This is a genomic window from Gilliamella sp. BG1, assembly GCF_046635625.1.
Lineage (GTDB): Bacteria > Pseudomonadota > Gammaproteobacteria > Enterobacterales > Orbaceae > Gilliamella > Gilliamella bombi.
The window spans coordinates 1-115,343 of sequence record NZ_JBIDFG010000005.1; the positions used below are offsets into that span (position 1 = coordinate 1).

Annotated in this window: 102 protein-coding genes and 1 pseudogene; 78 read left to right on the forward strand and 25 right to left on the reverse strand. The window is 34.1% G+C overall.

Annotated features, from left to right (window positions below):
* From ACGH80_RS03140 to ACGH80_RS03175, 8 genes are all read left to right on the forward strand, one after another.
* A partial coding sequence (locus tag ACGH80_RS03140; protein WP_411578328.1) for a primase-like DNA-binding domain-containing protein occupies window positions 1-408 on the forward strand: 408 nt, incomplete at its 5' end.
* Between the two features lie 6 nt (window positions 409-414).
* Window positions 415-741, forward strand: a complete 327-nt coding sequence (locus ACGH80_RS03145; RefSeq protein WP_296318073.1) for a hypothetical protein — start codon at window positions 415-417, stop codon at window positions 739-741.
* A gap of 11 nt (window positions 742-752) precedes the next feature.
* On the forward strand, window positions 753-4,049 hold the full coding sequence (locus ACGH80_RS03150; RefSeq protein ID WP_411578329.1) for a tape measure protein: 3,297 nt from the start codon (window positions 753-755) through the stop codon (window positions 4,047-4,049).
* Window positions 4,050-4,102: 53 nt separating this feature from the next.
* Window positions 4,103-4,540, forward strand: a complete 438-nt coding sequence (locus tag ACGH80_RS03155) for a hypothetical protein (protein ID WP_411578330.1) — start codon at window positions 4,103-4,105, stop codon at window positions 4,538-4,540.
* Window positions 4,541-4,566: 26 nt separating this feature from the next.
* Window positions 4,567-4,935, forward strand: coding sequence for an HK97 gp10 family phage protein (locus tag ACGH80_RS03160; protein ID WP_411578331.1), 369 nt, complete (start codon window positions 4,567-4,569; stop codon window positions 4,933-4,935).
* Between the two features lie 823 nt (window positions 4,936-5,758).
* Window positions 5,759-6,100 (forward strand): chorismate mutase, encoded by a 342-nt coding sequence (locus ACGH80_RS03165; protein ID WP_202983932.1) that lies wholly within the window; start codon window positions 5,759-5,761, stop codon window positions 6,098-6,100.
* Window positions 6,101-6,161: 61 nt separating this feature from the next.
* On the forward strand, window positions 6,162-6,677 hold the full coding sequence (locus tag ACGH80_RS03170) for a ClbS/DfsB family four-helix bundle protein (RefSeq protein WP_174798782.1): 516 nt from the start codon (window positions 6,162-6,164) through the stop codon (window positions 6,675-6,677).
* A gap of 32 nt (window positions 6,678-6,709) precedes the next feature.
* Complete coding sequence (locus tag ACGH80_RS03175) at window positions 6,710-6,943, forward strand: Pathogenicity locus (RefSeq protein WP_085165567.1); 234 nt, start codon at window positions 6,710-6,712, stop codon at window positions 6,941-6,943.
* Between the two features lie 168 nt (window positions 6,944-7,111).
* On the opposite strand, the gene mukB is transcribed toward ACGH80_RS03175, so the two are convergent.
* The 3 genes from mukB to mukF are packed head-to-tail and all read right to left on the reverse strand — an operon-like array spanning window position 7,112 to window position 13,627.
* On the reverse strand, window positions 7,112-11,530 hold the full coding sequence (mukB, locus tag ACGH80_RS03180) for a chromosome partition protein MukB (protein ID WP_411630523.1): 4,419 nt from the start codon (window positions 11,528-11,530) through the stop codon (window positions 7,112-7,114).
* Window positions 11,531-11,532: 2 nt separating this feature from the next.
* On the reverse strand, window positions 11,533-12,261 hold the full coding sequence (gene mukE, locus ACGH80_RS03185; protein ID WP_411630553.1) for a chromosome partition protein MukE: 729 nt from the start codon (window positions 12,259-12,261) through the stop codon (window positions 11,533-11,535).
* A 43-nt stretch (window positions 12,262-12,304) separates the two neighbouring features.
* Window positions 12,305-13,627 (reverse strand): chromosome partition protein MukF, encoded by a 1,323-nt coding sequence (mukF, locus tag ACGH80_RS03190; RefSeq protein WP_065590313.1) that lies wholly within the window; start codon window positions 13,625-13,627, stop codon window positions 12,305-12,307.
* A gap of 316 nt (window positions 13,628-13,943) precedes the next feature.
* Between mukF and pntA the strand changes: the two genes are divergently transcribed.
* Window positions 13,944-15,476: a Re/Si-specific NAD(P)(+) transhydrogenase subunit alpha gene (gene pntA / locus ACGH80_RS03195; RefSeq protein ID WP_065610228.1), complete on the forward strand. Its 1,533-nt coding sequence runs from the start codon at window positions 13,944-13,946 to the stop codon at window positions 15,474-15,476.
* A gap of 15 nt (window positions 15,477-15,491) precedes the next feature.
* Complete coding sequence (pntB, locus tag ACGH80_RS03200; protein ID WP_174798780.1) at window positions 15,492-16,883, forward strand: Re/Si-specific NAD(P)(+) transhydrogenase subunit beta; 1,392 nt, start codon at window positions 15,492-15,494, stop codon at window positions 16,881-16,883.
* 56 nt (window positions 16,884-16,939) lie between these two features.
* Here the strand turns inward: pntB and ACGH80_RS03205 are convergent, their stop codons facing one another.
* From ACGH80_RS03205 to oxyR, 3 genes are all read right to left on the reverse strand, one after another.
* Window positions 16,940-17,968 carry an alpha/beta hydrolase family protein gene (locus ACGH80_RS03205; protein ID WP_065590316.1) on the reverse strand — a complete coding sequence of 343 codons (1,029 nt, stop codon included), beginning with the start codon at window positions 17,966-17,968 and terminating at the stop codon, window positions 16,940-16,942.
* Between the two features lie 190 nt (window positions 17,969-18,158).
* Window positions 18,159-18,803 (reverse strand): HTH-type transcriptional repressor FabR, encoded by a 645-nt coding sequence (gene fabR, locus ACGH80_RS03210; RefSeq protein WP_065626638.1) that lies wholly within the window; start codon window positions 18,801-18,803, stop codon window positions 18,159-18,161.
* A 41-nt stretch (window positions 18,804-18,844) separates the two neighbouring features.
* Entirely contained in the window at window positions 18,845-19,771 is a 927-nt protein-coding gene (gene oxyR / locus ACGH80_RS03215) for a DNA-binding transcriptional regulator OxyR (RefSeq protein ID WP_174798778.1), read from the reverse strand.
* 405 nt (window positions 19,772-20,176) lie between these two features.
* On the opposite strand from oxyR, the gene pcnB reads away from it, so the two are divergent.
* From pcnB to yciH, 13 genes are all read left to right on the forward strand, one after another.
* Window positions 20,177-21,541, forward strand: coding sequence for a polynucleotide adenylyltransferase PcnB (gene pcnB / locus ACGH80_RS03220; protein ID WP_174798777.1), 1,365 nt, complete (start codon window positions 20,177-20,179; stop codon window positions 21,539-21,541).
* A gap of 76 nt (window positions 21,542-21,617) precedes the next feature.
* Window positions 21,618-23,984, forward strand: coding sequence for an LPS assembly protein LptD (gene lptD / locus ACGH80_RS03225; protein ID WP_296300229.1), 2,367 nt, complete (start codon window positions 21,618-21,620; stop codon window positions 23,982-23,984).
* A 79-nt stretch (window positions 23,985-24,063) separates the two neighbouring features.
* A complete protein-coding gene (gene surA, locus ACGH80_RS03230; protein WP_174798775.1) occupies window positions 24,064-25,377 on the forward strand; it encodes a peptidylprolyl isomerase SurA in 1,314 nt (437 codons plus the stop codon).
* A complete protein-coding gene (gene rsmA / locus ACGH80_RS03235) occupies window positions 25,370-26,167 on the forward strand; it encodes a 16S rRNA (adenine(1518)-N(6)/adenine(1519)-N(6))-dimethyltransferase RsmA (RefSeq protein WP_174798774.1) in 798 nt (265 codons plus the stop codon). The genes surA and rsmA overlap by 8 nt, the downstream gene beginning before the upstream one ends.
* A 5-nt stretch (window positions 26,168-26,172) precedes the next feature.
* Window positions 26,173-26,991 carry a bis(5'-nucleosyl)-tetraphosphatase (symmetrical) ApaH gene (gene apaH / locus ACGH80_RS03240; protein ID WP_174798773.1) on the forward strand — a complete coding sequence of 273 codons (819 nt, stop codon included), beginning with the start codon at window positions 26,173-26,175 and terminating at the stop codon, window positions 26,989-26,991.
* Window positions 26,992-27,020: 29 nt separating this feature from the next.
* Window positions 27,021-28,853 (forward strand): signal peptide peptidase SppA, encoded by a 1,833-nt coding sequence (gene sppA / locus ACGH80_RS03245; RefSeq protein WP_174798772.1) that lies wholly within the window; start codon window positions 27,021-27,023, stop codon window positions 28,851-28,853.
* Window positions 28,854-29,635: 782 nt separating this feature from the next.
* The gene (tmk, locus tag ACGH80_RS03250; protein WP_034910296.1) at window positions 29,636-30,277 is read left to right on the forward strand and encodes a dTMP kinase; all 642 of its coding nucleotides are present in this window, start codon (window positions 29,636-29,638) and stop codon (window positions 30,275-30,277) included.
* Entirely contained in the window at window positions 30,274-31,257 is a 984-nt protein-coding gene (gene holB / locus ACGH80_RS03255) for a DNA polymerase III subunit delta' (RefSeq protein ID WP_174798771.1), read from the forward strand. Before tmk ends, holB begins: the two co-directional genes overlap by 4 nt.
* Before the next feature lie 76 nt (window positions 31,258-31,333).
* Window positions 31,334-32,734, forward strand: coding sequence for an MBOAT family O-acyltransferase (locus ACGH80_RS03260; protein ID WP_411578334.1), 1,401 nt, complete (start codon window positions 31,334-31,336; stop codon window positions 32,732-32,734).
* 16 nt (window positions 32,735-32,750) lie between these two features.
* Window positions 32,751-34,049 carry a DUF459 domain-containing protein gene (locus ACGH80_RS03265; protein ID WP_065590325.1) on the forward strand — a complete coding sequence of 433 codons (1,299 nt, stop codon included), beginning with the start codon at window positions 32,751-32,753 and terminating at the stop codon, window positions 34,047-34,049.
* Window positions 34,042-35,217: a GDSL-type esterase/lipase family protein gene (locus ACGH80_RS03270; protein WP_411578335.1), complete on the forward strand. Its 1,176-nt coding sequence runs from the start codon at window positions 34,042-34,044 to the stop codon at window positions 35,215-35,217. Before ACGH80_RS03265 ends, ACGH80_RS03270 begins: the two co-directional genes overlap by 8 nt.
* Window positions 35,218-35,246: 29 nt before the next feature.
* Complete coding sequence (pyrF, locus tag ACGH80_RS03275) at window positions 35,247-35,951, forward strand: orotidine-5'-phosphate decarboxylase (RefSeq protein WP_296300244.1); 705 nt, start codon at window positions 35,247-35,249, stop codon at window positions 35,949-35,951.
* A gap of 10 nt (window positions 35,952-35,961) precedes the next feature.
* On the forward strand, window positions 35,962-36,282 hold the full coding sequence (yciH, locus tag ACGH80_RS03280) for a stress response translation initiation inhibitor YciH (RefSeq protein ID WP_296300246.1): 321 nt from the start codon (window positions 35,962-35,964) through the stop codon (window positions 36,280-36,282).
* Window positions 36,283-36,342: 60 nt separating this feature from the next.
* On the opposite strand, the gene tmaR is transcribed toward yciH, so the two are convergent.
* Window positions 36,343-36,663, reverse strand: coding sequence for a PTS system regulator TmaR (tmaR, locus tag ACGH80_RS03285; protein ID WP_085165540.1), 321 nt, complete (start codon window positions 36,661-36,663; stop codon window positions 36,343-36,345).
* Between the two features lie 308 nt (window positions 36,664-36,971).
* Here tmaR and accD point away from each other — a divergent pair, with 308 nt between their 5' ends.
* From accD to ACGH80_RS03390, 21 genes are all read left to right on the forward strand, one after another.
* Window positions 36,972-37,862, forward strand: a complete 891-nt coding sequence (gene accD / locus ACGH80_RS03290; RefSeq protein WP_065590328.1) for an acetyl-CoA carboxylase, carboxyltransferase subunit beta — start codon at window positions 36,972-36,974, stop codon at window positions 37,860-37,862.
* A gap of 6 nt (window positions 37,863-37,868) precedes the next feature.
* Complete coding sequence (folC, locus tag ACGH80_RS03295; RefSeq protein ID WP_411630524.1) at window positions 37,869-39,140, forward strand: bifunctional tetrahydrofolate synthase/dihydrofolate synthase; 1,272 nt, start codon at window positions 37,869-37,871, stop codon at window positions 39,138-39,140.
* A gap of 12 nt (window positions 39,141-39,152) precedes the next feature.
* Window positions 39,153-39,728: an SPOR domain-containing protein gene (locus tag ACGH80_RS03300; RefSeq protein WP_065590330.1), complete on the forward strand. Its 576-nt coding sequence runs from the start codon at window positions 39,153-39,155 to the stop codon at window positions 39,726-39,728.
* Window positions 39,729-39,796: 68 nt separating this feature from the next.
* Complete coding sequence (locus ACGH80_RS03305) at window positions 39,797-40,282, forward strand: CvpA family protein (protein WP_085165571.1); 486 nt, start codon at window positions 39,797-39,799, stop codon at window positions 40,280-40,282.
* An 18-nt stretch (window positions 40,283-40,300) separates the two neighbouring features.
* Window positions 40,301-41,815, forward strand: coding sequence for an amidophosphoribosyltransferase (purF, locus tag ACGH80_RS03310; RefSeq protein WP_065590331.1), 1,515 nt, complete (start codon window positions 40,301-40,303; stop codon window positions 41,813-41,815).
* A 461-nt stretch (window positions 41,816-42,276) separates the two neighbouring features.
* A complete protein-coding gene (locus ACGH80_RS03315) occupies window positions 42,277-44,970 on the forward strand; it encodes an inverse autotransporter beta domain-containing protein (RefSeq protein ID WP_411630525.1) in 2,694 nt (897 codons plus the stop codon).
* A 116-nt stretch (window positions 44,971-45,086) separates the two neighbouring features.
* Complete coding sequence (locus ACGH80_RS03320) at window positions 45,087-46,118, forward strand: hypothetical protein (protein ID WP_411630526.1); 1,032 nt, start codon at window positions 45,087-45,089, stop codon at window positions 46,116-46,118.
* 143 nt (window positions 46,119-46,261) lie between these two features.
* On the forward strand, window positions 46,262-46,468 hold the full coding sequence (locus tag ACGH80_RS03325) for a YheU family protein (protein WP_065575078.1): 207 nt from the start codon (window positions 46,262-46,264) through the stop codon (window positions 46,466-46,468).
* 85 nt (window positions 46,469-46,553) lie between these two features.
* On the forward strand, window positions 46,554-47,183 hold the full coding sequence (gene crp, locus ACGH80_RS03330) for a cAMP-activated global transcriptional regulator CRP (protein WP_034910269.1): 630 nt from the start codon (window positions 46,554-46,556) through the stop codon (window positions 47,181-47,183).
* Window positions 47,184-47,235: 52 nt separating this feature from the next.
* Window positions 47,236-47,967 (forward strand): isoprenyl transferase, encoded by a 732-nt coding sequence (locus ACGH80_RS03335; RefSeq protein ID WP_296300259.1) that lies wholly within the window; start codon window positions 47,236-47,238, stop codon window positions 47,965-47,967.
* Entirely contained in the window at window positions 47,961-48,803 is an 843-nt protein-coding gene (locus ACGH80_RS03340; protein WP_296300261.1) for a CDP-archaeol synthase, read from the forward strand. The genes ACGH80_RS03335 and ACGH80_RS03340 overlap by 7 nt, the downstream gene beginning before the upstream one ends.
* A gap of 16 nt (window positions 48,804-48,819) precedes the next feature.
* Window positions 48,820-50,136 carry an RIP metalloprotease RseP gene (gene rseP, locus ACGH80_RS03345; protein WP_296300344.1) on the forward strand — a complete coding sequence of 439 codons (1,317 nt, stop codon included), beginning with the start codon at window positions 48,820-48,822 and terminating at the stop codon, window positions 50,134-50,136.
* A gap of 25 nt (window positions 50,137-50,161) precedes the next feature.
* A complete protein-coding gene (bamA, locus tag ACGH80_RS03350) occupies window positions 50,162-52,585 on the forward strand; it encodes an outer membrane protein assembly factor BamA (protein WP_411630527.1) in 2,424 nt (807 codons plus the stop codon).
* Window positions 52,586-52,623: 38 nt separating this feature from the next.
* Window positions 52,624-53,112 carry an OmpH family outer membrane protein gene (locus tag ACGH80_RS03355; RefSeq protein WP_065590337.1) on the forward strand — a complete coding sequence of 163 codons (489 nt, stop codon included), beginning with the start codon at window positions 52,624-52,626 and terminating at the stop codon, window positions 53,110-53,112.
* Window positions 53,112-54,140 (forward strand): UDP-3-O-(3-hydroxymyristoyl)glucosamine N-acyltransferase, encoded by a 1,029-nt coding sequence (lpxD, locus tag ACGH80_RS03360; protein ID WP_411630528.1) that lies wholly within the window; start codon window positions 53,112-53,114, stop codon window positions 54,138-54,140. Before ACGH80_RS03355 ends, lpxD begins: the two co-directional genes overlap by 1 nt.
* A 106-nt stretch (window positions 54,141-54,246) precedes the next feature.
* Window positions 54,247-55,548 (forward strand): trigger factor, encoded by a 1,302-nt coding sequence (gene tig / locus ACGH80_RS03365; protein WP_411630529.1) that lies wholly within the window; start codon window positions 54,247-54,249, stop codon window positions 55,546-55,548.
* A 93-nt stretch (window positions 55,549-55,641) separates the two neighbouring features.
* Window positions 55,642-56,244, forward strand: a complete 603-nt coding sequence (gene clpP, locus ACGH80_RS03370) for an ATP-dependent Clp endopeptidase proteolytic subunit ClpP (RefSeq protein WP_065590340.1) — start codon at window positions 55,642-55,644, stop codon at window positions 56,242-56,244.
* Between the two features lie 10 nt (window positions 56,245-56,254).
* Window positions 56,255-57,529, forward strand: a complete 1,275-nt coding sequence (gene clpX, locus ACGH80_RS03375; RefSeq protein ID WP_411630530.1) for an ATP-dependent protease ATP-binding subunit ClpX — start codon at window positions 56,255-56,257, stop codon at window positions 57,527-57,529.
* A 188-nt stretch (window positions 57,530-57,717) separates the two neighbouring features.
* The gene (gene lon, locus ACGH80_RS03380) at window positions 57,718-60,132 is read left to right on the forward strand and encodes an endopeptidase La (protein WP_411630531.1); all 2,415 of its coding nucleotides are present in this window, start codon (window positions 57,718-57,720) and stop codon (window positions 60,130-60,132) included.
* Between the two features lie 135 nt (window positions 60,133-60,267).
* The gene (locus tag ACGH80_RS03385) at window positions 60,268-62,127 is read left to right on the forward strand and encodes a SurA N-terminal domain-containing protein (protein ID WP_174798757.1); all 1,860 of its coding nucleotides are present in this window, start codon (window positions 60,268-60,270) and stop codon (window positions 62,125-62,127) included.
* Between the two features lie 153 nt (window positions 62,128-62,280).
* Window positions 62,281-62,592: a ComEA family DNA-binding protein gene (locus tag ACGH80_RS03390; protein ID WP_065590344.1), complete on the forward strand. Its 312-nt coding sequence runs from the start codon at window positions 62,281-62,283 to the stop codon at window positions 62,590-62,592.
* Window positions 62,593-62,635: 43 nt separating this feature from the next.
* Here the strand turns inward: ACGH80_RS03390 and priA are convergent, their stop codons facing one another.
* A complete protein-coding gene (priA, locus tag ACGH80_RS03395) occupies window positions 62,636-64,804 on the reverse strand; it encodes a primosomal protein N' (RefSeq protein WP_411630532.1) in 2,169 nt (722 codons plus the stop codon).
* A gap of 202 nt (window positions 64,805-65,006) precedes the next feature.
* Between priA and moaC the strand changes: the two genes are divergently transcribed.
* The 8 genes from moaC to frdD all read left to right on the forward strand — a co-directional run bounded on the left by moaC (window position 65,007) and on the right by frdD (window position 70,932).
* Window positions 65,007-65,492 (forward strand): cyclic pyranopterin monophosphate synthase MoaC, encoded by a 486-nt coding sequence (moaC, locus tag ACGH80_RS03400; RefSeq protein ID WP_065590346.1) that lies wholly within the window; start codon window positions 65,007-65,009, stop codon window positions 65,490-65,492.
* Between the two features lie 10 nt (window positions 65,493-65,502).
* Window positions 65,503-65,748 (forward strand): molybdopterin synthase sulfur carrier subunit, encoded by a 246-nt coding sequence (moaD, locus tag ACGH80_RS03405; protein WP_065560773.1) that lies wholly within the window; start codon window positions 65,503-65,505, stop codon window positions 65,746-65,748.
* A 4-nt stretch (window positions 65,749-65,752) separates the two neighbouring features.
* Window positions 65,753-66,196, forward strand: coding sequence for a molybdopterin synthase catalytic subunit MoaE (gene moaE, locus ACGH80_RS03410; RefSeq protein WP_296300277.1), 444 nt, complete (start codon window positions 65,753-65,755; stop codon window positions 66,194-66,196).
* 60 nt (window positions 66,197-66,256) lie between these two features.
* Window positions 66,257-66,955, forward strand: a complete 699-nt coding sequence (locus tag ACGH80_RS03415; protein ID WP_085165522.1) for a Bax inhibitor-1/YccA family protein — start codon at window positions 66,257-66,259, stop codon at window positions 66,953-66,955.
* A 170-nt stretch (window positions 66,956-67,125) separates the two neighbouring features.
* Window positions 67,126-68,970 carry a sulfatase-like hydrolase/transferase gene (locus tag ACGH80_RS03420; RefSeq protein WP_411630533.1) on the forward strand — a complete coding sequence of 615 codons (1,845 nt, stop codon included), beginning with the start codon at window positions 67,126-67,128 and terminating at the stop codon, window positions 68,968-68,970.
* A 572-nt stretch (window positions 68,971-69,542) separates the two neighbouring features.
* Window positions 69,543-69,893: a hypothetical protein gene (locus tag ACGH80_RS03425; RefSeq protein WP_411630534.1), complete on the forward strand. Its 351-nt coding sequence runs from the start codon at window positions 69,543-69,545 to the stop codon at window positions 69,891-69,893.
* 272 nt (window positions 69,894-70,165) lie between these two features.
* The gene (locus tag ACGH80_RS03430; RefSeq protein ID WP_411630535.1) at window positions 70,166-70,561 is read left to right on the forward strand and encodes a hypothetical protein; all 396 of its coding nucleotides are present in this window, start codon (window positions 70,166-70,168) and stop codon (window positions 70,559-70,561) included.
* A gap of 14 nt (window positions 70,562-70,575) precedes the next feature.
* Window positions 70,576-70,932 (forward strand): fumarate reductase subunit FrdD, encoded by a 357-nt coding sequence (frdD, locus tag ACGH80_RS03435; protein WP_411630536.1) that lies wholly within the window; start codon window positions 70,576-70,578, stop codon window positions 70,930-70,932.
* 82 nt (window positions 70,933-71,014) lie between these two features.
* Here the strand turns inward: frdD and ACGH80_RS03440 are convergent, their stop codons facing one another.
* From ACGH80_RS03440 to ACGH80_RS03485, 10 genes and pseudogenes are all read right to left on the reverse strand, one after another.
* Window positions 71,015-71,878 (reverse strand): hypothetical protein, encoded by an 864-nt coding sequence (locus ACGH80_RS03440; RefSeq protein ID WP_411630537.1) that lies wholly within the window; start codon window positions 71,876-71,878, stop codon window positions 71,015-71,017.
* Between the two features lie 246 nt (window positions 71,879-72,124).
* A pseudogene (gene yejF / locus ACGH80_RS03445) lies at window positions 72,125-73,708 on the reverse strand (microcin C ABC transporter ATP-binding protein YejF); the annotation flags it as partial.
* On the reverse strand, window positions 73,708-74,736 hold the full coding sequence (locus tag ACGH80_RS03450; RefSeq protein WP_065574164.1) for an ABC transporter permease: 1,029 nt from the start codon (window positions 74,734-74,736) through the stop codon (window positions 73,708-73,710). The gene ACGH80_RS03450 and the pseudogene yejF, both read right to left, overlap by 1 nt.
* Complete coding sequence (locus tag ACGH80_RS03455; RefSeq protein WP_034910220.1) at window positions 74,736-75,824, reverse strand: microcin C ABC transporter permease YejB; 1,089 nt, start codon at window positions 75,822-75,824, stop codon at window positions 74,736-74,738. The genes ACGH80_RS03450 and ACGH80_RS03455 overlap by 1 nt, the downstream gene beginning before the upstream one ends.
* Before the next feature lies 1 nt (window position 75,825).
* Window positions 75,826-77,796 carry an extracellular solute-binding protein gene (locus ACGH80_RS03460; protein ID WP_411630538.1) on the reverse strand — a complete coding sequence of 657 codons (1,971 nt, stop codon included), beginning with the start codon at window positions 77,794-77,796 and terminating at the stop codon, window positions 75,826-75,828.
* 427 nt (window positions 77,797-78,223) lie between these two features.
* Window positions 78,224-78,424: a hypothetical protein gene (locus ACGH80_RS03465; RefSeq protein ID WP_218056962.1), complete on the reverse strand. Its 201-nt coding sequence runs from the start codon at window positions 78,422-78,424 to the stop codon at window positions 78,224-78,226.
* 211 nt (window positions 78,425-78,635) lie between these two features.
* Entirely contained in the window at window positions 78,636-79,073 is a 438-nt protein-coding gene (locus ACGH80_RS03470; RefSeq protein WP_296300293.1) for a PTS sugar transporter subunit IIA, read from the reverse strand.
* Between the two features lie 56 nt (window positions 79,074-79,129).
* On the reverse strand, window positions 79,130-80,545 hold the full coding sequence (locus ACGH80_RS03475) for a PTS fructose transporter subunit IIC (protein ID WP_411630539.1): 1,416 nt from the start codon (window positions 80,543-80,545) through the stop codon (window positions 79,130-79,132).
* An 11-nt stretch (window positions 80,546-80,556) separates the two neighbouring features.
* Window positions 80,557-81,477, reverse strand: a complete 921-nt coding sequence (pfkB, locus tag ACGH80_RS03480) for a 1-phosphofructokinase (RefSeq protein WP_411630554.1) — start codon at window positions 81,475-81,477, stop codon at window positions 80,557-80,559.
* Between the two features lie 11 nt (window positions 81,478-81,488).
* Window positions 81,489-82,343: a tagatose bisphosphate family class II aldolase gene (locus tag ACGH80_RS03485; RefSeq protein WP_034910211.1), complete on the reverse strand. Its 855-nt coding sequence runs from the start codon at window positions 82,341-82,343 to the stop codon at window positions 81,489-81,491.
* Between the two features lie 345 nt (window positions 82,344-82,688).
* Between ACGH80_RS03485 and ACGH80_RS03490 the strand changes: the two genes are divergently transcribed.
* Both ACGH80_RS03490 and ACGH80_RS03495 read left to right on the forward strand, forming a co-directional pair.
* Window positions 82,689-83,510 (forward strand): DeoR/GlpR family DNA-binding transcription regulator, encoded by an 822-nt coding sequence (locus ACGH80_RS03490; RefSeq protein ID WP_065590359.1) that lies wholly within the window; start codon window positions 82,689-82,691, stop codon window positions 83,508-83,510.
* Between the two features lies 1 nt (window position 83,511).
* Window positions 83,512-84,477, forward strand: a complete 966-nt coding sequence (locus ACGH80_RS03495) for a sugar kinase (RefSeq protein ID WP_411630540.1) — start codon at window positions 83,512-83,514, stop codon at window positions 84,475-84,477.
* Window positions 84,478-84,721: 244 nt separating this feature from the next.
* On the opposite strand, the gene hemW is transcribed toward ACGH80_RS03495, so the two are convergent.
* Window positions 84,722-85,849: a radical SAM family heme chaperone HemW gene (gene hemW, locus ACGH80_RS03500; RefSeq protein WP_411630541.1), complete on the reverse strand. Its 1,128-nt coding sequence runs from the start codon at window positions 85,847-85,849 to the stop codon at window positions 84,722-84,724.
* A gap of 180 nt (window positions 85,850-86,029) precedes the next feature.
* Between hemW and ACGH80_RS03505 the strand changes: the two genes are divergently transcribed.
* From ACGH80_RS03505 to yfbR, 21 genes are all read left to right on the forward strand, one after another.
* Window positions 86,030-86,902, forward strand: a complete 873-nt coding sequence (locus ACGH80_RS03505) for a D-hexose-6-phosphate mutarotase (protein ID WP_411630542.1) — start codon at window positions 86,030-86,032, stop codon at window positions 86,900-86,902.
* Between the two features lie 181 nt (window positions 86,903-87,083).
* Window positions 87,084-87,368: a 50S ribosomal protein L25 gene (gene rplY, locus ACGH80_RS03510; protein WP_034910200.1), complete on the forward strand. Its 285-nt coding sequence runs from the start codon at window positions 87,084-87,086 to the stop codon at window positions 87,366-87,368.
* Between the two features lie 181 nt (window positions 87,369-87,549).
* Window positions 87,550-89,010: a glucose-6-phosphate dehydrogenase gene (gene zwf / locus ACGH80_RS03515; protein ID WP_296317162.1), complete on the forward strand. Its 1,461-nt coding sequence runs from the start codon at window positions 87,550-87,552 to the stop codon at window positions 89,008-89,010.
* A 13-nt stretch (window positions 89,011-89,023) separates the two neighbouring features.
* Window positions 89,024-89,722 (forward strand): 6-phosphogluconolactonase, encoded by a 699-nt coding sequence (pgl, locus tag ACGH80_RS03520; RefSeq protein WP_174798742.1) that lies wholly within the window; start codon window positions 89,024-89,026, stop codon window positions 89,720-89,722.
* 252 nt (window positions 89,723-89,974) lie between these two features.
* Window positions 89,975-90,421: a division/cell wall cluster transcriptional repressor MraZ gene (gene mraZ / locus ACGH80_RS03525; protein ID WP_065590397.1), complete on the forward strand. Its 447-nt coding sequence runs from the start codon at window positions 89,975-89,977 to the stop codon at window positions 90,419-90,421.
* 15 nt (window positions 90,422-90,436) lie between these two features.
* Window positions 90,437-91,372: a 16S rRNA (cytosine(1402)-N(4))-methyltransferase RsmH gene (gene rsmH, locus ACGH80_RS03530; protein WP_411630543.1), complete on the forward strand. Its 936-nt coding sequence runs from the start codon at window positions 90,437-90,439 to the stop codon at window positions 91,370-91,372.
* Window positions 91,365-91,745, forward strand: a complete 381-nt coding sequence (gene ftsL, locus ACGH80_RS03535; protein WP_085164936.1) for a cell division protein FtsL — start codon at window positions 91,365-91,367, stop codon at window positions 91,743-91,745. Before rsmH ends, ftsL begins: the two co-directional genes overlap by 8 nt.
* The gene (gene ftsI, locus ACGH80_RS03540) at window positions 91,745-93,553 is read left to right on the forward strand and encodes a peptidoglycan glycosyltransferase FtsI (protein ID WP_411630544.1); all 1,809 of its coding nucleotides are present in this window, start codon (window positions 91,745-91,747) and stop codon (window positions 93,551-93,553) included. Before ftsL ends, ftsI begins: the two co-directional genes overlap by 1 nt.
* A 9-nt stretch (window positions 93,554-93,562) precedes the next feature.
* Window positions 93,563-95,116, forward strand: a complete 1,554-nt coding sequence (gene murE, locus ACGH80_RS03545) for a UDP-N-acetylmuramoyl-L-alanyl-D-glutamate--2,6-diaminopimelate ligase (RefSeq protein ID WP_411630545.1) — start codon at window positions 93,563-93,565, stop codon at window positions 95,114-95,116.
* A complete protein-coding gene (gene murF, locus ACGH80_RS03550; protein WP_174798738.1) occupies window positions 95,113-96,486 on the forward strand; it encodes a UDP-N-acetylmuramoyl-tripeptide--D-alanyl-D-alanine ligase in 1,374 nt (457 codons plus the stop codon). Before murE ends, murF begins: the two co-directional genes overlap by 4 nt.
* A 4-nt stretch (window positions 96,487-96,490) precedes the next feature.
* Window positions 96,491-97,573 (forward strand): phospho-N-acetylmuramoyl-pentapeptide-transferase, encoded by a 1,083-nt coding sequence (gene mraY, locus ACGH80_RS03555; RefSeq protein WP_065560405.1) that lies wholly within the window; start codon window positions 96,491-96,493, stop codon window positions 97,571-97,573.
* Between the two features lie 22 nt (window positions 97,574-97,595).
* On the forward strand, window positions 97,596-98,930 hold the full coding sequence (gene murD / locus ACGH80_RS03560) for a UDP-N-acetylmuramoyl-L-alanine--D-glutamate ligase (protein WP_065590393.1): 1,335 nt from the start codon (window positions 97,596-97,598) through the stop codon (window positions 98,928-98,930).
* Complete coding sequence (gene ftsW / locus ACGH80_RS03565; RefSeq protein WP_081298061.1) at window positions 98,927-100,078, forward strand: cell division protein FtsW; 1,152 nt, start codon at window positions 98,927-98,929, stop codon at window positions 100,076-100,078. The genes murD and ftsW overlap by 4 nt, the downstream gene beginning before the upstream one ends.
* Window positions 100,078-101,130, forward strand: a complete 1,053-nt coding sequence (gene murG, locus ACGH80_RS03570; RefSeq protein WP_065590392.1) for an undecaprenyldiphospho-muramoylpentapeptide beta-N-acetylglucosaminyltransferase — start codon at window positions 100,078-100,080, stop codon at window positions 101,128-101,130. Before ftsW ends, murG begins: the two co-directional genes overlap by 1 nt.
* A 160-nt stretch (window positions 101,131-101,290) precedes the next feature.
* Window positions 101,291-102,739, forward strand: a complete 1,449-nt coding sequence (gene murC / locus ACGH80_RS03575) for a UDP-N-acetylmuramate--L-alanine ligase (RefSeq protein WP_174798737.1) — start codon at window positions 101,291-101,293, stop codon at window positions 102,737-102,739.
* Between the two features lies 1 nt (window position 102,740).
* On the forward strand, window positions 102,741-103,649 hold the full coding sequence (locus ACGH80_RS03580; protein WP_174798736.1) for a D-alanine--D-alanine ligase: 909 nt from the start codon (window positions 102,741-102,743) through the stop codon (window positions 103,647-103,649).
* A gap of 13 nt (window positions 103,650-103,662) precedes the next feature.
* The gene (locus ACGH80_RS03585) at window positions 103,663-104,496 is read left to right on the forward strand and encodes an FtsQ-type POTRA domain-containing protein (protein ID WP_174798735.1); all 834 of its coding nucleotides are present in this window, start codon (window positions 103,663-103,665) and stop codon (window positions 104,494-104,496) included.
* 21 nt (window positions 104,497-104,517) lie between these two features.
* Entirely contained in the window at window positions 104,518-105,771 is a 1,254-nt protein-coding gene (gene ftsA / locus ACGH80_RS03590; RefSeq protein ID WP_174798734.1) for a cell division protein FtsA, read from the forward strand.
* A gap of 81 nt (window positions 105,772-105,852) precedes the next feature.
* Complete coding sequence (gene ftsZ / locus ACGH80_RS03595; RefSeq protein WP_411630546.1) at window positions 105,853-106,992, forward strand: cell division protein FtsZ; 1,140 nt, start codon at window positions 105,853-105,855, stop codon at window positions 106,990-106,992.
* Window positions 106,993-107,061: 69 nt separating this feature from the next.
* Complete coding sequence (gene lpxC / locus ACGH80_RS03600) at window positions 107,062-107,976, forward strand: UDP-3-O-acyl-N-acetylglucosamine deacetylase (protein ID WP_174798732.1); 915 nt, start codon at window positions 107,062-107,064, stop codon at window positions 107,974-107,976.
* Between the two features lie 80 nt (window positions 107,977-108,056).
* Window positions 108,057-108,644 carry a 5'-deoxynucleotidase gene (gene yfbR / locus ACGH80_RS03605; protein ID WP_411630547.1) on the forward strand — a complete coding sequence of 196 codons (588 nt, stop codon included), beginning with the start codon at window positions 108,057-108,059 and terminating at the stop codon, window positions 108,642-108,644.
* Window positions 108,645-108,651: 7 nt separating this feature from the next.
* Here yfbR and ACGH80_RS03610 read toward each other — a convergent pair whose 3' ends face one another.
* From ACGH80_RS03610 to ACGH80_RS03620, 3 genes are all read right to left on the reverse strand, one after another.
* The gene (locus ACGH80_RS03610; protein WP_174798730.1) at window positions 108,652-108,873 is read right to left on the reverse strand and encodes a zeta toxin family protein; all 222 of its coding nucleotides are present in this window, start codon (window positions 108,871-108,873) and stop codon (window positions 108,652-108,654) included.
* Window positions 108,870-109,163, reverse strand: a complete 294-nt coding sequence (locus tag ACGH80_RS03615) for a hypothetical protein (RefSeq protein ID WP_085164917.1) — start codon at window positions 109,161-109,163, stop codon at window positions 108,870-108,872. Before ACGH80_RS03615 ends, ACGH80_RS03610 begins: the two co-directional genes overlap by 4 nt.
* 433 nt (window positions 109,164-109,596) lie before the next feature.
* Window positions 109,597-110,301 (reverse strand): lipopolysaccharide core heptose(II) kinase RfaY, encoded by a 705-nt coding sequence (locus ACGH80_RS03620; protein ID WP_411630548.1) that lies wholly within the window; start codon window positions 110,299-110,301, stop codon window positions 109,597-109,599.
* Between the two features lie 184 nt (window positions 110,302-110,485).
* Here ACGH80_RS03620 and ACGH80_RS03625 point away from each other — a divergent pair, with 184 nt between their 5' ends.
* The gene (locus ACGH80_RS03625; protein ID WP_065574493.1) at window positions 110,486-110,779 is read left to right on the forward strand and encodes a GIY-YIG nuclease family protein; all 294 of its coding nucleotides are present in this window, start codon (window positions 110,486-110,488) and stop codon (window positions 110,777-110,779) included.
* A gap of 12 nt (window positions 110,780-110,791) precedes the next feature.
* Here the strand turns inward: ACGH80_RS03625 and ACGH80_RS03630 are convergent, their stop codons facing one another.
* The 3 genes from ACGH80_RS03630 to ACGH80_RS03640 all read right to left on the reverse strand — a co-directional run bounded on the left by ACGH80_RS03630 (window position 110,792) and on the right by ACGH80_RS03640 (window position 113,678).
* Window positions 110,792-111,778 (reverse strand): serine/threonine protein kinase, encoded by a 987-nt coding sequence (locus ACGH80_RS03630; RefSeq protein ID WP_174798729.1) that lies wholly within the window; start codon window positions 111,776-111,778, stop codon window positions 110,792-110,794.
* 11 nt (window positions 111,779-111,789) lie between these two features.
* Complete coding sequence (gene yihA, locus ACGH80_RS03635; RefSeq protein ID WP_065590380.1) at window positions 111,790-112,401, reverse strand: ribosome biogenesis GTP-binding protein YihA/YsxC; 612 nt, start codon at window positions 112,399-112,401, stop codon at window positions 111,790-111,792.
* Window positions 112,402-112,466: 65 nt separating this feature from the next.
* Window positions 112,467-113,678 carry an aspartate aminotransferase family protein gene (locus ACGH80_RS03640; protein WP_174798728.1) on the reverse strand — a complete coding sequence of 404 codons (1,212 nt, stop codon included), beginning with the start codon at window positions 113,676-113,678 and terminating at the stop codon, window positions 112,467-112,469.
* A 214-nt stretch (window positions 113,679-113,892) separates the two neighbouring features.
* On the opposite strand from ACGH80_RS03640, the gene ACGH80_RS03645 reads away from it, so the two are divergent.
* Together ACGH80_RS03645 and mltC are read left to right on the forward strand one after the other, a co-directional pair.
* Window positions 113,893-114,162, forward strand: coding sequence for an oxidative damage protection protein (locus ACGH80_RS03645; RefSeq protein WP_034914624.1), 270 nt, complete (start codon window positions 113,893-113,895; stop codon window positions 114,160-114,162).
* Between the two features lie 8 nt (window positions 114,163-114,170).
* Window positions 114,171-115,238, forward strand: coding sequence for a membrane-bound lytic murein transglycosylase MltC (mltC, locus tag ACGH80_RS03650; RefSeq protein ID WP_034914627.1), 1,068 nt, complete (start codon window positions 114,171-114,173; stop codon window positions 115,236-115,238).
* The last annotated feature ends 105 nt before the right edge of the window (window positions 115,239-115,343 follow it).

The window sequence follows — 115,343 nt, forward strand, 5'->3', positions numbered from 1 at the left end:
GAGTTTATCAATCCAACAGAAGCTAAAGAAAGACTACACCAGCAACAACAATCAGACGAAGCGACGGCGATTAAACGCGAATCCGACCACTTGGTGGATTTTTGTAGTTATCTTGATGCGCTTGATTATCCCAATGGTATGTTTATTGGCAATATGGGAATAATGCCCTTTAACCCCCGAAAATATTTATATCATGCTTATATTGAATACATCCGCAATACTGGTTTAAACAATCCTCTATCACTAACGCAATTTGGCACATCGCTTAATTATGCAATGAAAGAAAACGGTAAAGACTACATGCGTAAAAGAGCAAATAAAGGGATGAGGACCAACGTAGAGCTTAATATCAATACTAGTCAAGATTGGCTACCCAAAGCCGAAGAACCAAAACTTAAAGGAGTATAAAAGAAAATGAAATCATTGAAATCACTTGCTGACGCTATAGCGGAAACTTATGTTAATGAAATGATAGCTAAACAAGGTAATACCATATTTACCTTTGTTAATGATGGCGACACTTACACAGGAACTATCACAAAAGAACAATTATCATCGGGGTTAGTTGAACTAGCACTATTTTGTACAGAAAACGGTAGAAAATCTGACCCATTTCATTTTATCGAAGATATGATTAATTTTTATAGTAAACCTTGGCATATAACCGACTGGGGGAATAGAGCTATAAAAATATATACCGAACAATCATTACTACAAACCCCAACGCGCGTTTATCATTAGGAGATTATTATATGGCGACATACTTTCCACGCGACAAAGATTTTACTATTACTTGCAACGTAGAACTAAAAGACTTACTAGAAGCAACTGACAAAGCCAAAAAAGAACTTAAGGAATTAAGTGATAGTGGAGCGAAAGCATCAAAAGGCATAGATAAATTAGAATCCTCAGCAAAAAGCGCAGGAGGAGCACTTGGTAAGCTTACTACTATTGCTAAGGCTGTATCAGCCGCTCTTGTCTCTAGCAAAATTATTTCATACGCTCAAAGCTGGAACGAGCTAGAAGACCGTATACAGAATACAGGTGCTACAGCATCACAAACTAAAGACATTTTAGACCAGCTCCTAGCTACTTCTGACCGAAACGGTCGTACAATTGAAGAATCATCAGAGTTATATATCCGTCTTTCAAATTCAATGGGCGAGCTAGGTTATAGTACACAAAGTACAATATCTTATATTGATACACTATCTAACTTGATGACCATCAATAAAACAAGCGCAATCGGTGCGGAATCAGCTATCAACGCTCTTACCAAAGCGCAGATGAAAGGGAAACTTGCAGGCATTGAAGCAATGTCTGTTTTTAACGCAATGCCTAGCGTATTAGGAACGTTAACTAATTATCTCAAAAAGAATGCAAAATCAACAAAAGAAGCAGAGAAAATAACTGAACAGTATGTAAGACAGCTAGCAACTGATGGCAAGTTATCTATGTCGGAATTTACCGATGCTATGATAGCCGCACAAGAAGAAACTGCTGCGCTTGCTGATAATATGCGCAACACAGTAACCGATGGTATTAACCGTGTTACCAATAATCTTAAAAAGTACCTTGGCGAGCTTAATAACTCAACGGGAGCAACCAAGGTCTTAGTTGATTCGCTTATTTTGATGTCTCAGCATGTTGATATTTTAATGACGGGCGTGGGTGCTTTAGCGGCTATTTATGCGGGTAAATATATCACATCGCTAGCTAGCGTGACTAAACAGAGCGCCGAACAAACAATTGCAAATATTCGACAAGCACAAGCTGAAAAAGTTTTGATTCAAGCCGAAATAGAGCGAATTAGCGAGAACATCAGAGCGTTAGAAGTTCAGAAGCAGAATATTATTCTAGCTCAAACGCATTGTAATAGCTTACGCGCCCAAACATCATTAAATAAACAGCTTATCGCGGTTGAGGCCCAGTTAGCTACAGCAACAAACAAACATGCAGTAGCGCAAACACAGCTAAACACAGCAATAAAAACGACTTCTTTAGCCGCCAATGGTCTAAGGTCTGCTATGGCTTTGTTAGGTGGTCCTGCTGGTGCTGCTATGTTGGCGGCTATGTCGCTGTACCATTTCTATGAAAAGGCAAAAAATGCAAAAGAAGAAGCTGTTGGTTTAACTGGAAAAGTGAAAGCACTTTCTGAACAGCTTAATTCTTTCGCTGATGAAAAATTAGTTGTTATTAAAGATGAAGCAGTCAAAGATATAAAAAATGCACAAGAGCAGTTGAAGTTATTGCGCGTCCAAATGAAGTCAACACAAGATCTTTTGGATAAGAAAACTCTTGTTCCTCCATCTGAAAAACAAATAAATGAAGCTCTTGTCACTAGAAATAAACAGCGTGAACAAGAAAAAGAAATTCTTGACGGAATATTGGCAGCCCAAAAACAAATAGCAGAAGTTGAAGACATACTAGCTTCCCGTATAGGACCAAAGCTTGTAAATAATGGTAAGGAATTAGCAAAAAACTGGGATGACGCATCAAAATCAGAAATTGATAAAAAGCTTGCGAGCATATCCAAAGAGCTTGAAATTGCTAAGTTGAAAGCCAAAGAAAATAGTGAAGCGGCATTTGTCTTGGACGGGCTTTATTCGGCGTTGGGTGATAGAGCTAATGAGTATAGGGAAGACTTAGTAGCGCTGGCACTTGGTCAAACCAACTTTACTAAGTTAACAAATGACCAAGCGGTTGCTTTACAGCCGTTGATAGCACAATTAAGAGTGTTGTCAGCGGAAAACAATAAAATTAAGGCAAGCAATAAAAAAGGCACAACAAAATCATACGCCGAAGAAGTCAAAGAGCTTAGTGATAAATTGGAAGTTGCTAAGTTAGAAGCGCAAGGACTTACTGTTGAGGCTGAGCTGTTATCTATCACACAAAAAATGGGTAGCAAAGTTACAGCACAACAAACGGCAGAACTTAGAAAGCTAATCGAAGCATCACAAGTTTATAAGGAACTTGGTTCATTAAAAAGCCCAATCGAAGCTGAAAATGACAACTACAAAAAATCTAAGGATTCCTTGGATAAATTACAAAAGCTAGGTGAAATAAAAACTCAAGAAGAATACAACGCTAAGCTTGAACAACTTGAGCGACAACATCAGATAAACATGGCTAAAATTAAGTCTGAGGCTGTTGTATCTAAAGTTGACGACGCTGTAGCACAAGTTGACCCAGTCCAAGCTTTGGCTAATGAAAATGCTAGAAAACTCGCTTTGATTCAAGAATTCGAAAATCAGAAATGGATTACAGAAGAAAACGCCATTGCTTTACGTGAAGCCGCCAATCATCAGTACGAACAGAACCGAATTAACGCACAATGGGAAATATGGCGAAATCAGAGCAATGCTAACGAGCTTTTAGCATCATCTCTTGAGGGATTAGCGAGCAGTGCGACAAGTACAATTTCAGGCTTAGCATCTGGCACAATGACGGCGACACAAGCAATGCAAAACTTTGCTAATGTGATTTTGAACGAAGCAATCGGCTCACTTGTTCAAATGGGTATGCAATACGTCAAGAACGCAATTGTAGCAAAAACGACATCAGCAGCAACGACAGCAGCTCAAGTAGCGGAAGCTCAGGCGTTAGCTTTAGCATATGAACCGGCGGCAATGAACGCATCTATTGCCACACAAGGCGCAGCAGCAGCGATGGGCGCAGAGGCATACGCAACAGCTATTGGCTCAATGAAAGCTTTGGGTATAGCTTACGGCGGAGGACGCTTACGAGGCGGTGGCGTTGATGTTGGGAAAGCTTATAGAGTAAATGAAAGTGGAGAACCTGAATTGTTTGTTGCGCACGGAAAACAGTACATGATACCGAACAAAAACGGGGAAGTTATTCCATCCAATAAGTTATCCCGAGGCTCAGCAGGCAGAACAATCATAAATAATATTACGCAAAACATCTCTTTTGGTGACGGGCAAGACAATAAAGAAGCAGCTAACGAGACAGCTAGAATGCTGAAACAAGCGCTCAGAAGTGTAATTCAAGAAGAACAAAGACCTGGAGGGCTACTAAATCGTCGTTGATTTTATAGGCGAATTTTCATACCATTAATTAAAATTTTAAAAGAGTTGATGGTATGAAAAGAATCTTGATAATTAGTTTAGTTAGTCTTGCTTTATTTGGTTGCGGTGAAGATAAGATTACAAAAGAGTATCTTGTAGGTGATTGGCGCTGTATAGATAACCAGTATCAAAAACACAATGTCGGAGCTAATGAAGACTTGGGTGATCCTGTGTCATCTTTGGAGGATCTAAGGACATTTAGAATAATTAATAATGAATTATACCAAATAAACAAAGAGACAGAAAATACTCTTATTGATTTAAGTAAAATTGACTCAACTGAAGATGAAATATCTGATGCTTATAAAACTCATATTGTGAATACTATAAAGGCAATTGATAAAGACACATTTAAATACATAACAACAATAGATATTAAAAATATAGATAATGACACTAACATTATTAACCTTAGAACTAAATTAGAAGGGATTTGCACAAGAATAAAATAACCTACATTAACCACTGGTGACTAAGAATGGCAATAAAAGTAAAAGGTGTTAGAGGATGCATAAAAGGTTTAGATAACACCGTAAACAACATAATCAAAAATAAAGCAGTTAAAGCGATGCATGCTTCAATAATTGTTGGAGCTAACCAAGCAGCGCTTTACACCCCAATCGACACATCTAACTTAGTTAATTCGCAGTATAGAGAAGTAGTCGTAAATGGTACCCGTATAACTGGGCGAGTTGGCTATACTGCCGCTTATGCCGCGTATGTTGCTGACCCAAACCATCCCATGAAGTTTAAGCGCTCTAACGCTAAAAAGGACTTTTTAAATAAAGGCTTTGAAGATGTTGAAGACCAAATAGTAAACATCTTTAAAAAAGAGCTATTCAGCTAAATTGTAGTGTACACTTGCACACAAATTCTGACAAAGATTGGATACCAAAAGCTGAAGAACTAGCTCGTAGCTCAAATTGAGCCACTAAAATAAGACCGCCCTAATTGGCGGTTTTTTATTGAGTGAATACCTAAAGTGTACACTTGTGAATAGTAAATCATTAAGTGTTCACCGCTCAAACCCTTTTATAATAAGGCTTCAAGCAAGTAGTGAACACCGTGAACACTTTTTTATAAAATTTTATTTTTATGGGGGGGGGAGGTATAAAAAATCTAAAACATAATTAACGGATACCGCTCACCTAGATAAATTTTTACACCGTCAAAATTCTAAAACCAATTTTTTTTTAACCTTTCAATTCGGCAAGATTAAAATACCTAATATTGGGGTCACTTTTTGTTTTAGGTATACGTTTAGGTATACGATTCGATTTTTAAAAGTTAATCTTCCAGTATTTTCAGTGTGTTTATCTATATGATTCTGTTTCCCTTGGCCCAATCAATATTCTGCAAGATTCTTTAAAACCCACTTAAAGTATATAAAATTCTCGAAGTATTTGTTAGCAGATGCATGACCAAAATTTTTAGTTATATTATTGTGTTATTCAGTGGTTATCAATGAAAAACGAAATTGATTTAATAAATAAAAAAAATCAATTAATTATTGAATATCTCCAAATATTAAACTCAATTCTATTAAAAGTGCACAATCAATTTTGTATATATAAATATAGTGCAATGATGACATCTACTAAGTGATACTTTTGTGCATAATCTAATAGTGATAGGATATAAAAAGTTAAATAAACAAAAGGTATAAAATCGTGACTTATAAACCTACCCAAGCGCCAAACAAATGTGAGAATATGAACCACATTCGTGCCGAAATAGATCAGATTGACCATTCCATAATTAAATTGCTTGCTACACGCTTTGAATACGTCAAAGCTGCCAGTAAGTTCAAGAAAAATACCACTGACGTACAAGCCAAAGAACGTTTTGACAGTATGCTAGAGCAACGAAAACAATGGTCGAATGAATTAGGACTTAATGGCGAAATCATCAAAGATCTATATGCAAATCTAGTACGATATTTTATCGATGAAGAATTGAAATATTTCAAAAACAAAGAAAATAAAAACAGAGATTTCATTAAAAATATTTAGATAAGATATTGATTTTATGTTATCTTTAAAGATATGAATGATCTCATAAGAAGTAGGTGACATGGCTTATGCAACTAAACAGCAGTTATTAGATGAAATAAACAAAACGGCCAAGCTATTTATTGATGAGTTTATAGTTTTATCTGAATCACAAAAAGACTCTTTGGTAGAGGGCGTTGATCGTACTCCTGCACAAATGATTGCTTATCAACTCGGTTGGCTTAATTTGGTGAAATCTTGGGATGATGATGAGCTTGCTGGTCAAACACCTGAATTACCGGCCCCTGGATACAAATGGAATCAATTGGGTAATTTGTATCGGCAATTTTATAAAACATATCAATACCTATCATTACAGGCATTAATTCAAGCATTTAATCAGCAAATCACCATTTGGAATGATTGGATTCAATCTTTGAACGAAGACACTTTGTTTATAAAAGATAGCCGTAATTGGACTAAACCTTATCCTGAATCTTGGACTGTTGCTCGATTTATCCATATCAATTCTGTGGCGCCTTTTAAATCGTTTAGAGCAAAAATAAGAAAGTGGAAAAAGCTAAATGCATCAGTTTAAAATTATATTCAATATAATGTAAGGAGAATAATATGGCCTTTACAGAAACAGAACGACAGCAGTTGATGGAGCTTAAATTTGTGGGTACCAAAATTATTGAAAGGCTTGAAGATATGAAGTTCGATTCTTTCGATAAATTGCGTAATGCTAGTTTAGATGAAATCCTTAACGAAGGTGCATTATTAACAGGTTCAACTTGTTGGAAAAACAGTCATCAAGCAAGAACGGCAATAAGTAATATTTTGAGTTTAGTCAACAATACGTAATATCCCTTTTTATGAGCAACGAGTACATCCAACTTTTCAATTGAATAATGATAGTCAATTTTTTGATTTTTAATCTATTTTCAAGATATTTATACTGAAACGTATAGTTACCTGAAACTTTTTTACAAAAATTGTAAGGTTTTGCCGACAATGTCGGCAAAGCAGGAATTAAGCAAAGCCTTTCAAACCAACTACATGCACATGTTCTTGGTTATTAATAACTTTACGTACTAGTTTATAGGTTGTTCCTTTTTCAGGACTGATGTTTTCTGGAGCAGCAATGATTAATTGCATTTCTAATCGTTCACAAAGTTCAAATAGTGTTGCAATTGATTTGGCATCTAGTCGAGCTGCTTCATCTAAGAATAGTAGACGACATGGCAAAATATCTTTATTCCGAAGTCGCTTGGATTCTTCTTCCCAACTTTGAATCACCATAAGTAAAATTGACATACCTGTACCAATTGCCTCACCCGTCGATAATGCACCGCTTTCAGCACGTAACCAACCATCTGCACCTCGATTCACCTCAACATCCATTTCAAGATAATTTCGATAATCTAGCAGTTCTTCACCAATATTTTGAGCAGTTCGTTGTCCCATATCAATATGTGGATTTAAACGTTGATAGAGTTTAGCTAACGCTTCCGAGAAGGTAATACGATTATTACTAAATAGATCTTGATGTTCATTTTGCTCATCGGCAAGTGCAGCTAAAAGAGTTGAATGAGCTTCGCGAACATTGACATTTAAACGCACGCCATTAACTTGACCAAATGCCACTGCTTGTAATCCTTGGTTAAGCATACGAATACGATTTTGTTCGCGCTGTATGGTCTTACGAATAATATTCGATACACTCTTCGAGCTAATTGCCAGTTGCTGTTCACGCGAAGTGAGTTCTTCTGTTAAGCGTGACAATTCAATTTCCATCTGTTCAATGGCTTCAATTGGATCGTCAGTTTTAACAATATCTTGGCGAATTCGTTCACGCAAATGTGCGTAAACAGCGATATAGAATTGGATTTTACGTTCTGGGCGTTTTGGATCTTCTGATAGTCTTAATACATCCCGTAAATGTTCATTGTCATTAACAGCTAAACGTAAGGAACCTAATGCTTTATCTGACATTGAGCGCAATTCATCCGCACTTAAATAGGCAAGTTCACGTCGATGTAAACGCCGTTCAACACTATTTTCTTTAACAAGCCTTAAGACTAAACACCAACCCGCTTTGGCTTGCACTACTTGTTCGCGTAGTTGCTTATAATCTCGCAGTGTTTGAGTTAGTCGTTTTTGCAATTGTGTCATTTCGCTTTCGCACATAATGAGTTGCTTTTCAAGCGATGTACAATGTTGACGATTATTATTTAATTTTTGATGGATTTCATCACGACGTAATCGAGCACGTTCTTCAGTGATCGCATCGGCTTTTACCCCAATTTGTTCAATTTCTTTTTGTAGCTCATGCAACATATCGCGCTTAGTTTCAAATGCACTTTTAAGCGAAGCTAGCGTTTGGTTATATTGATTGTATTTGTCTTGATACTGTTGCATCTGACTGCGCGCTTCAGTTCTTTGAACTTCGACGACTTCTAAGCGAGAACGTAATTTTTCATTTAAATCACTATTTTCATTTAGCATACCTGCCGAGTCTTCATAGCTAAAGTGTGCACGACGTTGCATTACTTCAGTTAAGGCAAAAACTTGTTGGCGGATAGTCTGTTGTTGTGCTTTAACTGTATTGTATTGTTCTCGTAAAGCCTCATTTTGTTCAGGATCACTTTGTAAAACAGCTAAAATTGGTTCAAGCTCAGAAACTGTATTACGATTACGGCTAACATATTGCGCAGATTCTTGTGCTTGTGCAACTTGTTCACGTAAATCGTCAACCCTATCGGCCAGATCATCATCAGCCAATAAATGCATTTGCGCAACCAAGCGATTTATGGTTGCTAATTGTTCTTTGCAATTAGTAACTTTTTGCTGATTTTGTTTATCAATACTTTCCTGAGACGATAATTGTCGTTCAATTTCAGTGCGTCTTGTCGTTAATTTTTGCGCTTCAGCTTCAGGATCGATATCAAAAGCAACTCCTAAATGTTGACCAATAAATTGCCCAACATTTTGTTCAATTCGTTGTAATTTTTGTAAATCAAATGAGATAGTTGCATAGCGTTCATGTAATTCATCACGTTCGGCAGATAATTTTTCAAGGTGAATCTCACGAGCAGCACGACCAAATAGTGGTACTTTAGGGAAGCTTGAGAATCGCCATTGACGATCACCCGTTTTGACAAGTACCGCTTTATTCATCTCCTCACAATCAAAAACACTATCATCAAATGATGAAGGATCACCTTCGATAAAATAGATATCTTCAGGGTAATCTTCATCACTTGCGGTAAGGTTTTCTAATTGCTGTTTAACTAATGATAAATCTGGTACAACAATAGCTTGTCTTGATGGACCATATAATGCAGAAAAGTAAGGTGCATCATCAATTGTTACATCTTCATAAATTTCAGAAAGTAATACACCATTAAATCGTTCTGCTAACGAAGACAAACGTCCATCATCGACACCACTAGGTTGATTTAGTTGCTCAATTTGAACATCTAATTGGTTGCGTCTAAAACTAATTTGGTCTCGCTCAGTAACAAGTATTCGCTCTTTTTCTAGCAGTTTTTGCATATGTTGAGTGACATCTTGACTGTTATTAAAATGTTCGCTAGTTTGTTCTTGTAAAGCGATTAATGCATCTTGTGCTTTCAACCATAATGGAGCTTTTTGACGATAATCAGCTATTTTTGATTGAATTTGTTCAAGCTCTTGCCTAAATTCGATACGTTTTTCGCTAGATTCATTAGCTCGTTCGGCTGTTTCGTCTAATTGCAATTCAATTTCTTGTTTTAAATCATCTAGTTCATCGTAATTAACTTGGCGTTCAATACGTTTACAAAATTGTGTTAATAACGATTCTGCTTCTTTTTGTTCAAAAAATCGTTGTTCTAGCTCATCTAGTTGTAGCTGTAAATGCTCGGCTTGTTCTGCTTGGTAACATTGTGATGGCCATTGTCTTAATGCTTCTTTAGCTGCCGCAAAAGCGTCACTTCGGGTAACATCGCCGACTAATTTAATCACTAATTGATAAGCACGGTCAAACTGATTAATTGCCGCATCAGATACACTTAATTTTTGCTCAAGTTCAAGAACTTGTTCCGTGATCTCTTTTTGCTTTTCTTCAAACAATTCATAGTGATTTTCAATATTACTAATACCTAATTTTTGTAACTGGCATAATGACTGAGCATTTTTTAACGCCTGTAAGGCCTGTTGGTATTGAATTGCACGTGTTTGTTGAACATCAAGAGCCTGTTGATAATCAGCTAATTGAGTCTTGATTTCGTCAACTTCTTGTTCTGTTTGTTCTACTTGCTCACGATAGTTTTGGTACTGTTCATTCGCTTCAAGTACCACTTCGTTTTGTTCTTCTAACTTTAAGTTTAAATCATCTAAATCTGCTTGATAACGATCGATTTTTTCCTGTTGACGTAATGCAGTTTGCGCTAAATTGAGGTGATCATTAGCTGCCTGTAAGTCGGTTTCCAAATCATTTTGCGCATTTTGATATTCTTTAAGTTCTTTTGCCATTTCAACTTGGCGGTATTGATTGCTTATAAGCAGCTCTTGCGTTTTAAACATGTCACGACGCAGGCCAAGTACTGATTCTATATGAACTCGGCGTTCATTATTATGGCGCATATAATCAGCTGCCACATAATTAGTTGACTCAGTAATTAAGTGTTTAAATAAGTCACGATCTGATTGAGTTACTCGAATAGCTTCTAACGTCATCCGATTCTCGCGTAATGCGGCTTCCATATCTTGGAAAGCTTTTCGCACACCACTATTTTCTGGTAATAAATAATCACGTAGAGAACGAGTAATAGCACTTGAGATACCACCATAAAGTGAGGCCTCAATCAAACGGTAATATTTACTTCTATCGGATGGAGAGCGCAAGCGTTTCGGTAAAATACCAAAATCAAACATAACCGAATGATAATCAGTAATTGAGTTAAATTGTTTAAAGATAATGCCTTCCATTGATTCGGCTTTATCTTTTAACTCTGGTAACGATAAAATTCGCGCTTGTTTATCATTTAAACGCTCCGTAACCAACTCTGTTGGGCTTACACTGATAGATAATCCTTGCAATAAAAAAGGCTTGATATCGACTTTTTTGTCTCGCCCTGCTACTTGTTGCAAACGTACACCACAAATAATTCTTTGATTCCGTGAGTTAATTACGTCCAACATAGAATAACAGACGCCTGGTTTTAATTTACCATGCAAGCCTTTATCTCGTGAGCCTGATGTGGCTCCAGCTTCGGTTGTATTTCTAAAGTGTAATAAAGTTAAGTCAGGTATTAATGCAGTTACAAATGCCGCCATGGTAGTTGATTTACCAGCACCATTACCACCAGATAATGTCGTAACTAATTGGTCAAGCTCAAAAGTTCGTGCAAAAAAACCATTCCAGTTAATTAGCGTTAATGAGTGAAATTTACCGTGTCCAATCATGATTATTCAGTCTCCTCATTAACATCTTCATCTTGTTCTTCATTATTATCATCTAAAATAAGTGCTGATTCGATTTTAATTGCTTCGCCATCTCGAATTAGGCGTAATTGCGCTTCTTGTGCGTCATCACTACTTCGTACATCCGCACCAAAACGGAAAATTGATTCGTTAATGCGAAAACGGCTACTGTCATTACCAACAATAAAAAAAATCATGCCTAGCCGGCGTAGGCGATTTAACGCTGTTTTCACTTTATCAAATAGTTTTTGGCGATCTAAATCTGAACCTGTTGAACGTTGGTTTACTAATTTGAGTAACTTACTTTCATCTGATAATGAAACCAGTTCATCAAACAATTCTTGTAAGGTAAAAATCCCCTCATGCGCTAATCTCTCGGGACTTAAATACAAATAACAAAGTACTTTGCCAACAAGCATATCAAGCTCCGATAATACTGAACGAGGTATTAATGTTGTTGAGCGAGGACGAAGATAGAAAAATCCTTCAGGTGCACGGATTAGCTCAACATTATAACGTTGATAAAATTGTTCAAGCTCAAGTTGGAAATCCATTAGAAAAGCATGATGATCAAGTTCATCAATACCAATATGACGGCCAGAGCGTAATAAACTATCCAGTTCTGGAAAGATCGGATTAGCAATTGCTTGGGCCAACTTAACGGGCATATATTTATCAATAGAAGCCTGAGAACTAGCGACTATGCGCCCCATAACTTCATCAAGATGATGTGCAGTTTGTTGTGTTTCGAAATCGTTAGTATCTGTTGATGACATGTGCTTGTACCTTAGCTCCATAATCGTTAATAGGTTTCCATTCGGCAGGAATTCCAAGCCAATCATCTTCAGCAATACCGAGACGAATGGCTTGATCAATAAATAATCTTGCTATATCAAAATGTTGTTCGCGCGGGAACTGAGCCAAATAGCTATGAATGGTAGCGCCCATATCAAGTGGTTTATTTTCTTGCTTAAATACCATTAAATTTTGTTCAATATGAGCAATAATATGTTCTTGAATCTCTTCAATCATTTCAAATTCAAGTTCCGACGGTAATTCCCCAGTTACTTCAGCATCATGTAAAGCCAATTCTTCATCACGCATATCTAGTAAGCGATCGGCATTAGCAAAAGTGAGTGACCAAGGCAAATCAAAGTATCCTTGAATCGATTTTCGTAAGCGTTGTGAAAACACACGATTTTTATCTAAATCAATAGCAGTGCGAATAAATTTATGAACATGGCGATCATAACCGATCCAAAGGTCAATCGCTTTTTGCCCCCAACCAATAATGCGATCTAGTTTACCTTGCAGATCCATAACTACATTGTTGATTTTATCGAGTTCTGGATTATCAAGCGTCGCATCTTGTATTAAAAGTAAACTGGCTTGTAATTTATCACCTGCAGCAGCCAAAGTATCTTGTAACTCCCGCAATGTTTGTGATGTTTCAGTCAGCAACCCTTCACAACTGCTAATTGCTGCTTGCCAATCTTGACTTAATAGGGCAGAAATATTTTGTTTAACATCAGCTTGTTGTTCATCCATCACTCGTTGTGTGATATCGATACTATCAAAAATTTCAGCGACTGAATATTTTAATGGAGCAAAGACATTTCGATGCCAATGTAAATCATCACCACCTTCGATGGCTGCATCTGCAGCTCGTTTTAACTCTTGCGCAACAATAGATAACTGAATGGATAAACGCAGCGTTGAGAATTCACGTTGGCGAATATAATAATCAGAAATACCTATACCTAACGGAGTTAAACGATAAATCGAGAAACCGTCTGTCATTTCACTTGCAAAACGTGTGATTAAGCGTTGGCGTACCAAATCATTGATAGCATTATTGGCTCGCAATGTAATAGTGTCTTCACTCTGCTCGAAAATTTGTGAAACATGCCTAAAAGCATCAATTAATTCAGATTCCGTCATTTCACCGTCAAAACGTTCGCTATTTAATACGGCAATAGCTAATAAAAAAGCTAACCTTTCCACAGGCAAAGCGATCGAAAAATCATTCTTTTTTGCCCAAGAGACCAGTTCTGGCACTGATTGGGAAAAATCAATCATAAAAAATCCTTAATTCAAGGAGAACAAAATCGAATCATGCCTTAAAGTTTACACTTCAAGGTAGACACAAAAATAACGCCAATTATATAACAATATAGAGTAAATTTGTAATGGAATTCAATGAAAGCATTAAAACTGTTTTATTTAAATTATAGCTATTTCGATATAGCCTTATAATAATATTAATTAATAAATATTACTCAGATAATTTAAAAATCTTATTTCTTGAATAAAAAATAGATTCCCTACTCGCACATAACCCTATTTATGCTAAAATCAACTTACATACAATAAACTAACATAAGGACGTAACGAAATGCATATCGGTATACCTAAAGAACGGTTAGCCAATGAAGCTAGAGTTGCAGCAACTCCTTTGACTGTTGGACAACTGTTAAAACTGGGCTTTACAGTTTCCGTAGAACAAGGCGCTGGACATGCAGCTCATTATGAAGACCAAGCTTTTATTGATGCTGGAGCCACAATTCAAAACACACAAGATGTTTGGCAAAATGATTTAATTTTGAAGTTTCATGCGCCAAGCGATGATGAAATTTCTTTAATGAAAGAGGGTTCAACCCTTATTAGTTATATTTATCCAGCTCAACATAAAGAGCTATTAGAAAAATTAGCCACCAAAAATATTACTGTAATGGCTATGGATTGTGTACCACGTATTTCACGTGCACAATCTCTAGATGCATTAAGCTCAATGTCTAATATTGCTGGTTATCGTTCAGTTATTGAAGCAGCAAATCAATTTGGTCGATTCTTTACAGGGCAAGTTACTGCTGCTGGTAAAGTACCGCCAGCTAAAATATTAGTTATTGGAGCAGGTGTTGCAGGCCTTGCAGCCATTGGCGCAGCGGTGAGTCTGGGGGCAATTGTTCGTGCTTTTGACACCCGCCCTGAAGTTGCCGAACAAATTAATAGCATGGGAGCTGACTTTTTAGAGTTAGATTTTGAAGAAGAAGCAGGTTCTGGTGACGGTTATGCTAAACAAATGTCAGCGGCCTTTATTGAAGCTGAAATGGCACTGTTTGCAGAGCAAGCCAAAGATGTTGATATCATCATAACAACTGCACTAATTCCAGGTAAACCAGCTCCAAAACTCATTTCGAAAGAAATGGTTGAATCAATGAAACCGGGTAGTGTTATTGTTGATTTGGCTGCGTTAACTGGTGGTAACTGTGAATTAACTAAACCAGGTGAAATTTTCGAAACAGATAACAATGTTAAAATTGTTGGTTATACTGATTTAGCTAATCGTATGCCAGCACAAGCATCACAGCTTTATGGTACTAACATTGTTAACCTATTAAAACTGCTTGCTAAAGAAAAAGACGGTAATATTGATATCAATTTTGAAGATGTTGTAATTCGTGGTGTAACTGTGGTTAAAGATAAAGAAATCACTTGGCCAGCACCACCGATTCAAGTATCTGCTCAACCTCAGAAAAAAGCAGCAGAGCCAATTGTTAAACCAGAACCAAAGCCAATGGATCCTCGCAAAAAATATGGTATTTTAGCTTTAGTTCTCATTGCTTTCTTCTGGCTTGCAAACTCCGTTCCTGAAAGCTTTTTAGGGCATTTTACTGTATTTGCATTATCTTGCGTTGTTGGTTACTACGTTGTATGGAATGTTACACATTCTTTGCATACACCACTAATGTCGGTAACTAATGCAATTTCTGGAATTATATTGGTCGGAGCAATATTACAAGTCAGTGATGATAATGGCTTAACTACGGCAATTGCTTTTGTTGCTATTTTGATTGCTAGTATCAATATTTTTGGTGGATTCTTTGTTACTCAAAGAATGCTGAAAATGTTCCAACGTGGCAAGTAAAGGAGAGCATACATTATGAGTAATGGAATCATTCAAGCAGCCTATGTTATTGCTGCATTACTTTTTATCTTTAGTTTACGAGGTCTTTCCAACCAAGAATCTGCCAAATCTGGTAATATTTACGGTATGATTGGTATGGTAATCGCACTTATTGCAGCAGTTGCAAGTATTAAAGGCGGATTACACTGGATAGTTATTGCAATGATTATTGGTGCTGTAATTGGTTTATATTTGGCTAAAAAAGTTGAAATGACTCAAATGCCAGAGCTTGTTGCACTACTTCATAGCTTTGTTGGAATGGCTGCTGTTCTAGTTGGCTTAAACAGTTATTTAGAACCACACATTCAAAATTTTCAAGGTGGTGAGTTAACTGTACATTTAGTAGAGATTTTTGTTGGTGTCTTTATCGGCGCAGTAACCTTCTCCGGCTCTGTTGTCGCATTTGGTAAATTAAATGGACGCATTAGCTCAAAACCATTATCAATTCCAAATAAACATTATTGGAATCTAGCAGCAATTGTTGTTTCTATCATTTTAATGTTTACTTTTGTTGAAGTAAAAAGTGGCGCTGGTGCAACAATTAGTTTGTTGATCATGGCAATTATTGCATTCGTGTTTGGTTTCCATCTTGTTGCTTCAATTGGTGGTGCTGACATGCCTGTTGTTATTTCAATGCTAAATTCTTATTCAGGTTGGGCAGCAGCAGCAGCAGGCTTTATGTTAGGCAATGATCTATTAATTGTAACAGGCGCATTAGTTGGTTCATCAGGCGCAATTCTTTCATATATTATGTGTAAAGCGATGAACCGCTCATTTATTAGTGTTATTGCTGGCGGTTTCGGTAGCGATGGTAGCGCAGCTAGTTCATCGGATGAAGAACAAGGTGAATACCGTGAAATGCAACCAGCTGAAGTTGCACAAACTTTAAAAGAAGCTCGCTCAGTTATTATTGTCCCTGGGTATGGTATGGCAGTTGCTCAAGCTCAAGGTGCAGTAAGTAATATTACTGAAAGACTACGTGGTATGGGTATAGAAGTTCGTTTTGGTATTCACCCAGTAGCAGGACGTTTACCTGGGCATATGAATGTATTATTAGCCGAAGCAAAAGTCCCTTATGATATTGTATTAGAAATGGATGAAATCAACGATGACTTCCCTGATACTGATGTGGTTTGGGTAATTGGAGCTAACGATACAGTCAACCCAGCGGCAGAAGAAGATCCAAATAGCCCAATAGCAGGCATGCCTGTTCTTGAAGTTTGGAAAGCAAAAACGGTTGTTATTTCTAAACGCTCAATGAATACTGGTTATGCAGGTGTACAAAATCCACTATTCTTTAAAGAAAATAGCTATATGCTATTTGGTGATGCTAAAGACAGTGTTGAAAAAGTACTACAAAACCTTTAAGTATCACTAAAAGTATTACTGCGGCTTTTGCCGCAGTATATTTCTAAAATAGGCACTTAATTTAAATTCACCTTAGCTAAAAAATCGATTATTTGATCCGTTATTTCACGGTGTATCTCTGTCCTTGTGCGATTCCCACCATCTTTACAAATGATTGCTTCTCCTTTAGCCTCTTGCTCTAAAATATCTATAGCATCTGATTTACAAATTTGCATGAAACTAAAATGCGTTGCATCAGGGATAACAATATAAGTTGATAATGATTTTGAAAGAAACTGTTGTAAATAACCAGATTCTAGTTCTACATTCATATCACCAACATCAATACCAGCGCCAATGATTAAAGAAGGAAAAGCAATATTTTTCAAACTATCTGCAGTAAATCCTCTAACTAATCCAGCATCTAAAGAAATAAATGACTTTATTCTCTGATCTGACATGTTTTTATTTAATTGTGGGTTATCCAGTCCAAGTTCATTTACTAACTGGCAAGCTTTTAAATGTGAATGTATAGTGCAATCTTGTTTAAAAAGATCTGTATCAAACCTTGCTCCAGCAAGTGCAGCTACTGTCCAACCGCCAAGGGAATGTCCAATAGATGAAATTTTATTCATATCAATATAGTTTGCCAAAAACTCATCTATTTGTAACGCATCAATAGTTTTACTTAGATCTTGAGGACGTAACCACAATTTAGTAGATTGAGTAATATCTTTATTAAAATAAGTAGTTCCCGGATGATTTGGTGCAGCAACAATATATCCCCTATCTGCCAGTTCATAAGCAAGCCAATTTAAACTTTGCCAACTTCCTCCATAACCATGCGAAATAACAATCAAAGGATGTTTACGATAATTTGAAATAGATGCTGCATTAGGAATGACTTTAGAACCGTAAAAAACGGCATTATCGCCAATAGCTACTGCTCTTTGTTGAGCATCTGTCGGATACCATATTGCAATATTTAAAGGTCTACTGTCTTCTTTGCTATAATAGATTTCCTTAAATCCCACATTTGAATAAGCATAGTTGAAAAAGGGAAAGGACAAAATAAGCGAATAAAGCAAAAAGTATAGTTTAGTCATGAAATTAATTTCTATTTAACAATGTTTCTCTTTTTTTTTTAATGCTACAGTATGAATAACAAAAACACAATAAATAGTAATAGTAAAAATCAGTAATTAGTAGATATTCTTATTGAAAATAATTAATTGCTAAACAGCATGAAACTTTAATATTACAACCAAATTAGGGTTTTGAGATGAGGCATATCGATTAATGACTATCTTTTTTGATTTGTTCTTTATGGTATAGATAATAAGCTCCACGAGATACCATTCGTAGTTGAAAAATGAGATCTTCAATTAATTTTTCACGCTGCACCAAATCAAAATCAATCGCTTCTGCACCAGCATTAAATGCAATAGTGACCATCGCTTCTGCTTGAGCTTCATTATAATGGTGAGGCATTTGGTTAGCATTATCAAGATAATCCACAAGTTCGACAATAAAGTGTTGAATTTCACGGGCAATAGCAGATCGAAAAGCGGCTGACGTCCCCGCTTTTTCACGAAGAAGTAATAAAAATACCTTCGGATTCTTATCAATAAATTCAATAAATGTGGTCACCGATGTCCGTAATACACTACCACCTTTTTCAATACGCTTACGTGCTTGTCGCAATAATTGACGAAGCGTTAAACCGCTTTCATCAACCATGGCTAAACCCAACTCATCCATATCACGAAAATGACGATAAAATGAAGTAGCAGCGATTCCAGCTTCACGCGCTACTTCTCGCAAACTTAAACTTGTAAAACCTTGCTCAGCATTAAGTTGATTAAATGCTGTTTCAATTAAAGTACGGCGAGTTCTTTCTTTTTGTTGAGCACGAACACCACCGGTCTTGATATTTTTCATTTGATAGCTCAGTTATAATATTTTCGATTTACTACCTATCTCTAAATTGATTTGTTTAATAATCGTTCTTTCTCAGCAAATACTTTGGGCATATGCTCTCGGATTGTTTTAGCTATTGTTTCATAACGGGAACGTAATGGTGAACCAGGACGATAAATAAGAGCAATGCTGCGTACAGGTACAGGATCAGTACAAGGAATATAGCAAATATTATCACGAATTCGCTCGTTAGGTATAGCAAGTTCAGGAAATAAAGTAATACCGCGACTAGCAGAAATCATACTCCGAAGCGTTTCAAGACTAGTAGCTTTAAATTGTTTATCTTCATCAACTCCAACTTGAAAACAGTATCCCATTGCATGATCTCGTAAACAGTGACCATCTTCTAACATTAAGAATTTTTTACCTTTTAAGCTAGAAAGTTTAACTGTATTTTTGCTAGCTAATTCATCAGTAGCAGGAACAGTTAAAAACATGGGTTCATCAAATAAAGGTAGTTCAATAAATTGTGATGTTTCTTTGACTTGTGCAATGATTGCGCAATCAAGCTTGCCGCTTTCGAGTTGAGCAACAATATTGGCGGTTTGTGCTTCGTGCAAGTAAAGTTCCAACTGAGGAAAAAAGTCATGTAAAACTGTAATGACATGAGGTAAAAGATAAGGTGCTATAGTAGGGATCAGGCCTACATGCATTGGTCCAGACATTTCTTCGCCTTGACGGCTAGCCATTTCTTTTAAAATTTGGATATTACGCAAAATCTCTTTGGCTTGTTCAACTAGCATCATACCAGTTTGAGTAAATAGTACTTTGCGACTTGTGCGCTCTAATAACATTACGCCTAATTCATCTTCTAATTTTCTAATTTGACCACTGAGAGTTGGTTGACTCACATTGCAAGCATCAGCAGCTTTACGGAAATGGCGAAATTCAGCTAACGAAACAAAATATTCCAAATCACGAATGTTCATAATGTCCCCAATAGGTTATCAGTTAATGGTATATACTCAAATAACTTCTATTATGTAATAGTTATAACAAATAACATCAAAAGCGCTTTATAATTTATCAAATTATAAAGCGTTATTAATTATATTTTGTGATACAAATAAGTAAAAAGAAGTTCTGAGTACAGTTTTATTCCATCTTAATTAGCTAATTAAATACACTAATCAGAGTAAAACAAAGTTTATTTTTTTTATTAGATGTTGTTAATATTACTATACGAGACACTATTGTTGATAATTATGTTTAAAAAATCAAATAGAATATTTAAGTCATCTAAAAAAATACAATTTTATTGAACGAAAAAATACCAATTCCAAGAAAAATGGAAACTTATTAGCAATTACTATATAATTGCGCGCTATATTATTATGAAGCAAAAAAACTTTTTGAGGTGCACCATTTTTAAACAAGTTTCACGCTTTTATCGAAAGTTTTTTCACAATGAAGACGAACAAAAAGCTAGCTATGTGTCCATTCCTCGTAATGAACATAATATATCTCGTAAAGAGATTAGTGAAAATGCATTAAAAGTCCTTTATCGATTAAATAAACAAGGGTACGAAGCTTATCTAGTCGGGGGATGTATCAGAGATCTTATCTTAGGTAAAACACCAAAGGATTTTGATATCACAACGAATGCTACGCCAGAACAAATTCAGAAAATTTTCCGTAACTGTCGCTTAATAGGAAGACGATTTCGTCTTGCTCATATTATATTTGGGAAAGAAATTATTGAAGTTGCAACATTCCGCGGTGAGCACGATTCTCAAAAAGGACAAACCAATATATCTAAACGTTCGCAGTCAGGTATGCTATTACGTGATAATGTCTACGGAACCATTGAGCAAGATGCTATCCGCCGGGATTTCACTATGAATGCACTTTACTATAATGTAAATGATTTTACTTTACGTGATTATTGCGGAGGATTAGAAGATTTACAAAAAGGCATTATTCGATTAATTGGTGATCCGCAAACACGTTATCGAGAAGATCCTGTTAGAATGCTAAGGACAGTCCGTTTTGCCGCAAAACTGAATATGAAAATTGAACTAGCTACTGCTAAGCCAATTAAACAGCTTGCATCATTATTAAGAAATGTACCTTCAGCACGACTTTTTGATGAGTCCATTAAATTATTACAAACTGGGAATGGTTACAAAACTTATAAGTTACTAAGAGAGTATGGCCTTTTTGAACAACTATTTCCTGTTATTGAGCATCTATTTGCTAACAATCCAAACAGTTATTTAGAGAAAATCATCGAACAAGTTTTAAAAAATACTGATTATCGCATTGCCAACAATAAGCGAATTAATCCAGCATTTTTGTTTGCAGTTTTTTTCTGGTATCCAATAATTGAACAAACACAAGCAACGTGTATCGAAAGTGGTTTGCCATTTCATGATTCGTTTTCGATGGCAATTAACGAAGTACTAAGTGAACAATGTAAAAGTATTGCTATACCTAGACGCTTAACGAGCATCATGGGTGATATTTGGCGTTTACAGCTACGAATGAAGAAACGGAATGGTAAACGAGCGTTTGCCATTTTAGAACATCCTAAGTTTAGAGCTGCTTATGACCTTTTAGAAATGCGAGCCTCAATCGAAAAAGGAGAGCTCTTGCAGTTAGCTAGGTGGTGGGATGAGTTTCAAAATACTACAGCCGAAAAAAGAATAGCAATGGTAAAACAGCTTAATAAAATAAATAAACGCATAGGGAAACGTTAATTTTTAATTCGCACTTTTATAAATAACCGCTATAATGCTGCAATTAAAATAATCAAAAATAGCTTTAGAATCATTGATGAAAAATTTAACGCCTTCTCTTATTGCTATAGCCGTTACTCTTTTTTTGTATAATAGCTCTAGTTATGCTTTAGATTTACCTAAAACCGTTGTAAGCAATAATCCTCAATGCCTTATAGACGTTCCTAAGTTTGATCGCCCTTTAGTTAATGGAGATATAGATACTTTACCCGTAAATGCTGAAGCTAATCAACTTGAAGCAATCTACCCTAATATTGCTATATATAAAGGTGAAGTATTAATAGAACAAGGCAACCGAACGGTTCAAGCAGACAAAGTAACAATTGATACTCAAGATAGTAATAATAGAATAGTAACATTAGAAGGTGATATTACTTATCAAGATAATTTAATAAAAATGAAAGGCGATAAAGCATCAATGAATCTAAATAACAATGATGCAGATATGATCCCAAGTGAGTATCATCTTGTCAATAGGCTTGGTCGCGGTAATGCAGATAAAATGCAACTTGAAAAAAATCGTTATGTTATTTTAAAAAAAGGTAGTTTTACATCTTGTCCTATTAATGACAGCACATGGGATATTAAAGGAACGACCGTTATTCATGACAACGAGGAGCAATTTCTAGAGGTCTGGAACGCTGTATTTAGTATTGGTAAAGTGCCTGTTCTATACTCGCCTTATTTACAATTACCAACTGGTAATAAACGCCGTTCAGGATTATTAATGCCTAATTTCGGCTATGACAGTATCGATGGCATTGATTTTTCAATACCTGTTTATTGGAATATTGCACCAAATTATGATGCAACCTTTACCCCAAGAGTATTAGAAAAACGAGGTCTACAATTGCAAACAGAATTTCGTTATTTAAACGAAATAGGTTTAGGTACACTTGCATTTGACTGGCTTCAACACGATACTAAATATAATGAAGATAGAGACAATCGTTTTAATGGTAACAATTATGACGACAATCGTCACCGTTGGTTATTTCATTGGAAAAATGATGAATTAATTAACTATAATTGGCGCTTTTATGCAGATACAACTCGAGTTAGTGACAATCAGTATCTTACAAACTTAAGTTCTAAATACGCCTCCCAAACTGCAGGATATTTAACGCAGTATTATAAAATTGCTTATAATGATGAAAGTTGGGATATTATGTTAGGCTATCGACACTTTCAACCATTCCATTCAGAATTAAAAAATTCGCTTTATCAAACTCAACCACAATTGGATATGAATTATTATAATAATGATTTGGGGCCATTCAAATTTAGAGTATTCTCTCAAGTATCTCGCTTCTTGACGTCTGGAAAAAGTAAACCTAAAGCATGGCGAGCACATTTTGAACCAACGCTTAATTATACTTTATCCAATTCTTGGTCATTATTAACCACTGAAACTGGGATTATGGCAACTCATTATAATCAAGATAATATCAATAAAAATATTGAACAATATAAATATTTAGATAAAAAGGTAAATCGCTTTTTGCCTAAGTTTAGCATTGATGGTAAAGTCATCTTCGAGCGTGATGTTCCATTTATTAATGGCTATACGCAAACCTTAGAGCCTAGAGTAAAATATATCTATATTCCCTATCGAAACCAATCTAATATTAGCGACTATGATTCCACTATATTACAGTCAGATTATATTGGTCTATTTAGAGATCAACCATATAGTGGTTTAGATAGGATTGCTTCAACCAATAAAATATCAACTGGTGTAACAACTCGATTTTATGATAATAACAAGGTTGAAAAATTTAACTTATCTATTGGGCAAATTACTTATTTCACCAAATCAAAAACGAGTGAACACAATAATGATTTAGATGAAAACTCCGATACAGGCAGTATTACTTGGGCATCGGATAACTTTTGGCGTATAAGTAATGATATAATCTTTAGAAGTGGCGTTCAGTATGATACTCGAATTGATACAATATCATTAGCCAATGCAATATTTGAATACCGGCCAACTGGCGATAAGTTAATCCAATTATCATACCGATATGCAAACCGTAACTATATTGATACTGTCGATAAGAATCCATTTTATAGAGGCTATAGACAAGATATTTCACAGGCAGGAATGATGACCGCTTGGCCATTATCGCAAACATTCAATGCTGTTGGTTCATATTATTATGACGTTAAATTAGAACAAACTACAGATGGTTCTATCGGATTGAATTATAGTGATTGTTGTTGGGGAACAACAGTACAATATGGTAGAAAATTGACGGACTGGGATAATACTTCTCGCAAAAGTAAATATGAAAATAAACTATCGATTAACTTCGAATTAAAAGGATTGGGTAGCAACCGAGATACCAAAGCTAAAATGCTTAATTTCGGTAAACTACCGTATAATACAGCATTTGAATAAAATATTTTTGTAACTATAAGATTACCAATAAATTTATTACTAGCTGTCTATGCTGAAAAACAAAATGAGTTAAGTGAATATGAAATTATTAAAACTATTAATAGCATTAAATCTAAGCATAACTTTAGGAATTATAACTCCGTTATCTGCTAATGCAGCTCCGAAAGTTGTAGAACAAGTTGCTGCGGTTGTTAATAACAATGTCATTTTAGAAAGTGATGTTAATGATATGTTAAAAACGATTAAAGCTAGCTCAGATCCTAAAAATCTACCTAATGATAAAATACTTAGACAACAAATTATTGAACGTTTAATTATTGAAAATTTAATTTTACAAAAAGCAGCTAAAGCTAAAATTACAGTTAGTGATGACGAGGTAACTGATGCTATTAATAGAATTGCAGCAGAAAATGGTATGAGTGTAGACCAACTTAGAAGTAGACTTTCGATGATGAGAATAAGTTATGGTGCCTATCGTGAAAGAATTCACAATGATATGCTAATAGATAAGACTCGAATGCATGAAGTTAGATCAAGAGTCAGAATTTCAGAAAAAGAAATAGAAAATTTAGCAAAAAATATTGCTCGTCAACCAGCCAATAATATTGATGTAAAAATAAGCCATATTTTGATTTCTGTTCCAGAAAAAGCATCAAAACAACAAATTGATAATGCAACAAATAAAGCACGAGATATCATTAATCGAGCTCAAAAAGGGGAAAGTTTTGCTAAATTAGCCACTTCATATTCAAACGATGATTTTGCATTAAAAGGTGGTAGTATGGGGTGGCGTAAACTTAATGAATTACCTACTATCTTTGAAGAGCGATTAGTACGAGCTACAAAAGGTAGTATTATTGGACCTATCCGTTCTGGGGTTGGTCTACATATTCTAAAAGTTGATGATACTCGTTCAGAAGCACCAAGAACCTTCACAATTGAAGAGGTAAATGCGCGCCATATACTGATTAAAACAAATGTATTAGTCACCGACCAAATTGCAAAACAAAAGCTAAGTGATATCCGTAAATCAATTACTAGTGGAGCCACAACTTTTGAAGCAGCAGCTAAAGCTAACTCTGAAGATACAGGCTCGGCAAGTAAAGGGGGCAACTTAGGTTGGAATCGTCCTGAAATTTATGATAATAGCTTTAGGACTGCTCTGATTCAGTTAAAAAAAGGAGAAATTAGCCAACCAATAAAATCAGCCTACGGTTGGCACTTAATCCAATTAATTGATAAAAGAAAAGCTGATGGAACAAATGCAATGAATAAAGATCAAGCTTATCGACTTATTTTTAATCGTAAATTTTCTGAAGAAGCCCAAGTATGGATTCAAGAAATAAAAGGTGACGCTTATATTAAAATCACAGGTGAAGATAAACATGAATAACCGTGTTCACCAAGGGCATTTTGCCCGTAAAAGATTCGGGCAAAATTTTTTACATGATGATTACATTATCGAAAGTATTGTTTCAGCTATACAACCTAAAAAAGATCAAGCACTAGTCGAAATCGGTCCTGGGCTTGCGGCATTAACAATACCTATCAGTAAACATATTGATCATTTGACAGTTATAGAGATAGATAGAGATCTAGCTAATAGATTAATTGAAAATCCATTTTTAAATAATAAATTAACGGTTATTGAACAAGATGCCCTGACCTTTGACTTTAATCAGTTAGCCGATCAATTAGGTAAACCATTAAGAGTATTTGGTAACTTACCTTATAATATCTCGACACCGTTAATGTTTCATTTATTTGAACATACAAATATCATCACTGACATGCATTTTATGCTACAAAAAGAAGTAGTAACTCGCTTAGTTGCATCGCCTAACAGTAAACATTATGGTAGATTGAGCGTTATGGCTCAATATTATTGTCAGATTATTCCTGTTCTTGAAGTACCACCAACATCATTTAAACCTGCTCCAAAAGTTGACTCTGCTGTTGTTAAATTAATACCTTATAAAGAAAAGCCTTATCTTGTTAATGATATAAAAATACTTTCTCGCGTAACTACAGAGGCATTTAACCAACGACGTAAAACTATCCGTAACAGTTTAAGTAACTTGTTTACTGTTGAACAATTAACTGAATTAAATATTGATCCTAATTTACGTGCCGAAAACTTAACAGTACAGCAATACTGTCAACTTGCAAATTCATGGAGTTAACAGGAATGGCAAACTTACTTATTGGTGATATTCATGGTTGTTATGATGAGTTTATGCGCTTACTTGAAAAAGTGAAATTCTCATCATCGGATATTTTATGGTTAACAGGTGATCTAGTTGCTAGAGGTCCAAAATCATTAGAAGTTCTAAGATTTGTTAAACATAATGCTAACCAAATTCGATTGGTATTAGGTAATCATGACCTACATTTATTATCAATTTATGCCAATGTTACCCCTTCTAAAAAGAAGGATAATCTTGATGAAATTATTCGTGCACCAGATTTTGGTGAATTAATGGAATGGCTGCGTAGACAGCCATTGGTCCAAATTGACGAATCATTAAAGTTAATTATGACCCACGCTGGTATTTCACCACAATGGGATATCGAAACACTAAAAAAATGTGCTTATGATCTGAATGTTATGCTATCTAGTGATTCCTATATCCTATTCCTTGATAAAATGTATGGCAACTTTCCAGATGAATGGTTTCCTGAACTACAAGGATTAGATAGATTGCGTTATATTGCTAATGCATTAACTCGTATGCGTTTTTGTTATGAAGATGGTCGATTAGATTTTTATTACAAAAAATCACCTGAGCAAGCACCTTCGAAACTTAAACCTTGGTTTTTATTACCAAGCAAAATTCCAAACGAGTATGCAGTTGCCTTTGGCCACTGGGCTGCATTAAATGGAAAAGGTACACCAGATAATGTTTATGCACTCGATACAGGATGTTGTTGGGGTGGAAAATTAACGTGCTTAAGATTTGAAGATAAAAAATACTTTAAAAAGAAAAATATTGAAGTAAAAAATTAGATAAACTATCTATGAAAGGATCATTTATTATGTCTGCTTTATCTGTCATTAAATCAATATGGAAAGTGATTAACTTAATAAGAGAAATATTTCTTAATCTAATATTTCTAATTATTATTATTTTAATCTTTAGCGTCATCGCATTAGTCCAAGAAACACAAAAACAAGAAATTATTCCACAATATGGAGCATTGGTGTTGGATATTGAAGGAGTAATTGTTGACAATACATTATACGGTGATGAAATTTATGCTTTACAAAGCAAAATCTACGGTAAGAAAGTAAATACTTCTCGTGAAAATAGTTTATTTGAATTAACTCAAAAAATAGCTCAAGCCACAGCAGATCCAAAGATTACAAGCATGGTTCTTAAATTAGATCATTTTGTCGGTGCTGATGTGAGTTCGCTACAGTATATTGGTAAATATTTAACCAAATTTAGTAAGGCGAATAAACCAATTTATGCTTATGGTTCTAACTTCAATCAAAGCCAATATTATTTAGCCAGCTATGCTGATAAAATATATTTAACACCACTTGGCTCAGTTAATGTATATGGTCTAGCGGCCAACAATCTATACTATAAAACTTTGCTTGATAATTTAAAAATTAACACACATGTTTTTAGAGTAGGAACTTATAAGTCAGCCATCGAACCATTTATTCGTGATGATATGTCAGAAGAAGCAAAAAGCAATACGACACGTTGGTTAACACTTATGTGGAACAATTATCTTCAAGACATTTCAACACAACGGAAAAAGGCCGATACCCAATTGGTTCCAACTCCAGAGGCTATGTTGACCAATTTAAAAGAGGCTAATGGTAATATGGCTCAATATGCTATGTCTAATGGATTAGTCGATGAAATTGCATCTAACTATCAATTTGAATCTGAGCTTAATAAGCAACATCAAATCAGTATTTATGATTATCAACTTAAGTCAAAAGATACAAATTTAGATAGTGATAACGGAAGCAACAAACCACTAATTGCGGTTGTATTTGTAAATGGCACTATTACGGATGGTGAAAATAGTAGTAATATTGCTGGTAGTCAAGACATTGTTGAACAATTGAGAAATATCCGTAAAAACTTAAATAAACATAACACACAAGCAATAGTATTACGAGTAAATAGCCCAGGAGGAAGTGTAGATGCGTCAGAAGCAATTCGTAGTGAATTAGAAGTATTACGTGATTACCAGATTCCTGTTGTTATCTCTATGGGAGGAATGGCTGCATCGGGTGGATACTGGATATCAACTGCATCGGATTACATAGTTGCAAGCCCAAATACAATTACTGGCTCTATTGGTATCTTCGGTATTATTCCAACATTCGAAAAATCTTTATCTCATATTGGTGTTTATAGCGATGGTGTAACTACCTCTCCATTAGCAAGTAATAACTTTGCGCAAGATCTACCAACCGAAATGAACCAACTAATTCAATTAAATATTGATAATGGCTATCAAACATTTATTTCGTTAGTAGCAAAAGCACGAAATATGACAACCGAACAAGTCGATAAAATTGGACAAGGACAAGTTTGGTTAGGTTCAGAAGCAAGTAAGATTGGACTTGTTGATAAATTAGGTGACTTTGATGATGCCATTGAAACAGCTGCAACATTAGCTAATTTAACTGATTATGAAATTGACTGGCAAAAGCCAAAAGGAAATTGGTTTAATGCATTTTATTCAGATATGATAGCCATGTTACCTAAATCAACGGCAGAAATATTTTTTGAACAACTTCCTGCAGCAAAACAACTTCAACAGCATGTTTCTTTATGGAATAAGTTTAATGATCCACAAAATCGCTATATTTATTGCTTAAATTGTGCTGATGTTCGTTAATATACTTTTGCTTATTATCTGCCACTGTTGTGGCAGATAATAATTTCTTTCTCACTCTAATTTATAATTTGAGGAAAAACGTGAGTTGTTTTACTGCACGATTAAAATAATCTTCTAAACTACTTATAGGCAGTTGCTTAAAATCTGGTTTTATCTCTTTCAAATTATTAAATATTTACTTATTATATGGTATCTTGATTAAAGGATATATACGTTTTTTCCTTCTAATTCATTTGAAGACAACTTGGTTTAGTATATTTTTGATTGATAAGATGACTATTATAAAATCTAACAAATGAAATACTGTGAATTTTCAATTAATCATAAAACAGTATAAAATCCTGAATATTTTTTACAAAATATAACCCCAAAAGTGAATAGTTATGTAAATACCTTATAGTTAGTTTACAACTTAGGTTAAAATTTGTTGCTTGTTTTAGTGTTTTATATCCAGTAAGACTATTGTCAAATAGCCACAAAAAGCGCAAATAATTCCTACAATTAAATATATATCTTATTTATCTCCCTTGTATTTCACTAGCTGGTAGAAGTTTAGTTGCTATTGATAAAATTGAATAAAATCAATACTCTACCTGAATGATTTTTGCTGTTCATCTTATTGCTTCATTAACATTAAAAAAATATTTAAAATTTAATAATGAAGGTATTAATTGTAAAATTGAAAAAAGTATTAATAATTCAAACTAAAATAATCAGTAAAAATAGCGTACAATAGCGCAATATTAAACACAAGCTTATTATAAATAGATTAGGAATTTAGTATGACCGGCAAATTTATTGTCGTCGAAGGGCTTGAAGGGGCAGGTAAGACCACCGCTATTGATATCGTTGCTCGTATTTTAAATCGACACAATATTGGCGATTTGCAGTTTACTCGAGAGCCAGGTGGAACAGCGATTGCTGAGGCATTACGCAATATTATTAAAAATGGTTTAGATAATGAGCTTTTGACTGATAAAGCCGAATTATTGATGTTATATGCCGCACGTATTCAGCTGATCGATAATGTAATTAAACCAGCACTTCATGCAGGTAGATGGGTTATTGGTGATCGTCATGACTTATCAACGCAAGCTTATCAAGGAGGTGGGCGCCAGTTAGATAAAGTTTTTATGATGACATTGAAAGAACAAGTGTTAGGTGATTTTAAACCTGATCTTACTTTATATTTGGATATTGATCCTCAAATAGGATTAATGCGAGCAAGATCTCGAGGTAAACTCGATCGCATCGAGCAACAGTCATTGCCGTTTTTTGAACGAACTCGTCAAAGTTATTTAGAACTTGCTAAACAAGATAAAACCATCATTACAGTTGATGCAGGAAAATCAATCGACAATGTGAATGGGCAAATTGAACAAATTTTAACTGCATGGTTAACTAAACAGGTTGATATTGAATGATCTTAAATGACTACCCTTGGCTTTCTTTGCCGTATCAGCAATTAGCTTCTGGAATTATGCACAAACGGGCTCATCATGCTTTATTAATTAATTATGTCCAAGGTAGTGGTGAAGATGAGTTTGTTTCAAAGATTGCAAGCCGTTTATTATGCCAATCCTCACAGCAATTGGAGCCGTGCTTAAACTGCCATAGTTGCCAATTATTTTTGTCTCACCATCACCCTGATTATTATGTAATAACCAATGAACAATCTAAACAGTCAATAGGTATTGATCAAATCCGTAAAATATCAAACAAAGTTTACGAAAAATCTCAGCAAGGTGGAAATAAAGTTATTTGGATAAAAAACGCAGTTTTAATGACCGAAGCTGCCGCCAATGCATTGTTAAAAACGTTAGAAGAACCACCAGAAAACACATATTTTATTTTAAGTGATGAACATAACAGCAAATTGCTTCCAACAATTCACAGTCGCTGTTTTTCTTATTTTTTACCTATTCCTAAATTGGAACAATCCATTGAATGGTTAAAAAGTCAACGCAATCAGCAATACAGCGATAATGAGCTTGCTTCAGCATTATTATTGAGCGAAAATGCACCTCTAAAAGCACTTGCACTATTGGTACCTGAAAAGTGGCAACAACGAAAAGCATTTTGTGATCATTTGTTAGAAGTTGTACCACAAAACAATTATTGGCAACTAGCTAAAACCTTTGATCATGAAGAATTTATTGAAAGAGTTATTTGGTTTTGTGCTTTATTAAGTGATGCGCTTAAAGCGAAGCAAAAAGTGGGGCGTTTTATTGTTAATCGTGATCAAGTCCCATTGGTTCGACTGCTCGCCACTAAAAGCAATGAAAAAATTTCTGAGCTCTATAATTTATGGTTGCAGGCAAGAAATCAGTTATTAACTGTTACTGGATTGAATAAAGAATTGATTGTTTATAATGTACTTGCTCAATCCGAATTGATTAGCTAGCAAAAAGTAAAGTATTTTATAAAGGGTTTAGTCAAAAATTTTCAGTAAAGTATACTGTTAAGTAATAAGGATTGCAGTGAGTTATTTATCTATAGAGTTTGGTTTACTCTTTATCGCTTTCTTTGCCTTGTATTGGGGATGTCACTTATCACCCAAAATACAAAATATTCTACTTTTAGTAGCAAGTTATCTTATTGTTGGCAGTTATAGCTGGCAATTTTCGCTTATCCTTTTTATTTATACATGTGCAATCTATTTGTTCTCAGTACTGATTGCTACATCTGAGCGTCACTCAAAACGATGGTTAATTTTAGGATTATGCTTATCAATAATTAATCTGGCGTTGTTTAAATATTTTGATTTTTTTCGTTATGAGTTGCAGGATCTACTTAATTTATTAAATTTACCAGTTTTACTACCTGTTATAACCGTACTAATTCCAATAGGCATCTCATTTTATACTTTCCATTCGGTAAGTTATTTAGTTTCGGTAAAAAAGAAAGAGTTACCCGTCGCTAACTTTTGGGATTTTGCCTTGTTTTTGTCTTTTTTTCCAAGTATTATTGCCGGTCCTATTAACCGAGCTAAAGAATTTTTACCTCAAATTAGCATCAGTCAGCCTCGTAAAATTTTAGAGCCATTTCGTGCATTTACGTTGCTTATCTTGGCCGTAATTAAGGTTTACTGTTTAGGTGGTTTAATCAATGAATATTGGGTTAAACCAATATTTGCTAACCCGTTAGAATTTAGTGTAATTGATTTACTAGTAGGTCTTTATTCTTATGCAATGCAAATTTATTTAAATTTTTCAGGGTATACTGATTTAGTTACAGGTATTGCCTTATTGCTAGGATTTCGTTTACCAATTAACTTTAATTTCCCTTATTTAGCATTAAATTTGAGAGATTTTTGGGCACGTTGGCATATTAGCTTATCTCGTTGGATTCGCGATTATATTTATATTCCTTTAGGAGGAAGTCGTCGAGGTTTTATTCGGACTCAAATCAATGTCATGTTGGCAATGTTACTATCTGGATTATGGCATGGCGCTGGCATTAATTTTATTATTTGGGGGGCATGTCACGGCATTGGTATTGTGGCACTCAACATTGGCGATCGTTATTTTGGGCAAGATTGGATAGCTACACGTTCACCATGGATAGCACGGTTATTAACATGGCATTATGTCTGTTTCACATGGTTATTTTTTAATAGTGACAGTTTACCTGATGCAGTAGATTATATGACAGCATTAATGCATAACTTCTTGATAGAACCACATCATGCAGGGGCATTTTTAGTGATTTGTTTCATTTACTTTGCCTACCCGATGTGTAAAACTTTTACTGATTGGTTTATTATGCAGTTAACCAAAATACCGCATTTATATTTACCATTGATTTTTATTTTAATTCTGTGGTTGGTTATTTATATTGCACCATCAGGTATGCCAAACTTTATTTACGCTAATTTTTAATTATATTAATTTAATTATGATGATATATAAAAAATCGTTCTCAAAAAATAATAAAAAACCAAAATCTAGTTTGAAACGGCAACGTCATAAATCGCTGAATAAAAGTGTAATTAAAAAAAATCTTCACAAAAAAACAAACACACCTCTCGTTTTTACTGGCAGCCCTTTATCAGCTCGTTATATATTAGTTATAATGTCTGTTACTGCTATTGCATTAATTGCGATTTATTATAAATCTATATTGATTTATTGCCAGCAAGCATACCATACTGATTTATTTGATGGTAATACGATTGCTTCCCAAGAAATTTCACCACAAGATATTGAAAAAAACTACATTGATGAGCAAAATGATCAAGAACATATAATCACACAAGCATCAACTTCACTTACTCAACCGATTGATGTTGCTTTACCCGTTACTGAAAATAAAACATCCAAGTTAGCAACGGATGAGTTTGATGAGATAAAACAAAATAAAAAAATCGAAGAAGTAGTTACAGACAAAAATCTAAAAAGTGAAGATACTGGTGCGGATTACAATTTAGAGATATATTCTGATACTACTAATCAAAATAAGCAAGAAATAGCATCTGTACTTCAAGATAGGAATGATGAAGTTCATAAGGATATTGAATCAATCCATGAACCACTACCGATTGTTCTAACAAGTAATGATAAGGTATTTTTTGCAGGTGACTCTTTAATGCAAGGCGTTGCACCATATGTAAAAAAAATGTTGTTTAAGCAATATAAAATAGAAAGTATTGATTTGAGCAAACAAAGTACAGGACTTGCTTATCCAAGTGCCTTCGATTGGCCAAAAACAATTAATGATAATTTAATTGCTGATCCTTCAATAAAATTATTGGTCGTTTTTCTTGGTGCTAATGATCCTTGGGATTTTCCTGTTAAAGGTTATGCCAAATACGCTAAATTTAAATCTGAATTATGGGAAGAGCACTACCGTTTGCGTATTGCATCTATTTTAAATAGTGCTATAGAAAATGATGTTCAAGTACTTTGGCTTGCTGCGCCTTGTATGCGTAAACACAAATTAAATAATGGAATGGTTTATCTAAATAATTTATATAAATCTGAAATAGAAAAAACTCAACAACATTTCTTAACAACAAACGAATTATTGGGTTGCACATACGAAAAGTTCAGTAATTTCATAGAAACCGATAAAGCCAAAATTAAAGTAAGAGTTGATGATGGGGTACATTTTACACCAACTGGCCAAAAAATTTTGGCAAAAGCGATTATGGAACAAATAATTTATAAAGAATTAGAGGATACCTTTAATGATTAAATCTTTAAAGTATATTATAACCGTAATTGCAGTAACAATTACCGTTGGTTGTAGTGTAGCTGAAAGTAAAACCACCACGGTATCTACTATTGTTGATTTTGGTGATCCTAATGCTAAACAATTTGCAATGCGTTTAAAATCGTTAGAGGATAATAAAAAAACGGATCAAGTGGTCAATATTACTCAATTTGGTGATTCGCATTCAGCCGCTGATTTTTTTACTGGTGAGTTAAGAACATTAATGCAACAAAAGTATGGTAATGCTGGTATTGGCTGGATAACGCCTGTAGCTATAAAAGGACAAAGCCATGCAGCTGTTACGTGGAGTTCTAAAAATTGGAATGTGCTAAGTAGCCGAACTTTAAGTAACTTGGATTTTCCTATGGGTGGTTTTATTGCTAAACCAAATAAAGATTTTGCCACTATCCGAATTACACCAAGAGGCTCTAATAATAAAGATTGGCAAGTTAAGTTAACCTTTAAAACACTTAAAAATAACACAAATTCATTAGCGCTTTATGATGCTAATAATCATAAAATTAATTTAAGCAATACTCCAAAATCAAATACTTGGCAAACAGCTTCGGTTGTTTCTAAAATGCCATTGGTTATAAAAGGTCAAAAAGATATAGAGCTTGGTGGAATTTGGTTGACTCGTTATCAACAACCAGGTGTTATTGTTTCATCTATTGCCACTAATGGAGCTAAACAGACAATTTGGCAAAAGTGGGGGAAAGATTGGTTTAAAGAACTGTCTATATCACAAAGTGATTTAATTATTTTAGAATACGGGACAAATGAAAGTTTTGATGGAGCATTAGATGCTAATCAATATCGAAAAAATTTAGTGAATAATATTAGACTGATTCGTAAAACATTACCCAATGCTACGATCTTGATAATGACACCCCCTGATACTATGGCAAATGAAACAAATATGCCTAAGTCTTTTGCAAAGATAATGGATATTCAAAAACAAGTTGCTAAATCTGAAAAAACATTATTTTGGGATTGGCAAGTGGCAATGGGGGGAAAGTATTCTATTAAGCAGTGGCGAAAACGGGGGTTAGCACGCCCAGATTTAGTGCATCAAACTTTACGAGGTTATAAAGAAAGCGCTCGTATTTTTTATGCTGATTTGAATGAATTTGTTAGAAAGAATAGCTAAGAATTTTGATTAGAAGGAATAAATGAGTTATGGCATCACCAATTATTGTTGCAGTTGATTTTCCAGATGTTAAATCAGCATGGAATTTTATTGATCGTGTAGATCCCAAAGATTGTCGCATTAAAATTGGTAAAGAGCTTTTTACACATGCAGGACCTGACTTTATCAAGCAAATTATGAAAAAAGGTTTTGATGTTTTTTTAGATCTTAAATTCCATGATATTCCAAATACTGTCGCAAAAGCAATTGCTGCAACTGCTGACCTTGGTGTGTGGATGACCAATGTTCATGCTAGCGGTGGTTCACGCATGATGACAGCTGCTAAAGATGCGCTTTATTCATATGGTAAAGATGCCCCTATTTTGATTGCAGTAACAGTATTAACTAGCATGGAGTTAGCAGATCTACAAGAAATTGGTATTAACGTATCACCTTTAGAGCAAGCAACCAGATTAGCAATACTTGCTAAAAACTGCGGGCTTGATGGTGTAGTATGTTCAGCGAAAGAAGTACAAAGTTTTAAAACCCGTTTGGGCAGTGATTTTAAATTGGTGACACCAGGTATTAGACCAGTGGGTGCTAATTCTGATGACCAAAGGCGTATTATGACACCTCAGCGAGCTCAAGCTGCAGGTTCTGATTATTTAGTCATTGGACGCCCAATTACCCAAGCAGAAGATCCTGCCAAAGCTTTACAAACAATTTTAGCAACACTAGATACAAGTAAGAGTTAATAATATTATTATGTCTGATAATTCAATTGTTTACTCGACCGATAAAGGTCGAATTAAACCGACCCAAACACTTATCTCACGCCCTAAGGGGGATGGTATTATTCGAATTCAACGACAAACATCAGGCCGTAAAGGTAAAGGTGTTTGTGTTATTACTGGATTTGATATCGATCATACTCAATTATTACAGTTAGCAGCAGAATTAAAAAAACGTTGTGGTTGTGGGGGAGCAGTTAAAGATGGTGTTATTGAAATACAAGGTGATAAACGTGATTTATTAAAGTCATTGCTAGAAGATAAAGGATTTAAAGTAAAGCTAGCAGGTGGCTGATTTAGTTTATAAAATTAGCGCCCACAATAAAAATGGACGCTAATTACAGCACAATAGATTTTAATTAGAACGATAACTACGCATTTTTTTACTGATCTCTCGACGTTCTTTTGAAATTTCAGCATTTTTAATAATGTAATCATCAACACGATCATCGTAATCGCTTTTCATGTTCGCAATAATTGCTTGAAGCTCTTCATAAGTCATATCTGGTTTAATATATTCGCTCAAGTTTTCAAGTAGCAGTACTCTTTTTTGGTTGTCACGAATTTTCTTCTCGTTATCTGATATTTCACGTTTTAATTTATTTAAACGGCGTGATAAACGAATGTATTCTAATACATCTTGAAACGATGGTGCGGTTGTTTTTTCCTTGTCCATCTATAACCCCTTATTTCAAAAAATGGAAAATAAACTTCTACCAATTATATACCAATAATTTTTTAAGATCATATTAATTATATTTTTAAACAAAATGATATTTCAGTAGATTAGTTATCTGTTGAGTGTTAGCTATTTTAAATTCGATTTTAAGCAGATTTTATTTCTAAATCTTTATCAAAATATTTTTTTATTTTATAAGGTTATTTGCAAAATAACATAAAAATAAAAACAGCTATTAAGAATTAGTGCAAAGTATTGTACAATACATTCAAATTTGTAAAAAGTGCCAGAATGAGAGAATCATAATGAGCTGGATTGAAAAAATTCTTAGTAAAAATAATATATCGTCAGATCATAAAAAGGCGAATATTCCTGGTGGCGTTTGGACAAAATGCACTAACTGTGATCAAGTCATTTATCAAGCTGAACTCGATCTTAATTTAGAGGTCTGTCCAAAATGTGATCACCATATGCATATCCCTGCCCGAGTGCGTTTATATCGTTTTTTAGACGAAGGTTCGGATATCGAAATTGGTGCAGATCTTATGCCTAAAGATATCTTAAAATTTAAAGATACTAAAAAATATAAAGATCGATTAACAGCAGCTCAAAAAGAAACTCACGAAAAAGAAGCAATGGTTGTCATGAAGGGAACATTGCTTGGCGTACCAGTAGTTGTTGCTTGTTTTGAATTTGCTTTCATTGGTGGTTCAATGTCTTCTGTTGTTGGTGCATTATTCACTCGCGCCGCAGAGCAGGCCATTGAGGATAAATGCCCTTTAATTTGCTTTTCAACAAGTGGTGGTGCACGAATGCAAGAGGCGCTATTCTCATTAATGCAAATGGCAAAGACGAGCGCTATTCTTGCTAAAATGCAAGATGAAGGTTTACCATATATTTCAGTAATGACCGACCCTACCATGGGAGGTGTATCGGCAAGTCTGGCAATGTTGGGTGACATTAATATTGCTGAACCTAAAGCACTAATTGGTTTTGCTGGTCCTCGAGTGATTCAACAAACTGTTCGTGAAACATTACCAGAAGGTTTTCAACGTAGTGAATTTTTACTTGAAAAAGGGGCAATTGATATGATCATTCATCGCAAAGATATGCGTTCTAAAATTGCCAGTTTAGTAACAAAATTAATGAAACTACCTGATCCGTTTAATGAAGTTACTCTTAACGAGACAGCTTAATTGAGTATGACAAATAACCAACTGAATGCCATGTCAGATCTAAAGACATGGCTTTATTATTTAGAACAACTACATCCTATAACTATTGACTTAGGTTTAGAACGAGTAAAAGCTGTAGCTCAGCGCCTAGATTTATTACAACCAGCGCCTTATATTTTTACCGTTGCTGGCACTAATGGCAAAGGAACAACTTGTCGAACGCTTGAAATGATATTACTTGAAGCGAATTTAAAAGTTGGTGTTTATAGCTCTCCCCATTTATTACGTTTTACTGAACGGGTACGTATTAATAATCAAGAATCAAGTGAACAACAAACCGTAAAAGCCTTTGTAGAAATAGAACAAGCCAGAGGTGATATATCGCTTACCTATTTTGAATATGCAACACTTGCTGCACTTTATCAATTTAAACAAGCAAAATTAGATGTAGTTATATTAGAAGTTGGTCTTGGTGGGCGACTTGATGCAACTAATATCGTTGATGCTGATGTGGCAGTTATTACAACTATTGGTATTGATCATGTTGATTATTTAGGTGATACCCGTGAAAGTATCGGACGTGAAAAAGCAGGCATTTTTAAACTTAAAAGTATTGCTATTGTTGGTGAGCCAGATGTACCAGCATCTATTTTAAATGTGGCTAAATCTGTGAATTGCTCTATTTATAGGGTAAATTGTGATTGGCGTTACCAACAACTTAATAAAGATTTATGGTCATTTGAATCGGCAATAAGACAGTATAAAAATTTACCTATTGCCAATGTTCCTTTAGCTAATGCAGCAACTGCAATTGCAGCTATAAGTTATTCATCACTTAAAATAACACAAGATGAAATAACTAAAGGATTGGCAAAATCAAATTTAATCGGGCGTTTTCAAATTATTCAAACATCGCCACTGGTTATTCTTGATGTAGCACATAACCCACATGCAGCAGATTATTTAACACAACAATTAGAAAAACTAAAAGCAGAATATTTGCAAGTAGGCAAAGTTAGATTTGTTGTTGGTATGCTTAAGGATAAAGATATTAAAAGTACCTTATCCATCTTAAAAGGTGATAGATGGTATTGTGCTTCACTTTATGGTGAACGAGGTTGTAGTGCTGAAGTATTAAAACAGCACTTATTTAATGAAGGTGAGTTTAATGTATCAGCATTTGATACTGTATCTAAAGCCTATCAAAAGGCAATGCAAGATGCTAAAGAAGATGATATCATCGTGGTATGTGGCTCATTTCATACTGTATCGGATGTGTTAACTGAAATTGAGCATTAAGTGGAATTAGTCATGGTAGACAATCAAGAAAATAATCCCAATAGAGTAAGAAATTGCCTTGTAGGTTTTGCTACATTACTACTTATTATTGCAGCAATAGCCCCGTGGATTATAACGGATAAACCTAACTTACGAACGACAACAACACCAATTTTGCAACCTGAAGTGGTTACGCAGCAAAATCAAGTGGTAGTACCATCTGATGATGTTGATGACAATTTTACCCATAATATATCAGATGTTCCTTACCTATCTGGCTCAGATCAAGATCTAAATTCATCAGCTTCATCTGATATTGTTGATGATACTGACGATTCAACAAATATAATTCAACCTTCAATGTCACAGCAAGAATCTAAACCTTATATGATCCAACTTACGGCTTTAAAAAATAAACAAAAAATAGAAGAGTTAATTGCATTATTACGATTAAATAATTATAGCGTTAGAACAATACCTGATAACCCAGAACCTAATCAGTTAATTAAGTTACAGGTTGGCCCTTATGCTAAAAAAGAGCAAGCTGAACAAGTCATTATTAATTTAAATAACCTAACAAAATTAGAAGGTATTATTATTACTAATTGACCGTTGTGCTACTTGTTTTTAAGTTGTAAAGAATAATTATTATTAATAAAAAGTTGTGAGTTATTATGATGAACTGGGCTGATTTTACGATTATTGGTGTAATTGCTTTTTCTGCATTAATTAGCGTTGTTCGAGGTTTTGTTCGAGAAGCGTTATCATTAGTTAGCTGGATATTAGCTTTTTTTATTTCCAGCCAATTTTATATTTATATTACTGATTATTTAACTTATTTTGATAGTGATGTTATACGTATTGCTGTAGCAATTGTTATTTTATTTATTGCTACCTTATTGGTTTGTTCGATTGTGTCTTATGTTATTGGACAATTATTAAAAAAAACGGGATTATCTGGTACTGATCGTTTATTAGGTATCTGTTTTGGTGTATTACGAGGCGTTTTAGTTGTTGCAGCTATTCTTTTTTTAGTTGATACTTTTACGCCGTTATCACAATCACCTTACTGGATTCAATCTCAGCTAATTCCGCATTTTAGTTTTATTATTCGCTGGTTTTTTGATTTTATACAACAGTCTTCTTCGTTTTTAATACAATAAATTTGGGGTAACCATAGTATGTGTGGTGTTGTTGGTATTGTTGGGAATAGTTCTGTTAATCAATCTATTTATGATGCATTGACTGTTTTGCAACATCGAGGGCAAGATGCAGCAGGTATTGTGACTATTGATAATCAAAATCGATTTCGTTTACGCAAAGCGAATGGTTTAGTCAAAGATGTGTTTCAAGAGCATCATATGCAACGGTTGCAAGGTAATTTGGGCATAGGACATATTCGTTATCCTACCGCAGGTAGCTCAAGCCCATCCGAAGCGCAACCTTTTTATGTCAATTCACCTTATGGTATTGCGCTTGCTCATAATGGAAATTTAACCAATACTGATCAGTTGCGTAATAAAGTGTTCGAACTTGCAAGGCGTCATATTAATACCAATTCCGACTCAGAGGTGCTACTCAATATTCTTGCTAATGAACTTGACAAATTTCCCACCTATCCACTAACTGCCGACAATATTTTTACAGCAATACATAATGTTCATAACATAATTAAAGGCGCATATGCCTGTGTTGCAATGATTATTGGGCATGGTCTTGTTGCTTTTCGTGATCCTTATGGAATACGGCCATTAGTTATTGGTAAACGGGTACTTGAGAATCAGAAAATTGAGTACATGGTTGCCTCTGAAAGTGTAGCATTAGATATTCTCGATTTTGAGTTTATACGTGATGTCGAACCAGGTGAGGCAATTTATATTACTCAAGATGGACAATTATATTCTCAGCAATGTTCGGATAACCCTCAATATTATCCATGTATTTTTGAATATGTTTATTTTGCAAGACCTGATTCTTTAATGAATGGTGTCTCAGTTTATCAATCACGTATTCAAATGGGGCAAAAATTGGGGGCTAAAATAGCAAGAGAATGGAAAGATGTTGATATTGATGTAGTCATCCCTATTCCCGAAACATCTTGTGATGCCGCTCTTGAAATTGCACGTATTTTAAATAAACCTTACCGGCAAGGATTTGTTAAAAATCGCTATGTTGGACGCACCTTTATTATGCCAGGGCAAAGCGCACGTAAATTGTCTGTAAGACGAAAACTCAATGCTAACCGTATTGAATTTGAAGGCAAAAATGTTTTATTAGTTGATGATTCGATTGTACGAGGAACAACCTCAAAAGAAATTCTTGAAATGGTACGTTCTGTTGGAGCTAAAAAAGTCTATTTAGCGTCTGCTGCGCCAGAAATCAGGCATCCAAATGTTTATGGGATAGATATGCCAGTTGCCCGTGAACTTATTGCTTATAACCGAACAGTTGATGAAATAGCAAAAAATATTGGTGCTGATAAGGTTATATTTCAAGATTTATCTGATTTAATTAATTCAATTACAGAACAAAACTCCAACATTCATCATTTAGAGTGTTCTGTTTTTGATGGAAAATATGTTACCGAAGGAATTGATGATAGCTATTTATCATTATTAGAACAGAAAAGAAATGAAACTAAAAAATCTTCAGACATTAAAGAATCAGAAAACCTAGAGATTTATAATGAAGGTTAATAAATTGTGAAAATATAAAATACAATATAAAGGCCTAAAATTATCAATTAGGTCTTTTTTTTATTTAGAGAATAATTTTATAATTTATTTAGCTAGTTACCTACAATAAATTCTTTAATATCAAAAGAAATAGCAATTCCTCACTACTCAACTAGATCTACATCCACTATTAAATTTACAAAACTTTACAAATCTTAATAAATCTTTACTTAATAAATTGAATAATAATGATAAATAAAAAATATATAAAAAACTCAACAAAAAACATAACAAAAAAGTAATAAATTATTTTGATAAATGACATTTTTGTAATAGAATTGCAAAAATTAAAAAATAGTTGTAAAAATCTAAATAGTAAAAGTTAATAAGAAATAATTATATTGCTATTTAAAATTAGAAATTGATATTGGCAATAGATTTCATATTATGCGCTTTATCGGTGAAATATAAGGAATATTAAGATGAGAAAGAATCTTAATTTAACGATTATCTCTGCATTTGTAATAGCTACATTAGGATGGCAATCAGCTTTTGCTTCTGAAGCTCAAGTGTCGCAAGGTCCTATAGATAGTAATAAAATAATTGAGTTAAAAGATGGTACGAAAGCTCGTGAGATGCTTAACAATCAGCAACGTAGTCTTTATCAAATTGCACTTTTAAGTAGCATCTCTATTTCAGAATTACGTGCAATGAATGCGGGGCGTTTTGATAAAAAAGATGTTGTTGAGATCGGTGAGCGTATCGTTCTGCCTGAGAATTCACCATTGTTACCTGCAATTAAATTAAACGATGATAAAAAAGATGAACACGCCAATTTGCCTCAATTGGGATCAGATGATAATTACGATGTAAAAAAGGATAAAGACGCACTATCAACTCAAATAGCTTCAACATTACAAACTTTAGCTAGCCAAGACTGGAAACAAATAACTTCGCCAGACAATGGTGGTCTATCCCAACATTTAAAAAACAAGGGTAAAGATTACGCAGAAAGTTATGTACGAAATGGGGTTAAAAACCAAGTTGTTGATCCAGTACGTAATGCTGTACAGGATTTTTTAGGTCGTTTTGGTACTGCTCAATTACAATTTGATTTAAGTGATAAAGGCGAATTTAACAATGTCAATTTGAAGTTATTTAGCCCATGGTATGACACAGAAGATACATTAATATTTAGCCAAATATCATTTCAGGAATATGAACACAACCGTCGAATAGGTAACTTTGGTATTGGTCAGCGTTGGGATGTTGCTGATAAAAAATGGTTACTTGGTTATAACGTATTTTTTGACCATGATTTCCAGCGTGCACACAATCGTTTAGGTATTGGTGCCGAAGCTTGGACTGATTATATGAAATTTGCTGCTAACTATTATCATCCGTTATCAGACTGGAAAGATTCTAAAGATTTTGATGATTATTTAGAACGAGCAGCAAGAGGCTTTGATGTTCGATTCCAAGGATATTTACCACAATATCCACATTTGGGCGGATCACTCATGTATGAACAATACTATGGTGATAAAGTTGCTTTATTTGGTAAAGATAATTTACAAAAAGATCCGCGAGCAATTACTGTCGGTCTTGATTATACACCAGTTCCACTTTTCACTATTAAGGCTGAGCATAAACGAGGTCAAGACAATAAAAAGGCAACTAAAGCTGAACTTACAATGAACTATCGTATAGGTACACCGTTAAAAGATCAGTTAGATCCAGATATGGTTCAATCTGCTCGTTCTTTAAAAGGTAGCCGTTATGATTTAGTTGATCGTAATAACTATATCGTTCTTGAATATAAAGAAAAGAAAATATCGGTCGATTTAGGGCTTGAGCAAACTCAGTTAATTGAAGGACAAGCCTATCCGCTAAATATCAGTGTTCACAATGCTAAGAACTTATCAAGTTTAGTATGGTCTGGTGATATGCTTGAAATTGACGCTGGAGGTGGTTTTTTGTGTATTGCTACAGGTGGATGTACGGCTTCTTCATGGCTTAATCCACCAGCCGATGTAAATAATTGGCAAATTGTTGCTCCTAGTTATGTTGATCAAGATGGTCAGCGTCGCCCAGTTAGTACAAATGGCAAATATTCTTTATCAGTATCAGTCACTGATAGCCGAGGAAAATCTGCAACATCTAATGCTGTAAGTTTTGAAGTGTTACCCGACCCAGCAGTGCGTAAAATTGGTGTATGGGCAGTAGATAGTTCAGGTAACAAAACAACGTTGGCGACTCAGCCTGCAAATGGCTCAAGTAGTTTGACCGTGTTAGCAACTCTCGTTAAACCGAAGGTAAATAATGGTTCAATCAACTCTTTTCAAGATGTAGATGGTTTTAGTGATAGTGAACTAATGGATAGTATACCAGTAACATTTAACGAATTTGTCGGATTGTGGACTGCAACCAGTAATGGCGAAAAAATTGCTTTAATCAATGGTACATCAGGTAATGTAAATGAATGTCCAGAGCAGAAACCTTGTGTTATTGTAAAATCATTTGAAAAAGTAGCAAAAGGTCAAAAAGTATCATCTCGTGCTTCAACTGCGGCTGGTTTAGAAGTAATTGGTGATAGTTATGCAATAGATGTAGCTTCAAATATTGAAGGACTGATTGATTTTTCAATTTCGTTAGATCAGTATGGTTTTGGTTCGTCATTCAATAGAGCCTCTGTTGATTTTTCTGGTGGTAGATCGGGGTATATAGAGGTTTGGAATAAATCTGGAACATTAGTTGCTAAGAGCTCAGGTTCTGTACTTGAATTTGACCCTGCTGGGCCAAACGAATGGCGTGTTGGTAATGAATACCTTGTTAAAGCATTTACATCTGAAAATGGTACCCAAATTGTTGAACCGTATGTAATTTGGTCATTGGTAGGTTCAAATGCAAGTGCTTGTCCTAATAATGAGACTTTATTACCAAATGACGCTAGGAATCATCCTAATGGACCGTGGTTTAACGTTGCTTTGGGACGAGATGCTCACTATATAATAAGAGGTAAAACGGCTAACAATTATAGTTATGCTTCATCTGGCACAAGTATACCAGCGTCTGGTGAGACAGCTCCAGAGAATTTAGATTTAACATCACAGCATGTTTCTACCCCTGCGTGTGCTGGCGATCAAGGATTTAAATTGCAAGTGACCGTTTTATAATAGATAAAAGTTTAGATTATCGACGTAAGTCGATAATCAAGAAGGGAACACCAACAAAATGGTGTATTTATATAAATACAACATGTTAATTTATAGAGAAAAATAGGAAGTTAAACATGAAAAATTTTACAATTAAAAAAGTTGCATTAGGCTTATTTTTAGCTGGTTATGCAGCAAGCAGTGCATTTGCTTTAGATGCAACTACTAATAAGGTGATTAATGGTAATGCACCAATATTGAAAGCTGTAAATGGTACAAGAGCAGAACATACTTTGACTGTTGTTGTATCTCAAAATGAAGATGGTAGTACACCAATCGGTAATCGAGTAGCTAAAGTAGGTGACTATGTCGTTATTAAATTTAATCTAGAAGATGCAGATGGCGATAATGATACTGGAAAAATCAAAGACACATTAAAAGTTTTTGCAAAAAAAACTAATGGTTGGGAGGCTATGAGTGTTCAGGCGACTGAAGACCATAGTGATGCAATAGCTCGTATATCTTTTAAAATAACTAGTGATTTCGCAGGCGCAGAAAAAATTGGTTTTAAACTTTTAGAAAGAACTGACTTTGGTATTCCTTATACCAATAAATGGTTAGAAGTAAATGATATTTGGGCAACAGGTACTCCTAATACTGCTCCAGTAGATCCTAATAACCCAGAAAACCCTCCAAGTAATCCAACTGATTCAGATAATCCAATTTCTGATGATAATCAGGTAAATAATCCCCATGGTCCAGGTGGTGATAATACAGGTATTGGTAATGGTCCAATTATAACTGATGATGCTGAAATTGGTATTTTCCTAGTCAAAGATGATGGTACTCCAAACAAAGATGTTAACTATAAGTTAAGTTCAGCTCCTGAACCTAAATATGGTCAGACATTCCAAGCTATCGTGTGGATTGATAGCGATCTTACAAATGGTGTAATGGATAGTGGTGCAGTTGAATTAACTGGTTATAATTTTGTCTGGACTCTAGATGGTGAATATAAAGGCAAGTCAGCAAATACAGAAGAAATAGCAAGTGGTGATACTATTACCTTAGCTACGACTAATAGTGATACCATGTACAATAAAGGTACCCCGAACCCGAACTACTATGCTGGTGGTCAAGGTTATCACCTTAAAGTTACAACTAACTAATTTTAAATTTGATTATATTTATAAGTGTAAAAAACCACTCTTTGGAGTGGTTTTTTATTTAATATACGCATAACTTAGTGATGCTTTATATTATTTAAATGTTGTTATAAAATAACTAGAAATCTAATTTACTATCATCAAATATGATTATTCCTTGGCAAAATCTTGATCCACAAACATTAAATAACCTAATTGAATATTTTGTATTACGTGAAGGCACTGACTACGGTTTACAAGAAAAATCACTCCAAGAAAAAGTTAATGATGTTAAACTTCAATTAGAGAATGGTTCGGCAGCACTTTTTTGGTCTCAATTACATGAAACAATTGATATTAAACTAATTAAATAGCAGTTAAAATGATTGTTTGTATATGATTTAGTGCGTAACTTTGTTATAGTGTTAGTGTTGTAAATAAAATGGAGAGGTAGGATTAATGATTGGTAAACAACAGTCGGATACAACGTTAGAATGGTTTTTATCTCATTGCCATATTCATAAATATCCAGCTAAGAGTACCCTTATACATCAAGGCGAAAAAGCAGAAACTCTCTATTATATTTTGAAAGGCTCTGTTGCGGTATTGATTAAAGATGATGAAGGCAACGAAATGATTTTGTCTTACTTAAATCAAAATCAGTTTTTAGGCGAATTAGGTCTTTTTGAAGAAGACACAGAGCGAAGCGCTTGGGTTAAAGCTAAAACAAGTTGTGAAGTAGCCGAAATTTCATACAAAAAATTTAAGCAACTTGTTCAAGTTAATCCTGATATTTTAATGCGTCTTGCCAGTCAAATGGCTAGCCGATTACAAGTAACATCTGAAAAAGTTAGTAATTTAGCATTTTTAGATGTTGCAGGGCGTATAGCACAAACACTTCTAAATCTTGCTAAACAACCCGATGCAATGACACACCCTGATGGTATGCAAATCAAAATTACGCGTCAAGAAATAGGTCAAATTGTTGGCTGTTCGCGTGAAACAGTTGGTCGAATTTTAAAAATGCTTGAAGATCAACATTTGATTTCTGCACATGGTAAAACAATTGTAGTTTATGGTACGCGTTAATTGGACAAAATAATATAATTAATATAATGATTGCGACAATATGAGATATTGCATGACACAAGAAAGATCTATTCCTAGTCATGTGGCTATAATTATGGATGGTAATGGTCGCTGGGCACAGCAACATAATCAGTTACGAGTTATTGGGCATCGAGCAGGCTTGAAAGCAGTTCGAAAAATTGTAGCTTATGCGGCAAAAATAAAGATAAAAGTCCTTACTTTATATGCTTTTAGTAGTGAAAATTGGAAACGTCCACACAATGAAGTTTCTGCCCTAATTTCCCTTTTTATTTATGCATTAAATCGTGAGATAAAAAGTTTAAATAAAAATAATGTTCGTTTGAATATTATTGGTGATATTTCTCGCTTTAGTGAACATTTACAAAATATGATTATTCATGCGCAAAATTTAACGAAAAACAATTCTGGACTAGTACTAAATATTGCTGCTAACTATGGCGGACGTTGGGATATTTTGCAGTCAGCAAAAAAAATTGCTATGCAAGTTACTAACGGAGAAATCAGTTTAGATGATATTACTGAGGATCGTTTTGACTCAACAATGTGTATGAGCGAATTTCCTGAAGTGGATTTAGTTATTCGTACTGGCGGAGAATATCGAATTAGTAATTTTTTGTTATGGCAAATTGCTTATTCTGAACTCTATTTTACCAATACTTTATGGCCTGATTTTAATCAATCTTTATTCGATGAAGCAATCAATGCATTTAATGCCAGAGAACGACGCTTTGGTGGTATTCATAATAAGGAGCATTCATGTTAATCCATCGCATACTTGCTGCAATTGTGCTTATTCCGCTTGTGGTAGCAGTTCTTTTTTTTGTTCCATTACCCGTGTTTTCTTTCACTATTATTCTGGTTTGTGGAGTAGCCGCATGGGAGTGGACTCAGTTTCTTCATATTAGAAAAAAATATTTAAAATTAATTTTTTCTTTTTCAACAGTTATTTTATTGGGCATACTTTATTTGGTTCCGGATTCTATTGAATTTAAAATGAATTTATATAGTATAATTTTATTTTTATCAATCATATGGTGGTTAACTGCTTTGTTTTTAGTAAGTAGCTATCCAACCACGACAAAGTATTGGTGTAATTCAATCTTTATAAAGTTACTATTTGCTTTTTTTACGCTAGCACCGTTCTTTATTAGTATGGTCGAATTAAGAGCAATTAACTACAATTCTAATTCTTATACGGGTGCAATTTGGTTGCTTTACGTCTTTGTGCTAGTATGGGCGACAGATACTGGAGCTTATTTTGTTGGGCGATCATTTGGTAAACGAAAATTAGCGGCAAAAGTATCCCCGGGTAAAACTATAGAAGGATTCATAGGCGGTATTAGTGTAGCAATTGCAATTAGTTTAATTGCTTACATACTTAACATGTTTGACATGACTTTCAGTACATTTTTTATTAGCTCTTTGTTAGCGATTTTAGTTTCGGTTTTAGGTGATTTAACTGAAAGTATGTTTAAGCGTGAAGCAAATATTAAAGATAGTGGTCACTTAATTCCTGGTCATGGTGGAATTTTAGATCGCATTGATAGCTTAACTGCTGCCGTTCCTGTTTTTGCTACATTAGCTTTTTACTTATTATAAAAGGTAATAGATTTTGTTGTGGTCGCTGTTATTGTTTGTTATTACCATGAGTATATTAGTTACTATTCATGAGTTTGGACATTTTTGTGTTGCTCGTTTGTGCAAGGTTCAAGTTGAATGTTTCTCAATTGGTTTTGGTAAAAAAATATGGTCTCATAAATTTTTAAGCGGAACCGAATTGGTAATTGCTATGATTCCGCTTGGTGGTTATGTTAAAATGCTCGACGGTAGAGCAACAACATTATCAAGCAATAACGAAAACTTTGCATTTGATAGAAAAAAAATTTGGCAAAGAACTGCAATTATTTTTGCTGGTCCATTTGCTAATTTTATATTAGCCTTAATTATCTATTGGATCATTTTTTTGATGGGTGTAGTTGTTTATCCTGTTAAAATAAAAGAAGTTATACCTAATACACCAGCTTCTACAGTAATAATACCAGCTGGTGCAGAATTGAAAACTATTGATAATATAAAAGTAGAAACATGGAATGACGTAAATTTAGCCTTAATTGCGGCAATGGGAAAAGCTAATGTGTCTTTTTCTTATATCGATAGCTTTGGTGATGATAACCAGAAAGAAGTTAAAAAAAATGTAGATATCAGTAATTGGCATTTTGATATAGAAAAGGATTCGACAATTACCGCATTTGGTTTTGTTCCTGAAAAGGTGAAAGTTTATCCAATTGTGAGTAAAATTGTATCGGGTTCGGCTGCTGAGAAAGCAGGTCTGCGTGTTGGGGATAAAATTATTGGTTATAATGATCACTCATACGTTGATTGGAATGATTTTTCCAATACAATTAAAACAGCTCAAGCAATGATGTTAAAGGTTAATCGAGGAAATATAGATATTTATCTTAAACTCGTGCCAACTATTGGAATAGATGGAAAAGGTGTCGCTGGTTTGTATCCCAAGTCTGATGCAAGAATTATGCAGTATGGTTTTTTAGAAAGTTTTAATAAAGGTATGGCGCAAACAGTGTTAACCACGAAGTTAACGATTCGTTCGCTTTATCAATTAGTAACAGGTGTTATTGGTCTAAAACATTTGTCTGGACCAATAACAATAGCAAAAAGCGCAGGGCAAACAGCAAGTTATGGTTTTACCTCTTACTTATATTTTCTAGCTTTTATTAGTATAAGTTTGGGCGTTATCAATCTTGTTCCATTACCTATGTTAGATGGCGGGCACCTTGTTTTTTTATTATTTGAAAAGATAAAAGGTAAAGCCTTATCAAATGAAGTACAAGAACGATTTTCTCGTATTGGCTTTTTTTTATTGATGGTAATAATGGGAATTGCACTATTTAATGATATTTTACGATTGTGATGGGATGAGGTTATAAACATTTACGATGAAAATAAATAAATTACTTATAGCATCTTTGTTGTTTAGTACTACAGCAGTATATAGTTCCAATGCATTTTGTGTTGATGATTTTGTAGTAAAAGACATCAAATTTGAAGGTTTGCAACGTGTTACTGTTGGAGCAGCATTACTTGAAATGCCTATTCAAGTCGGTGATTATGTTAATGAAGCTGATTTAGGCCGTATCATTAAATCACTATATTCTAGTGGAAACTTTGATAATATTACCGTTTCTCGTGATGGTGATAGGTTAATTGTTCATGTTCAAGAACGCCCTACTATTGCTAACATAACTTTTTCTGGTAATAAGTCTGTTAAAGATGAGATGCTGAAAAAAAACCTAGATAGTTCGGGTATTCGTGAAGGTGAAGCATTAGATCGTACTATGCTTTCTGGTATAGAAAAAGGCTTAGAAGATTTTTACTATAGTGTTGGTAAATATAATGCTCAAATCAAAGCTGTTGTAACTCCGTTGTCACGTAATCGTGTTGATTTAAAATTAGTTGTAGCTGAAGGTAAATCGGCACTAATTGATCAGATTAATATTGTTGGTGCTAAAGCTTTTTCATCTGAAGAACTTATTTCGCGTTTTACTTTGCGTGATGAAGTACCTTGGTGGAATATGTTTGGAGATCGCAAATATCAAAAACAAAAATTGGCAGCAGATTTAGATGAATTACAAAGTTTTTATTTAAATCGTGGTTATGCTCGTTTTAACATTGAGTCAACGCAAGTTAGTTTAACGCCAGACAAAAAAGGCATATACGTTACAGTTAATATTCATGAAGGTGAACAGTATAAGTTATCTCAACTTGAATTTATGGGTAATTTTGCTGGCCATAAAGGCGAGATTTCCAAAATTGCTAATGAAAAAGTAAAAGTTGGTGAACTTTATAATGGTAAAAAAATTACTGAAATTGAAGATGGCGTTAAGCGTCTACTTGCTAATTTCGGTTATGCGTACCCTAGAGTATCAATTCAGCCTGAAATGGATGATGTCGCACATACGGTTAAATTAGTTGTTCTTGTTGATGTGGGTGAACGTTTTTATGTTCGTAAAATTAAAATAGTTGGCAATACTGTAACCAGCGAAAGTGTAATTCGCCGTGAGCTTCGACAAATGGAGGGGGCTTGGTTAAGTAATGGATTAGTTGAATTAGGTAAAGAACGTTTAAACCGACTTGGATTTTTTGATACTGTTGAAGCTAATACTGAACGTGTGCCTGGTATTGATGATCAAGTTGATATTATTTATAAAGTTGCTGAACGTAATACTGGTAGTATCAAATTTGGTATTGGTGTTGGTTCTGATAGTGGTGTTAGTTTCAATGCCGGTATTTCTCAAGATAACTGGTTGGGAACAGGTAACAGTGTCTCATTTGATGTTAACACAACTGATACAGATAAAACTGCATCTATTTCTATCGTTGATCCTTATTTTACTGTTGATGGTGTAAGTTTAGGGGGTAGTATTTATTATAATACCTATAAAAATGACGATAAAGATGATGAATCAGAATATTCAAGTAAGACTTGGGGCGCATCAGCTAATTTAGGATTCCCAATTAGTGAAAATAATTTTGTTCGTTTTGGTTCTGAATTTGCTAACCATAAGTTATCTGGTATGCAAGCGCAATATGGAATGTGGCGTTATTTCAACTCTATGGGTGAAAAAGTGAACAATAAAAGTTCTATTTCATTTGATACTAATGATTTATTGTTAAATGCTTATTGGACATATAACTCTTTAGATCGTGGATTTTTCCCTACTGATGGACTTAAAATAACAGCTAATGCTAAAGTTACAGCACCATTATTTGAAAATAGGTTCTATAAACTAGTCTCAGATGCGTCTTACTATTATCCTATTGACAATGACCATAACTGGATCTTTTTAACTCGTGCTCGATTAGGCTATGGTGGCGGTTTAGGTGGAAAAGAGTTACCTTTTTATGAAAACTTCTATGCTGGTGGTGCCTCTGTGCTACGTGGGTTTAAATCAAATACTGTAGGTCCTAAAGCGGTATATCTTAATAAAAGTGGAGTTTGCGATAGCTTAGATAATACATCTGGATGTACAAAATCAAAAGATGCTGTAGGTGGTAATGCTATAGCTTTTGCAAGTACAGAGCTAATACTTCCAACGCCATTTGCTAGCGAAAAATATGCTGATAATATTAGAACATCACTATTTTTCGATGCAGGTACTGTATGGGATACTGAATGGAATTTAAAAGGAAAAAATATCCCTGATTATAGTTCCCCATCGGATATTAGGATGTCTGCTGGGCTTGCTGTGCAATGGATGTCTCCATTAGGTCCTTTAGTCTTTTCTTATGCTCAACCGTTTAAGAAATATGATGGTGATTCAACTCAACAGTTTCAATTTAATATAGGTTCTACATGGTAATTCCATGTTATAAAATAGAAAACAAATAGGTGATTAAAGTGAAAAAAATTATATATTTTCTTAGTGTTAGTACGGCATTACTTTTTGCAAGCTTTGTAAATGCTGAAGTAAAAATTGGTGTAGTCGATGTTATGTCAGTATTACAACGTATGCCGCAACGCGAATCGGTTGGTAAAGCATTGGATAGTGAATTTGAAGCAAGAGCTAAATCATTACAAGCTGAAGAAAAGAAAGCAAATGAAGCTGCTGCACGATTAAAAAAAGATGGTTTAACATTGTCTTCATCTGAAAAAACGAAATTAAATAAAACAATTTCTGATTTTGAAAATAAAGCTAAGGCTTTTTCTGCAGATTATCGTAAGCGTGAAACAGAAGAAGCAGAGAAATTATTAATTAAAATCCAAGAAGCTATTAAAGATATAGTCGCAAAAGAAAAATACGATATTATTTTAAAAGCAGAAGCCACCTTATCAGCTTCAGATGCGGTTGACATTTCAGACAAAGTGTTGGAAAAGGTTAAAAAATAATGTTTTCCTTTCGTTTAGAGCAATTAGCTAAGCAACTTGATGCTAGGTTATATGGTGATGGTGATTTAGCCATCACTGGTATAGCATCAATGAATAGTGCTATATCAGGTCAAATTACATTTTTATCTGATAAGAAATTACAAAAGAATTTATTAGAATGCAAAGCTTCTGCTGTGGTAATGACAGAAGAGGGTCTTGAGCATTGGAATGGTGCAGCCCTTATTGTAAAAGATCCATACCTTGCATATGCAAAATTAGCACAATACCTAGATACTACTCCAGCTCCAGCTAAGGATATAGCTACATCAGCAGTGATTGATTCGACTGCTCAATTAGGTAGTAATGTTTCTATTGGCGCTAACGCTGTTATCGAAAGCGGTGTGATATTAGGAGACGATTGTATCATTGGTGCAGGGTGTTTTGTTGGAAAAAATACAACAATAGGTGCAGGTACAAAATTATGGGCTAATGTTTCTATTTATCATAATTGTATTATTGGAGAAAATTGCCTGATTCAATCTGGGACTGTAATTGGTGCAGATGGATTTGGTTATGCTAATGATAAAGGGAAGTGGGTTAAAATTCCTCAATTAGGGCGTGTTGTCATTGGCAATAAGGTTGAAATTGGTGCCTCAACGACAATTGATCGCGGTGCTCTTGATGATACTATTATTGGTAATGGTGTTATTATTGACAATCAATGTCAGATTGCTCATAACGATGTAATTGGAGATCATACGGCCGTTGCTGGTGGCGTTATTATGGCTGGAAGTTTAACTATTGGTCGACATTGTTTGATTGGTGGTGCAAGTGTTATTAATGGACATATGGAAATATGTGACCAAGTTACAGTAACAGGTATGGGTATGGTAATGCGCCCAATTACACAGCCAGGTGTTTATTCATCAGGTATTCCATTGCAAGAAAACAAAGTATGGCGAAAAACGGCATCATTAGTTTTACATATTGACGAAATGAATAAACGCTTGAAAGCGCTTGAGAAGAAACTATTAAATGTCTCGACGTAGACGATTGCGGTCGGTATAATGCATGCCTATTTTTTAATTTTTTAGCTCAATTATCGTTTTTATATAATTATGAGCAAATAATATTCAATAATTTCGAGGTATAAACATGCAAGTTTCGGTAGAAACAACACAAGGATTAGGTCGACGTTTATCTATTACAATTAAAGCTGAAGATATTAAAAAAGCGGTTGATAAAGAGCTTATTAATAAAGCAAAAAAAGTACGCATTGATGGTTTTCGTAAAGGAAAAGTGCCTTTAAAAATTGTTGAACAACGTTATGGTGCTTCTATTTTACAAGATGCTTTAGGCGATTTGATGCAACGGAATTTTGTTGACGCTATTATTCAAGAAAAATTAAATCCAGCTGGAGCTCCGACTTATACTCCACAAGAATATAAAAATGGTGAAGATTATACATTTACTGTTGAATTTGAAGTTTACCCAGAAATAAAAGTTGAAAATTTAGATAAAATTGAAGTTGAAAAACCAGTTGCAGAAGTTGCTGATGCAGATGTTGAAACAATGATTGAAACATTACGCAAACAACAAGGTACTTGGAAAGAAGTTGAAAAAGCGGCTGAAGAGCAATATCGTGTTACTTTGGATTTTGTCGGTCAAGTTGATGGTGCCGAGTTTGAAGGTGGTAAGGCTAATGATTTTGCTTTAGTATTAGGGCAAGGTCGTATGATTCCAGGTTTTGAAGATGCAATTATTGGTCATAAAGTAGGTGATAAGTTTGATATTAATGTGACTTTCCCTGAGGACTATCATGCTGAAAACCTAAAAGGTAAACCTGCTGTATTTGCATCTACACTTAAAAAGGTTGAAGAACTTGAATTACCTGAACTTACCGAAGACGTTGTTAAACGCTTTGGTATTGTAGATGGTACCGTTGAAAGTTTGAGAGCTGAAGTTCGTAAAAATATGACAAGAGAACTCAACGCAACAATTCGTAACAAAGTTAAAACACAAGCTATTGATGGTTTAGTTAAAAATAATGAGATTGATGTACCTGTGGCATTAATCGATCGTGAAATTGATGTGTTACGTCAACAAGCCTTATCTCGCTTTGGCGGTAATGTCAAACAAGGTATGGAATTACCGAAAGAACTATTTGAAGCTGAGGCTAAAAAACGTGTTGCTACAGGCTTATTATTTAGTGAAATAATTGAAAGTAATAAATTAACTGCAGACGAATCGCGTGTTCAAGCATTAATTGATGAAATTGCGACTGCATATGAAGATCCAAAAGAAGTTTCAGAATATTATCATAAAGATAAAAAAGCGATGGAGAATATTCGAGCTGTTGCATTAGAAGATCAAGTTGTAGATCTGTTATTAGCTAGTGCGAAAGTAACAGAAAAGAATTATTCATTTTCTGAATTAATGAATCAGCAGATAGCTTAATCTATTAGCTTTTTCATTTAATTTAAAAACGCTCACTTTTAAGCCCAAATATGTATTATCTGTTTGGGCTATTTTGTTAATTAGGAGATAAAAATGCCTTTTGAATCATATATGGGTGTTATTCCAATGGTAGTTGAACAAAGCTCTCGGGGTGAACGAGCTTATGATATTTACTCACGGTTATTAAAAGAGCGAGTTATATTTTTGACGGGTCAAGTTGAAGATAATATGGCAAACCTTATTATTGCTCAAATGTTATTTCTAGAAGCAGAGAATCCTGATAAAGATATCTATTTGTATATCAATTCACCTGGTGGGGTTGTTACAGCTGGCATGGCTATTTATGATACAATGCAATTTATAAAACCAGATGTTAGTACAATTTGTTTGGGACAAGCTTGTTCAATGGGGTCATTGCTTTTAACAGCTGGAGCTAAAGGTAAACGTTATTGCTTACCAAATGCACGTGTCATGATTCACCAACCATTAGGTGGTTTTCAAGGACAGGCTTCTGATATCCAAATACATGCACAAGAGATTTTACAGGTAAAAAACCGGCTAAATAATATTTTAGCAATGCACACAGGTCAAGATATTAGTGTGATTGAAAAAGATACCGACCGTGATAATTTTATGTCTGCCGATAAAGCAGTTGAATATGGTTTAGTTGATGCCATATATAGTAAACGATCTTAATGTTGGGTAGGTGATAAACGTGAATAAAGAAAGTTCAGAAAAATTACTCTATTGTACTTTTTGTGGTAAAAGTGAGCATGAAGTCCGTAAACTTATTGCTGGTCCATCATCTATTTATATTTGTAATGAATGTATAGGATTATGTAATGATATTTTAAAAGAAGAGAAAAAAAGTTTTCTTTCTCATGAAGAGTTTATTAGTAAACCATTACCAACACCACACGAAATTAGAGAGCATCTTGATGAATACGTAATTGGTCAAGAAAGAGCTAAAAAAGTTTTATCTGTTGCTGTTTATAATCATTATAAGCGCTTACGTAACCATGCTAGTCGTAGTGATGTTGAATTAGGCAAAAGTAATATTTTGCTTATAGGACCAACTGGTAGCGGTAAAACATTATTAGCTGAAACATTAGCTCGTTTTTTAGATGTACCTTTTGCTATGGCTGATGCAACAACACTAACTGAAGCTGGTTATGTTGGTGAAGATGTAGAAAATATTATTCAAAAATTATTACAGAATTGTGATTATGATGTTGAAAAAGCTCAGAGGGGTATTATTTACGTTGATGAAATCGATAAAATTTCACGAAAATCGGATAACCCATCTATTACTAGAGATGTTTCTGGTGAGGGAGTTCAACAGGCTTTATTGAAAATTATTGAAGGCACTATCGCTTCTGTTCCGCCAAAAGGTGGACGTAAACATCCTCAGCAGGAGTTTTTGCAAGTAGATACTTCAAAAATTCTATTTATTTGTGGTGGTGCATTTAGTGGTTTGGATAAAGTCATTGAAAATCGTGTATCAATTAACACAGGAATAGGTTTTGGTGCTGAGGTAACAAGTACTAAAAATAAACTTTCTGAGTCGGAGCTATTAGCTAAAATTGAGGCTGAAGACTTAGTTAAGTTTGGTTTAATTCCTGAGTTTATCGGAAGATTACCTGTTATAGGAACATTATCCGAATTAGATAAAAATGCTTTAATTAATATTCTGACGGAACCTAAAAACGCCTTGACTAAACAATTTCAAACTTTGTTTGAGTTAGATGGTGTTGAACTTGAGTTTACGAGAGAAGCCTTGGATGCTATCGCTATAAAAGCGATGCAAAGAAAAACAGGAGCGAGAGGTTTGCGTTCAATTGTTGAAAATATATTATTAGATACAATGTATGACTTACCATCAATGGATACTATTAACAAAGTAATTGTTGAAAAAGAAACCGTTGAACAATCTCTAGCACCGAAATTAATCCATCGTGAAGATGCTGAAATCTCGGCTTGAAATATATATTTGCCATCATAGATATGATGGCAAGAGCTATACCTCAAATTAATATTAAAGCAGAATTTCCGTAAATACTGTCAAGATGTTCTAGAATTAGTGTATGTTAAAACAAAAAAGATAGGCTTGAATATCTAAAAATGACCCCAATATTTATCTAATAGATTTGTACTACTAGAGAGAATAAAATGAAAATAAAACGAACTAAACAAATGATTATGCCTATTTTACCATTGCGTGATGTTGTTGTATTTCCACATATGGTAATTCCTCTCTTTGTTGGTAGAAGTAAATCAATACGTTGCTTAGAAGCTGCAATGGAAATGGATAAGCAAGTCTTTCTTGTAACCCAAAAAAATCCTTCTCAAGATGATCCTGATATAGATGATTTATATGATGTCGGAACTGTGGCTAATGTTTTACAATTACTTCAATTGCCAGATGGAACAGTAAAAGTTCTTGTTGAAGGTATTGCAAGAGCTAAAATGAATGACATTGTTGAGAACAACGACAATGAATATTTTATTGCAAAAGTCAAACCATTAAGTGAAGTAAAAAAAGCCGCGGATATAAGTGAAGCCATGATACGCTTGACTTTATCTAACTTTGATGAATACTCAAAACTAAACAAAAAAATAACTCAGGAAATTGTTGATTCTATACATTTTTTGAAAGAGCCTTCACGTTTAGCCGACTCTATTGCTGCAACTCTATTCTTGAAAGTTGAACAAAAACAAGAGATTTTAGAAACCGCTAATCTTATAAAGCGTTTTGAATTGCTTATTTCATTGATGGAATCAGAAATTGATTTACTACAAGTTGAAAAAAATATTCGACACCGAGTTAAACAACAAATGGAAAAGGCTCAAAGGGAGTATTACCTAAATGAGCAAATTAAAGCGATTCGTAAAGAGTTAGGCGATATAGATAATAAACCTGATGAATATGAAGAATTAAAAGAAAAAATTACTAAAGCTAAAATGCCAAAAGAAGCTACAGACAAAGCATTAGCTGAGCTTAATAAACTTAAAATGATGCCAGCGATGTCTGCTGAGGCAACGGTTGTTCGGGGATATATTGATTGGATGCTTCAAGTTCCTTGGTATAAGCGTAGTAACGTTAAAAAAGATATTGAAGCTGCACAAAAAGTTTTAGATAAAGATCATTATGGACTTGAACGTGTAAAAGATAGAATTTTAGAATATTTAGCAGTTCAAGGGCGTGTTAATAAAGTTAAAGGTCCAATTTTATGTTTAGTTGGTCCTCCTGGTGTGGGGAAGACCTCACTTGGACAATCAATTGCTAAAGCGACAGGGCGTCAGTATATACGAATGGCGCTTGGTGGTGTACGTGACGAAGCTGAGATACGTGGACATAGGCGTACATATATAGGTTCAATGCCAGGTAAATTAATTCAACGTATGGTAAAAGTGGGGGTTAAGAATCCGTTATTTTTATTAGATGAGATAGATAAGATGGCATCGGATATGCGTGGCGACCCTGCATCTGCATTATTGGAAGTGCTTGATCCTGAACAAAATAATGCTTTTAGTGACCATTATTTAGAAGTTGACTACGATTTATCTGATGTGATGTTTGTTGCAACGGCTAACTCTATGAATATTCCTGCGCCATTATTGGATAGGATGGAAGTTATTCGTCTTTCTGGCTATACAGAAGATGAGAAATTGAATATAGCAAAACAACACTTAATTGCTAAGCAGATAGAAAATAATGGTTTGAAATCAAAAGAAATTAGTATTGATGACTCAGCTATTATTGGAATCATTCGTTATTATACACGGGAAGCTGGAGTTCGAAATCTAGAAAGAGAGATTGCAAAAATTTGTCGTAAAGTTGTTAAGCAATTAGCATTAAATAGCAAATTGAAAAAAGTAACGGTAACACAAGATAACTTAAAAGATTTCTTGGGAATACAGCGTTTTGATTACGGTAAGGCAGATAATGAAAACCGTATTGGGCAAGTTATTGGTCTTGCGTGGACAGAAGTTGGTGGAGACTTACTTACTATTGAATCAGTAAGTGTACTAGGTAAAGGAAAATTGACTTACACTGGTTCATTAGGTGATGTTATGCAAGAATCGATTCAAACGGCATTAACAGTTGTTCGATCTCGTGCAGAAAAATTGGGTATTAATAGTGATTTTTATGAAAAACGCGATATCCATGTACATGTGCCTGATGGAGCAACGCCAAAAGATGGACCGAGTGCAGGTATCGCAATGTGTACTTCACTAATTTCAACATTAACGGGTAATCCAGTTCGTTCTGATGTTGCTATGACTGGCGAAATAACATTACGTGGTGAAGTTTTACCTATCGGCGGATTAAAAGAAAAATTATTAGCTGCACACCGAGGAGGAATTAAAACTGTATTGATTCCAATGGATAATGTTAAAGACTTGGAAGATATTCCTGATAATGTAAAATCTGAAGTTGATATACATCCAGTAAAATGGATTGATGATGTGCTTACAATTGCATTGCAGAATAATCCATTTGGTGTAGAGTCAGTACCAATAACTAGAAAAACTATTAAGAAATTAAAAAATAGCGTTGATAGTCCTGCTATATTAAACTAGTTATTTATTAATTTAATAAAAGATCAACTCTATGTTGATCTTTTTTTTGTAGTACATAATATTCGGACAATAGCCAATTTAGTTAAATATGCTATACTTTTACAATTCAACATTTGGTATGGAGAATCGCAATAAATGATGGAGACAATCCGAACAGCAGCAAATAATATTGTTGTTAAGATTATTTTTGCAATAATTATTTTATGTTTTATTTTCACTGGCGTCGGATTTCTAGGCTTTGGTGGCAGTGTAAGTGTTCAAGATCAACAGAAATATATCGCAAAAGTTGATGGTGAAGGTATTAGTCGGGCCGAATTCGAAGCTCAAGCTAGAGCAGTAACAGCGAATGCTGGAGGCGATAGTTCTTTTATCAAAAAATTACGCCGTAATGTTTTATCTTATCAAATTGATAATTATTTAGCTTATAAATTTTCAGAAAAAGTTGGTGTAGCTATTAGTAATGATCAAATCAAAAAGTTTATCAAAAAACAAAAAGAGTTTTTTAAAGATGGTAAATTTGATAATCAGACATATTTAAACCTTCTAGCTGAAAATAATTTTACTCCAGATAGTTATGCTGAAATTATAAGAACTGTATTACAGCAACAACAGACTGTTAATGCTATAATAAATAGTAATTTTATTCTGCCAATTGATTCTGAAATAGCTTCTCTTAAAAATCAAACTAGAAGTGTATATGCTACTTCTGTTAATGCTTCTGTAAGTGATATTGATGAGTCGAATATTACGTTAGATGATGAACAAAAATATTATAACGAACATTCAAAAGATTTTTTTAAAAATGAGCGTGTAAAAGTTAAATATATTATGACTTCTGACGAATCTTTGAGAAAAACAATTAGCGTTACTGAAAAAGAAATTAAAAATGAGTATGATAAAAATATTAAAACTTATTCATATCCAGCTAAGAGAGCTTATAGTGTAATTTTTGTGACTAATAAAGAACAAGCTAATGAAATTGCAAAGGATCTTTCGTCTGGAGCTGATTTTGATACTATTGCTAAAACTGTTAATCAGAATCATGATATTTCACCTTATGGCAAAAATGGTTCATTAGGCTGGTTTGCTGATGATGATTCATTACCTCAAGTTTTTAAAGATGCTCAATTAAAGAAAGTAGGGAAAATCTCATCGCCAATAGCCGTTGATAGTGGTTACGCAATAGTGAAATTAGATGGTATACAACCTAAAAAAGTTATGGATTTCGATTATGCTAAATACCAAATCAAGCCAAAACTCACTGAACAAAAAATACAAAAAGCTTTAGAAAATGAAGAGAATAAAATTAAAACTGCATTACATGATTCTCCTAAAAGTATTGAAGAGCTTGCTAACAAACTTGGATTTGAAGTAAAGACCTCAAATTGGATATCTTTCAACGATAAGTTTTCACTTGCTGCTCATCCTGAGGTTAGGGATGTGATTTTTAGTGAAGAAATGATAGTCGATGGTAAGGCAACGGATAAAATTTCTGATTTAATACCTGTAGATAGGAGTTTTGGGAAGTTTGATTTTGTTGTACAAACAGTTGATTATCGCCCTGAAGGTATAGCTCCATTTGATGAGGTTAAAGATGATATTCATAAAAAACTTTTTACAGAAAAGGCTCAAAGCCAGTTTAGATCTAGTGTTGATAATATATTGACTCAACTTAACGAAACTGGAAAAGCCAAAAATGTCCAATTTGCAAAAAAATATGTTTTGAATCGAAATTCAACAGAACTTGATCAAAAAGTTGTTAATATGGTCTTTAATTTAAATCCTTCAGTATCTGGGAAGACTGTTTATGGTGTGGAGTTTTTAGATGATAAAAATGCTTATATTGTTGCGCTAACTAAGGTAGATACCCCAAAAGAATATGAAGATATTTCTTCTGAGTTATTACCTTTATTTATTAATAATATGCATTATTATCTTGCTGCTGACATACGCTCTAAGGCTAAGATAGAAATTATGCCTGATTCCAATTTGTGATTTAACTCCCAAAATAGTAGAAATAATTGAAAAAATGAAAAGTCACTTAGGTGGCTTTTCTCATTTTTATTATTAATGAAATTTTTTTATTTGATGAAGTGAGATAGTTATAAAGCAAATTTAATTGCGTAACTATTTTATGAGGTTAATCAAATGAAAGTATTTTCACTATTATGTATTATATTATCAAGTTTTATTTTTTCGAACATAAGCTTTGCTAATTCGGTTCCAGAAACACCAACTTCCGTTAAACAAGAACAAAAACAAGTTGCTCAAGTAAATATCAATACTGCAACAGCAGAAGAATTATCAAAAGTATTAACTGGGATTGGGGCAAGTAAAGCTCAGAAGATAATAGAATACCGAGAAAAGTTTGGTCCTTTTGTTTCAGTTGAGCAGCTAAAGGAAGTTTCAGGTATTGGACAGGCAACATTGGATAAAAATGCTGGTAAAATAATATTATAATTTATTATCTCCACTAATTAGTATTGGTGGAGATAATATCACTTTAATTATCAATGGGATCGACATCAATACTCCATCTTACTTTTGATGTTTCACTCCATTTTCCTATTACGATTAATAGTTGATCCAAAATTTTCTGTAATTGTTGTCTACTTGTATGTTGAAGTAGTAATTGCCAACGATGATATCCTGCTTTTTTCGGTTGACTTGCAGGCATTGGCCCCAACTGCCATAAAGTATTATTACTATGTTCTTTTAGCCAATCATGCACATGTTGTAAGAATGCTGGAGCGTAATGATTGTTACGATCAGCTGCACGAATTAATGTTTGGTAACTAAACGGAGGTAATTGTGTATGTTGCCGTTCTTGTAACGTTAATTTAGCAAATTTTTCATAACCTTGAGTTAGTAAAATATTGAGTAAAGGGTGATCTGGATGATATGTTTGTAAAATAACTTGTCCAGCTTTAGTTTCACGACCTGCTCTTCCTGATACTTGAGTATAAATTTGTGCAAATCGCTCAGTTGCCCTAAAATCACTTGAGAATAATGCCCCATCAACATCGACAATTCCAACTAAAGTTACATCCGGGAAATGATGCCCTTTAGCTAAAATTTGCGTGCCAACTAAAATGTGTGCGCCACCTTGTTGAATACTTTGTAAATAGTTATCTAATGCGCCTTTTTTATTCACTGTGTCTCGATCAATGCGGCTAATTTTAATATTAGGAAAGAGGATTTCAAGTTGTTGTTCAAGTTGTTCTGTTCCAAATCCAATAGGCATTAAATGAGTTGATCCACATTTTGGGCATTGTTTAGGAATCGTCCTCGGTGTATCACAATAATGACATATAAGTTTGTGTTGTTTTTGATGTAGTGTATAAGGTCTATCACAGCGAGGACATTCAGCAATCCATCCACAGTCATGGCATATTAACAATGGTGAAAAGCCTCGGCGATTTAAAAATAGCATTACCTGATTATTATTAGATAAATGTTTTTTTATTTGTTCAATTAATGGTTGAGATAAACCTGCAGTAAGTACTAACCCACGCAGATCCAAAATTGACTGTTTGGCTAGCATTGCATTACCGGCTCTTTCGGTTAATTGTAATAAATGGTATTTGTGATTTTGTACATTATTGAGTGTTTCAAGCGACGGTGTTGCGGAGCCTAAAACAATTGGAACATTGTTAAATTTTGCTCGAATAATTGCTAAATCTCGGGCATTATAACGCCAACCTTCTTGTTGTTTATAGGAACTATCATGCTCTTCATCAATAATAATCATTCCTAAGTCTTTAAAAGGAGTAAAAAGTGATGAGCGAGTGCCAACAACAATAGCATTTTCACCATGTTTACTTCTTAGCCAAACAGTGAGTCTTTGTTTATCCGTTAATCCTGAGTGCAAAATATCAATTGGCGCATTAAAGCGTTTTTTGAAACGTCCAATTGTTTGTGGTGTTAACCCAATTTCTGGAACTAGTACTAATGCTTGCTTACCTGTAGCTAATATATTAGATAGTATATTTAAATATACTTCTGTTTTACCCGATCCAGTCACTCCTTCTAATAAAAATACTTCAAATTGATGATTTTTGTTGTTGATTGTTTCTATAGCATAGGTCTGTTCTTTATTTAGCTGAATTGAACTAGTATTTGTTGAAAAATTGGTTTGCCATTGAATATTATCGGATTGGCAGTTTACTTGTTCTATAAGATTTTTTTTCTGTAATTCTTTATAAATAGTGTTATTTACGTCATTTTCAGAAAGAGTATTATTTCTGAATGATGATAATAATAATTTTTGTTTCGGAGTCCGTGATAACGATTCTAAATCAATATTTTTACCCAATTGAGTTAATTGCCATCGTTTGGTGTCTTCCTTGATTGCTTTTCGCCCTTGTCGTAATAAAACAGGTATAGAATGAAAAAGAACTTCGCCAATAGGATAATGGTAATAACTAGCAGCCCAGTTTAACAACCGCCAAATAGAAGGTGTAAAAACAGGTTCAGTATCAATAACAGTTGTAATCGTTTTTAAGCTTTCAATATCAAATTCAGTTTTTTCGTCAATACTAACAATAATTCCTATTGCGTCACGTTTACCAAAAGGAACTTTAACCCGCATTCCAACTTGAGCTGGTTTAGTTAATTGATAATCAAATATTTGGTAAAGTGGTACAGGTAAGGCTATATGAGCGATAAGCATTAAAAAATCACAGATATTATAATTTATATAAAACTATATTGTACGCAGTTTTTACATAACCCGCAAAAGTTATAAAAACAATCTAGTTTTTATTCATCTAGATTTATTACATTAATAGCCTTAAAAGGATTAGTAGTAACTATTAATAAAATTTGCTATCTTGGTAAAAATTGATAATTAATAAAATAGTAGGGATTAAAGGATGAGCGAATCATTTTCGCACATTAATCAGCGAGGTGAAGCCTGTATGGTTGATGTCTCAGAAAAACTAATAACAACACGCGAAGCAAGAGCTGAGTCATTAGTCTTAATGAATGCTGAAACATTGAAGATGATTATTGAGGGTAAACATCATAAAGGCGATGTTTTTGCAACAGCAAGAATTGCAGGGATTCAAGCTGCTAAAAAGACTTGGGAGCTTATTCCGCTTTGTCATCCACTTTTTTTGAGTAAAATTGAAATTAACATAGAAGTAGATCAAATAAAAAATTGTGTCCGAGTTCAATCGCTTTGTCGATTGAATGGGCAAACAGGTGTTGAAATGGAAGCAATGGTTGCCGCATCTATTGCAGCATTAACCATTTACGACATGTGCAAAGCGGTTCAAAAAGATATGGTGATTTCTCAAGTAAGATTGTTGACGAAAAGTGGTGGTAGGTCAGGGGAGTTTATTGCTCAAAAGGTTTAATAGATAGAAAATGAATAAAGTTATTTTTTTCGCTCAAATTAGAGAATTAGTTGGGACTGAGAGTGTTATGTTAGATGCTAATCAACTTTCAGTTTCCTATCTTATCGATCAGTTAAGTGAGCGTGGTGAACAATGGTTTTTGGCGTTTAAGGAAAACTCTGTTTTATGCGCTGTAAATCAAACGTTGGTTGATTTTGATTATATTGTGAAAGAAGGCGATGAAATCGCTTTCTTTCCTCCTGTAACAGGTGGATAATATTATGGATCTTATCAAGGTTAGTGAGCAGCCGATTGATATTAATAAGTTAAACGATTGGCTTTCACAATTACCACAAGATGGTGCTGTTGTCTCTTTTATGGGCAAAGTTCGTAGTAATGAAAAACAAACGATAAGCTTATTTTTAGAACATTATGCAAGAATGACAGAGAAAGTCTTGGCTAATATCATAGCCCAAGCTAGAGAGCGGTGGCAATTAAGTCGAGTTGCGGTAATTCATCGAGTAGGTGAAATTAGCGCAAACGAAAAGATTGTTTTTGTGGGAGCAAGTAGCGCACATCGTTCAGATGCGTTTGCAGCAGTAGAGTTCATTATGGATGTATTAAAGAACGAAGCGCCTTTTTGGAAAAAAGAACGAACGCCCCAAGGCGAAACTTGGGTTGAAGCAAAAAAAACAGATAAAGAAGCTTTGAGAAAATGGTATTAGTATTTATTTAGTATATAATGATATTAAGTTATGTCATTCTTTTTTAACGAGAGGTAATTAATGAGAAATTATTCACCTAATGGTTCGATTATTGAACAATCTAGTAATCGCGTGCAAACATACATGAGTCATGTTTATGGTTGGATGACCGTCGGATTACTATTAACAGCTCTGGTTGCTTGGTTTGCATCCAATAACTATGAGCTTTTGAACGTTTTATATCAAGGTATGTGGGTATTGCTTATTGCTGAATTTGCTTTAGTTATTGCCATTTCTGCATTGATTAATCGCCTTTCTGGAGCTGTTGCGACAACATTATTCATGCTTTATTCGGTTTTAAATGGTTGCACATTTTCGATTTATTTTATTGTTTATACTTCATCATCAATAGCAAGTGTATTTTTTATTACTGCTGGAATGTTTGCAGCTTTGGCTCTTTATGGTTATACCACTAAACGTGATTTGTCTGGTTTTGGACGCTTTTTATTTATGGGATTAGTAGGTGTTGTAATTGCTTCGCTCGTTAATATCTTCATGCAAAGCCAGCCATTAATGTGGGCTATTACGTATATTGGTGTATTTGTTTTTGCTGGATTAACAGCTTATGATACACAAAAACTGAAAGAGTTAGGCGATCAATTATCGCAGGATGATCCTAATATGTTTAGGCGATTTGTTATTTTAGGTGCACTAACCCTTTATCTTGATTTTATTAACTTATTCATTATGTTGTTAAGAATTTTTGCAGATCGTCGATAACTGTATTTCATTCAACTAAAAGGGCTCTAAATTGAGCCTTTTTTATTAAAATTTTATTAGAATCGTATTTTTTTAGTGCTAGTTTGTTAAAAAGTTTCAGGAAAGACTATGTTTCAATATAAAATACAGTAAAATTCTTATTATAATGAATTAATAACTTACTTAACACTATGAAAAAATTATACTATTTTGCCTTAATTAATCTATTTATTTCATCAATACTATCAATTCGTTTTTTTCTTGTCCCTGAGGCATCATTTAATTGGCCGAGTGTGGCATTTTCAATATTTGCTGTATTGGGGCATTTTTTCTCGGCTTATTTATTACTTTTGGTTGTTTGTATACCTCTTTTATGGTTTAAACAAGTTATTCGCAATATTATTTTAGCTGCAATATTTAGCTTTATTCAAATTGGATTATATATCGATACTATTGTATTTCAACAGTATCGATTTCACGTAAATCAATCTGTCTTATCCATGGTTTTGTCTGGACAGGTTGTCGATTTTTCGATAATTACCTATTTTTTAATGTTTACGCTTATTGTTGTTGTATTTTGCACCGAGTATTTTATTCTTTACTTGCTCAATAACAAATTAACTTCATTGCATAAAAATTCAAGAATTGTTTTATTATCAACAATATTTCTTTTTAGTTCATTTTTAATTAGTCATGTTGTGCACATGATTGCATTTTATTATGCTTATTCGCCTATTATGGTAGTGAAAGAATATATTCCACTTTATCGACCATTTACGTCGAAAAAAATCATGAATTTTTTTGACGAAAAAGGGCAACGAAAAGTCGTGTATAACAAAGATAATAGTAATGCTAGTGTTGATTACCCGAAAAATCCTTTGGTGATTAATCCAGAAAATAAAAAAACTAAAAATATTATGTTTATTGTTTTGGATTCTTGGCGATATGATACGTTTAGTGAAGAAATTTCGCCTAATACATTTCGTTTTGTTAAGCAGAATAATGGGGTCATTTTTGATAACCATTATTCAACTGGTAATGCAACACGTACAGGTATTTTTGGTTTGTTTTATGGTATTCCTGGTACTTATTGGGATTCATTTTTACGAAATAGTGTTCCTTCACTCTTTATCACAACACTACAGAAAGAAAACTATAATATTGGGATTTTTACGTCAGCTAAAGTGACTGCTCCAGAATTTGATCGAACAGCCTTTGTTACCATTAAAAATTTAAGAATTAGTAGTAAAGATGGTTCGGCATCTAATCGAGATAAACAAATTACTGATGATTGGCTTGCATGGTATAAACTACGAGATACATCTAGACCGACATTTTCTTTTTTATTTTATGATGCTCCTCATGCTTATGACTTTCCTGACGATTTTTCGGTGAAATTCAAACCTATTGGTGATCTTAATTATATGACATTGAGTAATGACACCGATCCTTTGCCTATTTTTAATCGTTACAAGCAAAGTGTTTATTATGATGATTATTTACTACAAAATATTTATGATGAGCTTGTAGAATCAGGTTCGTTAGATAATACAATATTGATTATTACAGGTGATCATGCTCAAGAGATGAATGATAATAAATTAGGCTTTTGGGGGCATAATGGTAATTACACAGATGCACAAACAAAGGTGCCTTTTATTATTATTGGTGGTAAAGAATTAGAGAGCCTTAAAAATAATAGTACAAAAATAACAAGCCATGAAGATGTCGTTCCAACCCTAATGAAACATTATTTATATGTGAAAAATGATATAAGCGATTATTCGACAGGTTATGATTTATTTAATCCTATAACTGACCGTAACTGGCTTTTGATGTCTAATTATAGTTCTTATGCGGTGAGAACATCTGATAATATTTATCTTGTTAATCGATTAGGTATTAGTCATTATATGGATTTACATAATCGTGAAGTTGATGAAGTGCCAAATTATCAATATATTCAAGAAGCAATGAATCATATGCGTTATTTTTCTCAATCAGGAAAAAATAGCTTAATAAATAAAAACAATTAATTATTAATATTAAGTTGATAATACGGTTAAATTATATAAAGCAATTTCAGGTGAAACATCTTATGATGTTTTTAGAGGATTATTTCAATCATGAAGTGTGAATAGCTCAATTCTTTTTTACAAATAATTGATAAAAATTTGGATATATAATTGATTTTATTGTTTTCATTTGTGTTAATAAAGATCCTATATATCAATAAAACAGAGATCACATTAATGTTGTTTTTGGCGTACTTTTGTTTAGCATATGATATATTAAAACTCTTTATGATTTGCTTTTAGAATAACGACATAGAGCAAATTAACACTTATGACAATAAAGTAACAATAATTGCCTTGATACCACTAAAACCGATGTAAAGGCCCTTTTATAATTTCATTAATTTGCATTATAAAAATACCTTGTTAAAATAAACCAGAAGCAAATTAAAGCATTATTCAAAAACGATATAATATTATTATTTTTAATTTATAAAAATATGGCTGGTTTGTATGATTCTGGAATTTAAAAATTATAAAAATGATCTCTTAAATCAAAGTACAATAAAAGATAAATATTAAGAATGGGTTTTATGGCTAATTTTCTAAAAAAAACATTTGGGGCATTAACTCTAGGTTATTTGATACGACAATATCTATTTTGTTTAATATTTGTTGTACCGCTTTTTTGTTTAATCATATTTAAGTTTAAAAATCCTGAAAGTATATATTTAGGTATATGTATTTTAATACAATGGGGATTATATCCATATTCTAGATTTGTTTATGAAGGTGTTGTGAATTACATAGTTGGGGATAATTTATTTATTGTACGAACAGAATTGTTCTTAATAGTAAAAATATGGACAATGGCGCTGTGTTTTGGTTTTGCTTGGTTACTTGCTCCACTAGGTTTATTATATTTATATTTTCGATCGCCTTAGTTAGATGGATTTACCTTGCTATGCATTATTAAAAATATAAGTAATATAGCAATGATAATTCTGATACTTACTTTATATTGGGCTTTCTTTTTTATCCAAGCATGACTACTCACTAAAATTAGACGTACTTTTTTATAGTATTGCTGTATTAAAAGGTTATATTATGAATTGTTATAAGTTAGCAAGATAAAGCAGATTAACACTTGTAATAACCAAGTAAAAAACTACCAAACTATTACTAGCATAAAACACAATGCTACCAAGAGAGATTTATGAATCAACAAAATACCAATAATTGCCTTGATACGACTCAAACCGATGTAAAACGCTCTTTTATAATTTCAATTATGCATAAATTAGTTCCTTTTTCGATGATTTGGGTAAGTTTAGTTTTAATGTATGGCGTAATATGTATGTACACTAACACTGTTGGACAAGATGAGTTTTACCGTTTTATCTTCTTTTTGCGTAGCCCTTTTATTGTGATGCTTAATTGTATTGCATTATTTATTAGTGTTTACCATTCAATAGTTTGGTTTAATTTAATACCCAAAGCTTTACCTTGCACAATATTTAATAAAAAATCTAACGCATTATTACTGATTGCGGGACTGTGGATGGTGATGCTAACTGTTTCGATTTTTTTATTTTTATTTGTATTGAAGTGAGTGGTATTGAATTAATGAAAAATCAACAAATTCAAGTTAAAAATACTGATGGAAAAGTCATAAAAGGATTATTTGCTTTAGGCGGTACATGGGCTGCAATTTTTTTACCAGTTGTGCTTGTCATTTTGGCATTTATTATTCCTTTTGGCGATGCAATAACACGTTCTTATATTCTTAAAATAGCCAATAAAGAAATTGGTAAAGTTTTTTTATTTTTGATGATTTCATTACCTATCTGGTGTGGATTACAACAAATTTTATCCATTTTACACGAGCGAAAAATCTATCCTAAACGTGAAAAATTACTGACGCTTGGATTAGCATTAGCATGGACATTACATGCTATTTATATATTGTTTATTCGAATGTAAGAGATATTTTTTGAATTGTAAGAACAACGGCAAAAATACACAAAACGTTATTAATCAAATCACGTTTTGTGTATTTTTAAGACTAATAATAAGTAAGTTCGCGGGTAATAGTTGTCTGTTTACCACCGTTATTATTTTTAATTTTAATTGCTGTTAGCCAATCGTTTTTTTCATTAAAGGTTGAAAAATTAGTTACATAATGAGCCGCTTCTTTGCCTGATGACATATAAGTAGCTTCAATGGTTGTTAACCGATGATGACCATTATCATATTGATACGAAAAATCACTCTCATTTTTCATATTATTACTAAATTGATACGACACTTTGGTTAACTGTTGCTCTTGATATCCAAATGTATAAATTGAAGCCCCTTTTTGTTCTTTACCTGTATAGTTACCATTCTCATCAGTTTCTTTAAGTAGCCATTGTACATTTTTATTGATAAGACAATTATTACTGTCGTATACATAATTATCTGTTTCAAAAAAGACAAAATCGGTCGCTTTTTTAGTTTGCTGTGATACGACAATTTTGCCTTGTTCATCGGTATTAAATTGGATAATGCTGTTAGTTTTATCTTCTACATCTTCAATGATATTTTCCCAACCAGATTTATTTTTTTGTAGGTGTTCCGAGTAAATACGGGTATTTTTATCTGAATAAAGATCATAATGGCTTTGTGTGATAAGTCCGTTAGAAGCATATTCTAGTTCGTGCTTAGCTGTAGAGCTGTTAGCATCCGCTCCCAATTTGGTAGTTGAAGTCCGAATCTCTTGTTTAATATTTCTTACTGGTGAGTCAATATAATCGAGGATTTGAAAGATATAGTTATTTGCCTCAACTATATTCTGAATAGGATTATCACTACAGGTTATCGCCATGGCATTTATTGGAATTATTGATAAGCAAGGGGTTAATAAAAAAGGTAGTATTCGTTTTTGCATAATAAACCTGCTAAATAGATTGGTATATTGACTTATTAACAATGGTTTTATTATAAACCATTGTTAAATTATTGCGTTGCATATTTATTTTCTACGCATTAACAAGGCATCTTCCCAACTGACCTCTCTATCTTTTTTCTTATCTTGCTGTAGATCTTGTTGAGATTCATCCTTATGAGTAAATTGCTCTGTTTTGTCAATTTTATCTTTATGTATCATAGTATTACTTTTCTTTCGAGGTGGCTTATCTAAAAATGAAAGTAATGCTTTTGTATATTCATCTTCAGGAGAATAGAAGATCTTCTCACGTGAGCCTTGCTCAATAATACTACCATCTTTCATAACAACCACTTGGTGACACATAGTGTAAACCAACGCTAAATCATGGCTAATAAACAAATAACTAAGCTGATGCTTTTCTTGCAATGATTTCAGTAAATTAATAATTTGTTTTTGAATAGTATGATCCAACGATGAAGTAGGTTCGTCTAAAATCAATAATTCTGGTTGTAAAATTAACGCGCGAGCAATCGCTATTCTTTGACGCTGACCGCCAGAAAACTCGGTCGGATAGCGATAACGCATTTCAGGATCAAGGCCAACTTCTTGCATAATATCGATTACCGCTTGTTCACGCTGAACTTTGTTTAATTTTTTATGAGTCATTAATCCTTCACTAATAATTTGCTCAACATTGAGGCGAGGATTAAGCGAAGAGAACGGATCTTGAAATACTACTTGGATACGGCTTCGAAATGGTAACAGTTTTTTACCTGTTAGATTTTGTATCGGATGGCTATCAAATAAAATATCACCTTGCGATTTAATTAGCCGTAAAATTGCTAATGCTGTAGTGCTTTTCCCCGATCCTGACTCACCTACAATACCAACCGTTTCACCTTGGTGTACAGCAAACCCAATATTGTTGATAATTTTCTTCTTTTGGCTGCTAAATAAACGTTTTTTGGTAATAACTTCAACATTAAGGTGATTAACATTAAGTAATATTCCAGGTGAATCGGGCAATGGTACAGGTTCACCTTTTGGCTCTGAATTCAATAGTGTTTGAGTATATTCATGCTGTGGACGTAAAAAGACACGCTGTTTATTATTGTATTCAATAATTTGGCCCTGTTGCATAACAGCCACTTTATCAGCAAGCTTTTTAACAATACCAAGGTTATGCGAAATAAAAAGCATACTCATATTGAGTTCTTTCTTTAACTCTTTTAGTAACTGAATAATTTGTGCCTGTACAGATACATCTAGTGCTGTTGTCGGTTCGTCAGCAATAAGTAACTTTGGATGCGTTAATATTGCCATAGCAATCATTACTCGCTGCCTTTCGCCACCAGATAGTTGATGAGGATAAGCTGATAATTTACTTTTTGGTTCCTTAATGCCTACACGATCAAGGTATTGTAAAATTTCGCCACGAGCTTGATTACGCTTCATTCCTCGATGTAACGCCAGCACTTCATAAAGTTGCTTTTCAACTGTATGTAGAGGATTTAATGACACCATCGGTTCTTGGAAGATCATGCTAATTTCATTGCCACGAACTTTACGAAGTTCTTTATCTGGCGCATGTAATAATGATTTTCCTTCAAACAAAATATCACCAGTAGGGTATACCACTTGTTCTTTACGTAGTAGTCGTAAAATTGATAATGCGGTAATGCTTTTCCCTGAGCCTGACTCTCCCACTAAAGCAAGTGTTTCTTGCTCATTAATATCAAAACTAACATTACTTACTACTTGCGATAGTAAATGCGTACCACGTTTAAATGCAACACTTAAATCCTGAACGGATAATAAAGGAGAACTCATTAATACACTCCTTTGTTTGGATCAAATGCATCTCTTACTGCTTCACCAATAAAAATAAGCAGTGACAGTAAAGTTGCAATAACTAAAAATGAACTGATGCCAAGCCAAGGAGCTTGTAGATTGTTTTTACCTTGTAGTAATAATCGTCCTAGTGATGGCGAATCAATCGGTAAACCAAAACCTAAAAAATCTAGCGCTGTTAGTGTTGTTATCGAGCCACAAAGTATAAAAGGTAAAAAGGTTAATGTTGCCACCATGGCATTAGGCAAGATATGACGAAACATAATTTTAGTATCACTAACTCCCATTGCTTTAGCTGCACGAATATAATCAAAATTGCGAGTACGCAAAAATTCAGTACGCACAACACCTACTAAAGCCATCCAACCAAATAATACGGTAATACCTAATAACCACCAAAAATTAAGCGGTAAAATACTGGCTAACAGAATAATAACAAATAGCTCTGGTAACCCACTCCATATTTCTATGAAACGTTGACCGATTAGATCAATTTTACCTCCATAATAGCCTTGTATAGCCCCAAAAATGACACCAATAATTGAAGTGAAAATCGTCAAGAAAATCGCAAAAAACATAGATATGCGAAAACCGTATAAAATATTGGCTAATACATCGAAACCTGCATCGGTGGTGCCTAACCAATGTGATGCCGAAGGCGGCGTTGGAAACGTGTTTGATGTATCATAAATTAATGTATTGTAGCTATAACGAAATGGCGCCCATAAAATCCAGCCATTAGCTTCTATTTTATTTTGTACAGCAGGATCAAGAAAGTTGGTTTGCGTGGCTAATTGTCCACCAAATTCCGTTTCTGGATAAAAATGAAAAATCGGCGAATAGTAATTATCCTGATATTTAATAAAAATTGGTCTATCGTTAACAATAAAATCAGCAAATAAGCTAATCACAAAACAGATCATAAATAACCAAAGTGAATAATAACCACGACGATTCTGTTTAAATCGTTGCCAACGCTGTTGATTAATAGAGTAATGGGTGGTCATTAGTTGCGAGCCTCAAAGTCAATACGTGGGTCAATCATCATATAAGATAAATCAGATAATAATTTAGTAATAAGGCTGATTAATGTAAAAATATACAATGAACCAAAAATCACTGGGTAATCACGTTGTATAATTGCCTCATATCCCAATAGCCCAAGTCCATTAAGCGAAAAGATAATTTCAATCAATAATGAACCAGTAAATAAAATACCAACAAAAGCTGCAGGAAAGCCCGATACAATCAGTAATGTTGCATTGCGAAAAACATGTTTATATAAAATTTTTCTTTCACTTAATCCTTTAGCACGTGCGGTTATTACATATTGTTTGCGGATTTCATCTAAAAATGAATTTTTAGTTAGCATGGTGAGTGATGCAAAACCGCCAATGACCATTGCAATAGTGGGTAAACAGATATGCCATGCGTAGTCTTTTATTTTGCCCCAAAAATCGAGTTGATCAAAATGGTTCGATATTAGCCCACGTAGAGGAAAAATATCCCAATAACTACCGCCAGCAAATAATACAATAAATAAAACTGCCAATAAAAAAGCAGGTATCGCATAGCCAATAATAATTAAGGTACTTGACCAAAAATCAAATGCAGAGCCATCCTTCACTGCTTTGCGAATGCCTAACGGGATTGAAATTAGATAAACAATCAAAGTACTCCATAATCCTAATGAAATTGAAACAGGTAAACTTTTGGCAATTAAACCTAGTACCGATTCACTTTTAAAAAAACTATTACCAAAATCAAATAATATATATTTCTTTAGTGTTTCGATATAACGTTCAAATATCGGTTTATCAAAGCCGTACTGCTTTTCTATCATTGCGACAACTTGGGGATCAAGACCGCGTGAACCGCGATAATTTGATTCATTTTTATATTGCTGCACTGGCGTAGATGAGCCACCACTCCCAGGCAATAGCCCTTGCCCTGCTTGCGGTCCGTTTTCAATCATAGCAAGCGCCTGATCAACGGGTCCACCTGGCGCAACTTGTACAATAAAAAAGTTGATAGTTAAAATCACAAACAATGTTGGAATAATCAGCAACAGTCGACGAATAAGGTAATTGATCATATTAATGTTTCCGATTTTTAGGTAGGCTAGCTGCTTTGTTTGCATCATACCACCAACTATCAACTCCGATTGCATAAGTAGGTTGTATAGCTGGTTGCCCAAATTTATTCCAGTATGCATAATACGTTTTACTGTTATACCACATTGGAATCATTGGATATTCTTGCGTTAAAATCCGATCAAGCGCTCGTCCTAGCGGGACTAACTCTTCTTGATTATCCACATGTTTGGTGATTTCAGCAATAATGGCATCAATAGCCTTATTATGCAAACCCGAAGCATTCCATGATGAGTTAAGATACTCGCTTCCCCAAAGCACTAGCAAATTAGAGCTTGGGTAATTTACGGCATAATAATCACGTGCAACCATATCATAATCACGTTCACGAACACGTCGTAATTGTTGTGCTGAATCTAGCAAGGTAATATTCATGGTGATCCCCAAACGTGCTAAATTTTGTTGAAAGGGAATGGCATATTTAATATCACTACCGAGGTAACTGATCAGTTCAAATTCAAATGGTTGCTGTGTTTTAGTGTTAATCAGCTTACCGTCTTTAACTTCCCAGCCCGCTTGTTTTAATAATTCTGCTGCCTTTAATAAATTATCACGATTAAAGCCCTGACCATCACTTTTTGGCACATAATAGGCATTGCCGAAAGCACGCTTTGGAATAATATCTTTATAAGCATTAAGCCATTTTAATTCTTGCTCACTAGGTGTGCCGATTGCGGCATAAATGGTATTTTCAAAAAAACTATAAGGTCTTTTGTAACTGTCATAATAAAAGGCATGATTTAGCCATTCAAAATCAAATGCCAAGGTAATGGCTTCACGAACTTTAATATCTTTAAATAGGTCTTTTTGTAAATTAAACGCAAGCCATCTAGTGTCGGTAGCTGTTTGAACTGGTTTTTCTTGTTTAATAATATGGTTAGAATCAAAATATCTACCTTGATATTGAGTAAACCAGTTTTTAGGTTGATCTTCAGCACGCAAATCATATTCGCCAGCTTTAAAGGCTTCTAGCGAAACGTTATTATCCATATAATAATCAATACGTTTTTCGTCAAAATTATCTAAGCCTTTATTAATAGGTAAATTACGTGCCCAATAATTCGGATTACGTCGATAAACAACATATTGCCCTAATTTATATTCGCTAATGTAGTATGGACCACTACCAACTGGTGGTGTAGTTAGTGGTTCAGAAAGATCATGATCTTTCCAAAAATGTTTCGGCATAACTCGCATACTACCAACGAATGAAAAGAGTTTTTCCCGATCGGAATCGGGAATATCAACACGCACATGGTGATCATCTATTGCCTTAACTGTAATGCCTTTATTATAAACACGATACTGAGGCACGCCTTCGGTCATAAATTTGTGAAAGGTAAACTCAACATCATGGGCAGTTATTGGTTTCTCATCTTGAAAACGAGCGTTGGAATTAATAGTAACCTCAGCCCAACGATAACTATCAGAATAAGTTATTGATGTCGCAATAAGTGGATAAAAACTAGTAATATCATCAGCCGTATTGGTAAAAAGCGTGTCATATAACGCTCCCGAATTTCGCTCAGGTGCTCCACGGCTAGCATAGCGATTCAAATTATCAAAAGAGCCAACTTCAGCCAGTTTAATTACTCCACCTTTAGGTGCATTAGGATTTACATAATCAACATGTTGAAAGTCAACATGATACTTTGGTTGACCTGAAAGTGAAAAGATGGTTTTGTGGTAAATTACCTCACGTTTTTCAGTAGGAATAACGATATCAATTTGTTTATCCTGAGATGATTGAACAGGAATATTAACATCGATTTCTTCCTCAGTTTGAGGTGAAATTGTTTGCGGTAAAATTTGTTGTTCTTCATCGGCAAAAGCAGGTGCAGAACAAATGGCTATACCACTTAGGCAACTCAAGATGAATAATATTTTTGTAGGTTGTTTAATTCGACTAATCATCCTAATTCCGTTCCTGCTTTTATTTAACAATAACATGTTTATATTACTTTTTATTTATTATTAACAAATTCAAATCATTTAAGACAATCATCATCGCCTAGCTAGGGTGTCTATTTTGCCAAACTTCAACTAAATGAGCAAAAACTAATTAATAAAGTTTATATAAAATGATAATGTTAGCGAAAAGCATACCGTTATTTTTAGATTAAACAAGCTATATTGAATCAATTATACATTTTATATTTTTCAATATGATTAACTATGCCTTACATAAATTGGGATATATTGACAGCTATCTTTTTGTGAAAAAGTTTCAGGTAACTATACGTTTCAGTATAAATATCTTGAAAATAGATAAGAAATCAAAAAAACGATTATCATTGTTCAATTGAAAAGTTGGATGTACTTACCACTCATAAAAGAAATATTACGTATTGTTGGCTAAACTCAAAATATGAATTATTACCGTTTTTGCTTGATGACTGTTTTTCCAACAAGTTGAACCTGATAATAACGTACTTTTGTTAAGAATTTCATCTAAACTAGCATTACGCAATTTATCGAAAGAATCGAAGTGCATATCTTCAAGTCTTTCAATAATTTTGGCATCCACGAATTTAAGCTCCATCAACTGCTGTCGTTCTGATTCTGAAAAGGCAATATTATTCCCATTACGTTATATTAAATATGCTTTTAAAATAATGTATTTTTGTAGCTTTTTTAAGTAGGCGCCTATTAATATTTTATAGGCATAATGCTTTGTTATTAATAGATTTTATTGAGATTATATTATAACAACATTTTTATGCCTTTTCTTTTTATTACAAACTCAAGATCTTTTAATTACCTTGAAGAATTGCTAATAAATCCTCCGAAGCTTTAACTGCGTGAATTCGTGTTAGCGTATCTTCAGCAATCACAGCTCGGGTTAGTTGACGTAAAATATCTAAATGTTCATTGGTTTTTGCAGCAATACCAATGACAACATAAGCTATATTATTATCTTCGTCCCAATTGATTCCTTCAGGATAATATATGATTTTGATTCCAGTTTGGATAACGCTATCACGTTTTTCTGTTGTGCCGTGTGGAATGGCGATCCCGTTACCTAAAAAAGTTGAAATTTGGTTATCACGATCAAACATTGCTTGGGTATAGTCATCTTTGACTAACTTAGCTTGGATCATCTTTTCTGATACATGTTTAATTGCTTCTTTTTTAGAATAGGATCCAGTTACGATTGAAATATCATGTACTGTCAAATTTAATGTGCTCATTTCTATTCCTTACTAAAATGAATATACCGAAATAAATCGGTATATTTCTTGATTGATTAAACTGATTTTTTGGCAACTAATTGTCGATTTTGATGAATACGTACTAAACCTAATAAAATAGCGCCAACTAGTGCTCCTACGAAGATACAGCCTACCCATAAAAATGGTTTATTAACCAATGGTAGAACTAAAAATCCTCCATGTGGCGCTGGAACTTGAATTTGACATATGAATGTCAATACTGATGCAATTGCAGAAGATAACATCATAATTGGAATTACTCGCAAAGGATCCTTAGCCGCAAATGGGATTGCACCTTCTGTAATGTGTGTCGAACCTAAAACATAGTTAACAAGTCCAGCAGCACGTTCTTCTTCTGTGAAAGCTTTGCTGCGGAAAATAGTGGTAGAGAATGCAATAACAAAGGGTGGTACTATACAAGCAGCAGACACACCTGCCATGAAATAGAAATTTCCTTCACCTAACAACATAGTGCCAGTAACATACGCTGCTTTATTAACAGGACCACCAAAGTCAAACGAACACATTGCTCCAATAACAATACCGAGTAAAACAGGATTTGCAGATTGTAATGATTCAAGGAAAGATTTCATTCCATTATTAATACTTGCAATTGGACCACCAAGTAAAAACATACCTGCACCGATAACAAATACACCAATTAATGGCATAATAAAAATCGATTTAAGTCCTTCAAATGAACGAGGTAATCCATCTAATATTTTTTTGACATAAAGCATTAAATAGCCTGCTGCAAAGCCAGCTATAATTCCGCCTAAGAATCCTGCACCAGTAATGTTGGCAATTAAGCCACCAACAAAACCAGCCACCATACCAGGTTTTCCACCTATTGAATAGGCAATAAATCCAGTAAAGATTGGTACCATTATGCCAAATGCTTGCCCACCTATTTTCATTAACAATGCAGCAAATTCATTATATTGGGCATTATTAGGGTCGGCTGAATAGATTCCCCATAAAAATGATAAAGCAATTAGTACTCCACCAGCGACAACAAATGGTAGCATGTTTGACACACCACTCATTAAGTGTTTATAGATTTGGCGTCCAATCGATTCTTTTACTTCTACTTGGTTTGATGAAACTGTGTTATTAGTGCTATTTTGGGCGCCTTTACGAACAGGAACTGTACCTGACATAATTTTTTCGATTAGTGCTGCAGCCTTATGGATACCGTCTTTAACCGGTACTTCAAGCACGGGTAAACCATTAAAGCGATCTGGATTGACATCTTTATCTGCTGCAATAATAACGCCAATTGCATTGACAATATCAGCATCAGTAATGGCGTTATCAATACCACCAGCACCATTGGTTTCCACTTTTATTTCGGCTCCAGCCTTTTGGGCTGCTGATTTTAAGGCCTCTTCAGCCATATAAGTATGTGCGATACCGGTTGGGCAGCCTGTAACGGCTAATATTTTTTTCATAACAATCTCCTTTACTTGATTAGGGTAACTTCAAGTTGATCCATATAAATATTGATTTTATTTAGTAAACCTAATCCGTCTGATTCTGCAACGTTAGCGCCTGTTGCTGATGCCTTTTTTATGGCTTTTTCAATATGTTGTTGTTCAGGTAGCCATTCACTAAGAAAAGCTGCTAGTGACGCATCACCGGCACAAGCCGAGCTAATTAATTTGATTTTTACAGCATTGCAAAACCAAATATTTGTCCCATTAGAAAAGTAAAGCCCTTTAGCGCCCATGGTTAATAAAATATTTCTCGCTCCTTGCGCATGAATATTTTCTAGTGCAGCAATGACTTGTGGTTTTGTTTTCGTTTCAAAGCCAAAAATCTCTTTTACTTCATCATCATTAGGTTTAATTAATAGTGGTTTATAGGAGAGTAAATCACTTAATTTTGGGTGACTAATATCAAGGATAACTTGAATATTTTTTTTGTTGCATAAATTTAAAATAGCCTCGTAATATTCAGATTCAATATTATTTGGCAAGCTACCACTGATGACTAAATAACTATTGTTAACCAGTGATTCAATAATAGTTAGCATTTCTGTTTTTTTCTCATTAGGTATAAACGGACCTTTACTGACTAATTTATATTCGTTTTCATTATCATTGATAAAAACATTAATACGCGTGATATCATCAATAAAACAGGGTTTTGTCTTGACCTGTATTTTCGTTAGTTCATCAATAATATATTTACCAGAAAATCCACCAAAGAATCCTAATGCACAAGTGGGGCTATCAAATTTATGCAATACGATTGAAACATTGACTCCTTTGCCATTCGGGCTATATTCAGTATGAGAGGTTCGATTAACTGCATTAGGGGTAAGCCCTTGACAATGAATATTCATATCGATTGCAGTGTTAAGTGTTAATGTATAGATCATCATCTTGGCCTCTATAATTTGCCTGCACATCCACATGTTGTAATAATTTTTTTGACAATGTCTTTCATTGCTGCTTTTGCAGGTTTCATATAATGGCGGGGATCATTGGCATCGGGATGTTCAATAAAGTATTGTTTTAATGCATCTGAAAATGCAATTTTTAATTCTGTCGCAACATTTACTTTACAAATTCCACGCTTAATACACTCACGCACGTCTTTCTCTGGAACACCCGAAGCGCCATGTAATACGAGAGGAATATCAACCATTGAGCGAATTTCTGATAAACGATCAAAATCCAGTTTTGGCTCTGATTTATAAAGACCATGTGCTGTACCAATGGCGATAGCGAGGGAGTCAATTCCTGTTTTTTCAATAAAATCTAAAGCTTGTTTTGGATTAGTATATAAAGCATCTTTATCATTAACGATTAAATCATCTTCAACGCCACCAAGGCGACCTAATTCAGCTTCAACACTAACATCGTAACGGTGAGCATATTCAACTACTTGTTTGACAATGGCGATATTTTCTTCATATGGAAAATGGGATCCATCAATCATGACCGATCTTACTCCAGCATTAATTTTACTGGTGATATCGTTATATTCTTCGTGATGATCTAAATGGACAGCTAATGGTATGTTATGCTTTTTTGATAAAGCATTTGCTATAGCAAGTATATTTTCTGTTTCTGCATAACTGTATGTACCAGGTGTACCAGCCAAAATAACGGGCGATTGTAATTCTGTTGCTGTTTCAACAACGACCTGCATAGTTTCTAAGTTATGGATATTAAAGGCAGGCACAGCATAATGTTCTGTTTGAGCCTTTTTTAGCATGTTATTACTTGAAATAATAGTCATATAACTTCTCCTTAATAATCTAATTCACTTTGTATTATGCTAGTAACTTTTGTTTTGAAAATTATTTCCATTAATTATGATTTCAAAACGAAAGTTAAGCTAGTAATAATCGCGTGAGTTAGATCACAAAAATTAACATTACTTTTAAAACGAAATAAAAAAGATTGATAAATTTTCGTTTTGATAGTTAACATGTATATGTAAAACGCTGTGGGATAAAAAATGCTAATTATTAATGGTATGATTTATAAGATAAAATTCTAATCATAGTTTGATGTTGACCTAATATATGATTAATTCTATTATCACTATCCTTAATTTTTATCTATGGCGTAGGAAATAAAATTGGCTAGAGCATCTTCAGGTTTATTAAAACGACGATTACAAATTGCAGAAATTGTTCGTAAGCAAGGTGAAGTTAAAGTTGATGAATTATCTGAATTGCTTCAGGTCTCAAATGTGACTATTCGTCAAGATTTAACTTATTTAGAGCAGCAAGGATATTTAAAGCGTTCTTTTGGTGGTGCAATTTATGTTACCCCTGAAGGTGTGTTTAATCAGCTAAGTGTTAATACACCAAGTTATATACAAAGTAATAGTTGTGATATTGAATTAGTTAAAACCTGTTTAAGTTATATTAGTGATGGCGATATATTGTTTTTAAGCCATGGAAATTTGATAAGAAAGTTGATTCCGTTTTTACATTGCAAAAAATCATTAATACTTATTATGAATGACATTAGCAATGCACAATTAGCGAAAGAGTTTACCGATGCTGAAGTAGTGCTTGTTGGTGGAGCCGTACTGGAAGGGAATCTTTTGTTAGATAACAAAATGATCAATTTTATTTTGAACCAATTTTCTATATCGCATTTTGTTATCGAATTAAGTTCAATCAATACTGATAATCAATTGATTATTGAAAGTTTAGAACAGGTTAGAATTTATCAACAAATAATGAAAAAAGCAGCACATACAATTGGCATATTACCGCAACGTATTATTCATAATAATGATAATAGTATTGGAACTTTAGTTGATATTGATATGGTGATGTTATCGAGATCTGCTGTAACCGAGTATCATCAACAATTATTAGATGCTAATTTTGAGCAGCTTATTTCAAATAAATATTGTGTAACTTATCAAAACAAATTGGAGACATAATATGCGTTTTAAAATCTGCACGATAGGCGAACTGCTAGTTGAGTTTTTAGCAAAAGAACAAAATCAGCGTTTCGATCAAGCTGGGGAGTTTATCGGCCCTTTTGTTAGTGGCGCCCCTGCAATATTTGCAGATCAAGTTGCAAAATTAGGTTTTCCTGTTGTTTTTTTTAGTTGTGTAGGAAAAGATATTTTTGGAAAAATGTGCATCCACCGCCTTAAAAGTGATGGTGTCATTATTGATGGTATTACTCCACATAATAAGGCCAATACAGGTAGTGCGTTTGTTACTTATAAAGGTTCTAATGAAAGAGATTTTATTTTTAACATTCCAAATAGTGCATGTGGTTTACTTTCGTTTAACCATATTAATGAAAACTTATTAAGAGATTGTACTCATTTGCATGTAATGGGGTCATCGCTTTATTCATTTCGTGTGATTGATGCTATGAGAAAAGCATTGGATATCATCAAAAGTAAAGGTGGTACAATTTCATTTGATCCTAATCTACGCAAAGAAATGTTTGATATACCAGAAATGGAACAATCTTTCGATTATATTATGGAGTATACCGATATATTTTTACCTAGTGAAAACGAAGTTAGCTATTTTATTAACAATAATGAAAATGAACAACAAACCATGTTTAAGTTGCTTAAAAAAGGTATTAAACATATTGTGGTAAAAGGGGGGGCTAAAGGAGCTAAATATTATGGACTTGATGAACAAGGTCATTTACAAACACTTCATGTTGATGGATACAAGGTCAACTCGATAGATCCAACTGGTGCGGGAGATTGTTTCGGAGCAACATTTGTCAGTTTAATGTTAGCAGGTTACTCTGTTGAACAAGCTTTGCAATATGCTAATGCTAGTGGTGCTTTAGCCGTATCTAAAAAGGGTCCGATGGAAGGAACTTCTACATTAGCTGAACTAAAACATTTCCTTTTTCATACTTCAATTGAATAGTTATTAAAATTAATGTGATTATCGGAATTATAGGCAAAAAAAACCCAATAACAAAAGTTATTGGGAAAACATAAGGAATAGGAAAACAATGAAATAATGCATTGTCGAGACATAGTATGTACTTTTTTTTGAAGAAAGTCTGTAAAGATATGTGAATAATTGATTAAATAGTTCGTATCTATCATGTTAAATAAACGTAAAGGATAAGTTTTTTTAGATAAATATAGGTATTTCAAAATGTTATCTATAAAAACATCTCTAATAACGAATTCAAGAATAACTTGCCATGATCAGTTACCAACCAGTTTTGTTTATCCTCAATTAAATAGTTCTTTTCAATGGCAATCGCTATTTGTTTTTCAACTGAGTGTAAAGGTAAATAAGTCCGTTGTTCAAATTCATGTTTAGGTGTTGGTTCAAAAAGTCTAAAACGATTCATAAAAAATTCAAAAGGCAATTCCTCTTTTGGGACTGTATAATATTTATCTAAATAACGCCCCTCTAAAAACCCTTTTGGATGACGAGTTTTTATAGTGCGAATAATTTTCCCATCAGGTTGCGTTAATTTACCATGAGCGCCACATCCAATGCCTAAATAGTCTCCAAATCGCCAATAATTTAAATTATGTTGGCATTGTAATCCTTCTTTAGCATAAGCAGAGGTTTCATATTGTTGGTAACCATTTTCAGTTAATAATTGATGACCTTGTTGATAAATTTCCCAAAGTTTATCATCATCAGGTAAAACAGGTGGTTTTGAACCAAATAGCGTATTTGGCTCAATCGTTAATTGATACCAAGATAAATGCGGTGGTGCAATAGCAATGGCTTGTTTTAGGTCATATAGAGCATCATCAATGCTTTGATTTGGCAAACCATGCATTAAATCTAAATTAAAACTTCTTAAATTTAATGTTTTGGCAAGTTTTCCAGCTGTGATTGCTTCTTTGGGATCGTGTACCCGTCCTAATTTAACAAGTTTATCGGTTTGAAAACTTTGCACGCCAATTGATATTCGGTTTATACCCGCTTGTTGATAGCCATTAAATCTTTCTATATCAACAGAATTTGGGTTAGCTTCAATGGTGATTTCAGCATCCTTATGTATAGGGATGATCTTATTTATATTTGATAATAATTTATCAATCAACTCGGCTGAAAATAGACTAGGTGTACCTCCACCGATAAAGATTGAATGAATTGAGCGATTTGAACAGAAAATTGTATCGTTTTGTAGGTCTTTAAGTAAATGCTCTATATAAGATTCATAATTTGGCGTTTTTTTTATGGTATGTGAATTAAAATCGCAATAGGGACATTTTTGTACGCACCATGGCATATGAATATATAAACTTAATGGGATTTTATACATAAACGTAGTGTTACCTGAAACTTTTTGACAAAAACAATTAGAGTGCTGTTTCACTATTTATAGTGCTTTATTTTACTCCAATTCTTTAAAAAATGCTTTTGCATCTATTATGTTTTTATTATTAACTTAAAAAGTATACAATTATCAATAATTTGTTAAATTTATTATTTAGGAGTAAATATGAGTATATGTAAAGAGATTTTAGATAGTAGCTTATCAGGTGTATCCTTAAGCCCATCAATTAAACAATCAATTTATGGTGAACTGCCAATTTTAGTTATTAATCATAGCACTTGTTGTGCTGCTGTTGCATTACAAGGTGCACACTTATTATTTTGGCAACCATCTACTGAACAAACACCAGTTGTTTGGCTGAGTAACAAAACAAATTTTAAAAAAGGAGTAGCTATTCGAGGTGGAGTGCCTGTTTGTTGGCCTTGGTTTGGTCAGTTAGGCAATCCTTCTCATGGTTTTGCACGCATTGTCGAATGGACATTAGATTCATGTAAAGAGGACGAGCAAGGCGTTACCCTTGTTTTATCGCTCACTAATAATCCGCAGACAGAATCTTATTGTAGCAAACCTTTCTCGGTATCATTAAATCTTCATCTAGGTAAAACTTGTGAAGTTTCTTTAAGCTGCTCAGCAGACTTTGATGTAACTAGTGCTCTACATACTTATTTTGGAGTTGATAATATTGATAGTGTTGTAGTCAAAGGTTTAGGTGAAGCTTATCAAGAACGACTTGCTGCTGAAAACAAACCAGCGACTGTAGGCCAATTGACATTTAATCAAGAGGTCGATCGTATTTATACCAATGCAAGTAATCAAATCACTGTTACTGATGGCACTCGAACAATTCAATTAACCAATACTAATGTAAGTGATATTGTTACTTGGAATCCATGGATAAATAAAGCTAAATCAATGGGAGATTTTGGTGATGATGAGTATAAATCTATGGTTTGTGTCGAAGCAGGTTGTATCACAAAACCATTAAAGTTATTACCGAATAAAAAATCAACTTATGGTTTTAAAATAGAATTGATCTAAGTGTGCATATAATATTCCATATACGTAATCAATATTTTACTGATTTGTAATATGATTAATTGATTGCGTTTAGAGGGATAACACTTTATAATCTCCAACGCTTTTTAAAGTACTAGTTTGATAGCCAATTACTGGGTCGCCTGTAATTGGTTTCTATTTTAAATAATTAAGAGAAATTAATATGTTTACATTCAAAGCTGAAGTTAGAAAAGAGCATGGTAAGGGTGCGAGCCGCCGCCTGCGTCACGCTGGTAAATTCCCAGCCATTATTTATGGTGGAACTGAACCTGCAGTCTCTGTTGTGCTTGATCACAACCAAGTTTTTAATATGCAAGAAAAACCAGAATTTTATTCTGAAGTGTTAACTATTGAAGTTGACGGAAAAGCAGTTAAAGTAAAAGTGCAAGCAGTACAACGTCATGCATTTAAACCAAAATTAGTTCATATGGATTTTGTACGAGCATAATTTGCTTATTGGGAAATTACCCAATAACTTGTTTCAAGCAAAAGGTCACCCAGAGGTGGCCTTTTTGTTTTAGAGTAAACAAAGGATAATGCCTATTACTATGATTTATCCTATTAATCGGGTGTACACCAACCATTCAACATAATAGAATAATTACATTATACCATCGTAGGAGAAAACCATGTCTGATATCCCAGCTTGCGATTTAGTTATTTTTGGTGCTAAAGGGGATTTGACAAGACGTAAATTATTACCGTCTTTATATCAATTAGAAAAGTACGGAAAACTACCTGAACAAACAAAGATTTTAGGCGTAGGGCGCGCTGATTGGGATCATGCCGCTTATTGTGAGGTAGCAAAAGAAGCACTAATCTCGTTTATGCCAGAACCGTTAGACGATAATATTTGGCAACGATTTAGCCAACGATTGGACTTTCATAAGCTAGATGTTAATGATAGTGCTGGTTTTGAAGGATTGAAAAATAAACTTGATTTGAATCATCCAGCTATTTTCTATTTTGCAATGCACCCGGGTGCTTTTGGGACTATTTGTCAAGGTTTAGCTGCTGCAGGATTAAATCAATCGCAAAACCGCATTGTGATGGAAAAACCACTTGGAACAGATCTCAAGTCATCTCAAGAAATCAATGATTCAGTGGCTAAATTCTTTAGTGAGTCGCAAGTTTATCGTATTGATCATTACTTAGGTAAAGAATCAGTATTAAACCTATTAGCCTTACGATTTGCTAATACAGTGTTTGCATCATTTTGGGATCGTAATTCTATTGATCATGTTGAAATTACGGTAGCTGAACAAGTAGGTATTGAAGGCCGTTGGGGATATTTTGATAAAGCCGGTCAAATGCGTGATATGGTACAAAACCATTTATTACAAATATTAACCATGATTGCCATGTCCCCACCTGCTAATCTTGAAGATGATAGTTTGCGTAATGAAAAAATAGCAGTACTTAATGCGCTTAGACCAATTAACAAATCCAATATTCGTGAAAAAGTAGTTCGAGGGCAATATACAGCAGGTTTTGTTAATGGTGTTAATGTGCCAGGCTATTTAGAAGAAGATGGCGCAAACCCAAAAAGTAATACCGAAACATTTGTTGCAATTCGAGTTGATATTGATAACTGGCGCTGGGCAGGTGTTCCTTTTTATTTACGTACTGGTAAGCGCTTACCAAGTAAATGTTCTGAAGTTGTAGTTTATTTCAAACCATTACCGCTTAATTTATTTAGTGAATTTTATCCAGAATTGCCACAAAATAAATTGACGATTCGTTTACAACCTGATGAAGGTATGGATATTGAAATCCTAAATAAAGTACCAGGGTTAGATAGTAATCATAATTTACAAACCACTAAACTTGACTTAAGTTTCAGCGAAACTTTTCACCAACAAAGTGCTGATGCTTATGAGCGTTTATTACTTGAAGTTATGCGTGGTCGCCAAGCATTATTTGTTCATCGTGATGAAGTTGAAGCAGCATGGAAATGGGTTGATTCAATTATTAGTGCATGGGAAACAGAAAAAGAACCACCAAAAACTTATCAAGCCGGAACTTGGGGACCAGTCGCATCCGTTGCCTTAATCACTAAAGATGGGCATTCATGGCACGAATTTGAATAAAGGAAAAATAACTATGTTTACGTTAAATAAATATCAAAATAGTCAATTATTGATCGAAGATTTAACCTCACATATCGTCAATGAATTAAAACAGGCCATTGTACAAAAAGGACATGCTTCAATTGCGGTTTCTGGTGGTAAAACACCTATTCCATTATTTGTTTCACTAAGTAAACAAAATATAGAATGGAGCCGAGTTTTTATTACGTTGGTAGATGATAGATGGGTTAATGATACTGATGATGCTAGTAACGAAAAGTTAGTGAACACTTATCTATTACAAAATAATGCTAAATTGGCTAATTTTGTTGGTTTAAAAAACAGTTGTAATAATCCATTTGATGGTGCAGAAGTTACAGATAAACTTTTAGATAAAGTTCCGATGCCATTTGATGTAATTGTTTTAGGTATGGGAGAAGATGGGCATACTGCCTCATTATTCCCAGGCGCAGCTAATTTGGCTAACGGTTTAGATATGAAATCTGGACGGAAAGTTGTTGGTATGACACCATTAACAGCACCACTAGATCGTATTACATTAACATTGCCAGCTATTTTAAATAGCAAAAATATCTACCTACATTTAGTTGGTGAAAGCAAATTGTGTGTATTAGAACAAGCCGAAAAAAATAATGATGTTAATCAAATGCCTATTCGTGCTGTTTTGCAGCAGGATAAAGTTAATATAACTGGGTTTTGGACCGTATCTTAAATTTTCCTCATTTTTTTGCCGACTTACGTCGGCAAATCCCCCCTCCTTAATTTTCTTATACCAGCAATTTATTTTCTACATAAAAACCTAGAAGATGCTTTTAAATCATTTATAAATTAATTATTCAAATACCTATTAATTTATTAAATTTTGTGGTAAAAAGTGGGGTTAAGTGGTAAAAATGGGTGTTTTTATTAACATGTTGATTTTTATTAATTAAAATTTAAATAAATTATAAAGAAAAATACTTTTATGTTTAGTGGTGCAATTTCAATTAGTTTAGATAATAAAGGACGGTTAGCTATTCCTACTCGCTACCGTGAATCTTTATCTGAAGGTATGGTTTGCACAATTGGTTTATACGACCCATGCTTGACACTTTATTCAATGTCCGAATGGAAATGTATTGAACAGCAACTTGCAACATTATCAACCATTGTTGAAACTGAACGTAGAATAAAAAGATTGTTATTGGGGTATGCAACTGAGTGCCTAATGGATAATTCTGGACGAATTTTATTGTCACCTACATTGCGTACTTATGCAAAATTAGAAAAAAATATAATGTTTGTTGGTCAATCTAATAAATTTGAAATTTGGGATGAGGCAAGTTGGTATCAACAAATTAATGATGATATTACCGCATTATCAAGCGATATTGAAAACTTATCAGATAATTTGAAAAGTTTAACTATTTAATAAGAGTAAAGATTGATGGATTATCAACATACGACGGTTTTATTAAACGAAGCTGTAAATGCATTAAATATAAAAAAAGATGGCATTTATGTTGATGGTACCTTTGGACGAGGAGGCCATTCTCGTTTAATACTTGAACAACTAGGAGCACAAGGACGATTGATTGCTATTGATCGTGATGAGCGTGCAGAGCAATCTGCGTTACAGATAATAGATCCTCGATTTACTTTTATTCGTGGTGAGTTTTCAAATTTATATCAATATATTGAAGAGTTAGAATTATTGGGTGAAATTGATGGTGTCTTATTAGATCTAGGTGTTTCATCACCACAACTTGATGATCCTGACAGGGGATTCTCTTTTATGCGTGATGGACCTCTTGATATGCGTATGAATAATAGTAAAGGTTTAACTGCAAGTGAATGGTTACTTAGCAGTGATGAAGACGATATTTCATGGGTGTTAAAGGCATTTGGTGAAGAGAAATTTGCCAAACGTATTGCTCGATCGATTGTCGAGCAGAATAAAATTTCTCCGATTACTCGTACCTTAGAGTTGGCTAATTTAATTGAAAAAGCTACACCAAGAAAGGATAAAAATAAGCATCCAGCTACACGTAGTTTTCAGGCTATTCGTATTTATATTAATAGTGAATTGGAAGAAGTCGAGCAAGTGCTAAATAGTTGTTTATCAGTGCTTGCCAATCAAGGAAGATTAGCGGTTATTAGCTTTCATTCTTTAGAAGATAGGATTGTAAAACAATTTATTAGTAAACAGAGTAAAGGTCCAGATTTACCAACACGATTACCATTAACTGAACAACAAATTAAACAATATGGTAGTGCTAAATTAAAATCACTTGGCAAAATTAAACCAAATACTATTGAAATTAATAATAACCCGCGCTCCCGAAGCGCAATATTAAGGGTAGCAGAAAGGAAAAATGAATAACCAAGACAATGATTTTTTTCTAGATAAAACTTATATTGATAAAAATTTTCAAAAAAGACCGAGTAAAAGCTTGTTTGGTGTAATTATTGGGGATTTATTTAGGCATCAAAAAATTTCATTGTTATTACTTGTGATGATTATTATTTCTGCTGGTGCAGTATTAATAACAACGCAACAAATTCGTAAACAGTTATTTGAACGTGAGCAACTTTTATTAGAACAAGATGTGTTAGAAAGCGAATGGCGGAATTTAGTTATTGAAGAAAATGTACTTGCTGATCCAAAACGTGTCGAAGAGAAAGCTAAAAATCAATTAGGTATGTCTTATGTGACACAGCAAAATGAAACAGTCATTGTAATAAAGAGTAAATAATGAAACCTGCCACTAAATATAAAAAAAATAAAACTAAAACTAAAACTAAAACTAAAACTAAAACTAAAAAGGTTGCAAAAACAAATAAAAATAATAGGTTAAATGGTAAAAGACAGTTTTTTACACCGAATCGTTTTTATATTATATATGGACTTATTATTTTAGCGATTATTTGTCTTATGGCTCGAATGGCATTATTGCAAATTATTGAACCAGATAAACTGATTGCTGAAGGTAATAAGCGCTCACTTCGTCACCAAGAAATTGATGCACCAAGAGCCATGATCACCGATCGTAATGGGCGTGCGTTAGCAGTAAGTGTACCGATGTTTGATGTTTGGGCAGATCCTAAAATTGTTGTGCAAAAAGGTGGTGTTAAAGCTGATGATATTAGATGGCAAGGATTAGCACAAACGTTGAATATTCCAATGTCAACGCTAAAGCAAAAATTAAACAATCCATCAATGAGATTTGTTTATTTGTCTAAGCAAGTAACGCCAACAATATCTGACTATTTAAAAAAACTAAAGTTACCGGGGATATCGTTTGCTAAAACATCTAAACGTTATTACCCTGCGGCAGAAAATATAGCTCAATTAATTGGTTTAACAGATATTGATGCAAATGGTGCTGAGAAAGGTTCTGAAGGTATTGAAAAAAGCTTTAATAAATGGTTAATAGGTGAATCGGGGCAAAGAGTTGTAAGACGTGATCGAGTAGGTCGTGTTATTGAAGAATTAGAACGGACAGAAACAGAAACAGCATCAGATTTAATATTAAGTATAGATGAGCGTTTACAATCACTAGTTTATAGCGAACTTAGTCAAGCGGTTCAATTTAACAAAGCAGACAGTGGAACAGCTGTATTGGTTGATGTGCATAGTGGTGAGATTTTAGCGATGGCAACCAGCCCATCTTATAATCCAAATAATCGCTCATCAATTGATTATAATTTATTGAGAAATAGAGCTGTTACTGATGCGTTTGAACCAGGCTCTACGGTTAAACCGCTAGTTGTAATGGCTGCCTTAGAAAAGAAAATTGCTAACTTAAATACTATTATCGATACTAGACCTTTTTATGTTAATCGTTATGAAATTAAAGATGTGTCATATCAAAAAACGCTTAATTTGGCAGGTATCTTAGAAAAATCAAGTAATGTTGGAGTAAGTAAGCTAGCTTTACAAATGCAACAGGATGATCTTGTAGAATTCTATAGTCGATTTGGATTAGGTCAACCAACGGAATTAGGCTTAGGTGGTGAAGTTAGTGGTTCAATTGCAGCCGATAGAACCAGAAAATGGGCTGATATTGAGCGAGCAACATTTGCGTTTGGATATGGATTAACTGTTACCCCATTACAGCTAGCAAGAGCTTATGCAACTATCGGTAGTTATGGAATTTACCGACCTGTATCAATTTTAAAAGTCACAGAACCTGTTAAGGGTAAACGTGTAGTTTCTGAAAAAGATGCTAAAACAGTTGTTCAATTAATGGAGGCTGTAGCTGTTACTGGTGGAGGAACTAAAGCATCGGTTCCTGGTTATAGTGTTGGAGTTAAAACAGGAACAGCGAAAAAATTATCTGGTGGACGGTATGTTAATCAATATTTAGCTTATACCGCAGGTATCGCTCCAGCAACAGCACCAAAGTATTCACTTGTTGTTGTTATTGATAACCCTAAAGCGGGGCAATATTATGGTGGTTCGGTTTCTGCACCTGTTTTCAGTCGCATTATGGGCGGTGTGCTTAGAACGATGAATGTAAAACCTGATCGCCAAGTTGATGGGCAAATGATTATTTATTAGTAGGTGAAAATGCTAGCAACAAACTCGTTTAAAACATTATTGGAATTATTAGGTGGAAGATGTAATTTAAAATTAGATGATTTTCCACTTAATCATTTGCGTATAGATAGTCGCAAAGTAGGAAAAAACGATGTGTTTATCGCTATCAAAGGTCATACAGTTGATGGTCAATCATTTATTCCACAAGCTATTTCAATGGGTGCAGTTGTTATCTTAGTAGAAGCAAGTAGAAAATCAAATGACTTAAAAATTGACTATATTAGGCATGAAAATAAATCGATAATTCCACAAATTAGTGTTTTCCAACTTTCACAGCGTCTATCCTTGATTGCTAATGAGTTTTATCATTCTCCATCAAAAAAATTATCTGTTATTGGTGTGACAGGAACCAATGGGAAAACAACTGTTAGTCAGCTTATTGCCCAATGTTTAACATTATTGAATGAAAAAACAGCATTAATGGGAACTATTGGTAATGGAATTTATAATGAACTTGAGCCATCAGTTAATACAACGTTATCAGCAGTAGATGTGCAAACCTTATTAGCCGAATTTGTAGAGAAACAGGTCAAAGTTGTAACGATGGAAATTTCTTCACATGGGCTTGCTATGGACCGGGTTAAAGGGCTAAATTGCGCTGCTACTGTATTTACCAATTTAAGTCGAGATCATCTAGATTATCATAAGACAATGAGTAGATATGCAAAAGCAAAATGGTCGTTATTTAGTCCTGATGAAAAAGACAAACAAGTTTTAGCTGCGGGTAAATCAATTATTAATTATGATGACAAATATGGTAAAAGATGGATTGAAAAACTTCCACAAGTGACAGCTGTATCATGTCAAACAAAATCATTACGTCGACTCAAGGCGTTAAATATACCTTATGTTGGTGTATCAATGATCGAATATCATGATAAAGGTGCCCAAATTCATATGGAATCAAGTTGGGGAAATGCCATTATTATTAGCCGATTGCTAGGTGAATTTAATGTTTCTAATTTGTTATTAGCCATAGCTACACTTTTAACATTGAACTACCCATTTTTTGCTGTTGTTAATATGGCTTCTTTTTTGACTCCAATCTGTGGGCGAATGGAGGTTTTACATGTAAAAAATAGCCCAACGGTTATTGTTGATTATGCACATACTCCAGATGCGTTACAGAAAGCTTTGCAAGCTAGTCGAATTCATTGTAAAGGTTCTTTATGGGTGATTTTTGGATGTGGTGGCGATAGGGATACTGGAAAAAGACCTTTAATGGCTGAAATCGCAGAACAATTTGCCGATAAAATTGTTTTAACTAATGATAATCCACGCACTGAAGATGAAATGAAGATTATTCATGATATTCAACAAGGTTTACATCACACTGATAATGTACTCATAATTACCAATAGAGTGCAGGCTATTACGCAAACATTAAAGCAGGCTAAGCCTAATGATGTCATTTTAATTGCAGGTAAAGGGCATGAGGACTATCAAATAATTGGTAATACCAAATATCACTATTCAGATCAAGAAACAGTGAAAAAACTTCTAGGAGTAGAGAATCAATCATGATTCCATTAGAAATTGAGCAAATAAAAAAAATAGTTAATGGTGAATCTTATTACATTCAAGACGAAAGTGCTGTGATTGATACAATTTGCACTGATTCACGAAAAATAATAAAACAATCGCTATTCATCGCACTTGTTGGAAATAATTTTGATGGACATGCTTTTGCTGAACAATCTATTAAAGATGGTGCTATAGCCGTGATCGTCGATCATAAACTTGATAAGACCATACCACAGATTGTTGTTAAGGATACTCGCTTGGCTTTAGGGGTAATCGCTAATTTTATCCGGCAGCAAAGTACAGCTAAAATTGTTGCACTTACAGGTTCATCAGGTAAAACGTCAGTTAAAGAAATGACTGCGGCAATATTACTACACTGTGGACAGACCCTTTATACACAAGGCAATTTCAATAATGATATTGGGGTGCCATTAACACTGTTACGTTTAACTAAACAAGACCAGTTTGCAGTTATAGAATTAGGCGCTAATCATATCGGTGAAATAGCCTATACTACGAATATTGTCAAACCACAAAGCGCTTTAATCAATAATATTGCAGAAGCACATATAGAAGGTTTTGGAACACTTGAAGGTGTAGCAAAAGCTAAAGGCGAAATCTTTCAAGGATTGCTTGATGGTGGTATTGCTATTATTAATTTAGATAGTTGTTCTGATAAATGGTTTACTCAGTTAGTAAACAAAACAGTTTGGACTTTTTCGTTAACGAACCCTTCTGCTCAATTTTATGCTAGTAATATTCAACACGAAAAAAATACAACATTTACATTACATACACCTAAAGGTGAATGTGAGATTATGTTATCGCTAGTTGGGAAACATAATATTTCAAATGCGATCGCGGCATCAGCTTTAGCACTTTCTGTCGGAGCGACTTTGAATCAGATTCAACATGGCTTAGCCTCTTTAACGCCTGTAAAAGGCCGGTTATTTCCAATAAAATTAAATCAAACCCAATTAATTTGGGATGATACTTATAATGCTAATGTTGGATCGATGTCAGCGGCTGTCAAAGTTTTGGCAAAACAGCCCGGTTATCGGATTTTAGTTGTCGGTGATATGGGTGAGCTAGGGCCAGAAGCTGAAAAATATCATTGCCAAATAGGTGAGCTTGCTCATGATGAAAAAATTGATTGTGTAGTAAGTGTAGGCAAATTAAGTCAATTTATTAGCCAGTTTAGTGGTGTGGGTCACCATTTCAATAATAAACAAGATGCAGTGAATTATCTATTAATGCTGTTACGCCAACAACCAAATTTAACAATGTTAGTTAAAGGTTCGCGTAGTGCAAAAATGGAAGAAGTTATCGAAAAAATTCAAATTGAACAACTCAAAATGAGTCAGGATTAAGATTATGTTGCTTTGGATATCGGAATATTTAGTTAAACATTTTACCTTTTTTAATGTTATCTCTTATTTAACAGTAAGAGCTATTTTAGGTTTATTAACCTCGCTAGCAATTTCATTATTTTTGGGGCAAAAAGTCATTGACTGGCTGCAAAAATTACAGATTGGTCAAGTCATTCGCCATGATGGGCCTGAGTCTCATTTAAGTAAAAAAGGAACACCGACTATGGGGGGGACGCTAATTTTAGCCTCAATTTCCTTATCGGTATTGCTATGGGCAGATTTACGCAATCCTTATGTTTGGGTAACTTTGTTTGTTTTAATTGGTTATGGCATTGTTGGCTTTGCTGATGATTATTTAAAAGTAATTCGTAAAAATAGTGCTGGATTAATTGCTAGATGGAAATACTTTTGGCAATCGGTTATTGCATTAATTGTTGCTTTTGGTCTTTATGTTTATGGTAAAGATAGCACGGTAACAGTACTTGTTGTGCCATTTTTTAAAGATGTGATGCCTCAATTGGGACTATGGTTTATTTTATTAACTTATGTAGTTATAGTTGGGGCTGGTAATGCCGTTAATTTAACAGATGGACTTGATGGATTAGCAATTATGCCAACTGTTTTTGTAGCCGCTGGTTTTACGCTTGTAGCATGGGCTACAGGGAATGTCAATTTTGCTGCTTATTTGAATATTCCTTATATTAAATTCAGCGGAGAGTTGATGATTGTTTGTACTGCAATTATTGGAGCTGGACTTGGTTTTTTATGGTTTAACACATATCCGGCGATGGTTTTTATGGGAGATGTTGGATCGCTAGCTTTAGGTGGCGTGTTTGGAATTATTGCTGTTTTATTACGACAAGAATTTTTATTACTGATTATGGGGGGAATTTTTGTTATTGAAACTTTATCCGTAATTTTACAAGTAGGATCATTTAAATTACGAGGTAAAAGAATTTTCCGTATGGCACCAATTCATCATCACTATGAATTAAAGGGTTGGCCAGAACCGCGTGTTATTGTGCGGTTTTGGATAATTTCATTGATGTTAGTTGTAATAGGTTTATTAACTTTGAAATTACGTTAATAAAAGATATTAGGATCAAATCATGGTTAGCTATCAAGGAAAAAATGTCGTTATTATTGGTTTAGGTGTCACAGGACTTTCTTGTGTAGACTATTTTCTTGCTCAAAATGTTATACCTAAAGTTATTGATACTCGTAAGTCGCCATCAGGGATGGAACAATTAGACAAACGTGTTGCTTGCCATTTAGGGGAATTAAATGTTGATTGGTTGCTTGATGCTGATTTAATAATAGTCAGTCCAGGAATTGCTTTATCAACACCTGAACTACAACAGGCAGCTAAAAAAGGTATTGAAATTATTGGCGATATTGAACTATTTTGCCGTGAATTGAATCAACAAAACAGTAAACAAATTGTAGCCATTACAGGTGCAAATGGTAAAACTACAGTAACAACATTAGTTGGTGAAATTATTAAGTCGGCAGGTATTAAAGTCGCTATTGGTGGTAATATTGGGCAGCCAGCATTATCGTTATTGAATCAACATTACGATGTATATGTTCTTGAACTGTCTAGCTTTCAGCTAGAAACAACTCAGAGTTTAAAAGCTACAGTTGCAACAATCTTAAATATTTCAGAAGATCATATGGATCGTTATCCTCTTGGATTAATGCAATATGTTGAGGCCAAGCAACGTATTTATCATAATGCCAAGTATTGTGTAATTAACCATGATGATAAGTTAACCATTCCGACTGACCAACAAAAAAACTGCGTTTCATTTGGTGTAAATAAAGGGGATTATCATTTGGATTTCCACTTTGAACATTTGATTGCACAAGAGCAGCCAGTAGTAGCGACTAAAATAATGAAACTGGCGGGATGCCATAATTATCTTAATGCGTTAGCGGCTTTAGCTATAGTTGATAAACTGAAAATTTCACGGGAATCAAGTATAGCAACAATTATTTCATTTCATGGTCTAGCACATCGTTTTGAGTTAGTGTTGGAAAAAAATGGTGTGAAGTGGATTAATGATTCCAAAGCAACTAATGTAGGTAGTACAGAAGCAGCATTAAATAGCGTAGTTTGCAAAGGGAAATTATTTTTATTATTAGGTGGGGATGGAAAATCAGCGGATTTTTCGCCATTGATTCCTTTTTTTGAAAACAGAAATCTAGAAATTTTTTGTTTTGGGCGTGATCGTTTTATCCTTGCTAAGCTAGCACCTCATATAACAACTGTAACTGAAACATTGTCAGATGCAATGCAAGTTATTGCTCAAAAAGTTGAACCAAATGATGTGGTCTTGCTTTCTCCAGCATGCGCAAGCTTAGATCAGTTTAAGAATTATATTGAACGCGGAAAACAGTTTGCACAACTTGCTGAACAATATACTCAAAGGAGTACAAAATGACACTCTTTTGGTTAAAAAAACAGGTTAATCCCCACATACCATTTGACAACCAGCTACTTTGGACTGTGTTAGGTTTAATGATCTTCGGTTTGATCATGGTGACATCTTCTTCAATGGCATTTAATGAAAGCGATCCTTTCTTTTATACACAACGAGAACTTATTCAGTTAGGACTATCATTATTTTTAATGTTTATTACGTTTTATATTCCAATGCAACGTTGGCAACAGTTTGCTTCTGTTTTACTTATTATTGCTATTATTATGTTAATCGTTGTGTTAGGTATTGGTTCTTCGATTAATGGAGCATCTCGTTGGATACCTCTAGGAGTATTCAATTTTCAACCTGCAGAACTTTCAAAATTAGCGCTATTTTTATTCTTAGCTGGTTATTTATCACGTAAATCTGAAGAAGTACAAAGTGGCTTTTGGGGGTTTTTTAAACCAATGGTTGTTATGACTATACTTTCTATTTTGTTACTTAAACAACCAGATTTAGGTACTGTTATTGTTTTATTTATGGTCACTATTGGCATTTTATTTATTGCAGGTGCGCAATTGTGGCAATTTATTGCTATTTTGCTAACGGGAGTTGGCGCAGTAATTTGTTTGATTTTATATGAGTCTTACCGCTTAACACGACTGTTAACCTTTCTTGACCCTTGGCAAGATGCTACAGGTTCAGGTTATCAATTAGTTGCCTCATTAATGGCAATTGGTAATGGAGGCGTTACTGGACAAGGTATGGGAAATTCTGTACTGAAATTAGGTTATTTGCCAGAATGTCATACTGATTTCATTTTCTCAATTATATCAGAAGAGTATGGATATATAGGCGTAGTTGCTTTATTGTCATTACTTTTCTTTCTAACATTTAAGGCGCTTGCAATTGGTTATCGAGCACTGAATGAAAGTTCATTGTTCTCTGGTTATTTAGCTTGTGAAATTGGGATATGGTTTGGTTTTCAAACATTTGTAAATGTGGGTGTTACATCTGGAATGTTGCCTACTAAAGGATTAACACTACCATTTATTAGTTATGGTGGATCAAGTCTTATTGTGATGAGTATTGCAACAGCAATATTACTCCGAATTGATTTTGAATTTAGACAACAACAAGCCCAAGCAAGAATAAGGTTAATAAAATAATGAAAAAATTATTAGTTATGGCAGGAGGAACTGGGGGGCATGTTTTTCCAGGTATTGCTGTGGCGCAATATTTAATGAAGCAAGGCTGGCAGGTAAGATGGTTAGGAACTGCCGATCGAATGGAAGCACACTTAGTTCCTGAAAATGGTATTGATATTGATTTTATCGAAATATCAGGGCTACGAGGCAAAGGTGTTATGGCATTATTAAAAGCACCTTATAAAATTTTAAAAGCAGTTTTACAAGCTAGAAAAATTTTAAAAACTTATCGCCCTGATGTTGTTCTAGGTATGGGAGGATATGTTTCAGGCCCAGGGGGAATAGCAGCAAAAACACTTGGCATACCGGTTGTAGTACATGAACAAAATGGTATAGCAGGTTTAACCAACAAATATCTAGCTAAGATAGCGGTTAAAGTTTTACAAGCATTCCCTACTGCTTTTCCTAAGGCTGAAGTAGTTGGCAATCCTGTTCGTAGTGATCTTTTAACTGTAGCAAAACCTGAAGAAAGATTTAAAGATCGTGATGGGCCAATTAGAGTATTAGTCATGGGAGGCAGCCAAGGAGCTAAAGTTATTAATGATATTGTGCCTAAAGTGATAACAAAATTATCCGATAAATATATAGTATGGCATCAAACAGGTAAAGGAATGTTGAATTCCGTAATTCAGTCATACCAAAATTGCGATATGACCAATAACAAAGTGACTGAATTTATCCAAGATGTTGCAGATGCATACAATTGGGCAGATATTGTAATTTGTCGTAGCGGAGCATTAACCGTCAGTGAAATTGAAATAGTTGGTATTGGTGCTATTTTTATTCCATTTATGCATAAAGATCGTCAGCAATTTTGGAATGCAAAATCACTAGCAGATATAGGTGCTGCTAGTATTATAGAACAACCTGATTTCAGTGTTGAATCGCTATCCAATTTGTTATGTAATTTGAACCGTGACAAATTAATTGAAATGGCAATAAAAGCTAAAAGTTTATCTATTGTGAATTCCACAGAAAAAGTAGCAGAAGCCCTTTATTCGGTGATAAAATAATACTTTTCTGACATAAATTTATGTAATATTTTTGTCAAAATGTTTCAGGTTAGATATATGTTTGAGTCAATGATTCATTTGAGCAATAAAAAATAACGATGATAGATATGCTCAATGATGATATGTACTGTGAACTGTAAAATAATGTAGGAGTTAAATAGTGAATACAAAGGAATTAGCGAAGTTAAGAGCAATTATTCCTGAAATGAAGCGAGTTAAACATATTCACTTTGTGGGTATTGGTGGTGCTGGTATGGGGGGAATTGCTGAAGTTCTCGCTAATGAAGGATACCAAATTAGTGGATCAGATATTGCTGAAAATGCGGTTACTCAACATCTAGAAACATTAGGGGCAAAAATTGTTATTGGCCATGCGGCTGAAAATGTAATTAATTCTAGCGTTGTTGTTATATCCTCAGCTATTTCGCAAGATAACATTGAAGTAATTGCCGCTCGTGCGGCACGTATACCTGTTATTCAACGTGCTGAAATGTTAGCTGAATTAATGCGCTTTCGATATGGTATAGCAATTGCTGGTACTCATGGTAAAACTACAACTACCGCTATGGTTACCTCTATTTATGCTGAGGCGAAACTCGATCCAACTTTTGTTAATGGTGGTTTAGTTAAGGCGGCAGGAACACATGCTCAATTAGGTAGTAGCCGTTATTTTATTGCTGAGGCTGATGAAAGTGATGCTTCATTTCTTCATTTGCAACCGATGGTATCTATTGTAACAAATATAGAGCCTGACCATATGGACACTTATCAAGGTAGTGTTGATAATCTAAAACAAACATTTATTTCATTTTTACATAACCTTCCATTTTATGGTTTAGCTATTATGTGCTACGACGATCCTATTAATCGAGAATTACTACCGATTGTGGGACGTAAAATTATCACTTATGGATTTAGCGAAGAAGCTGATGTTGTCATTAAAAATTATCGTCAAGAACGAGGTGTAAGCTATTACACGGTTTGTCGTCCTGATCGCAAGGCTTTGCAGATTGAGTTAAATGCACCTGGTAAACATAATGCTTTAAACTCGGCGGCTGCGATAATTGCAGCAACAGAAGATGGTATTGATGATGAATCAATTATAAATGCATTAGCTAAATTTGCTGGTACTAGTCGGCGTTTTGATTTATTAGGTATATTCCCGCATGTTGATGGTGGCGATATAATGATGGTTGATGATTATGGTCATCATCCTAGCGAGGTTAATGCAACAATTCAAGCAGCAAGAAACGGCTGGCCTGAACGAAGATTGGTTATGTTATTCCAACCACATCGATACACGCGTACTCGGGATTTATTTGACGATTTCGCACAAGTGCTTTCTCAAGTCGATGCACTTGTTATGTTAGATGTCTATTCCGCAGGAGAGCAACCTATTGCGGGTGCAGATAGCCGTTCGTTATGCCGTTCTATCCGCAATCGTGGCAAAGTTGACCCAATTTATGTTTCGGATTTAGATTTGCTACCCGAAATAATGCAAGAAGTTTTACAAAGTGGTGATTTATTAATTACACAAGGTGCAGGTAGTGTTGGTCGTATAGCACGCCAATTAGCCAAAACTAAATTATCATCAGAAGAGGTTTTATAAAATGGTAGATAAAGTTGCTGTATTGTATGGTGGTACTTCAGCTGAACGGGAAGTGTCACTTAAGTCAGGTAAGGCTGTACATGCAGGATTGTTGGCAAATGGTATCGATGCGCATCTTATTGATACTAAATATCATTCTATTACTAATTTAAAAGAAGAAGGTTATACAAAAGCTTTTATTATTTTACACGGACGTGGTGGGGAAGATGGTATTGTTCAAGCGATTTTGACTTATCAAAATATTCCTTATACCGGTAGTGATGTTTTATCATCAGCCTTAACAATGGATAAACTGAAAACTAAGTTAGTGTGGAAATCACTCAATTTACCTGTTGCTGAATATGTTATGGTTGAAAAATCACAATCAATTGATACTGGTGCTATAGTTAAACAGCTTGGTTTACCGTTGTTTGTTAAACCAAGTCATGAAGGATCAAGTGTGGGAATGGCTAGAGTTAATGAAGCATCTGAATTGGAAGCAGCTATTAGCGCAGCTTTCAAATATGATAGTGTAGTGATGGTTGAGTCATTTTTAGCAGGTCCAGAATTTACGGTAGCAATTGTTGGTGACGAGGTCTTACCTTCAATCCATATTAAACCCGCAACTAAATTTTATGATTATGATGCGAAATATTTATCTGATACCACTCAGTATTTTTGTCCAAGCGGTTTATCTGATGAACAAGAACAAGAAATTCGTAAATTAGCGTTAGATGCTTATAAAGCAGTAGGATGTCGAGGGTGGGGAAGAGTTGATATCATGTTTAATGCTAATCAAAAACCTTTTTTACTTGAAGTTAATACCGCTCCAGGTATGACAGACCATAGTTTGGTACCAATGGCGGCAAAAGAACATGGATGGTCATTTAATGAGCTTGTTGCTAAAATTTTGAATTTGGCAACTTTATAATTGGCCTTATTTTATGAAACAAGTTCGGCAAGCAGCGCATAGAAGGGACGATAAAAACAAAAGAAAGCTGCTTATTTTTCGTAATACAGAGCAATTAATAGGATTTTTGTTCTTTATTGCGATTATTTGTATTAGTATTTGGGTCGTTCAAAGTTTTAAAAATTGGATGGATGATCCCGAACAAATGGTATTGTCTCAATTAACATTGAGTGGAGAGCATACCTATACAACTGAGGATGATCTTCGGGAAGCTATTTTAGGACTAGGGTTGCCTAATACCTATATAGGACAAGATGTTAATGATATTCAACAAGAAGTAATGCGATTTCCGTGGGTGAAGCAAACCAGTGTACGTAAACAGTGGCCAGATAGGTTAATTGTCTATGTGGAAGAATATAAGCCAGTGCTTTATTGGAATGACTTATTTTTACTTGATAAAAGTGGCAATGTATTTAGTGTACCACTTGACCGTATAAGCAACTTAAAACTACCAAAGTTATATGGTCCAGAGGGTAAAGCAAAATTGGCGTTAGAAACTTATTATAAATTAGAGAATCTTTCTAAAAAATTAGCTAATAATCAGTTGGCATTACATATTAAAACAGCAATAACTGATGAACGTAACGCGTGGCAATTGACGGTAAAACAGTGTGTATCAGGTTTTTGCCAAGAAAATCAGGAAATAAAATTACTATTAGGTAGTGAAAATATTGAACAAAGATATCAGCAATTTATCAAGTTATTTCCGGAAATTCAGTCAAGAATGCCAGAAAATGAAAAAATAATGGTCGCTGATTTACGTTATGAAAATGGCATTTCAGTGCAAAGAGAAAAAATGGTGCAGTAAGGAATAAATTAAGGCTGAAGTATGAAAGCAACAGAAAAAAAATTGGTTGTTGGATTAGAGGTTGGTACATCCAAAGTACTTGCTCTTGTTGGTGAAGTTCTTCCCGATGGTATTGTTAACATCATCGGTGTAGGGCATTGTCCATCAAAAGGGGTTGATAAAGGTGGTGTGAACGATCTTGAGTCTGTCGTAAAATCAATCCAAAGAGCGGTTGACCAAGCTGAATTAATGGCTGATTGTCAAATATCTTCAGTATATTTAAGCCTTTCAGGTAAACATATTCGTTGTCAAAATGAGATAGGCATGGTGCCAATAGAGGATGAAGAAGTAACCGCAGAAGATGTTGACAATGTTGTTCATACAGCAAAATCAGTCAGAATTTTAGATGAGCACCGTATTTTGCATGTCATTGCACAAGAATATTCTATCGATTTGCAAGAAGGTATTAAAAATCCTATTGGCTTATCTGGAGTAAGAATGAAAGCCAAAGTTCACTTAATTACTTGTCACAATGATATGGCTAGAAATATTGTGAAAGCAGTAGAACGTTGCGGTTTGAAAGTGGATCAACTTATTTTTTCTGGATTGGCCTCTAGCTATGCAGTTTTAACGGATGATGAAAAAGAACTTGGTGTTTGCGTAATTGATATGGGCGGCGGTACAATGGATGTAACGGTCTATACAGGAGGTGCGTTACGTCATTCAGTTGTAATCCCTTATGCTGGGAATGTTGTTACTAGCGATATCGCATATGCATTTGGCGCTCCGCCAATGGATGCTGAAAATATTAAGATTCGTTATGGATGCGCTGTAGGCTCATTAATTGGTAAAGATGAGGTTATTGATGTTCCAAGCGTAGGTGGAAGACCATCACGTTCATTGCAACGACAAACGCTTGCAGATGTAATTGAACCGCGCTATTCAGAACTTCTTTCGTTGGTACAAAAAGAGTTACTTGTATTACAAGAAGAACTTAAAAAACAGAATATCAAATATCAATTAGCAGCAGGTATTGTTTTAACTGGTGGTGCGTCGCAAATAAAAGGAATGGTAGAGTGCGCTGAAAAAATTTTTCAAAATCAAGTGCGTATTGGTCAGCCATTAAATATATCTGGATTAACCGACTATGTTCAAAAACCTTATTGTTCAACAGCTATAGGGTTATTGCATTATGGAAAACAAAGTTTATTAAATGATGATGGAAAAGATAATAATAAATCATCATTAAAAGGGATAGCTAAACGATTAACCGGATGGTTTAAAAAAGAATTTTAGCTAATATATTTCAAGAACTTCGTGGACATTGTAGATGATTATCTGTACAATGTTCGCAGATCGTAAATTTGGAGATAAGTTATGTTTGAACCTATGGTTGCAGATGATGAACCAGCAGCAGTCATTAAAGTTATTGGTGTAGGTGGTGGCGGCGGTAATGCTGTCGAGCATATGATTGCTGAACATATTGAAGGCGTTGAATTTTTTGCAGCAAATACAGATGCGCAAGCCTTAAAAAGAATTAAGGTAGGTCAAACTATCCAAATCGGGACTAATGTTACTAAAGGGCTTGGTGCAGGTGCTAATCCAGAAGTCGGTAGAAATTCAGCTGAGGAAGATCGAGATGTCATTCGTAGTGCTATCGAAGGAGCTGACATGGTTTTTATCGCAGCAGGAATGGGTGGTGGCACTGGAACGGGTGCAGCTCCTGTTGTTGCAGAAATAGCAAAAGAATTAGGAATTCTAACAGTTGCAGTTGTTACTAAACCTTTTGGTTTTGAAGGTAAAAAGCGTATGGCTTTTGCTGAGCAAGGTATTTCTGAGTTGGCAAAACATGTTGATTCACTAATTACTATTCCGAATGATAAATTATTAAAAGTATTAGGTCGTGGTGTTAAATTACTTGATGCTTTTGCTGCAGCTAATGGTGTTTTAAAGGGTGCAGTACAAGGGATCGCTGAGCTGATTACTAAACCTGGTCTTATCAATGTCGATTTTGCTGATGTTAGAACAGTGATGTCTGAAATGGGATATGCTATGATGGGGTCTGGTCGAGCTAGTGGTGATAATCGAGCTGAAGAAGCCGCAGAAATGGCAATTTCTAGCCCATTACTTGAAGATATTGATTTATCTGGAGCTCGAGGCGTATTAGTTAACGTAACATCTGGATTTGATATTGGTTTAGAAGAATTTGAAACAGTCGGTAACACAGTTAAAGCATTTGCTTCTGATAATGCTACGGTTGTTGTTGGTTCAACTTTTGATCCAGATATATCTGATGAAATTCGAGTAACAGTGGTTGCAACTGGTATTGGTATGGATAAACGTCCAGAAGTTAAAATGCCTGAACCAGTTTCACACAATGAGCTATTTAGCCGAAGTAGTCCTTTAGGACAACAAGAAGATAAATTAGCTAAGGTTGTTAATGAGCCAATAGCTTCTCCTCTTGATAATCGTGAGATTTTAGATATTCCTGCTTTCATACGGAAGCAAGCAAATTAAAGTAAAGTTGAACTTATTTGATTTTTTATTGTCAAAATCGGTAAGAACAAATAAAAAAGTAGGTGCAAAGTGAAACAAAGAACATTAAAAAAGACTATTCAAGCAACTGGTGTTGGTTTACATACTGGCAAAAAAGTTACCTTGACATTACGTCCTGCGCCTGAAAATACAGGTATAATTTACCGTCGTACTGATTTAAATCCATATGTAGATTTCCCTGTGGATGCAAAATCTGTGCGTGATACAATGCTTTGTACTTGTTTGATAAATGAAGATAATGTTCGTATTTCTACTGTTGAGCATATTAATGCTGCATTAGCAGGGCTAGGCATTGATAATATTATTATTGAAGTTAATGCCCCTGAAATACCAATTATGGATGGTAGTGCAAGTCCATTTGTTTATTTATTGCTTGATGCTGGTATTGCTGAACAAAACGCACTTAAAAAGTTTTTGTGTGTAAAAGAAACAGTTCGAGTTGAAAATGGTGATAAATGGGCTGAAGTAAGGCCTTATAGTGGCTTTAAACTGGATTTCACTATTGATTTTCAACATCCGGCTATCGACAATAGTTCACAACGTTATCAACTAGATTTTTCGTCTGAATCGTTTATTCGTCAAATCAGCCGTGCTAGAACATTTGGTTTTATGCGTGATATTGAAGCATTACAATCTAAAGGTTTATGCCTAGGTGGTAGTTTAGATTGTGCAATTGTTGTTGATGATTATAAAGTGCTAAATGAAGATGGTTTGCGTTTTGAAGATGAGTTTGTGCGTCACAAAATGCTTGATACTATCGGTGATTTATATATGAGCGGTCACAATATGATTGGTGAAGTTGTTTGTTATAAATCAGGTCATGCATTGAATAATCAATTATTGCAAGCATTGCTAGCAAAACAAAATGCATGGGAATATATCACATTTACAGAAGAGCAAACTGTACCACTTGCATTGGGTACCCAACAGCTTATTCTCGCGTAAAATAATAAGTAACATTTTATATTATAGACGCTCCTGTTTTTAATAGGAGCGTTTTTATTTTATATTAAAGAGATAGTAATATGAATAACAGTCATTTTTTTGCTCATTTATCCCGATTAAAACTAATTAATCGTTGGCCTTTAATGCGTAATGTAAGAACTGAAAATGTATCAGAGCATAGTTTACAGGTTGCTTTTGTTGCACATGCCTTAGCAATAATTAAAAACAAGAAATTTAATGGAAATGTTAATCCAGAAAGAATTGCATTGCTGGCAATGTACCACGACGTTTCAGAAGTAATAACAGGCGATATACCAACACCAACAAAGTATTACAATCCACAAATAACGGTTGAATATAAAAAGATTGAAAAAATAGCACAGCATAAACTTATCAATATGCTTCCTAAAGAATTACAAGATGATTTTAGAAAATTAATTGATGATGATTTTTATGACGAAACCGAGAAAAGTATTGTAAAACAAGCTGATGCATTATGCGCTTACCTTAAAACGATTGAAGAGCTCAGTGCGGGCAATAATGAGTTTAAATTAGCAGAACAACGTTTAAAAAAGACTTTATCTGAACGTAACAGCCCTGAAATGAATTACTTCTTAGACGTTTTTGTTCCAAGCTTTAGTTTATCACTAGATGAAATAACCATGTAAAATTAGTTTATTTATAAGCATCGGTATCAATAACCAAGAAATTGTTTTTGGCGTATTCATTTCTTACTGTTGATTTGCCTGAGCCGACCTGCCTGCCGAGTAAAATTACTTCAGGGTTATTTGAAGGTTTAACAAATCTCAGATATTCATTTTTGATTGCATTCTCGAAAATTCTGTCATGCTTATCTTTGGGAAGAATAAATTTATTAGCCATAAAATAAATAGTCAATCATCTTCTGAAAATACTACATCAGGAAATACTTCATTAAATTTCGGGTGAAAATTACCAGCCGCAATGGCTTTGAGTTCGTCTATATCTGCTGTACTTGGGGGGATAATTCCAACTTCATATAAATCTTGTAGAGCCTTTATATAGAGAGGATAAGCGGCATCATAAGCGGCTTGGTCGCCTGTTTCTTTAATTGAGCTGAAGTAGTGGCAAAACTTGATTTTTTCTCGTTTAACCGCCTGTTTTGCTGCGTCAATCCAAGGGTAAATGCTGGGATCTAGTGTTTTCATGATATTTCCTTATTCATCGTTATAAATCAAGTGCGCCGAAATGGATCATAGACATAAAGAAAAAAGTCAAAATTACCATACCAATGGTGGTGGGCATACTAAAGTAGGCATGGCCTAAAAGGTAGCTACCCACTTAAACATTTTTTATTTCTATTATAGATTATTAATAAAAAATACATACTTTTTCAGAATATTAAATTCTGTGATAATAAAGAGGTTTTTACTCTAGTTATAATAAATGTATTTTATGTCAGATACAAGTTAAATGGCTTTTAAGCTCGTCAATTTCCTCTAACTAATCGAGATATTTTTTAGTGATATACGTGATAACGAAACTAATTCACGATATCACTAATTAAAAAATTACGATTATACTGAATAATAATCACTCGAATCTTTACAGGATCAACAAACTCTCACAATGGTAGAATAATTAATCTTCTTTCCCTCGGATCTTCCGAGACAATCGTTTAAACCCATGAGTAAACTTTTTAATTGCCATTGCAAAAAAAGGAACCTTGATTTTGATATCAAAGCGTTCTTTCAACTCGATTGCGTCATTGGCTTTAGTTAGCCAAATAAATCCTGAGTTCGTTAAATCGATGGCCTTGATTTTTCCTTCAGGCGTTAAGATAAAATTTCCGCCATGAATATCATTAGATACTAAATTATAACTGTGCAGTTTTTCAATACAGTTTTTAACTTGCTCGCCATACTCTTTCATTTCTTCCCACTTTAAAGAGCGCCCTTCGATAAAGTTAAAAATCATATAATGGCGTTTAGTTTTTTGATCGAAAGCAACCAAATACAGTTCATAAGCAATATCGGCATTATCAAGTGATATTTTGGCGAGTTTACGAATTAAATTGAAATAAAAGTCGCCTGTAATTTTGGCGATTAAACGACGCTCTAAACGGTGCTCAACACCGCCATCAATTTTAAAAATAAATTTTGATTCATCATGATCGATTAAATAAGTATATCGCTCTAATTTATCGCTAGGATCGAGTAATTCATGATGTCCTTCTTCTGCCAAAAATTGGTCAAAAAGTTCTAAATAATTGATTTTGTCATTTTGCACATAGGCGAACTTCATATCGCCACGTTGAACTTCAATAATTTTTGCAAAGTTATTCAAATTTTATTATCCCAGAATACATCAAAAAAATTGACTTATCTTAAACATTATCTGCGTTAAAGTAAATGAAACAGTAACGTTTAACTAGTAGTATGAATAGTATTAATTAAAAAGTGATGAATATTTGCTATGCCATTAAAATGATATTATGGTTAAATAATTGAATTTATATTATTGGTTAGTTATGTCTAATAGCGCATCCGAATGGTTTTTATATATTATTAGAACAGCAAAAAAATCACTCTATACTGGTATTACAACAAATGTGGAAAGAAGGCTTCACCAACATCAAACCAACAAAGGTGCAAAGCATCTAAAGGGGCAAAAAGATTTGACTATCGTGTACCAAATCTACATCGGTGACAGATCGATGGCACTTAGGCTTGAGTACCGAATAAAACAGCTTTCTAAACAAAAAAAAGAGAAGTTAGTCACAAACCAACCTAATTTAAACGAATTATTAAAACTACTCAATTAATACGCTTTATATTCACATCATTGGCATTAACTGTATTGCAGGAGCTTTAATTGCATCAATTTGCTTATTAAACTCAGCTAATTGTTGACGCCAAAAATCCTCATCAGTAATCCATGGAAAGGCGATAGGAAAAGCAGGATCTTGCCAACGCTCTAAAATCCATGCTAAATGATGAACCATTCTCATCGCTCTTAAAGGTTCGATAAGCTTTAATTGATGATGATCAAACTCACAAAACTCCTGATACATTTCAATCAATAAATCCAACTGTAAACGTTGCTGTTGACGATCACCATGCAGTAACATCCACAGATCTTGAATTGCAGGGCCATTACGAGAATCATCAAAATCAACAAACATTGCATTATCGCGCCATAAGATATTACCCGCATGGCAATCGGCATGTAATCGAATAGGCTGCCAATCGTTATGCCAATGCTGTTCAACAGTTTTTATTAACTGGGCTAAAATATCTTTAAGGTCAGTTTGAACTTTCTTAGAAATATAAGCGCTAGATAGCAAGATATCTTGTGGCCGATAAAGATACTCTTCTAATCCAATAGTTGGACGATGTAAAAATGTCTGCTTAGCACCAATTTGATGGATACGACCAAGCAACATACCCACAGATTCCATTTGCTCGATATTATCCATCTCATATTGTCGTCCTACAACACTAGCAAACAACGTAAACAGATAACCTTGATATTCGTGTAGTGTCGTATTATTAAATGTTAATGGCGTAATAACGGGAACCTCAGCATCAGCTAATTGCTTAGTAAACTGATGTTCTTCAAGAATTTGCTGACGATCCCAACGATTTGGTCGATAAAACTTAACCACATAACGTTTATGATCTTCATCTTGAAATTGATAAACACGATTTTCATAACTATTTAACACAGTCAAACCAGAATCTATACTCAATCCTATTGAAGATAGGCTATCAATAATTAAATCTGGTGATAAAGATTGAAACGAAAATGTTGAACTATTCATTGAATGATCCTTTATTGCAAACTAAACCATTCATCTAATTTTTGTTTTAGAGCTTCAAGTCCAATACGCTTAGGTGATGAAAAAGGAGCAACAGTAATATCTCCTTGAAAAGGTAAAATGGCTTCTTTCACCATATTAACTTGTTTTTTTTGAGCGCCAGAAGCTAATTTATCAGCTTTAGTAAGCAGTAACATAATAGGGATATCAACAGAAACCGCCCACTCAATCATCTGTTGATCTAAATCTTTTAACGGATGTCTAATATCCATCAATACAACCAAACCTTTTAAACTTTCACGTTTTTGCAGATATTCGCCTAATGCTTTTTGCCATTTACGCTTTATCGCCTCTGGCACTTGAGCATAGCCATAACCGGGTAAATCTACTAAACGGCAATTTTCTTCAACTTCGAAAAGATTAATAAGTTGGGTTCGACCTGGCGTTTTACTCGTTCTAGCAAGCCCTTTTTGATTGGTTAATGTATTAAGTGCGCTTGATTTACCAGCGTTAGAACGACCAGCAAAAGCAATTTCAACACCACTATCAACAGGTAGATGAGAAATATCAGGTGCACTCAAAATAAAATGAGTTTTAGCATAATTTAATGGGTGAATATTGGTCATAAATAAGTATCCTTTAAATGCAACGGCATTTAATTGACTAAAATGCCGTTACTGTATAGAAAAACTTAAGAATTGACAACTTTTTCCACAGCTTTCGCAAATCGAGTCATACCTTCTTTAATTTCATCTTCAGAAATAATTAGTGATGGGGTAAAGCGCAAAACATTAGATCCAGCATTTAAAATCATTACTTTAAATTCAGTTGCTACGTTCAAAAAATCACGAGCTTTATTGTGAAATTTTGGTTGTAACTCTGCACCTAACAACAACCCTTTCCCACGATACTCTCGGAATAATTTAAATTTATCATTAATTTTTTCTAATTGCTCAATAAATACAGCACGTCGTTTTTGCACACCTTCAAGTATTTCAGGAGAATTAATAATATCAAAAGCCTCGCAACCCACAGCACAAGCTAAAGGGTTACCACCATAAGTTGTACCATGTACACCGGGATGCATAACTGAAGCAATTTCGTCTGTTGTTAACATAGCACTAATAGGAAATCCACCGCCCAGTGCTTTAGCTGAGGTTAAAATATCTGGCTTTACATCATATTGTTGATAAGTAAATAAACTGCCTGTTCGACCCATTCCACATTGCACTTCATCGAACACCAGTAACGCTTTATATTCATCACATAGCTCACGCAAACCTTGTAAAAATTCGGGTGTGGCTGAAGTTAATCCACCTTCACCTTGCACAGGCTCTAGTACAACCGCACAAGTATGATCATCCATTACGGCTTTAACTGCATCAAGATCATTAAAAGGAACATGAATAATATCAGCTGGTTTTGGACCAAAACCATCCGAATACTTAGCCTGACCACCAACAGAGACGGTAAAAAATGTACGCCCATGAAAAGATTGATAAAAAGCAATAATTTTAGTCTTATAAGGATTGTATTTATGTATTGCGTAATGACGAGCTAATTTAAACGCAGCTTCATTAGCTTCGGCACCAGAATTTGCAAAAAAAACACGTTCAGCAAACGTATTATCGATAAGTTTTTGAGCAAGATTTAAAGCCGGCTCATTAGTAAAAACATTACTTACATGCCATAACTTTTCACTTTGTTCATGTAATGCTTTAACTAATCTTGGATGACAATGCCCAAGCGCATTTACAGCGATGCCACCTGCAAAATCAATATATTCTTCACCATTTTGATCCCAAACACGACTCCCTTTACCCTTTACGGGGATAAATTTTGCTGGTGCATAAATAGGTAAAATAACTTTATCAAAAAGTTCACGTGTGATTTTTGGCTGCATTGTTTAATCCTTATTTATTTTATTAACTAGTTCCTATCATTTTAATCAAACTAATTGCGGTGTAAAGTAAATAATTATTCAAATATTTTAAATTAATATTCACTCATTAAAGGTGAATTCAATTTAAAATTAATATAATAATTTTCTTCTTATCTATAATTATTTTCAGGTATAATTAGCCACTATTCGTTAAGTGTACTTAAAAGAGATAAAAATGAGCCGTGTCGTTTATTGCCATTATTTAAAAAAAGAAGCAGAGGGATTAGATTTTCAACTTTATCCAGGGGAGATTGGAAAACGTATTTTTAACGAAATATCCAAACAGGCATGGCAAGAATGGCTCAAAAAACAAACAATGCTCATTAACGAACATAAACTCAATATGATGAATCTAGAACACCGAAAAAAAATTGAAGCTGAAATGATCAAATTTCTATTTGAAGGCGAAGAAGTTGTTATTGATGGATATAAACCGCAAAATTGAGATGTAAAATGAAAAAAAATAAAAAAATCATCGCGTTAATTATTTCTGTAACTCTTCTAACAGGTTGTCCTAGTACGAATTCAAAAAAAAATGAAAACAATTATGTTAAAGATACTAATGCTTTTAATATCTTAATTAGTCAATATGCTAATAACATTGAAGAAATTTGGGGTCCGAAAGAAGTCCTTATTGCAGGGCCTAAAGATTATGTTCAATATGAAGATAATTTAAAAACGCGTGTCCATATTAACTTTGTTTCTGGTGTGATTACTATTGAAACGATGGCAGAATCACCAATAGAAAACCTAAAAGAAGCGATAGTTTCGACATTACTTATGTCAGAGCCAGTTGACATTATACGACATGACAAAATCAGTCAAGACTTATCTCAAGAACCATTTCTATACAATCAGGTATTAGATCAAGAGCATCAACCGATTCGTTGGAGTGGCAGAGCCAATAGTTTTGCTGATTATCTGCTTAGCAATAATATAAAAACTCGCTGGTCTGGTTCTTATAAAATTACTTATGTTGAAATTAAACTTGTTCCTAACCACATAAATCAACGTGCCAGAAAATTCTTACCAATAGTAGCTGAAGCTTCTAATCGTTATTTTATTGATGAACGCTTGATCTTAGCCATTATGGAAGTTGAATCTGCATTTAACCCATATGCTGTCAGCCGTACTGATGCGCTTGGACTAATGCAAGTACAACAACACACCGCTGGGCGTGATATTTTCAAATTACAAGGCAAATCGGGTGAACCAAGTCGAAAATTCTTACTCGATCCGCGTAATAATGTTGATATAGGTACAGCTTATTTATCTTTATTAAAAACGAAATACTTAGCAGGCATTAATAACCCAATTTCGTTAAGATACGCCGTGATCACATCTTATAATGGAGGAGTAGGAAGTGTGTTGCGTACGTTTTCTAACGATCGCAATGAAGCTATCAACATCATAAACTCAATGACACCACAACAGGTTTATCGAAAACTTGTCACTTCTCACGTTTCGCAAGAGTCACGTAATTATCTAATAAAAGTCAATAGAATCTTAGATAATAAATAAGTTATAAAAAATAAATATTTCCTCATCATTCATAAGTAATGATGAGGAAATATATCATTTACCAGCTCATAAACGAATGATAAAGCAAAATGGATTTAATGGTTG

Bases quoted from the DNA above. Each gene is read 5' to 3' on its own strand.
- ACGH80_RS03145 (WP_296318073.1), top strand. From the start codon at position 415: ATGAAATCATTGAAATCACTTGCTGACGCTATAGCGGAAACTTATGTT.
- ACGH80_RS03150 (WP_411578329.1), top strand. From the start codon at position 753: ATGGCGACATACTTTCCACGCGACAAAGATTTTACTATTACTTGCAAC.
- ACGH80_RS03155 (WP_411578330.1), top strand. From the start codon at position 4,103: ATGAAAAGAATCTTGATAATTAGTTTAGTTAGTCTTGCTTTATTTGGT.
- ACGH80_RS03160 (WP_411578331.1), top strand. From the start codon at position 4,567: ATGGCAATAAAAGTAAAAGGTGTTAGAGGATGCATAAAAGGTTTAGAT.
- ACGH80_RS03170 (WP_174798782.1), top strand. From the start codon at position 6,162: ATGGCTTATGCAACTAAACAGCAGTTATTAGATGAAATAAACAAAACG.
- ACGH80_RS03175 (WP_085165567.1), top strand. From the start codon at position 6,710: ATGGCCTTTACAGAAACAGAACGACAGCAGTTGATGGAGCTTAAATTT.
- mukB (WP_411630523.1), bottom strand. From the start codon at position 11,530: ATGATTGGACACGGTAAATTTCACTCATTAACGCTAATTAACTGGAAT.
- mukE (WP_411630553.1), bottom strand. From the start codon at position 12,261: ATGGGGCGCATAGTCGCTAGTTCTCAGGCTTCTATTGATAAATATATG.
- mukF (WP_065590313.1), bottom strand. From the start codon at position 13,627: ATGATTGATTTTTCCCAATCAGTGCCAGAACTGGTCTCTTGGGCAAAA.
- pntA (WP_065610228.1), top strand. From the start codon at position 13,944: ATGCATATCGGTATACCTAAAGAACGGTTAGCCAATGAAGCTAGAGTT.
- pntB (WP_174798780.1), top strand. From the start codon at position 15,492: ATGAGTAATGGAATCATTCAAGCAGCCTATGTTATTGCTGCATTACTT.
- ACGH80_RS03205 (WP_065590316.1), bottom strand. From the start codon at position 17,968: ATGACTAAACTATACTTTTTGCTTTATTCGCTTATTTTGTCCTTTCCC.
- fabR (WP_065626638.1), bottom strand. From the start codon at position 18,803: ATGAAAAATATCAAGACCGGTGGTGTTCGTGCTCAACAAAAAGAAAGA.
- oxyR (WP_174798778.1), bottom strand. From the start codon at position 19,771: ATGAACATTCGTGATTTGGAATATTTTGTTTCGTTAGCTGAATTTCGC.
- pcnB (WP_174798777.1), top strand. From the start codon at position 20,177: ATGAAGCAAAAAAACTTTTTGAGGTGCACCATTTTTAAACAAGTTTCA.
- lptD (WP_296300229.1), top strand. From the start codon at position 21,618: ATGAAAAATTTAACGCCTTCTCTTATTGCTATAGCCGTTACTCTTTTT.
- surA (WP_174798775.1), top strand. From the start codon at position 24,064: ATGAAATTATTAAAACTATTAATAGCATTAAATCTAAGCATAACTTTA.
- rsmA (WP_174798774.1), top strand. From the start codon at position 25,370: ATGAATAACCGTGTTCACCAAGGGCATTTTGCCCGTAAAAGATTCGGG.
- apaH (WP_174798773.1), top strand. From the start codon at position 26,173: ATGGCAAACTTACTTATTGGTGATATTCATGGTTGTTATGATGAGTTT.
- sppA (WP_174798772.1), top strand. From the start codon at position 27,021: ATGTCTGCTTTATCTGTCATTAAATCAATATGGAAAGTGATTAACTTA.
- tmk (WP_034910296.1), top strand. From the start codon at position 29,636: ATGACCGGCAAATTTATTGTCGTCGAAGGGCTTGAAGGGGCAGGTAAG.
- holB (WP_174798771.1), top strand. From the start codon at position 30,274: ATGATCTTAAATGACTACCCTTGGCTTTCTTTGCCGTATCAGCAATTA.
- ACGH80_RS03265 (WP_065590325.1), top strand. From the start codon at position 32,751: ATGATGATATATAAAAAATCGTTCTCAAAAAATAATAAAAAACCAAAA.
- ACGH80_RS03270 (WP_411578335.1), top strand. From the start codon at position 34,042: ATGATTAAATCTTTAAAGTATATTATAACCGTAATTGCAGTAACAATT.
- pyrF (WP_296300244.1), top strand. From the start codon at position 35,247: ATGGCATCACCAATTATTGTTGCAGTTGATTTTCCAGATGTTAAATCA.
- yciH (WP_296300246.1), top strand. From the start codon at position 35,962: ATGTCTGATAATTCAATTGTTTACTCGACCGATAAAGGTCGAATTAAA.
- tmaR (WP_085165540.1), bottom strand. From the start codon at position 36,663: ATGGACAAGGAAAAAACAACCGCACCATCGTTTCAAGATGTATTAGAA.
- accD (WP_065590328.1), top strand. From the start codon at position 36,972: ATGAGCTGGATTGAAAAAATTCTTAGTAAAAATAATATATCGTCAGAT.
- folC (WP_411630524.1), top strand. From the start codon at position 37,869: ATGACAAATAACCAACTGAATGCCATGTCAGATCTAAAGACATGGCTT.
- ACGH80_RS03300 (WP_065590330.1), top strand. From the start codon at position 39,153: ATGGTAGACAATCAAGAAAATAATCCCAATAGAGTAAGAAATTGCCTT.
- ACGH80_RS03305 (WP_085165571.1), top strand. From the start codon at position 39,797: ATGAACTGGGCTGATTTTACGATTATTGGTGTAATTGCTTTTTCTGCA.
- purF (WP_065590331.1), top strand. From the start codon at position 40,301: ATGTGTGGTGTTGTTGGTATTGTTGGGAATAGTTCTGTTAATCAATCT.
- ACGH80_RS03315 (WP_411630525.1), top strand. From the start codon at position 42,277: ATGAGAAAGAATCTTAATTTAACGATTATCTCTGCATTTGTAATAGCT.
- ACGH80_RS03320 (WP_411630526.1), top strand. From the start codon at position 45,087: ATGAAAAATTTTACAATTAAAAAAGTTGCATTAGGCTTATTTTTAGCT.
- ACGH80_RS03325 (WP_065575078.1), top strand. From the start codon at position 46,262: ATGATTATTCCTTGGCAAAATCTTGATCCACAAACATTAAATAACCTA.
- crp (WP_034910269.1), top strand. From the start codon at position 46,554: ATGATTGGTAAACAACAGTCGGATACAACGTTAGAATGGTTTTTATCT.
- ACGH80_RS03335 (WP_296300259.1), top strand. From the start codon at position 47,236: ATGACACAAGAAAGATCTATTCCTAGTCATGTGGCTATAATTATGGAT.
- ACGH80_RS03340 (WP_296300261.1), top strand. From the start codon at position 47,961: ATGTTAATCCATCGCATACTTGCTGCAATTGTGCTTATTCCGCTTGTG.
- bamA (WP_411630527.1), top strand. From the start codon at position 50,162: ATGAAAATAAATAAATTACTTATAGCATCTTTGTTGTTTAGTACTACA.
- lpxD (WP_411630528.1), top strand. From the start codon at position 53,112: ATGTTTTCCTTTCGTTTAGAGCAATTAGCTAAGCAACTTGATGCTAGG.
- tig (WP_411630529.1), top strand. From the start codon at position 54,247: ATGCAAGTTTCGGTAGAAACAACACAAGGATTAGGTCGACGTTTATCT.
- clpP (WP_065590340.1), top strand. From the start codon at position 55,642: ATGCCTTTTGAATCATATATGGGTGTTATTCCAATGGTAGTTGAACAA.
- lon (WP_411630531.1), top strand. From the start codon at position 57,718: ATGAAAATAAAACGAACTAAACAAATGATTATGCCTATTTTACCATTG.
- ACGH80_RS03385 (WP_174798757.1), top strand. From the start codon at position 60,268: ATGATGGAGACAATCCGAACAGCAGCAAATAATATTGTTGTTAAGATT.
- ACGH80_RS03390 (WP_065590344.1), top strand. From the start codon at position 62,281: ATGAAAGTATTTTCACTATTATGTATTATATTATCAAGTTTTATTTTT.
- priA (WP_411630532.1), bottom strand. From the start codon at position 64,804: ATGCTTATCGCTCATATAGCCTTACCTGTACCACTTTACCAAATATTT.
- moaC (WP_065590346.1), top strand. From the start codon at position 65,007: ATGAGCGAATCATTTTCGCACATTAATCAGCGAGGTGAAGCCTGTATG.
- moaD (WP_065560773.1), top strand. From the start codon at position 65,503: ATGAATAAAGTTATTTTTTTCGCTCAAATTAGAGAATTAGTTGGGACT.
- moaE (WP_296300277.1), top strand. From the start codon at position 65,753: ATGGATCTTATCAAGGTTAGTGAGCAGCCGATTGATATTAATAAGTTA.
- ACGH80_RS03415 (WP_085165522.1), top strand. From the start codon at position 66,257: ATGAGAAATTATTCACCTAATGGTTCGATTATTGAACAATCTAGTAAT.
- ACGH80_RS03420 (WP_411630533.1), top strand. From the start codon at position 67,126: ATGAAAAAATTATACTATTTTGCCTTAATTAATCTATTTATTTCATCA.
- ACGH80_RS03425 (WP_411630534.1), top strand. From the start codon at position 69,543: ATGGCTAATTTTCTAAAAAAAACATTTGGGGCATTAACTCTAGGTTAT.
- ACGH80_RS03430 (WP_411630535.1), top strand. From the start codon at position 70,166: ATGAATCAACAAAATACCAATAATTGCCTTGATACGACTCAAACCGAT.
- frdD (WP_411630536.1), top strand. From the start codon at position 70,576: ATGAAAAATCAACAAATTCAAGTTAAAAATACTGATGGAAAAGTCATA.
- ACGH80_RS03440 (WP_411630537.1), bottom strand. From the start codon at position 71,878: ATGCAAAAACGAATACTACCTTTTTTATTAACCCCTTGCTTATCAATA.
- ACGH80_RS03450 (WP_065574164.1), bottom strand. From the start codon at position 74,736: ATGACCACCCATTACTCTATTAATCAACAGCGTTGGCAACGATTTAAA.
- ACGH80_RS03455 (WP_034910220.1), bottom strand. From the start codon at position 75,824: ATGATCAATTACCTTATTCGTCGACTGTTGCTGATTATTCCAACATTG.
- ACGH80_RS03460 (WP_411630538.1), bottom strand. From the start codon at position 77,796: ATGATTAGTCGAATTAAACAACCTACAAAAATATTATTCATCTTGAGT.
- ACGH80_RS03465 (WP_218056962.1), bottom strand. From the start codon at position 78,424: ATGGAGCTTAAATTCGTGGATGCCAAAATTATTGAAAGACTTGAAGAT.
- ACGH80_RS03470 (WP_296300293.1), bottom strand. From the start codon at position 79,073: ATGAGCACATTAAATTTGACAGTACATGATATTTCAATCGTAACTGGA.
- ACGH80_RS03475 (WP_411630539.1), bottom strand. From the start codon at position 80,545: ATGAAAAAAATATTAGCCGTTACAGGCTGCCCAACCGGTATCGCACAT.
- pfkB (WP_411630554.1), bottom strand. From the start codon at position 81,477: ATGATCTATACATTAACACTTAACACTGCAATCGATATGAATATTCAT.
- ACGH80_RS03485 (WP_034910211.1), bottom strand. From the start codon at position 82,343: ATGACTATTATTTCAAGTAATAACATGCTAAAAAAGGCTCAAACAGAA.
- ACGH80_RS03495 (WP_411630540.1), top strand. From the start codon at position 83,512: ATGCGTTTTAAAATCTGCACGATAGGCGAACTGCTAGTTGAGTTTTTA.
- hemW (WP_411630541.1), bottom strand. From the start codon at position 85,849: ATGTATAAAATCCCATTAAGTTTATATATTCATATGCCATGGTGCGTA.
- ACGH80_RS03505 (WP_411630542.1), top strand. From the start codon at position 86,030: ATGAGTATATGTAAAGAGATTTTAGATAGTAGCTTATCAGGTGTATCC.
- rplY (WP_034910200.1), top strand. From the start codon at position 87,084: ATGTTTACATTCAAAGCTGAAGTTAGAAAAGAGCATGGTAAGGGTGCG.
- zwf (WP_296317162.1), top strand. From the start codon at position 87,550: ATGTCTGATATCCCAGCTTGCGATTTAGTTATTTTTGGTGCTAAAGGG.
- pgl (WP_174798742.1), top strand. From the start codon at position 89,024: ATGTTTACGTTAAATAAATATCAAAATAGTCAATTATTGATCGAAGAT.
- mraZ (WP_065590397.1), top strand. From the start codon at position 89,975: ATGTTTAGTGGTGCAATTTCAATTAGTTTAGATAATAAAGGACGGTTA.
- rsmH (WP_411630543.1), top strand. From the start codon at position 90,437: ATGGATTATCAACATACGACGGTTTTATTAAACGAAGCTGTAAATGCA.
- ftsL (WP_085164936.1), top strand. From the start codon at position 91,365: ATGAATAACCAAGACAATGATTTTTTTCTAGATAAAACTTATATTGAT.
- ftsI (WP_411630544.1), top strand. From the start codon at position 91,745: ATGAAACCTGCCACTAAATATAAAAAAAATAAAACTAAAACTAAAACT.
- murE (WP_411630545.1), top strand. From the start codon at position 93,563: ATGCTAGCAACAAACTCGTTTAAAACATTATTGGAATTATTAGGTGGA.
- murF (WP_174798738.1), top strand. From the start codon at position 95,113: ATGATTCCATTAGAAATTGAGCAAATAAAAAAAATAGTTAATGGTGAA.
- mraY (WP_065560405.1), top strand. From the start codon at position 96,491: ATGTTGCTTTGGATATCGGAATATTTAGTTAAACATTTTACCTTTTTT.
- murD (WP_065590393.1), top strand. From the start codon at position 97,596: ATGGTTAGCTATCAAGGAAAAAATGTCGTTATTATTGGTTTAGGTGTC.
- ftsW (WP_081298061.1), top strand. From the start codon at position 98,927: ATGACACTCTTTTGGTTAAAAAAACAGGTTAATCCCCACATACCATTT.
- murG (WP_065590392.1), top strand. From the start codon at position 100,078: ATGAAAAAATTATTAGTTATGGCAGGAGGAACTGGGGGGCATGTTTTT.
- ACGH80_RS03580 (WP_174798736.1), top strand. From the start codon at position 102,741: ATGGTAGATAAAGTTGCTGTATTGTATGGTGGTACTTCAGCTGAACGG.
- ACGH80_RS03585 (WP_174798735.1), top strand. From the start codon at position 103,663: ATGAAACAAGTTCGGCAAGCAGCGCATAGAAGGGACGATAAAAACAAA.
- ftsA (WP_174798734.1), top strand. From the start codon at position 104,518: ATGAAAGCAACAGAAAAAAAATTGGTTGTTGGATTAGAGGTTGGTACA.
- ftsZ (WP_411630546.1), top strand. From the start codon at position 105,853: ATGTTTGAACCTATGGTTGCAGATGATGAACCAGCAGCAGTCATTAAA.
- yfbR (WP_411630547.1), top strand. From the start codon at position 108,057: ATGAATAACAGTCATTTTTTTGCTCATTTATCCCGATTAAAACTAATT.
- ACGH80_RS03615 (WP_085164917.1), bottom strand. From the start codon at position 109,163: ATGAAAACACTAGATCCCAGCATTTACCCTTGGATTGACGCAGCAAAA.
- ACGH80_RS03625 (WP_065574493.1), top strand. From the start codon at position 110,486: ATGTCTAATAGCGCATCCGAATGGTTTTTATATATTATTAGAACAGCA.
- ACGH80_RS03630 (WP_174798729.1), bottom strand. From the start codon at position 111,778: ATGAATAGTTCAACATTTTCGTTTCAATCTTTATCACCAGATTTAATT.
- yihA (WP_065590380.1), bottom strand. From the start codon at position 112,401: ATGACCAATATTCACCCATTAAATTATGCTAAAACTCATTTTATTTTG.
- ACGH80_RS03640 (WP_174798728.1), bottom strand. From the start codon at position 113,678: ATGCAGCCAAAAATCACACGTGAACTTTTTGATAAAGTTATTTTACCT.
- ACGH80_RS03645 (WP_034914624.1), top strand. From the start codon at position 113,893: ATGAGCCGTGTCGTTTATTGCCATTATTTAAAAAAAGAAGCAGAGGGA.
- mltC (WP_034914627.1), top strand. From the start codon at position 114,171: ATGAAAAAAAATAAAAAAATCATCGCGTTAATTATTTCTGTAACTCTT.